The 115,343-nt window shown below is 36.5% G+C and carries 104 protein-coding genes, 8 tRNA genes, 1 other RNA gene and 1 riboswitch (1 of these 114 running past the window's edge); of the genes, 53 read left to right on the top strand and 60 right to left on the bottom strand.

Annotated elements, in window-relative coordinates; translation table 11 throughout:
- The first annotated feature begins 118 nt into the window (after window positions 1–118).
- From G9C87_RS09780 to arr, 6 genes are all read left to right on the top strand, one after another.
- Window positions 119–976, top strand: a complete 858-nt coding sequence (locus tag G9C87_RS09780; RefSeq protein WP_172280544.1) for a GLPGLI family protein — start codon at window positions 119–121, stop codon at window positions 974–976.
- 131 nt (window positions 977–1,107) lie between these two features.
- On the top strand, window positions 1,108–1,500 hold the full coding sequence (locus G9C87_RS09785) for a hypothetical protein (protein ID WP_172280545.1): 393 nt from the start codon (window positions 1,108–1,110) through the stop codon (window positions 1,498–1,500).
- A 148-nt stretch (window positions 1,501–1,648) separates the two neighbouring features.
- Complete coding sequence (locus G9C87_RS09790; RefSeq protein ID WP_172280547.1) at window positions 1,649–2,737, top strand: Kelch repeat-containing protein; 1,089 nt, start codon at window positions 1,649–1,651, stop codon at window positions 2,735–2,737.
- A 186-nt stretch (window positions 2,738–2,923) separates the two neighbouring features.
- Entirely contained in the window at window positions 2,924–3,451 is a 528-nt protein-coding gene (locus G9C87_RS09795; RefSeq protein WP_172280549.1) for a hypothetical protein, read from the top strand.
- Window positions 3,452–3,683: 232 nt separating this feature from the next.
- Window positions 3,684–4,139, top strand: a complete 456-nt coding sequence (locus tag G9C87_RS09800; protein ID WP_172280551.1) for a MarR family winged helix-turn-helix transcriptional regulator — start codon at window positions 3,684–3,686, stop codon at window positions 4,137–4,139.
- Between the two features lie 16 nt (window positions 4,140–4,155).
- Entirely contained in the window at window positions 4,156–4,590 is a 435-nt protein-coding gene (arr, locus tag G9C87_RS09805; protein ID WP_228456995.1) for an NAD(+)--rifampin ADP-ribosyltransferase, read from the top strand.
- Window positions 4,591–4,599: 9 nt separating this feature from the next.
- On the opposite strand, the gene G9C87_RS09810 is transcribed toward arr, so the two are convergent.
- A complete protein-coding gene (locus tag G9C87_RS09810) occupies window positions 4,600–5,007 on the bottom strand; it encodes a winged helix-turn-helix transcriptional regulator (RefSeq protein WP_172280553.1) in 408 nt (135 codons plus the stop codon).
- A gap of 89 nt (window positions 5,008–5,096) precedes the next feature.
- Between G9C87_RS09810 and G9C87_RS09815 the strand changes: the two genes are divergently transcribed.
- From G9C87_RS09815 to ribB, 13 genes are all read left to right on the top strand, one after another.
- Window positions 5,097–5,477: a nuclear transport factor 2 family protein gene (locus G9C87_RS09815; protein WP_172280555.1), complete on the top strand. Its 381-nt coding sequence runs from the start codon at window positions 5,097–5,099 to the stop codon at window positions 5,475–5,477.
- A 100-nt stretch (window positions 5,478–5,577) separates the two neighbouring features.
- The gene (locus G9C87_RS09820) at window positions 5,578–5,952 is read left to right on the top strand and encodes a VOC family protein (RefSeq protein ID WP_172280557.1); all 375 of its coding nucleotides are present in this window, start codon (window positions 5,578–5,580) and stop codon (window positions 5,950–5,952) included.
- 30 nt (window positions 5,953–5,982) lie between these two features.
- The gene (locus G9C87_RS09825; RefSeq protein WP_172280559.1) at window positions 5,983–6,492 is read left to right on the top strand and encodes a hypothetical protein; all 510 of its coding nucleotides are present in this window, start codon (window positions 5,983–5,985) and stop codon (window positions 6,490–6,492) included.
- 108 nt (window positions 6,493–6,600) lie between these two features.
- Window positions 6,601–7,179, top strand: coding sequence for a peroxiredoxin family protein (locus G9C87_RS09830; RefSeq protein ID WP_172280561.1), 579 nt, complete (start codon window positions 6,601–6,603; stop codon window positions 7,177–7,179).
- 29 nt (window positions 7,180–7,208) lie between these two features.
- A complete protein-coding gene (locus G9C87_RS09835) occupies window positions 7,209–7,568 on the top strand; it encodes a DUF2200 domain-containing protein (protein ID WP_172280563.1) in 360 nt (119 codons plus the stop codon).
- A 17-nt stretch (window positions 7,569–7,585) separates the two neighbouring features.
- On the top strand, window positions 7,586–8,656 hold the full coding sequence (locus G9C87_RS09840) for a serine hydrolase domain-containing protein (RefSeq protein ID WP_172280565.1): 1,071 nt from the start codon (window positions 7,586–7,588) through the stop codon (window positions 8,654–8,656).
- Between the two features lie 146 nt (window positions 8,657–8,802).
- The gene (locus tag G9C87_RS09845; RefSeq protein WP_172280567.1) at window positions 8,803–9,414 is read left to right on the top strand and encodes a TetR/AcrR family transcriptional regulator; all 612 of its coding nucleotides are present in this window, start codon (window positions 8,803–8,805) and stop codon (window positions 9,412–9,414) included.
- Between the two features lie 21 nt (window positions 9,415–9,435).
- A complete protein-coding gene (locus G9C87_RS09850) occupies window positions 9,436–10,281 on the top strand; it encodes a sialate O-acetylesterase (RefSeq protein ID WP_172280569.1) in 846 nt (281 codons plus the stop codon).
- A gap of 137 nt (window positions 10,282–10,418) precedes the next feature.
- Window positions 10,419–10,922: a DinB family protein gene (locus G9C87_RS09855; RefSeq protein WP_172280571.1), complete on the top strand. Its 504-nt coding sequence runs from the start codon at window positions 10,419–10,421 to the stop codon at window positions 10,920–10,922.
- A gap of 28 nt (window positions 10,923–10,950) precedes the next feature.
- Window positions 10,951–11,475: a DinB family protein gene (locus G9C87_RS09860; RefSeq protein WP_172280573.1), complete on the top strand. Its 525-nt coding sequence runs from the start codon at window positions 10,951–10,953 to the stop codon at window positions 11,473–11,475.
- A 115-nt stretch (window positions 11,476–11,590) separates the two neighbouring features.
- Entirely contained in the window at window positions 11,591–12,370 is a 780-nt protein-coding gene (locus tag G9C87_RS09865; RefSeq protein WP_172280575.1) for an alpha/beta fold hydrolase, read from the top strand.
- Between the two features lie 272 nt (window positions 12,371–12,642).
- The gene (locus tag G9C87_RS09870) at window positions 12,643–13,107 is read left to right on the top strand and encodes a DUF1772 domain-containing protein (RefSeq protein ID WP_172280577.1); all 465 of its coding nucleotides are present in this window, start codon (window positions 12,643–12,645) and stop codon (window positions 13,105–13,107) included.
- A 147-nt stretch (window positions 13,108–13,254) separates the two neighbouring features.
- A riboswitch (FMN riboswitch) is annotated at window positions 13,255–13,380 on the top strand.
- A 90-nt stretch (window positions 13,381–13,470) separates the two neighbouring features.
- The gene (gene ribB / locus G9C87_RS09875; RefSeq protein ID WP_172280579.1) at window positions 13,471–14,118 is read left to right on the top strand and encodes a 3,4-dihydroxy-2-butanone-4-phosphate synthase; all 648 of its coding nucleotides are present in this window, start codon (window positions 13,471–13,473) and stop codon (window positions 14,116–14,118) included.
- 74 nt (window positions 14,119–14,192) lie between these two features.
- Here ribB and G9C87_RS09880 read toward each other — a convergent pair whose 3' ends face one another.
- Window positions 14,193–16,280, bottom strand: a complete 2,088-nt coding sequence (locus tag G9C87_RS09880) for an outer membrane beta-barrel protein (protein ID WP_172280581.1) — start codon at window positions 16,278–16,280, stop codon at window positions 14,193–14,195.
- Window positions 16,281–16,474: 194 nt separating this feature from the next.
- Here G9C87_RS09880 and G9C87_RS09885 point away from each other — a divergent pair, with 194 nt between their 5' ends.
- From G9C87_RS09885 to G9C87_RS09905, 5 genes are all read left to right on the top strand, one after another.
- On the top strand, window positions 16,475–17,227 hold the full coding sequence (locus G9C87_RS09885; RefSeq protein ID WP_172280583.1) for a DUF3575 domain-containing protein: 753 nt from the start codon (window positions 16,475–16,477) through the stop codon (window positions 17,225–17,227).
- Window positions 17,228–17,329: 102 nt separating this feature from the next.
- A complete protein-coding gene (locus tag G9C87_RS09890) occupies window positions 17,330–18,007 on the top strand; it encodes a response regulator transcription factor (RefSeq protein WP_172280585.1) in 678 nt (225 codons plus the stop codon).
- Window positions 18,004–19,272, top strand: coding sequence for a sensor histidine kinase (locus G9C87_RS09895; RefSeq protein ID WP_172280587.1), 1,269 nt, complete (start codon window positions 18,004–18,006; stop codon window positions 19,270–19,272). The genes G9C87_RS09890 and G9C87_RS09895 overlap by 4 nt, the downstream gene beginning before the upstream one ends.
- A gap of 102 nt (window positions 19,273–19,374) precedes the next feature.
- Window positions 19,375–20,787, top strand: a complete 1,413-nt coding sequence (locus G9C87_RS09900; RefSeq protein WP_172280588.1) for a porin — start codon at window positions 19,375–19,377, stop codon at window positions 20,785–20,787.
- A gap of 20 nt (window positions 20,788–20,807) precedes the next feature.
- Window positions 20,808–22,100, top strand: a complete 1,293-nt coding sequence (locus G9C87_RS09905; RefSeq protein WP_172280590.1) for an MFS transporter — start codon at window positions 20,808–20,810, stop codon at window positions 22,098–22,100.
- 57 nt (window positions 22,101–22,157) lie between these two features.
- Here the strand turns inward: G9C87_RS09905 and G9C87_RS09910 are convergent, their stop codons facing one another.
- Complete coding sequence (locus tag G9C87_RS09910) at window positions 22,158–22,370, bottom strand: hypothetical protein (RefSeq protein ID WP_089027820.1); 213 nt, start codon at window positions 22,368–22,370, stop codon at window positions 22,158–22,160.
- A 393-nt stretch (window positions 22,371–22,763) separates the two neighbouring features.
- Between G9C87_RS09910 and G9C87_RS09915 the strand changes: the two genes are divergently transcribed.
- The 6 genes from G9C87_RS09915 (at window position 22,764) to G9C87_RS09940 (ending at window position 29,742) form a co-directional block, all read left to right on the top strand.
- A complete protein-coding gene (locus tag G9C87_RS09915; protein WP_172280592.1) occupies window positions 22,764–23,615 on the top strand; it encodes an alpha/beta fold hydrolase in 852 nt (283 codons plus the stop codon).
- Window positions 23,615–24,088: an RNA polymerase sigma factor gene (locus tag G9C87_RS09920; RefSeq protein WP_172280594.1), complete on the top strand. Its 474-nt coding sequence runs from the start codon at window positions 23,615–23,617 to the stop codon at window positions 24,086–24,088. The genes G9C87_RS09915 and G9C87_RS09920 overlap by 1 nt, the downstream gene beginning before the upstream one ends.
- Window positions 24,075–24,668, top strand: a complete 594-nt coding sequence (locus tag G9C87_RS09925; RefSeq protein ID WP_172280596.1) for a hypothetical protein — start codon at window positions 24,075–24,077, stop codon at window positions 24,666–24,668. Before G9C87_RS09920 ends, G9C87_RS09925 begins: the two co-directional genes overlap by 14 nt.
- 72 nt (window positions 24,669–24,740) lie before the next feature.
- A complete protein-coding gene (locus G9C87_RS09930; protein ID WP_172280598.1) occupies window positions 24,741–25,364 on the top strand; it encodes a class I SAM-dependent methyltransferase in 624 nt (207 codons plus the stop codon).
- Between the two features lie 136 nt (window positions 25,365–25,500).
- Entirely contained in the window at window positions 25,501–27,783 is a 2,283-nt protein-coding gene (locus tag G9C87_RS09935) for a patatin-like phospholipase family protein (protein WP_228456996.1), read from the top strand.
- Between the two features lie 180 nt (window positions 27,784–27,963).
- Window positions 27,964–29,742 (top strand): GEVED domain-containing protein, encoded by a 1,779-nt coding sequence (locus tag G9C87_RS09940; protein WP_172280602.1) that lies wholly within the window; start codon window positions 27,964–27,966, stop codon window positions 29,740–29,742.
- A 58-nt stretch (window positions 29,743–29,800) separates the two neighbouring features.
- Here the strand turns inward: G9C87_RS09940 and G9C87_RS09945 are convergent, their stop codons facing one another.
- The 3 genes from G9C87_RS09945 to truA all read right to left on the bottom strand — a co-directional run bounded on the left by G9C87_RS09945 (window position 29,801) and on the right by truA (window position 32,860).
- The gene (locus tag G9C87_RS09945) at window positions 29,801–31,564 is read right to left on the bottom strand and encodes an ABC transporter ATP-binding protein (RefSeq protein WP_172280604.1); all 1,764 of its coding nucleotides are present in this window, start codon (window positions 31,562–31,564) and stop codon (window positions 29,801–29,803) included.
- A 148-nt stretch (window positions 31,565–31,712) separates the two neighbouring features.
- Entirely contained in the window at window positions 31,713–32,045 is a 333-nt protein-coding gene (locus G9C87_RS09950; RefSeq protein WP_172280606.1) for a hypothetical protein, read from the bottom strand.
- A gap of 23 nt (window positions 32,046–32,068) precedes the next feature.
- Window positions 32,069–32,860, bottom strand: a complete 792-nt coding sequence (gene truA, locus G9C87_RS09955) for a tRNA pseudouridine(38-40) synthase TruA (protein WP_172280608.1) — start codon at window positions 32,858–32,860, stop codon at window positions 32,069–32,071.
- Between the two features lie 49 nt (window positions 32,861–32,909).
- On the opposite strand from truA, the gene lpxK reads away from it, so the two are divergent.
- The 6 genes from lpxK to G9C87_RS09985 all read left to right on the top strand — a co-directional run bounded on the left by lpxK (window position 32,910) and on the right by G9C87_RS09985 (window position 38,478).
- Window positions 32,910–33,935 carry a tetraacyldisaccharide 4'-kinase gene (gene lpxK / locus G9C87_RS09960; RefSeq protein WP_172280609.1) on the top strand — a complete coding sequence of 342 codons (1,026 nt, stop codon included), beginning with the start codon at window positions 32,910–32,912 and terminating at the stop codon, window positions 33,933–33,935.
- The gene (locus G9C87_RS09965; protein ID WP_172280611.1) at window positions 33,919–34,734 is read left to right on the top strand and encodes a purine-nucleoside phosphorylase; all 816 of its coding nucleotides are present in this window, start codon (window positions 33,919–33,921) and stop codon (window positions 34,732–34,734) included. The genes lpxK and G9C87_RS09965 overlap by 17 nt, the downstream gene beginning before the upstream one ends.
- A gap of 106 nt (window positions 34,735–34,840) precedes the next feature.
- Complete coding sequence (locus tag G9C87_RS09970) at window positions 34,841–35,356, top strand: TlpA family protein disulfide reductase (protein WP_172280613.1); 516 nt, start codon at window positions 34,841–34,843, stop codon at window positions 35,354–35,356.
- Between the two features lies 1 nt (window position 35,357).
- Window positions 35,358–35,816: a GNAT family N-acetyltransferase gene (locus G9C87_RS09975; RefSeq protein ID WP_172280615.1), complete on the top strand. Its 459-nt coding sequence runs from the start codon at window positions 35,358–35,360 to the stop codon at window positions 35,814–35,816.
- Window positions 35,817–35,864: 48 nt separating this feature from the next.
- The gene (dinB, locus tag G9C87_RS09980) at window positions 35,865–36,959 is read left to right on the top strand and encodes a DNA polymerase IV (protein ID WP_172281051.1); all 1,095 of its coding nucleotides are present in this window, start codon (window positions 35,865–35,867) and stop codon (window positions 36,957–36,959) included.
- 46 nt (window positions 36,960–37,005) lie between these two features.
- Window positions 37,006–38,478, top strand: a complete 1,473-nt coding sequence (locus tag G9C87_RS09985) for an alpha-amylase (RefSeq protein ID WP_172280617.1) — start codon at window positions 37,006–37,008, stop codon at window positions 38,476–38,478.
- An 80-nt stretch (window positions 38,479–38,558) separates the two neighbouring features.
- On the opposite strand, the gene G9C87_RS09990 is transcribed toward G9C87_RS09985, so the two are convergent.
- The 4 genes from G9C87_RS09990 to G9C87_RS10005 form a co-directional block, all read right to left on the bottom strand.
- Window positions 38,559–38,732, bottom strand: a complete 174-nt coding sequence (locus tag G9C87_RS09990) for a hypothetical protein (protein ID WP_172280619.1) — start codon at window positions 38,730–38,732, stop codon at window positions 38,559–38,561.
- Window positions 38,733–38,754: 22 nt separating this feature from the next.
- Entirely contained in the window at window positions 38,755–39,048 is a 294-nt protein-coding gene (locus G9C87_RS09995; RefSeq protein WP_172280621.1) for a hypothetical protein, read from the bottom strand.
- A gap of 348 nt (window positions 39,049–39,396) precedes the next feature.
- Window positions 39,397–40,731, bottom strand: a complete 1,335-nt coding sequence (locus G9C87_RS10000) for a carboxylesterase family protein (protein ID WP_172280622.1) — start codon at window positions 40,729–40,731, stop codon at window positions 39,397–39,399.
- A 136-nt stretch (window positions 40,732–40,867) separates the two neighbouring features.
- On the bottom strand, window positions 40,868–41,770 hold the full coding sequence (locus tag G9C87_RS10005; protein ID WP_172280624.1) for a helix-turn-helix domain-containing protein: 903 nt from the start codon (window positions 41,768–41,770) through the stop codon (window positions 40,868–40,870).
- Window positions 41,771–42,016: 246 nt separating this feature from the next.
- Between G9C87_RS10005 and G9C87_RS10010 the strand changes: the two genes are divergently transcribed.
- Both G9C87_RS10010 and G9C87_RS10015 read left to right on the top strand, forming a co-directional pair.
- Window positions 42,017–42,154 carry a hypothetical protein gene (locus G9C87_RS10010; protein WP_172280626.1) on the top strand — a complete coding sequence of 46 codons (138 nt, stop codon included), beginning with the start codon at window positions 42,017–42,019 and terminating at the stop codon, window positions 42,152–42,154.
- Window positions 42,155–42,284: 130 nt separating this feature from the next.
- The gene (locus tag G9C87_RS10015; RefSeq protein WP_172280628.1) at window positions 42,285–43,337 is read left to right on the top strand and encodes an NAD(P)-dependent alcohol dehydrogenase; all 1,053 of its coding nucleotides are present in this window, start codon (window positions 42,285–42,287) and stop codon (window positions 43,335–43,337) included.
- A gap of 75 nt (window positions 43,338–43,412) precedes the next feature.
- Here G9C87_RS10015 and G9C87_RS10020 read toward each other — a convergent pair whose 3' ends face one another.
- Window positions 43,413–43,787 (bottom strand): winged helix-turn-helix transcriptional regulator, encoded by a 375-nt coding sequence (locus tag G9C87_RS10020; protein WP_172280631.1) that lies wholly within the window; start codon window positions 43,785–43,787, stop codon window positions 43,413–43,415.
- A 95-nt stretch (window positions 43,788–43,882) separates the two neighbouring features.
- On the opposite strand from G9C87_RS10020, the gene G9C87_RS10025 reads away from it, so the two are divergent.
- Window positions 43,883–44,767 (top strand): NAD(P)H-binding protein, encoded by an 885-nt coding sequence (locus G9C87_RS10025; protein ID WP_172280635.1) that lies wholly within the window; start codon window positions 43,883–43,885, stop codon window positions 44,765–44,767.
- 103 nt (window positions 44,768–44,870) lie between these two features.
- Here G9C87_RS10025 and G9C87_RS10030 read toward each other — a convergent pair whose 3' ends face one another.
- The 39 genes from G9C87_RS10030 to rpsU all read right to left on the bottom strand — a co-directional run bounded on the left by G9C87_RS10030 (window position 44,871) and on the right by rpsU (window position 79,747).
- Entirely contained in the window at window positions 44,871–46,151 is a 1,281-nt protein-coding gene (locus tag G9C87_RS10030) for an ectonucleotide pyrophosphatase/phosphodiesterase (protein WP_172280638.1), read from the bottom strand.
- A gap of 93 nt (window positions 46,152–46,244) precedes the next feature.
- Window positions 46,245–47,105: a GNAT family N-acetyltransferase gene (locus G9C87_RS10035; RefSeq protein WP_172280640.1), complete on the bottom strand. Its 861-nt coding sequence runs from the start codon at window positions 47,103–47,105 to the stop codon at window positions 46,245–46,247.
- 113 nt (window positions 47,106–47,218) lie between these two features.
- On the bottom strand, window positions 47,219–47,980 hold the full coding sequence (locus G9C87_RS10040) for a T9SS type A sorting domain-containing protein (RefSeq protein WP_172280643.1): 762 nt from the start codon (window positions 47,978–47,980) through the stop codon (window positions 47,219–47,221).
- A 4-nt stretch (window positions 47,981–47,984) separates the two neighbouring features.
- Window positions 47,985–48,512 carry an ankyrin repeat domain-containing protein gene (locus tag G9C87_RS10045; RefSeq protein ID WP_172280646.1) on the bottom strand — a complete coding sequence of 176 codons (528 nt, stop codon included), beginning with the start codon at window positions 48,510–48,512 and terminating at the stop codon, window positions 47,985–47,987.
- Window positions 48,509–49,054, bottom strand: a complete 546-nt coding sequence (locus tag G9C87_RS10050) for a YceI family protein (RefSeq protein ID WP_172280649.1) — start codon at window positions 49,052–49,054, stop codon at window positions 48,509–48,511. The genes G9C87_RS10045 and G9C87_RS10050 overlap by 4 nt, the downstream gene beginning before the upstream one ends.
- Before the next feature lie 11 nt (window positions 49,055–49,065).
- Window positions 49,066–49,416: a c-type cytochrome gene (locus G9C87_RS10055; protein ID WP_228456997.1), complete on the bottom strand. Its 351-nt coding sequence runs from the start codon at window positions 49,414–49,416 to the stop codon at window positions 49,066–49,068.
- A 1-nt stretch (window position 49,417) separates the two neighbouring features.
- A complete protein-coding gene (locus tag G9C87_RS10060; RefSeq protein ID WP_172280654.1) occupies window positions 49,418–50,260 on the bottom strand; it encodes a DUF5777 family beta-barrel protein in 843 nt (280 codons plus the stop codon).
- 130 nt (window positions 50,261–50,390) lie between these two features.
- Window positions 50,391–51,041, bottom strand: a complete 651-nt coding sequence (locus G9C87_RS10065) for a Crp/Fnr family transcriptional regulator (RefSeq protein WP_172280657.1) — start codon at window positions 51,039–51,041, stop codon at window positions 50,391–50,393.
- A gap of 264 nt (window positions 51,042–51,305) precedes the next feature.
- Entirely contained in the window at window positions 51,306–51,614 is a 309-nt protein-coding gene (locus tag G9C87_RS10070) for a DUF3467 domain-containing protein (RefSeq protein WP_089027859.1), read from the bottom strand.
- Window positions 51,615–51,698: 84 nt separating this feature from the next.
- Window positions 51,699–55,964, bottom strand: coding sequence for a DNA-directed RNA polymerase subunit beta' (gene rpoC / locus G9C87_RS10075; RefSeq protein WP_172280659.1), 4,266 nt, complete (start codon window positions 55,962–55,964; stop codon window positions 51,699–51,701).
- Between the two features lie 110 nt (window positions 55,965–56,074).
- Complete coding sequence (gene rpoB, locus G9C87_RS10080) at window positions 56,075–59,896, bottom strand: DNA-directed RNA polymerase subunit beta (protein ID WP_172280662.1); 3,822 nt, start codon at window positions 59,894–59,896, stop codon at window positions 56,075–56,077.
- Window positions 59,897–60,451: 555 nt separating this feature from the next.
- Window positions 60,452–60,820, bottom strand: a complete 369-nt coding sequence (rplL, locus tag G9C87_RS10085; protein ID WP_143884219.1) for a 50S ribosomal protein L7/L12 — start codon at window positions 60,818–60,820, stop codon at window positions 60,452–60,454.
- A 48-nt stretch (window positions 60,821–60,868) separates the two neighbouring features.
- The gene (rplJ, locus tag G9C87_RS10090; protein WP_172280664.1) at window positions 60,869–61,465 is read right to left on the bottom strand and encodes a 50S ribosomal protein L10; all 597 of its coding nucleotides are present in this window, start codon (window positions 61,463–61,465) and stop codon (window positions 60,869–60,871) included.
- 17 nt (window positions 61,466–61,482) lie between these two features.
- Window positions 61,483–62,175 carry a 50S ribosomal protein L1 gene (gene rplA, locus G9C87_RS10095; RefSeq protein ID WP_172280666.1) on the bottom strand — a complete coding sequence of 231 codons (693 nt, stop codon included), beginning with the start codon at window positions 62,173–62,175 and terminating at the stop codon, window positions 61,483–61,485.
- 11 nt (window positions 62,176–62,186) lie between these two features.
- Complete coding sequence (rplK, locus tag G9C87_RS10100; RefSeq protein WP_089027865.1) at window positions 62,187–62,630, bottom strand: 50S ribosomal protein L11; 444 nt, start codon at window positions 62,628–62,630, stop codon at window positions 62,187–62,189.
- Between the two features lie 269 nt (window positions 62,631–62,899).
- Window positions 62,900–63,568 (bottom strand): hypothetical protein, encoded by a 669-nt coding sequence (locus tag G9C87_RS10105; protein WP_172280668.1) that lies wholly within the window; start codon window positions 63,566–63,568, stop codon window positions 62,900–62,902.
- A gap of 7 nt (window positions 63,569–63,575) precedes the next feature.
- Entirely contained in the window at window positions 63,576–64,223 is a 648-nt protein-coding gene (locus G9C87_RS10110; RefSeq protein ID WP_172280670.1) for a hypothetical protein, read from the bottom strand.
- Window positions 64,224–64,236: 13 nt separating this feature from the next.
- A complete protein-coding gene (locus G9C87_RS10115; RefSeq protein WP_172280672.1) occupies window positions 64,237–64,869 on the bottom strand; it encodes a hypothetical protein in 633 nt (210 codons plus the stop codon).
- Window positions 64,870–65,202: 333 nt separating this feature from the next.
- Window positions 65,203–65,745 (bottom strand): transcription termination/antitermination protein NusG, encoded by a 543-nt coding sequence (gene nusG / locus G9C87_RS10120; protein WP_034687398.1) that lies wholly within the window; start codon window positions 65,743–65,745, stop codon window positions 65,203–65,205.
- A 17-nt stretch (window positions 65,746–65,762) separates the two neighbouring features.
- Window positions 65,763–65,969, bottom strand: coding sequence for a preprotein translocase subunit SecE (gene secE / locus G9C87_RS10125; RefSeq protein WP_172280674.1), 207 nt, complete (start codon window positions 65,967–65,969; stop codon window positions 65,763–65,765).
- Window positions 65,970–65,981: 12 nt separating this feature from the next.
- Window positions 65,982–66,052, bottom strand: a tRNA-Trp gene (locus G9C87_RS10130).
- 53 nt (window positions 66,053–66,105) lie between these two features.
- On the bottom strand, window positions 66,106–67,317 hold the full coding sequence (tuf, locus tag G9C87_RS10135; RefSeq protein WP_172280676.1) for an elongation factor Tu: 1,212 nt from the start codon (window positions 67,315–67,317) through the stop codon (window positions 66,106–66,108).
- Window positions 67,318–67,734: 417 nt separating this feature from the next.
- A complete protein-coding gene (locus G9C87_RS10140; protein ID WP_172280678.1) occupies window positions 67,735–68,841 on the bottom strand; it encodes a hypothetical protein in 1,107 nt (368 codons plus the stop codon).
- Between the two features lie 8 nt (window positions 68,842–68,849).
- Complete coding sequence (locus tag G9C87_RS10145) at window positions 68,850–69,410, bottom strand: hypothetical protein (RefSeq protein ID WP_172280679.1); 561 nt, start codon at window positions 69,408–69,410, stop codon at window positions 68,850–68,852.
- Window positions 69,411–69,555: 145 nt separating this feature from the next.
- On the bottom strand, window positions 69,556–72,654 hold the full coding sequence (locus G9C87_RS10150) for an efflux RND transporter permease subunit (protein ID WP_172280681.1): 3,099 nt from the start codon (window positions 72,652–72,654) through the stop codon (window positions 69,556–69,558).
- 50 nt (window positions 72,655–72,704) lie between these two features.
- Window positions 72,705–73,787 (bottom strand): efflux RND transporter periplasmic adaptor subunit, encoded by a 1,083-nt coding sequence (locus G9C87_RS10155; RefSeq protein ID WP_172280683.1) that lies wholly within the window; start codon window positions 73,785–73,787, stop codon window positions 72,705–72,707.
- Between the two features lie 4 nt (window positions 73,788–73,791).
- Window positions 73,792–75,033: a TolC family protein gene (locus G9C87_RS10160; RefSeq protein WP_172280685.1), complete on the bottom strand. Its 1,242-nt coding sequence runs from the start codon at window positions 75,031–75,033 to the stop codon at window positions 73,792–73,794.
- A gap of 71 nt (window positions 75,034–75,104) precedes the next feature.
- Complete coding sequence (locus G9C87_RS10165; RefSeq protein WP_172280687.1) at window positions 75,105–76,472, bottom strand: ATP-binding protein; 1,368 nt, start codon at window positions 76,470–76,472, stop codon at window positions 75,105–75,107.
- Window positions 76,473–77,153: a response regulator transcription factor gene (locus G9C87_RS10170; RefSeq protein WP_172280689.1), complete on the bottom strand. Its 681-nt coding sequence runs from the start codon at window positions 77,151–77,153 to the stop codon at window positions 76,473–76,475. It lies immediately after the preceding gene.
- Window positions 77,154–77,312: 159 nt separating this feature from the next.
- A tRNA-Thr gene (locus tag G9C87_RS10175) sits at window positions 77,313–77,384 on the bottom strand.
- Between the two features lie 42 nt (window positions 77,385–77,426).
- Window positions 77,427–77,499, bottom strand: a tRNA-Gly gene (locus G9C87_RS10180).
- A gap of 87 nt (window positions 77,500–77,586) precedes the next feature.
- A tRNA-Tyr gene (locus G9C87_RS10185) sits at window positions 77,587–77,667 on the bottom strand.
- A gap of 19 nt (window positions 77,668–77,686) precedes the next feature.
- A tRNA-Thr gene (locus G9C87_RS10190) sits at window positions 77,687–77,760 on the bottom strand.
- A gap of 90 nt (window positions 77,761–77,850) precedes the next feature.
- Window positions 77,851–77,923, bottom strand: a tRNA-Gly gene (locus G9C87_RS10195).
- 86 nt (window positions 77,924–78,009) lie between these two features.
- Window positions 78,010–78,090, bottom strand: a tRNA-Tyr gene (locus tag G9C87_RS10200).
- Window positions 78,091–78,106: 16 nt separating this feature from the next.
- Window positions 78,107–78,180 (bottom strand) — tRNA-Thr (locus G9C87_RS10205).
- Window positions 78,181–78,287: 107 nt separating this feature from the next.
- A complete protein-coding gene (locus tag G9C87_RS10210) occupies window positions 78,288–78,578 on the bottom strand; it encodes an HPF/RaiA family ribosome-associated protein (RefSeq protein ID WP_172280691.1) in 291 nt (96 codons plus the stop codon).
- Entirely contained in the window at window positions 78,575–79,462 is an 888-nt protein-coding gene (locus G9C87_RS10215) for a tyrosine-type recombinase/integrase (RefSeq protein ID WP_172281053.1), read from the bottom strand. Before G9C87_RS10215 ends, G9C87_RS10210 begins: the two co-directional genes overlap by 4 nt.
- An 87-nt stretch (window positions 79,463–79,549) precedes the next feature.
- Window positions 79,550–79,747: a 30S ribosomal protein S21 gene (gene rpsU / locus G9C87_RS10220; protein ID WP_172280693.1), complete on the bottom strand. Its 198-nt coding sequence runs from the start codon at window positions 79,745–79,747 to the stop codon at window positions 79,550–79,552.
- 160 nt (window positions 79,748–79,907) lie between these two features.
- Between rpsU and G9C87_RS10225 the strand changes: the two genes are divergently transcribed.
- The 3 genes from G9C87_RS10225 (at window position 79,908) to G9C87_RS10235 (ending at window position 83,752) form a co-directional block, all read left to right on the top strand.
- Window positions 79,908–80,663, top strand: coding sequence for a hypothetical protein (locus tag G9C87_RS10225; RefSeq protein WP_172280695.1), 756 nt, complete (start codon window positions 79,908–79,910; stop codon window positions 80,661–80,663).
- 125 nt (window positions 80,664–80,788) lie between these two features.
- Window positions 80,789–81,191: a transfer-messenger RNA gene (ssrA, locus tag G9C87_RS10230) on the top strand.
- Between the two features lie 329 nt (window positions 81,192–81,520).
- Window positions 81,521–83,752: a zinc-dependent metalloprotease gene (locus G9C87_RS10235; RefSeq protein ID WP_172280697.1), complete on the top strand. Its 2,232-nt coding sequence runs from the start codon at window positions 81,521–81,523 to the stop codon at window positions 83,750–83,752.
- 140 nt (window positions 83,753–83,892) lie between these two features.
- Here the strand turns inward: G9C87_RS10235 and G9C87_RS10240 are convergent, their stop codons facing one another.
- Window positions 83,893–84,702 carry a helix-turn-helix domain-containing protein gene (locus G9C87_RS10240; protein WP_172280699.1) on the bottom strand — a complete coding sequence of 270 codons (810 nt, stop codon included), beginning with the start codon at window positions 84,700–84,702 and terminating at the stop codon, window positions 83,893–83,895.
- An 86-nt stretch (window positions 84,703–84,788) separates the two neighbouring features.
- Window positions 84,789–85,685 carry an oxidoreductase gene (locus G9C87_RS10245; RefSeq protein ID WP_172280701.1) on the bottom strand — a complete coding sequence of 299 codons (897 nt, stop codon included), beginning with the start codon at window positions 85,683–85,685 and terminating at the stop codon, window positions 84,789–84,791.
- Window positions 85,686–85,894: 209 nt separating this feature from the next.
- Between G9C87_RS10245 and G9C87_RS10250 the strand changes: the two genes are divergently transcribed.
- The 7 genes from G9C87_RS10250 (at window position 85,895) to pyk (ending at window position 92,178) form a co-directional block, all read left to right on the top strand.
- Window positions 85,895–86,719: an SDR family NAD(P)-dependent oxidoreductase gene (locus G9C87_RS10250; RefSeq protein ID WP_172280703.1), complete on the top strand. Its 825-nt coding sequence runs from the start codon at window positions 85,895–85,897 to the stop codon at window positions 86,717–86,719.
- Between the two features lie 89 nt (window positions 86,720–86,808).
- Window positions 86,809–87,702 carry a helix-turn-helix domain-containing protein gene (locus G9C87_RS10255; RefSeq protein ID WP_172280705.1) on the top strand — a complete coding sequence of 298 codons (894 nt, stop codon included), beginning with the start codon at window positions 86,809–86,811 and terminating at the stop codon, window positions 87,700–87,702.
- Between the two features lie 299 nt (window positions 87,703–88,001).
- Window positions 88,002–88,241 carry an acyl carrier protein gene (locus G9C87_RS10260; protein WP_002976354.1) on the top strand — a complete coding sequence of 80 codons (240 nt, stop codon included), beginning with the start codon at window positions 88,002–88,004 and terminating at the stop codon, window positions 88,239–88,241.
- 32 nt (window positions 88,242–88,273) lie between these two features.
- Window positions 88,274–89,518 carry a beta-ketoacyl-ACP synthase II gene (fabF, locus tag G9C87_RS10265; protein ID WP_172280707.1) on the top strand — a complete coding sequence of 415 codons (1,245 nt, stop codon included), beginning with the start codon at window positions 88,274–88,276 and terminating at the stop codon, window positions 89,516–89,518.
- A 9-nt stretch (window positions 89,519–89,527) separates the two neighbouring features.
- Window positions 89,528–90,289, top strand: a complete 762-nt coding sequence (gene rnc / locus G9C87_RS10270; protein WP_172280708.1) for a ribonuclease III — start codon at window positions 89,528–89,530, stop codon at window positions 90,287–90,289.
- Entirely contained in the window at window positions 90,267–90,740 is a 474-nt protein-coding gene (locus G9C87_RS10275) for an IPExxxVDY family protein (RefSeq protein WP_172280710.1), read from the top strand. Before rnc ends, G9C87_RS10275 begins: the two co-directional genes overlap by 23 nt.
- On the top strand, window positions 90,733–92,178 hold the full coding sequence (gene pyk / locus G9C87_RS10280) for a pyruvate kinase (protein ID WP_172280712.1): 1,446 nt from the start codon (window positions 90,733–90,735) through the stop codon (window positions 92,176–92,178). Before G9C87_RS10275 ends, pyk begins: the two co-directional genes overlap by 8 nt.
- 137 nt (window positions 92,179–92,315) lie before the next feature.
- Here pyk and G9C87_RS10285 read toward each other — a convergent pair whose 3' ends face one another.
- From G9C87_RS10285 to hutI, 5 genes are all read right to left on the bottom strand, one after another.
- On the bottom strand, window positions 92,316–93,608 hold the full coding sequence (locus G9C87_RS10285) for an aldehyde dehydrogenase family protein (RefSeq protein ID WP_172280714.1): 1,293 nt from the start codon (window positions 93,606–93,608) through the stop codon (window positions 92,316–92,318).
- Between the two features lie 135 nt (window positions 93,609–93,743).
- The gene (gene hutG, locus G9C87_RS10290) at window positions 93,744–94,658 is read right to left on the bottom strand and encodes a formimidoylglutamase (protein ID WP_172280716.1); all 915 of its coding nucleotides are present in this window, start codon (window positions 94,656–94,658) and stop codon (window positions 93,744–93,746) included.
- A gap of 21 nt (window positions 94,659–94,679) precedes the next feature.
- Complete coding sequence (locus G9C87_RS10295) at window positions 94,680–95,765, bottom strand: DUF695 domain-containing protein (RefSeq protein ID WP_172280717.1); 1,086 nt, start codon at window positions 95,763–95,765, stop codon at window positions 94,680–94,682.
- Window positions 95,766–95,867: 102 nt separating this feature from the next.
- Entirely contained in the window at window positions 95,868–97,883 is a 2,016-nt protein-coding gene (locus G9C87_RS10300; protein WP_172280719.1) for a BCCT family transporter, read from the bottom strand.
- Between the two features lie 199 nt (window positions 97,884–98,082).
- On the bottom strand, window positions 98,083–99,312 hold the full coding sequence (gene hutI, locus G9C87_RS10305) for an imidazolonepropionase (protein WP_172280721.1): 1,230 nt from the start codon (window positions 99,310–99,312) through the stop codon (window positions 98,083–98,085).
- A gap of 148 nt (window positions 99,313–99,460) precedes the next feature.
- On the opposite strand from hutI, the gene ruvB reads away from it, so the two are divergent.
- From ruvB to coaE, 4 genes are all read left to right on the top strand, one after another.
- Window positions 99,461–100,483: a Holliday junction branch migration DNA helicase RuvB gene (gene ruvB / locus G9C87_RS10310; protein WP_172280723.1), complete on the top strand. Its 1,023-nt coding sequence runs from the start codon at window positions 99,461–99,463 to the stop codon at window positions 100,481–100,483.
- Between the two features lie 83 nt (window positions 100,484–100,566).
- Window positions 100,567–101,178 (top strand): FMN-binding negative transcriptional regulator, encoded by a 612-nt coding sequence (locus G9C87_RS10315; protein ID WP_172280725.1) that lies wholly within the window; start codon window positions 100,567–100,569, stop codon window positions 101,176–101,178.
- 24 nt (window positions 101,179–101,202) lie between these two features.
- Window positions 101,203–102,069: an MBL fold metallo-hydrolase gene (locus tag G9C87_RS10320; protein WP_172280727.1), complete on the top strand. Its 867-nt coding sequence runs from the start codon at window positions 101,203–101,205 to the stop codon at window positions 102,067–102,069.
- A gap of 7 nt (window positions 102,070–102,076) precedes the next feature.
- Complete coding sequence (gene coaE, locus G9C87_RS10325; RefSeq protein WP_172280729.1) at window positions 102,077–102,706, top strand: dephospho-CoA kinase; 630 nt, start codon at window positions 102,077–102,079, stop codon at window positions 102,704–102,706.
- A gap of 98 nt (window positions 102,707–102,804) precedes the next feature.
- Here the strand turns inward: coaE and G9C87_RS10330 are convergent, their stop codons facing one another.
- From G9C87_RS10330 to G9C87_RS10340, 3 genes are all read right to left on the bottom strand, one after another.
- Window positions 102,805–109,260, bottom strand: a complete 6,456-nt coding sequence (locus G9C87_RS10330; protein ID WP_172280731.1) for a GEVED domain-containing protein — start codon at window positions 109,258–109,260, stop codon at window positions 102,805–102,807.
- Window positions 109,261–109,429: 169 nt separating this feature from the next.
- Window positions 109,430–112,450 (bottom strand): reprolysin-like metallopeptidase, encoded by a 3,021-nt coding sequence (locus G9C87_RS10335; RefSeq protein ID WP_172280733.1) that lies wholly within the window; start codon window positions 112,448–112,450, stop codon window positions 109,430–109,432.
- A 361-nt stretch (window positions 112,451–112,811) separates the two neighbouring features.
- A protein-coding gene (locus G9C87_RS10340) for a reprolysin-like metallopeptidase (RefSeq protein WP_172280735.1) crosses the window boundary here: on the bottom strand, window positions 112,812–115,343 show its 3' portion. Its footprint extends 387 nt past the window's final position; only the last 2,532 of its 2,919 coding nucleotides appear in the window; its start codon lies beyond the right edge, outside the window — the gene reads right to left on this strand; the stop codon is at window positions 112,812–112,814.

The raw sequence follows: 115,343 nt of genomic DNA on the forward strand, positions 1-115,343 counted from the left end.
AATACAAATCACTTGACTCTTTATAAAGCATTTTTTGTACGTAATATCATTGTAAATTGTAAATTTGAGTATCAGCCGTAATTTCAACAAAAAGTACACATAAAACAATCGATCAAAAATGAGAAAACTCACCATCCTTTTAATTTTTATTTTCACCATTTCTTTATTATTTTCTCAAAATCAAAGATTTACTTATGAATATTCTTTTAAAATGGATTCTTTACACAGAGAAAATGTGCAAAAAGAAATCATGAATCTTGACATTACAAAAGAGGGTTCAAACTTCTACAGTGCTTTGCTCATCACCAGAGATTCCCTTTTTAAAGCAGAAATTGAAAAAGGAAAAGCTTCGAAATCTATGGTTTTTGATTTGAGAAAAATTAAACAGGCAAAGGTTAATTTTCGTGTTTCTAAAGACTACCCCAATTTGGAAACGATTTATCATACGTCTATCAATGCCGATAACATCGCTTTAAAAGAAAATAATAAAATCAACTGGACTATTTTTCCTGAAACAAAAAATATAGAGGGTTTTAAAGTTCAAAAAGCAACCACGACATTTGGAGGAAGAAATTGGGAGGCCTGGTTCACTAATGACATTCAAATTCAAGATGGGCCTTATAAATTCTGTGGTCTTCCTGGCTTAATTTTAAGTATTGGAGACGATAAAGGAGATCATATTTTCAATCTGGTTGGAAGCAAAAAACTCAATTATGAACCTTTAATGATAAATTCAAGCAGGAAAGAAATTTTTCTGACCAATGAAAAATTCAATAAACTCTGGAACGAATTTAAAAAAGATCCTGCAAAGAATATAAAAACTATGCACAGTTCTTCAGAAATGTCAGAAACATTATTTTCCGATGCCAATGGAAGTCCGCTAACAAAACAAGATCTCATTAGAGGAAAAGAACAAAGGGCACAAGAGAGTTTTAAGAAAAATAATAATTTTATTGAAAGAGAATTATACAAATAAAAATTTCGGTACAAGACTATTTCAATATTGACCAGCCATACTTGATATATTTTACGCTTACACTAGACTTATGAAGTTCAAAAAAGCAGAGCTATAAACGTTAACAATCTCCAACTCAAATATACCACAAAATGAATAATATCAAAAATCCAAAACTACTTCTGCTTATAGATGCTTTCGGAGCATTAGTAACCACAATATTATTGTTTTTTGTTGTACGGAACTATCATCATTTTTTTGGAATTGATCCTTCCAAAATTACCACTTTGGCCATCATTGCGTTTTTAATATGCTGTTATAGTATGGTCTGTAACTTTGTCAATAAAAAATTCTGGAAACCTCTTTTGTTTATTCTTGCATCATTTAATTTACTTTATTGTTTATTTACTGTTGTAACGCTTTACTCGAGTACATTCTTAACTATTTATGGAATCTTATATTTTTTCGTTGAGATCGTTATCATTTCAGTCCTTGCATTATTTGAAATTAAAACAGCAAGGCGATTACACTCATCAAACAAATAAAAAGACCTTCATCTGGCTAAAAGCAGTTTTGGAAAATTCTCTTCAACTTTTTCCTATCTTTAAACCATGAATATTCTATTAAAGTTCGGTACTGAAAATAAACCCGAATCATTTAAAGAAATAAAAACAAACACTAAACCCGATACCATTGAAAACAAAATTATTATTCCTTTCATTTTTGGGCTCATTGCTAGCACATGCCCAAACGCTTCAATTTAAAAATCTTGCGAATATGTCTGTCGGCCGAGGTGCTACAGCCAGCGTAATCGTGAATGATCATATATATGTGAGCAATGGGTATCAGGAAAAAGCAAGCGATGCCAAGTATATTGAGAAATACAATATTACCGATAACAAATGGAGTGTTTTCAATTCTACCCTACTTCCTAAAAGATTTGCTAATTCAGAAACTTACAATAATAAAATTTATATTTTTAACGGTTGGGGAAATAGCCACCTTGAAATTGTAGATCTTGACACCAATACCATTACGAAGGGTGCGACCAATCGTTCCTATACAGGAAATTCAGGTTCTGCAATCTATAATGGCAAAATATATGTGTTTGGTGGCAGCGGATTAAACGGAGCCGCAACCACTGTATTTTCTAATAAATTCCAGTATTATGATATTGCTTCAAACACCTGGAATTCATTACCCAATATGCCTACGGCCAGGGAAACAAAGGGGAAAATTGTTAATGATAAGCTGTATGTAATTGGCGGTTTTAATGGCACTCCATCCCGCCTGATCAATGTTTACGATCTTAAAACTAATCGTTGGGTAGATCAATATACGATGCCTGTTGGTATATCCGGACATTCATTAGCTGTATCCGGGAATAAAATTTTCATTGTAGGGGGCTATAATTATCAAAATTTCATTGCCTATTTTGACACGACAACCAATAAAATCCATCAGTTATCCTCCAATATGATTCCGAGAAGACATGCTACAGCGGAGGTATATAATAATAAATTATATATCATCGGTGGAAGTACAACGTCTCTAACCAGTTCAGCTATTAAAAGTATACAAGTGGCAGATATTAGTGAAAATATACTTTCTGGAGATACACCTGCGGAAGATCAGGCATTGAAAACAAAAGCATATGTCAATTCTTATAGAGACGGCTTTATAATCAGTAATAAAAATAATAGCAATCAATTTGAATACTCCATTTTCTCAATAGATGGAAAATTAATCTTTAAGGTTTTACCAACTATAATCAAAATATAGATTTATCAAAGTTCCGAAAGGGAACTTATATTTTCCGTTTTAAAAATGAAAAAGGGGAGTTAGAAAGCATTAAAATTGTGAGATGATAATCTGCTACATACAGTCTCCCAACTTTGCGCAACACATAAATTAACTTTCTTAGAGAACATACTCAACATTAGAATATTGCTGCAAAATAATCCTAACATGAAATATAAATTAACAATACTTATACTATGCATTGGTATTTTCACCTCTTCACAGGTCATAGAATGGAGTCCTGATATTAAGTTACATAAAAATGATTTTCAAGGAAAAATACCCGATGATACAATTAATCACGCAGGAACGGCCTATAATATTGGTTATGAAATCGTGTCAAATTCAATATGGACAGGGAGAATAAAAATCAGAACTTATGCAATATTCAACAAATCAGAATCATGGTTAAATGAATCCTTTTATACTGATGATTTGTTGAATCATGAACAAAAGCATTTTGACATAGCCCAGATTTTCGCATATAAATTGCAACGTATCATTGATAAGGAAATAAAAAATTCAAAAGATTTCAATTCAAAATTTGAAATGATTAACAAGTTAGTTGGCGATGAATGCATCAATTTTCAGAAAAAGTATGATGCAGAAACGAATCACGGAACAATAGTAGATACACAAAAAAAATATGATCAAGATATTAGGAAGTTATTAGAAGAAAGCCATAATCATAAATAATATATGATTCCATTAATTAAATACCGCTACACAAAGTATTCCTGACTTTGTATGGTAGGGTAATCTTTATAGAAATACCCCAAAGTCATAAAACTTCGAAAACCCATGGAGAGAAATACCATGAATGAGATTGAAAAAAATTTAATATCAACCACTTTATTTTTTCAAAGTGGTTTTTTTATTTACTAAATTAATTTATCTTTGTAACTAAGATATTTAGTAAATAAGAATAATGGGAATTAGTGAAGAAGCAATTCAACTGAGAAAACTTAGTCAACAGTTTGCCTATACTTCGATCCAAATGCACGAAAGTATCGGTAGAAAAATAGGCCTTAGCGGAACCGATCATAAGTATCTGGGATTTCTTGTGCAAAAGGGATCAATGACTGCCGGAGAACTGGCTGTCATCACAGGATTGACAACAGGTGCCGTCACGGGCCTGATCGACAGGTTTGAAAAGAAAAAACTCGTCCGCCGCCAACCGGATAAGGATGACAGGCGAAAAATAATCATTGTCCCGGACAACGCCAGAATAGCCCAACTTATTATTCCTCAATATCAGGATTTCCAGGATAATACAGATCAGCTTTTTGCCTCTTTTTCACCGGAAGAATTAAAAACCCTGGAAAAATATTTCCGGAGTGCCCTGGAAATAATGAATACTAAAATCGAAAAAATCAAATCTTAAGTAAAATATGAGTATCATGGAAATGAATAATAAAGAACCTGAAAATAAAGTTTTAGACAAAGGGCCGTTTTATCATGGAACAAAGGCGGATCTGAAAACTGGAGACCTCCTGACCGCCGGATTCGCATCTAATTACTATCCGGAAATTATTATGAATCACATTTATTTTACCGCTTTAAAAAACGGAGCAGGACTTGCCGCCGCATTGGCAAATGGAGATGGTAGTGAAAGGATATACATTGTGGAGCCAACCGGTGAATTTGAAAACGACCCTAATGTAACAGACAAAAAATTTCCAGGTAATCCTACCCGTTCTTACCGCAGCAAGGAACCTTTAAAGATTATCGGCGAAGTAAAAGAATGGATCAAGCTAACAGATGATGAACTTCAAAGATGGCGTGAAAACATTGCAAAAATACGTGAGAACCCTGATGCAGAAATTATAAACTGACAAGCAGCACTACTTGATCCTTGACTTCAGGTCATCACTTAACTCGCGGATAACACCTATTTTGTCCTGCTGGATTTTTTTTCCCAGCTCTTTTCGCGGGCAGTTGGCATTGTATTTTGCTCCCCAATCCATCAGTTCAATGACGATTGGTAACAAATCTGCCCCTTTTTTTGTGAGGCTGTAGATAAATTTTGATTTGTTGAGCGGTGATACTTCCTTAACAAGGATTTTCTCTGCTTCCAGAACACTCAATCTGTTAACCAGTATATTTGATGCTATCCGCTCTTCAGAATGTAAAAATTCGCTGTACGACATTTTACCTCTCAGCATAACATCCCTGATGATTAAAAGTGACCACTTATCCCCGAAAATATCAAGGGAACAACTAATCGGGCAATCTGATCTCTGTTTATCCATATAAAAACAAGTTATTGCAAAATGCAATAACTTTTATATCTTTGTTATTGCAAAATGCAACAACAAAGATAATCACAAATTTTAATACAATGGAAAATCAAACAAACACAAGACAACTTCTTGAAACTTATTACAAGGGATTTGCAGCAAAAGCCAATTGGGAAAGTACATTAGCCGACGATTTCGAATATACAGGCGGTGACATGACCAACACAACTCCTATTGTTGGAAAGCAGGCTTATATTGAAATTATAAAGCGGTTTTCACAACGTTTTGAAGCCATGAGAGTGAAACAAATGGTAATTGAAGATGATAAAGCCAGTGTCATCGGAAATTATGATTTCCAATTCCCGAACGGTGCTAAAATTAATGGTAATGTTTCTGAAAACTGGACCGTGAAAAATGGGAAATTACAATCTCTAACCCTGTATTTTGATACCTTAACTTTTATGGAGAATATGAAGCCATAAACCATCCGGCTTCCATGGATATTTTATATCAAAATAAAGAACCATTCTATTTTCAGGAGTGGTTTTTTGTTATATTTATCGTTGTTAAAAAAAGAGACCAATGAATGTAAAATTTGATACCTTGATCCTGTATGTTCAGAACATTCCATTGATAAAAAAATTTTATACTGAAAATTTTAATCTCCCTGTGATTGAGGAAGACGCCAGCTGGCTGCTCCTTAATGCAGGATCGGTCCAAATCGGATTTCATAAAATCGGAGACCGCTATCTGGAAAAAATTAATGCCGGTTATCAATTCGATAATAATACAAAGATCGTTTTTGAAATTGATACAGACATCGAACAGGCAAGAGATGAATTTGTATCGAAAAATATCCTGATGAGAGAAATTAAAACCTTTGAAAATTATGATTATTGGTTATGTGACGGAACTGATCCTGAAGGAAATGTATTCCAGCTAAAGTCTAAAAAGTAATTACACAACCTCTTTAAATTCTCCGCTTTCATGAAAACAATAATCATCATGTGCTGTCTTGTTGTACTGTGGGTTTATATGTATTATCCGGTTTTTGACAGTGAAGGGATATCATTTTTTATCATTTTTTCCTGTTTTACAGTTCTTTGTTTTTCCATTGCTAAAATATATTCTTCTGACACTAAGACAGATTATGAATCAATTGAAAAGGAAACCGACAGATTAGAGAAATTAGATGGGAATTTTAAATACACTGCAGATGGTTTTTACCATAAGCACAAAAATCTGCCAGAATTTATCCGATGGGATGAAATTGTTTCTGTCTATTCATTCAGCATCCCTTTATTTGACGACAGACAGGCAGGCCTCGAAATCATAACCGACAAAAATCAGTATGAATTCGATCAGGAAATACCCGGAATCATAAAACTGACGCACATGCTCGAGCAAAACCTTCCGGATTGGGATTCAAATGCACCGACTCTTAGGATCAATAATTACGGGCTTGAAAAAGCAAAGCTATACGAACGGAAAATATAGTTGTAAAATGAGAAATAATAACATCACATGGATAAATATATCCCGGAATCTTTGATCACCTGATTTTCACGTATATTTATCAAAGCATCATCCATCATAAAATGTACTATGAAAAATATTGTAGCAGTATCGGTTATTTTATTAATGCTATCCTGTGAAAGCAAGGAAGCAAAAAAAGAAAGGATTTTTAAAGAGTTCCAGGAAGAGGCAAAGGCCATGAAGAAGAATCAGATTGATCTGTTTGTGGGTGCAAAGCCCATACCTTTTTCAGCTAAAACGATCAGTGGGACTTCTTTTAATTCACGGGATTACCAGGGGAAAAACCTTGTTATTTTTATTTACGATAAATCTTATCTGAAAAAGAGCGAATCCTATGATATGGCGGAAGAATTTAATGCTTTATACAATAAATACAATAAAGAAGCTCATTTTATTGGTATTGTAGAAGGGTTTGTGGAAAATGAAAAAGAGTTTAAAGATTACCTGGCCCACTCGAATATTCTTTTTGAACAAATTGACAATACAAAGTCGTACAATAAATCTGAGAAATTAAATTATAATGTATTTTGCAATCCGGCAAAAGTACTTATTGGCATAGATGGCAAAGTCCTCCATTCTTCATGCGGAGGAGGAAATATTTCGGCTATTGCCCAAAAACTTGACAGCATAAAAGCCAATAAGAAATAAACTCATTGATGAATCAATAAAACAAAAAGATGGAAAACACAAATTACGAAAGGGTTTACAACATGTCGTTCGCCGGGGTTTATCCTCACTATATTACCAAAGCAGAAAAGAAAGGGCGCACAAAAGAAGAAGTACATGAAATTATTTTTTGGCTGACGGGCTATAGTGAAAAAGATCTTCAGGAAATAATTAAGAATAAAACCAATTTCAGGGATTTTTTCGAACAAGCCCCACAAATTAATCCCAATGTTTCTTTGATAAAAGGAGTTATTTGCGGATACCGTGTGGAAGACATTGAAGATGACCTCATGCGGAAAATCCGTTATCTCGACAAGCTGATTGATGAGCTCGCCAAGGGAAAAGCAATGAACAAAATTCTCAGAAAATAATTTTATTAAAAGCATTTATGAAACGTATAAGCAAAATTCTAATTGTCGCAATTACATTTTTTTTTATTCAAAATATATATTCTCAAAACATCCATTCTAAATCAATAGATAAATACATTGATTATATTCAAACAAATAACCTTGATATTGGCTCTATTTCCATTTTTAAAAATGGAAAAGAAATATATTTTAGGTCTTTCGGAGAAATACCGGACAAAAAGTTTGGACCAAACACTGAATATCAGGTCGGCTCAGTAACAAAACTTTTTACAGCAACATTAATTTTCAAACTTATTGAACAACATAAAATTTCGCTGACATCTACGCTTGACAAATATTTTCCTTTAGTCAAAAATGCCGATAAAATTACTATTCAGAATCTGCTTGAACATTCCAGTGGCTTAAATAATTATGTAAAAAAAGACGAAAAAATAATCTGGCTCAAGGAACCTAGAACTAATGAAGAGATTTTTGAAGAAATTATAAACCAAAGAGTTTTATTTTCACCCAATGAAAATGTGGCTTATTCCAATTCAGGATATTATCTTTTAGGAAAGATTATTGAAAAAGAGTTTTATAAAAATTACAGCGATGTTTTAAAAGAAGAAATTACAGTCCCATTCAAACTTAATAAAACAAAATCTGCACTTGAAAGTCCTAACGATGTTTCAGGATCATATATTTTTGAAAATAATGCATGGAACACAACCAAAGATTTTTATTTTAAAAATATTGTAGGGGTTGGAGATATTTCTTCTAATACCTTGGATTTGAATACATTTATCAATCTGCTATTTGATCATAAAATCCTATCAAAGGAGACCGTCTCAAAAATGCAGCCCATTATTGGAAAAGAAAAATATGGCAGAGGTTTGATGACATTTAAATTTCATAATCTTGATTTTTATGGAAATACAGGTGGCACTTATGGTACCAATACAATCCTGATATTCAACAAAGAAACAAAAACATCAATATCGTTAATAATAAATGGTGAAAGATATCCAAGAGACAAATTCATTGATGATATTGTCGATATCGTTTACAATAATGAGTTAAGTTATCCTGAAATGAGCAAAACGATGTAGTTTTATAATTCTGCTATCCCTATATAAATGATCTCTCACAAAAAAAGTTGCAAGTAACTTTTGTACTTACTTCAAAAACATATACATTTGCATTTATAATTAAATGAATATTCATTTAATTATAAATAACTCACAATGAACTAAATATGCGTAATCGAGATCTCAACAAAGAAAATATAATAAAGCAAAAAGCTATTGAAATCATTGTAAAAGATGGATTAGATGGTTTTACCATCAGCAAATTAGCGAAGGCCTGCAATGTTTCTGTAGGTACACCTTACGTATATTATAAGGATAAAGATGACCTTATTATCAAACTTGTTATCGAAGAAGGAAACAAAATGGAAACCCTCATCAATGAAGGATTCGATCCTAAATCCAGTTTGGAAGAAGGGTTGCGCGTACAATGGGCAAACAGATACAACTATGCTATTAAAAACCCTTTGCTCCTACCCTTCTTTGAGCAAATCAATAATTCTCATTACAGTCAGCAATTTGCTCAAATGTTTAATGAGAAACCGGGAATGTTTATGAGTGAATTTAAAAATAACCTTTTGAACTTTATTTCAAATACGATACAGCGGGGAGAGATTGATGACACCCCATTTGAAATTTACTGGTCAATTGCATTTGCTCCTCTGTATAATTTACTACGTTTTCATCAACAGGGAAAAAGCATCAGCGGATTACCTTTTGCTCTCACAGATGAAATGGTATGGACAACCTTTCATAAAGTGTGTAAAGCTTTAAAAAAATAATTAAATCAAATAATAATTACAATGACACATTCATTTTTAATGATAGGTCAGTCTAATATGGCCGGACGTGGATTTCTAAAAGATGTTCCTCCAATCCTTGATGAAAAAATTAAAATGCTAAGAAATGGGAGGTGGCAAATGATGGCAGAACCTATCAATTTTGACAGACCAACTTCAGGAATCAGCCTGGCTACAACATTTGCTTCATCATGGCGGTTATTCCATAATCAGGAAGATGATATCGGATTGATTCCTTGTGCTGATGGCGGAACAAGCCTGGATGACTGGTCAGTGGAGGGAGCATTATTTCAAAATGCTATTTTTCAAGCTAAAACGGCACAAAAAATCAGCACATTAAGTGGCATTCTTTGGCATCAGGGGGAAAGTGACAGTCATGGACAAAAATACAGGTCATATACCGAAAAATTAAGCTACATCATAAATACTTTGAGAGAAGAGCTTAATACTCCGGAAATTCCATTGATCGTTGGAGGATTAGGGAGCTTTTTAACGGAAGGTATGTATGGACAATACTTTAGTGAATACAGTAAAATTAATGAGGCTTTAGTTCAGTATGCGAAAGATAACGAGCATGCCTATTTTGTATCTGCAGAAGGTTTAACAGGTAATCCGGACAATATCCACTTTGATGCTGTTTCTCAAAGAAAATTGGGCATCAGATATTTTAAAGCCTTTCAGCAAAAAAACAATATTATAGGAATATTGTCTGATGAAGAGCAGATAATGAACAAGATTCACAATCGTCCGTTAACAAAAAATGAAAAATACGAATTGCTTCAATATGATTTTGCGATGGGATTGGTGAGTGCGGATGAATTTCAGGTACAATTTGCACAGCTTAAGTAACATTACTTTTTAGCTATCATAAAAATGAACCGGTTTTTTAACCGGTTTTTCAATTTGAAAAAATTCAATCAGTATTTTACTTATTTTTAGTGCTTAATTATACAATAAAAAAACACCATAACAATAAAACAATAATTATGAGCTTAAAAACATTAGTCACGAAAAGTGTTCAGTACAACAACTGGGTGGTGAACAAATATATTGACTGGCTTTCTACCAAATCGGATGAACAGCTTAATCAGGAAACGATTTCCAGTTTCCCTACCATCCTGAAGACCCTGCATCATATCTGGCAAACTCAGGAATATTGGTGGAGCCACATTAACGAAAATAATGACTTTGATTTTGCTAAAACCTCAGCTACCAATACTAAAGATGAAGTTTTCAGTGCAATCAAAAATAACTCTCAGAAACTTGTAGATTATGTAGAAAACCTATCCGAAGAGGATTTAGCAAAAAATGTAAAAATAGAGTCTCAATGGTTTCAATGTGATTTCTCTAAATATGAGTATATCCAGCATGCAGTTATCCACGGAACTTACCATAGAGGACAGATTGTAACCATGGGAAGAAATATCGGGATCACAGACGCCCCCATGACAGATTATAATTACTGGAATATTTATAAAGATCAGCAATAATTTCAACCTTAGCAAATTTAAAATTATTATGTCATTCAATTTAGATAAAGCAACAGAAATTCTTGAACGTACCCCCGATGTTTTAACCTCATTACTGGAGGGATTAAGTGATGAATGGATCTATACCAACGAAGGAGAAGAAACATGGAGCCCTTTTGATATAATCGGCCACTTGATCCACGGAGAAAAAACAGATTGGATTATCCGGGCAGAAATAACCCTATCTGACGGACCGGAGAAAACTTTTACTCCGTTTGACAGATTTGCACAGTTTGAAGAGAGCAAAGGCAAAACACTATCCCAATTACTGACAGAGTTCCGTGATCTGAGAAAGAAAAACCTCATCACTTTACAATCTAAGAATATAACTGATGAAGATCTTGACAAAACCGGAATTCACCCGGCATTTGGTGATACAACTTTAAGACAGCTGTTATCAACATGGGTTGCTCATGATCTTGGCCATATTGCACAAATATCAAGGGTAATGGCAAAACAATACAAGTATGACGTTGGCCCATGGAGAAACTATCTGCCTATATTGGACCGGTAGTTTCGGATAGTATTTGGAAATATATTACTATTAATAAACTGTCAATACATTACAATGGAAATCATCAGAAAGTTGTTGACTTCAAATAAAATTTATAAAATCACAAACCCATAATATGGAAAAATATGCATCATCATCGGATGGACAAAAAATTCATTACATAGAAACAGGCACCGGAGATACAGCCTTAATCCTGGTTCACGGATGGCTGGGAAATGCGGAATGGTGGGAAAACCAGAAGGAATATTTTAAAAATAAATACCATATTGTTCAGATGGACCTTGCAGGCCATGGAAAATCTGACAAATTCAGAAAAAACTGGACGAGTGAGCAATATGCTGAAGATATTAAAGCCGTTGCCAGCCAGATCGATTCAAAAGATATTATATTGGTTGGCCACTCCATGTCGGGAGCCTATGTTCTGGAAGCTGCCCTGAAAATTCCCAATTTAAAGTCAGTGATTTTGGTGGATACCATAAAAAACCTGGACGAAACTTTCCCAATGGAACAGGTGGAAGAGGTTTTATTTGTTCATTACCGGAATGATTTTAAAAATGCGGTCGAAAATATTCTTCCCCAATTCCTTTTTGTGGAAAAAACTCCGGAAACAGTAAAGGAAAGAGTACAAAAAGAATTTCTTCAGAATACGGGAGAGATGGCAATAGAACTGCTCATTCCCTTATACAAAACCGATTTCCGGAAAGCCGCATCGCAGATTAAAGTGCCCGTAAGAGCAATCAACTCCGATGCTTCACCTACAAATGCTGATGCCAACCGCCAATACTTACAGGATTTCGATTATGTAAATATAAGTGATGTAGGCCACTACCCTATGCTTGAAAAGCCTCAGGAATTTAATATACTCTTGGAAAATATATTGGAACAAACAAACTGAGCATCAAAATTAATACTAAAAGATCACTAACAATCCATTCAAATAAAGTCTTGAATGGATTGTAATTTTAGAGCACAGAACGCGCTACAGAAACAAGTTCTACCCTATGAAATACCGTTTGTAAGCATTCTTTAATTAACAATCGAAAAGTAGTAGCGTTCCTTATAGGATGATCTGTCCTAAAAAAATCTTTTCCATTCAAAAAGGACCGATTTATACAATTTTTAATATCCTCTATGAAATAATTTTATTTCATAATACCATACTTTATTATGAAGCTTTTTATTTTATATCTCTACATCTTGATCGGAAGCGGAATATTATTTGTCAACCTTTACAATTCCCTTGTCGATGCCCCGAACTGGGGTAGCAACATTCCCGATTCCCTTGAAACGGCAAAAAATTATTTTCAGCAGAAAACACCGGCAGACTTCTTTAAAATAACAGGACCTCTCCACCACCTCATCGGATTAGCGGTGATCATTTTTTTGTGGAATCCATATCCTCAGATCCGGGGGTATATAATTTCAGCATTCATCCTTTTTGTTCTTGCTGATGTATTTACAGTAATGTATTTCTTTCCTAGAAATGATATTCTCTTCGGACAAAAACCTGTCGATCCCAAAATTGCTATGCAAACGTGGAAAGAATGGAGCCACATGAATTGGGTACGTTCATTGATACTTCTTTCCGGAGTTGTAATTTCGTGCATTTCTCTATATAAAATATACCGGTAAAACATCCTGATATCCTTAATTAATTTCAAAAATCATTTCCCATTTCAAAAAACTTCCCGAAATTAGCAGCCTGTGCGTTAAATACTAATTAATGAATTAATGAATTAAAAAAACAAGTAAACAAGACATACAGTAAAACTTGGCATAAGTTTTCTTCGGGGCAGGGTGAAATTCCCTACCGGCGGTTATAGTCCGCGACTCCTTTTTCATTAAAGGACTGATTTGGTGAAATTCCAAAACCGACAGTTAAAGTCTGGATGGGAGAAGAAAATGAAACGATCAATAAGCTTGCCTTATGGACTTATTGGTGCGTATTTCATTTCCATGTACCGAAGTGTATTTTAACTTTTAAAGTAAAATAACATGGAAAAATTATTAGAAAAATTCGGAGTTTCCTCCAGAGAACGTGTAGAAAATGCACTTTTAAAATTACAACAGGGCAAAGGCATCCTTCTTGTGGATGACGAGAATCGCGAAAACGAAGGCGATATCATCTTCCCTGCCTCTACCATTACAGAACAGGATATGGCACTTTTGATCCGTGAATGCAGCGGCATTGTTTGCTTATGCATTTCGGAAGAAAAAAGCAAGCATCTTAATCTGCGACCAATGGTAGAGACCAACAACAGTAAAAATCAAACCGCATTTACCATTTCCATTGAAGCAAAAGAAGGAGTGGAATCCGGTGTTTCTGCAAAGGATCGGGTAACCACGATCAGAACTGCCATAGCAGAAAATGCTTTGGCGGACCATATTGCAAGCCCGGGACACGTCTTTCCTCTTGTTGCCAAAAAAGGAGGCGTCTTTGAAAGAAGAGGTCATACGGAAGGAAGTGTTGATCTGGTAAAGATGGCAAATCTTGGGGACGATGCGGTTCTTTGTGAACTCACCAATGAAGACGGCTCTATGGCAAGACTACCCGAAATTGTAGATTTCGCGGAAAAAAAAGGAATGAGTGTAGTCACTATTGAAGACATTCATGCTTATCGCAGAATGATCGCGCAAAATTAAAACAGAAAATATTTAACGTACAGAAAACAGCTCCGGATTCTCCGGAGCTGTTCTTATGATAAAAATATGCATGATTAAAAAGTAGCCGCAGGAGCTGTAGAATTATTAAGTTTTTTCTGCATATCCGTTTTCTTTCCTTTTGAGAAATCATAGCTGAAGCCCAGAACAAACATCGACTTATTATTCATAATCTGGCTGTTTCGTGAATAGTTGACCACGCTTTCAGGAAGGCTTTTTGTCTTGTATTCCGAAGGCATTCCAATCCAGTACAATCCTGTAGAGAATGTCCAGTCTTTGTGTTTATAATTAACGAAAACATGATTCGCATTCTCATTGGTATTGAGAAATGCACCACTAAGTAAATACACAGGAATATTGACCTGATATTGTAGTGAGAATGATTTGTACTCCGAAGATAATTCCAGATTATTGGCGATATAATTATTTTTGATCAATGCGCCCTTGCTCGTTCTTACGGTTTCAGATGAAGGAGCAACCATAGCTTTGATCACAAGAAGATTATTCCCAAAAGGCTTATAGGACCCCGTAAGCTGTAGTCCATACTGTTTCGAGCTTTTTGCATTTTCGTAGGTAAGGGCATATCCTCCAAAAGTATCGTCCATCACATAAAACTGGTTGATCGTACGTCGGGTATCTGAATAAAATAAATTAGCATTAAAATCAAAATACTTATTGTTCAGTGAATAGATCAGGTTATTTCCCCATGTCAGCTGTGACTTAAGAAATGGATTTCCTTTTTGCACAATGTTCGGTGCCATCTGAACCACATTACTACTCAATGCAGCACTCCATGGACTCTTTGGTTTATAGCTGCTTGTAAAACGAAGACTCTGATTTCCTTTCAGCTGATATCCTAAAATAACTTTTGGAGTAATAGACCATTCATCAAAAGTAGTTTCAGCACTTTTATTATGAATGTTGGTAAGACCAGCACCAACACGGTACGTAAACTTTTCAATTTTACCGGAAAATTCTGTATAGAAATATTGCTCTAAATAATTCACTTTATACTGTGAAAATCCTGCAAGGTTTTGGAGATCATTGGAGATAGAGGTGTTCGAGATACGATACCCTGAAGAAAGTTTTCCACCTTCAAAATCATGAGTATGGGCAATCTCTCCAACAAAACCCGTCTGTTTAGCTGTAAGATTCATATCATTATCAAAAACTGAATTCCCTGAAGAGGTGATCCATTCTTTTGTAAATTCTGAAGTATCTGTGGTAAAATGGGAACCCACGACATTCAAACTTAATTCATCTTTTTTACTCAGTTTTTTTGAAAAGTAAAGATCAAGTGTCGGTGTTACGTAATCCGTCCCTCCCCTTTTCATCATGGTATGCCCTTCCGTAACATCACCTTTTGTGAAAGTACTTTCTCCCTTACCATTTACGAAAGTATGAAGGATATCCATATTCAGTTTTGCCTGAAATGAATAATTATCAGGCACCATACGGGTATACCTTAAAGCAATATTTTGAGAGGTATATCCAAAATGATCTTTCTTATTTTCATCGGAAAGATAATGTGAATTATCAAGCTGATAGTCATAGATACTGCGTACTCTCCGGTTGTCATAATCTCTTAAATTCATGGAATATTCCAAACCGAAATTATTTTTGCCTTTTGTAAAATTGGCATATGCTGATCCATTTACGAATCCTGTATTCAATGCTGTCATTACATCGGTTCCAAAAACATATCCTGTCTCTGTAGACCGGGTAATCACATTAATAACCGTATCCGCTCTTGTTGCCCACCTTGCGGGTGGAATATCATAGTATTCAACTTTTACTACTTCACTGGGTGCTATACTCCGGATCTGCATATCCGTAGCTTCAATTCCATTAATAAGAAATAAAGAAGTTCCTCCTTTCGTACTTTTCAAAGTATTCGAAACAGGATCCAACTGTAATTCCGGTAATGTCTTTAATAGGTCCTTTGCGTAACGGGCCTTTTCTAACGCTGCTTTATCAAAAGTATATACTGCTTTGTCTGCAAACTGTTTTTTACGTTGGGACTTTATAATCACCTCCTGGATTTCTGCCGTCTTTGTTTGATCAATAGTATCGCTTTTGATGTTTTCCTGCGAAAACACAAAAACTCCACAAAGAAAAAGGGCGGCACATAATGTTTTTTTCATGTCAGAAATTGAATAATATAAAATAGGACAAGCAGAATCTTATATGTATTACATGATATACGGATTCAAGTCATCAATAAATTCCTAACTAACTTTATATAAATAGTTTATTTTTCATTTAATTATTCATTTCTATACACTATTGCCCATTTTTTGCTGCTATTATTATAAACTCCATTATTAAATTTAGAATCATGAAAAAATATCTCCTGTTTATCCTCCCTTTTCTTTTTTCGAAAGTCTGTTCACAGGAGGTCACTCCTGTTTCTGCAGAAAAAATGAATATCATTAAAACCAATGTCACAGCATATGCATTCAGGAACATTAATTTGTCATATGAAAGAGCCTTCAATCAGTGGTTCTCTGTGAATGTAGGATTTGGAACAATGCCTGAAGGAAAGGTTCCGTTCATTAATGCATTTTTAAAAGATAAAGATGAAGAGCGATTTCAGAATTTAAGGATTAAAGCAACTAATTTTACTGTCGAGCCTCGTTTCTATTTAGGAGCAGGATACGGAAAAGGCTTTTACGTAGCCCCGTATTACAGATATTCAAAAGTAAGTTCTAATACTTTTGATTTCTATTATGATTTTAAACCCACCAATGGAGTTACTTATCAGATTCCATTGAAAGGATCAGGGAATACCAATGGTAATAGTGGTGGATTAATGGTCGGGGTACAATTCTTTCTTACCAAAAGCCAAAATCTTGTTTTAGATCTCTGGATTGCCGGTGCACATTATGGTAGTGGAAAAGGTGACTTTACGCTGACAAGTGATTATCTGCTGACCCCTGAAATGCAACAACAGCTAAAAAAAGAGATCGAAAATCTGGACATCCCGTTTGTAAAATATACCGTAGAAACCAATCCCAATGGAGCCCGGATAAAAGTAGATGGTCCCTGGGCAGGCTTCAGAATCGGATTATCACTAGGATATCGTTTTTAAAACCTGGATACATAAAAAATGATTGATCAGGTAGTGTTCTGGAAATTAGAACACTTTTTTTATATCTTTAAGCCCTAATAATGTATTTCGGATTATAATTTTATGAAAATCCTTATCATCGAAGACCATAAAGATCTTGCTTCCAACATCACAGATTATCTTAAAAAAGAAGACTATGTTTGTGAAGTGGCGACTAATGCAAAAGAAGCTTTAGAAAAAATTGAGCTTTTCGAATATGATTGCATCCTACTTGATCTGATGCTTCCGGATGGAAATGGATTGGAAATCCTGAAACATATTAAAAATGATGCTCCGGAATCCAGCATCATCATTGTATCCGCCAAAGACTCCCTGGATACCAAACTGACAGGTTTGGATGAAGGAGCCGATGATTATATGACCAAACCTTTCTCATTACCGGAACTGCATTCCAGAATAAAAGCCGTGCTCAGGAGAAAAACACCGGAAACCAACCGCATCTTAAGTTTCAATGAATTTACTATTGATCTGGAATCAAAAGAATGTAAAGTGAATGAGCGACTACTGAATCTCACCAAAAAAGAACTCAACCTACTGATCTATTTTATTAATAATCAAAACAGAATGCTTTCCAAACAGGCTATAGCAAGTCACCTGTGGGGAGATTATACTTATAGTGTGGATAATATAGATTTTGTATACCAGCATTTGAAAAATCTGCGAAAAAAGATTATTGACGGAGGAGGCAAAGATTATCTGCAGACTGTTTATGGGTTGGGTTATAAATGGATTGATAAATGAATTTAAGCTTTCGTTTTGCCAGAGCATTTACTATCCTGGTTTTCTTTGTCCTTACCACAGGCTTTACGATTTTGTATTTTGCCTTTGAAAGGGCAACGATGCGTTCAGCGATCCTCAAACTTGAAGATCTTAATGCTTATGTGGCCAATAAGTTGGCACAAGATTCCACATACGATTATCTTACCATACACCACAGACAAACCCAGGTTAAGATCCTACCGTCCGATTACAAGAATACCAAAGAAAAAATTATTGAAGAAAAGTACATCTGGAATAAAAGTGTACAGTCTTACATCAATAAAATTACCGTTATAACCTACCCTGTCATTCATAAAAAAAGATATGCCATAACCAGCGTAAGATACATCACCATCATTGAAAACCATTTTCTGATAAGCATTATTATGGTGGTTGCCTGGATCATGGTGTTTCTTATTATTCTTACGATCATTGTTGGGGTCCTGGTTTCAAAGAAGATTCTTGAACCTTTCTATCATGCTATAGAAGAGATCAAAAAATTCAGTCTTAAGAATAACAGGCCTATGAGCCTTATGAAAACAGAGACCGAGGAATTTAAATCCTTAAACAGGTTTTTGCTAAAAATGTCCGAGAGTTCAAAAAAGGACTATCATTTATTAGAAGAACTTTCGGAAAACACTTCCCACGAGCTCCAAACTCCACTGGCTTCCATTAAAGGAAAGATCGAGTTACTGATGGATAGCGATCTCTCAGAAAAACAACTGCTTACTCTTTCATCAATGAACGATGAACTGGACAGGCTCTCTTCTATTAATCAATCCCTTATTCTATTAGCTAAGCTGGAGCATTTTGAAAAAAGCGAATCGAATCATATCAACTTTTCAGAGCTGCTTAGTGAACGACTTCAGTATTTCGAGGATATCTTTGAAATTCAGAACCTATCATTAACCAGGAATATCCGGGAAGAGGTTTACCTTAATTTTGATGAGAACCTGGCTATTATTGTGATCAATAACCTCATCAATAACGCAAAAAGGCATAATATCGAAAATGGAAAGATCACAGTAACCCTTACCGAAGATTATTTTGAGATTTCCAATACCGGAAATCCTCCAACTATTCCTACAGAAGAATTGTTCAAAAGATTCAAGCGCGGAAACCCTGATCAAAACTCAATTGGGATCGGTTTGGCACTCGTGAAGAAGATTTTGGAGATTTATGACACTGAAATTACTTATCATTTTGAAAACAATTTTCATACTTTAAAGATCAATTTCACAAAATAAAAGATTGAAATTCAAAAACATAACAACAAATCTTCAATTCTGATCAAAACTTCAGAAAAACTTCAGAATTTATGTATTGTTTAGGTGCAAATAATAGCATCAATGAAAAAACTTTTCATCATTTTCGGCCTGGCTGCCTTACAATTACTATACAGCCAGGATACTGCAAAGGTCAGTACAAATCCTGAAGAAGTTATATCAGAAAAAAATCCTTTAGATATCGGAGAGCTTAAAATCAACCTGAATCCCAAAGGAGACAAATGGCTGAAATTCGGTATTTCCAGTCAGATCTGGTTGCGAAGTATTGACAATAATCCGGGAACACTCGTGAATGGCGTTCCCCAGCAGCAAACATATGATGCAGGAATCCGAAGAATGAGGCTAACTATTCAGAGTCAGATTACACCATTTTATTCAGTTTTTCTACAAATGGGAATTAATAACCAATCTTTTATTTCCGGAGGAGGATCGGGAACAGGAAATAATGGAGCCGGAAAGAAAGCCCCTTTTTTCTTTCATGATGCCTATAATGAGCTGGCTATTATACCACGAAATGATTTTCAGACCGGAAAACCCAATAAAAACAATTTGTATCTGGGTGCCGGGCTTCACTCCTGGAATGGCGTAAGCAGATTGACTAATGCAAGTACGACAAAAATGCTTGCCGGTGACATCCCTGTTTTCAATTTTCCGGCCATCGAAATTGCAGATCAGTTTTCAAGACAGTTCGGTATTTTTGTACATGGAGAATTTGATCGGTTAAATTACAGATTCAGTATCAACAAGCCTTTTGCTACTAATCTGAAGCCCGTTGTAGGAGGACCTGCTGTGGATAATAACCAAAGCGGAAAACTATCTTACTCAGGTTATGCATTCTATCAGTTTTTCAATAAAGAAACAACGGTAACTTCTTTTCTACCGGGTAATAATCTGGCTGCCAGAAAAGTTTTGAATATCGGAACGGGTTTTTACAGTACTAAAGATGCAACACAATCTCAACCCTCAGAAAATGTTTTCGAGTCTCATGCTGCCAATGTCTTCGGAGCAGATATCTACTCAGAGCTGCCTTTGGGAAATAAAAGTAAGGAAATGGGACTGACCTTGTATTCTGTATTCTATAATTATAATTACGGACCCAACTATTTAAGAGTAAGCGGACTCCTGAACCCAGGAACTCCTGATCCACAATTTACAGGGCAAAAAGCACTGGAAGGTGCTGGAAACAACAGGATTTTGATGGGTACGGGAAATATCTGGTTTTCACAGGTAGGATTCGTTCTTCCTAAATTCAGTAAAATACTGAAGGTTCAGCCTTTCTTCAATTATGCTTTAAAGGACATGAAAGCATTAAATCAGAACGGCAGTTATTATGATGTGGGAGCAAATTTTTACTTATACGGCCAAAATGCCAGAATTGTTGTACAATACAGCAGCAGACCACTCTATGATCTCGTTTCCAAAACAATTTTTGACAGAAAAGGAGAATTTTTACTATCACTTCAAATTATACTTTAAAAATTTAATATATTACCCCTATGAATACTACTCAAATTACAACAGCCCAAAGGATTAAAGCCATTGTGGGTGGTTCTATCGGAAATCTAGTGGAATGGTACGATTGGTATGCTTATGCTGCCTTTGCCATCTATTTTTCCAATTCATTTTTTCCTGACTCGGATCTTAATGCACAACTGATGAATACTGCCGGAATATTTGCAGTTGGTTTCCTGATGAGACCTATCGGCGGATGGTTATTCGGAAGTATTGCAGATAAAATAGGGAGAAAAAGAGCGATGACCCTTTCAGTTTTACTAATGTCATTCGGATCTTTACTTATTGCCCTTACGCCTACTTATGAAACTATAGGAATTCTGGCTCCGATCCTTCTTTTAATTGCAAGGCTATTGCAGGGATTGAGTGTAGGAGGAGAATATGGCGTTTCAGCCACCTACCTCAGTGAAATGGCGACAGAAGACAGAAGAGGCTTTTATTCAAGCTTTCAATATGTAACCCTGATCGGAGGGCAGTTAATTGCATTGGGGATCCAGTTGGTTTTACAAAAGGTACTTCTTACAGAGGCACAACTTGAAGACTGGGGCTGGAGGATTCCTTTTATCATCGGTGCAGCCCTTTCCGTTATTGCATTATATCTGAGGGCTAACCTTCATGAAACGGAAGCTTTTGAAAACAAAAAGGAAATGAGCGAGAAGAAAAAAGGAACTATAAAAGAATTGCTTAAACATCCTAAAGCCCTTCTCACCGTAGTAGGTTTAACATTAGGCGGAACGTTGGCTTTTTACACCTATACCACTTATATGCAGAAATTTTTAGTAAATACGGTTCATCTGACAAAAGAACAGTCTACCCTTATCTCTTTCGTATCATTATTTATTTTTGCCTGTCTTCAACCTGTTTTTGGTGGATTATCAGACAGAATAGGAAGAAGACCTTTGCTTCTGGGATTTGGAGTTTTAGGAACTCTTTGCACAGTACCTTTGCTTACAGCATTAAGCACGACGACCTCAATGTGGGGAGCCTTCTTTTTAATTATGGCAGCATTGATTATTGTAAGCGGATATACTTCCATTAATGCAGTTGTTAAGGCAGAACTTTTCCCTTCGGAAGTAAGGGCACTTGGTGTTGGCTTACCTTATGCTTTAACAGTAGCTATTTTTGGAGGTACGGCGGAATATATTGCCCTTTGGCTTAAGCAGGCCGATATGGAACCTTATTTCTATTGGTATATTACAGCATGTATCTTCTTTTCACTGATTGTTTATGCCAGAATGAAAGATACTAAAGAAACATCAGCATTAAATAAGGATTAAAAAATATACTGACCCTGAATGAAACGCGCCGCAGAAATCTGCGGCGCGTCTTTTATTTTAGCTATAAGCTTGTCTGAATTTCACAATAAGATCATCCAGATTATGACGCTGTACATAAATTGTTTTCACCTCTTCATATCTTGGCGATTTGTAGAAAACCTCATGAAAGTCCATGCTTCCGTTTCCTACTTTTACTACTTTCTTTACTTCAATATTCAATTTTCTTAGCTCGTCCTTCAGAACTTGAAATTCATCTTGTATATTATTCATTGGTATTTTGGATTTAATTAAAAAACTACGATTTTATCTCCAACACCCCTATCATTATAAGGGGCAATTGTAAATATTTATTAAATTTAGTGAATTTTCGAATACAAACAACAGGCTTCACAAAATTTTTATTAATTTCTATAGTCTGCAAAAACCGTACCTATTATAATAAGTAATGCATAATATTTTAAAAAAAATAACCGATAACCTCCACAAAATGAGGACCAACCGCAAATTCAAGGGTTTAATCTGATTTCTTTCAATTTAAAATACCCTTTATTAAAGGGGTATTCCGGAAATTATTCATAAGATTTAAAATTATTTTAAAAATTTTGTAACATTTTTTTCAGGCCTGTATCTAAAATGTAAATTAACCATTAAATCTTAAATGAAATGAAAAAATTGACATTCCTTGCCGTGATATTTTTATTTTTAGCTCTATGTGCTAATGTGTTCGGACAAACAAAATCCTATCCTTTTGAGGTTAAAAAATCAGGAAGTGGGAAACAAGCCCTGATTTTAATCCCCGGTTTTGCCTCTTCGGGAGATGTATGGAATGAAACGACCCTAAAGTTTGATAAGAATTTTACTTGCTATACTTTAACAATGGCAGGATTCGCAGGTGCAAAGCCTCAGCCCGGCGCCAGCTTTAAAAACTGGGAAAACAAAATTGCAGAATTCATCAGTGACCAGAGAATTGACAAGCCTGTTATCATCGGGCATAGTATGGGTGGAGGCCTTGCCCTCGCTCTGGCTGCAGATCATCCACAATTAGTGGGTAAGATTATCGTTGTAGATGCTTTGCCGTGCTTATCGGCATTAATGAATCCTTCTTTTACATCTAAGGAAAACAATGATTGCTCTGCTACCATCAATAAAATGACAGCCATGACAGATGATCAATTTCGTCAGATGCAGCTGAAATCTATCCCCCAGCTTTTGGCGGATACTTCCATGCAGGAAACTGTGATCGGATGGAGTCAGCAATCAGACCGTAAGACTTTTGCAGAAATGTATTGTGACTTCTCGAATACTGACCTCCGGGAAAAAATAAAAAATATACACTGCCCTTCACTTATATTATTAGAGTCTTATTTTACTAATTTTAAACCAGCCATGGAAGATCAATATAAGAATATGAAAAATGCAAATTTACAATATGCTACTAAAGGTTTACACTTCATCATGTATGATGATAAGGAATGGTATTTCAACCAGTTGAATAACTTCTTATCTGCAAAATAATGGTATTTGAGGAAATCTACGAAGTATACTGGCAAAAAATATTCCGCCTGTGTATGGGATATGTAAACAATTCCGAATGGGCACAGGACATTGCACAAGAAACATTTATCATTGTATGGCAGCAACTTCCTAAATTCAGAAATGAATCTTCTGTGGGAACCTGGATTTTCAGGATCGCCTCCAATAATTGCCTGCGACAGATTGAAAGGGAGAAAAGATTCACAAAAGCTGATTTACCAGGTAATTTAGAGGAAAAGAAACAGGAATCCATGGAATCTGAAATACAACTTCTTTATAAATTCATCTCCGAATTGCCGGAAACAGACCGTATCATTATTTCTTTAGAACTGGAAGAATTAAAACAGGCCGAAATAGCCAGTATCGTGGGATTATCAGAATCCAATGTCAGGGTAAAAATCCACAGAATAAAAGAAAAATTAACTCAAAAATTCAGGGAACATGGAACCTACTAATATAGATTTTAAAAATATCTGGCAACAACAAAAAGTAAATAAGCCCGACCTTAAAGATTTGCTTGCTAAACTGGAGTCCTATAAAAGCAAAAATCTGAAAAAACTTATATTGACCAATGTAATGTTACTTTTAACCAGTATATTTATAGGTCTGATATGGTATCATTATCAACCTCAGCTACTCAGCACAAAAATCGGAATCGTACTGATTATTCTGGCAATGGTAATTTTCCTGTTTGCTTACAACAGGCTGTTTACATTCTTTTATAAAACCAACACCGACCAATCCAACAGTGACTATTTGCATAGCCTGTATGTTTTGAAAAGCAAACAGGGTTTTGTACAAACGTTCATGACCAATCTTTACTTCACTATGTTATTGGCAGGAATCAGTCTCTACATGTATGAATACACTTCAAGGATGACAACATTTATGGCTGTTTTTGCGTATTCATTAACTTTTATATGGATTGCCTTTAACTGGTTTTACATAAGACCTAAAACCATAAGGAAAGAACAGTCAAAACTCCATGAGCTTATTAAAAAATTCGAAGAAATCAACAAACAGCTGGTTGAATAAAAATAAATCAATTAAAATATTTTCTTTCATCAGGTCTTTTGTAATTTAGCCCTGCTAAAAACAACACTCCTTATGGATTTGTCAAAGAATAAAAATCACTGGGATATAGTATACGAGACAAAAAGTCCTGATCAGGTAAGCTGGACACAGGAAAAACCTGAAATATCACTGGATTTCATTGCATCATTTGACTTAAAAAAAGACGCTAAAATAATAGATATTGGCGGAGGTGAAAGTCGTCTTGTAGATATTTTGATTGACAGAGGATATCAGGATATCACGGTGCTAGACATTTCTGCGAATGCATTGGAAAAGACAAAAAAGCGTTTAGGAAAGAAATCCGAAAAAGTGAAATTTATTGTTACGGACATTACTAAATTCGAACCTGAATTCCAATATGATCTTTGGCACGACAGGGCCACATTTCATTTTTTAACCGAAGAAGAACAAATCTCCAGCTATCTGAATATTGCAGGGAAAAGCATAAAAGGATTTATGGTGTTAGGAACTTTTTCAAAAAACGGACCTACAAAATGCAGTGGTCTGGAGATTAAGCAATACGATGAGGAGTCCATGGAAAAGCAGTTCGCCAACCATTTCGAAAAGATACAGTGTATTTCATCAGATCATACAACTCCTTTTGACACGATTCAAAATTTCACATTCTGTAGTTTTAAAAAAAAGATCCCCTATTGAAATCCTTAATAGACCCCGATGGTCTTTTTTGCTAATTTGAAGTAAGCCTATTAAAATGAAAAATTTTCTCACTGTCTTTCTTATATGCATATTTTGTTTATTTTCTGCACAAGACACCATAAAGAAAATGCCTCCCATGACAAAAGACACAAAGTTTGGGTTAGCGCTTAGCGGAGGTGGTGCCAAGGGCTTTGCGCATCTGGGAATTTTAAAAACAATAGATTCACTAGGGATTAAAATAGATTATATTACCGGAACCAGTATGGGTGGAATTCTCGGTGGATTATATGCTATGGGATATAATGGTGAAGAATTGAAAAAAATGGTGTACGGCATGAACTGGAAAAGGATCCTTAGTAACAAAATCCCCTACAACAAGGTCAATATCAGCGAAAAAGATGAGTACAATAAATATATTCTTGAATTTCCGGTAAACGATGGCCGGCCTTCTCTACCGGGATCCTTTATAGAAGGGCAATATATGGGTGAAGTTCTCAATACATTAACGTTTCCGGCAAAACATATTAACGATTTCAGTAAGCTTCCTATTCCTGTTCAACTTACATCATCCGATATTGTGAATGGTGGATTGGTTATGCAGAAAAAAGGTTCTCTTGCACTGGCTATTCGTTCTACCTTAGCCATACCTGCCGCATTCGCACCGGTTTATATTGATGGAAAACTTCTTGTAGATGGTGGCCTCGACCGTAATTTTCCGGTAAAGGAAGTAAAAGATATGGGAGCTGATTATATTATCGGAGGCTATACAGGATTCAGGCTTTTCACAAAAGATGAGATCAAAAATCCGATGAAAATGATCTATCAGACACATGCATTCCATTCTGTACAGGATTTTAATGAACAAAAGAAGATGTCGGATATCATGGTGGATTTTGTAACTCCACTTAATGATTACACCACTAAAGACTTCAGAAAATACAAGGAAATCATAAAAATAGGAGAAGCAGAAGCTAAAAGACACCTTCCGGAATTTATAGCCTTAGCCAACGAGCAACGCAGATTGGGAATTACTTATGAGCACAAACTTGTTGAAGAGGTTAAAAAACCGACCATACAGTTTACTTATAGTGAAGATAATGGTACACCCATCACTAATCCGTCCGAGATTGAAACTATTAAAAACCTGATGGGATTAAAGGAGGGTATATATTACGATGCCAAAACAGTAAATGCTGCTATCGACAAGGTTTTTGGAATTCGACAGTATGACAGGGTGTATTATACTTACACAGATTCGGAAAACGGTTTAATTATGAACATTTTCGTAAAGAGATCCACACCAAGCATGCTTAAATTAGCCCTACACTATGATAATGAACAATCCGTAGGGATCATCCTGAATTATACCTACCGGGATTATGCAGAAGCAAAATTCCGGGCCACAGCAACTGTAGATATTTCGGAACGTTTCAAGGCCCGTTTGCAGTTCCAGAAATTCCTGGATACGGATTACCGCTGGTGGTTAAGTACAGAAGGAAATATTTCCTTTCTTAAAAGTAACGACCTCCTGTTGAGATTCTCAGAAAACAATGATGTTGAAAATAATTTATTTTTCCCCAACTATATTTACAGAAGCATTAAAGCAAATACAGCGGTCAATTATTCTATTCATCCGAATACGATGGCTTCATTCGGATTAGAATTCAACGCTGAAAAATTAAACCGGTCTGTAGACAGGATTAGCCAGACCTTTACTGACCTGTACAGTAAAAAGGTATATTATCATACCAATCTTGATCTGTATTTTAAATTCAATCAAAACAGCTTCAATACCAGATATTATCCTACTTCAGGAAACAATTTTCAGTTTATAACGAAATATTATTTTGGAGATCAATACAACCTTTATGATCTGAAAGAAATACAACCTACACTCTATGAATACTTAAATCCCGGGGCTGAAGGATATTATAAACCCAAGAACCTGATCACATTAACGCTCAATGAAAATTATATTATTCCAATCAATAAAAAGGTATCTGTTAAGGCAAATGCTTTTTTAGGAACCAACTTCTCTCCTCAAACTCTTGGATCTTCAGAGGGTATCCCTTATCTTTTTCTCAATCAGAAATTCAATCTGGGAGGAAGTGAATATAATTTTGACGGAATGAATCCTGAATTTAACGGGTTCAGGCAAAAAGAAGTTCCTATAAATTCCGTTGCCAAGCTAGGACTTGAGGTTCAGTACCGGATTTATCACAGGATTTTCCTCACACCCTCTTTTCACTATGCTGCAATAAGTGACAAGCTATCCCCTTTCAAGAGCAATTCCAAACTTATTGGTTATGGACTTAATCTGGGATATGAATCAATTTTAGGTCCCATTAACGTAAATATATCCAGAAACGATGCACTTAATTTCTGGCGGGCTTATTTTAGTATCGGATTTAAATTCTGATTTGTATCCACAAAATAATAATGGACGATGAAATTAAAGAAATAGGCTATTGTGAAATATTCAACATCATCTTTTTCGAATCCTTCAAGGTCTTTATAAACGCCTTAAATTATTTCCCATACTATTGATATTTTTGTTTATTTTTAATATGATTATATTAAAACCACTAACAATTATATTATGAAAAAAGTACTACTAGCTATTATTTTAGGCTCTTCATGCAGCCAGTTTTACGCTCAAAAAACTGATTTAATAGAATGCGGTACCGACGAATTAATGCGAAAACATTATGAACGGCATCCCGAAGAAAAGGCTCGGGATGATGCTTTTAACTTAGAGTTATCCAAACTGATTAAAAGTGGAAAACTAGCATCTACCCTTAATAAGAATCAGGTATATGAAATTCCCGTTGTTGTCCATGTTGTAGGGGACGGAAGCGCGGTCGGAACAGTAAACAACAAGTCGGATGCCGACATTATTGCATGGGTTAATTACACTAACGGAGTATTTTCCGGAAGTTCTTCAAGCGGCATGTCATCATCCAGTGCCATACTCCCTGTAAAATTTGTTTTTGCGAAAATCAGTCCCACCTGTACAGCGACCAACGGGATCAACAGGATCAATGCTTCCCATCTTCCAAAATATGTAAGCGGTGGTGTAAACAATGACAATACGACCAATGCTGTAACGGCATCCGAAATTACAGCCCTGGGAATGTGGGATACCAGTAAGTATTATAATATTTATGTGGTAAAAAAGTTAGCCTCTAATTCAGGGACCCTTAATGGCTTTGCCTATTACCCGGGTGGCAGCAATGATTATGCATTTATGTCTACAAGCGCATCATCTGTAAATGCGCAAACACTGGCACATGAATTCGGACATGCGTTAGGACTCCGTCACACCCACGAAGGATTCAACGACTCTACCGGGGCCTGTCCTGCTAATACCGATTGTACATTACAAGGAGATCTGGTATGCGATACAGAACCCATGAAAAGCCTTTATCACTCTTCCGTTCCCTATACATGTCAGACCGGTCAGATCAACCCATGTACAAGCGTTACCTATGCAGGAGGTGAAAGGAATGTAATGTCTTATACTTTTTGTTTCAGAGATCTCTTTACCCCGGGACAGTCCGACAGAGCTACAGCCCAGCTTTTACAGTACAGACAATCTTTAATCAATTCTCCGGTCGCAAGTAGCACTACACCTAACAACAATACATCTTTAACCACAGCTTGCACCCCAACAACAATAACGAATCCAGGAAATTATAACATAGGAATCACTTCTGTCAAATTTGGAAACATTAATAATTATTCAACCAATTACAAGGCTGCCACTAATAATTTCTACGAAAATTTTACGGGAAATTATTGCCTGGGAATTTCCAAAACCACAATACCTTCAGGCACCTCAACGACCCTTACCATTACTCCCGGAACAAACAATCCTCATATTATAAAAGCATACATCGATTACAACAACGATGGACAATTTAATGAAACAACGGAGCTGGTTCTGAACCAAAGCAATATAGCAGCAGGTTCCACTGCAACAGCATCAGTAACTCCACCTTCAAATGCTGTAGCCAATACTCCTTTAAGAATGAGGGTAATTGGTGAATATAACGGAACAACCGTTACCGCTTGTTATACTCCTAAATACGGACAGATAGAAGATTATTCAGTGATCATTGAACCAAGAACCCTGTCCGCTAAAAATGCAATTGAAAACAAAACCTTTATTACACAGGCAGAAAATTCAGTGTACATAAAAAGTGACCTGCAAATTACCTCGCTGGTAATCTATGATGCCTCAGGAAGAATTCTGGTGAACCAAACCAATATGAAATCTACAGAAATTACCGCTCCATTAAATGCCAAAAATGTAGTAGTAACAGTCCGGGCAACATTGGAAAACGGAAAAGTGATCACCCAAAAACTAAAATTCTAAAAACAAAAAAGAGAGCAACTTCAGCTCTCTTTTTTATTTCTGTTATCTATGACGATTATTATTTTGACGCCCGGTTTTCTTCTTCCATTTCTACTTCATGTCTCAGCTGTGCTTTATACAATGTGGAATAATACCCATTTTGATCAAGCAACTCCAAATGCTTTCCTTCTTCTACAATTTTACCATGTTCCATTACGATAATCTTATCCGCTTTTTCAATGGTTGAAAGCCTGTGTGCAATAATAATCGAAGTCCTGTTTTTCGTGATTTTCTCCGTAGCCCTCTGAATCAGTTTTTCACTTTCATGATCAATTGAAGAGGTAGCTTCATCCAGGATCAAAATTTTCGGATCGGACAGATAAGCTCTTAAGAAAGACAATAACTGCCTTTGCCCTAATGAGATCGACGAGCCTCTTTCACTGACTACATAATCATAACCACCCGGAAGCTGCTGAATGAATTCATCCACTTCAATTTCTCTGGCCCCTGCTTTTATTTTATCCAGGGTAATACTTTCATCTCCAAAAGAGAGATTTTCAAAGATACTTCCATGGAAAAGGAAAACATCTTGTAATACCACCCCAATATGACTTCTGAGATTATATAATTCATAATCTTTCAGCTCTACATCATCAATAAAAATCTCTCCGGAATTGATATCATACAGCCTCGTGATCAGACTGATGATCGTAGATTTACCTGCTCCTGTAGCTCCCACAATAGCAACTGTTTCTCCCGGATTCACTTTGAAATTGATTCCTTTCAGTACTTCCTGCTTTTCATCGTAAGCAAAACGAACATCCCTGAATTCAATTTTACCATTGAAGTGATCTTTTTTTACTGTTCCGTGATTAGGCATCGCATAATCCTCATCCATTAATCCCAGTACCCTTTCTGCACCTACAATTCCACGCTGGATATTATTAAATCGGTCTGCGATCTGGCGTAAAGGTCTGATCAGCATTGAAATATACTGGATAAAAGCAATAACCACCCCCGCACTAATGGTAATATATCCTCCATAGAAAAGGATAAACCCAATAAATAGGGACGAAATAAGTTCTACTACAGGAAAAAATAATGAAAAGATAAAAACGGTTTTCAGCAATGCAGCCTTCAGGGTAATATTGATATCATCAAACTTTTTAAATTCAGCTTCCTGTCTGTTGAACACCTGTATAATTGGCATTCCGGCTAATCTTTCCTGAACAAAGGAATTCTGATTCGCCGTCCAGGTTCTTTCATCTCCAAATGCTTTTTTCAGCCTCTTTTGAAAAAAACGGGTAATAACCACCATCAAAGGAAGTATAGCCAGTGTAATATAGCTCAGATGAACATTAGTACTGAACATCATCACTAATACAAAGACGATTCTCAAAATATCCCCGAAAACCATAAGGAATCCGTCCGTATAAACTGTAGCAATGGTTTCCACATCCCCAACGGCACGTGTTACCAGTTGTCCTATAGGTGTTTTATCAAAAAATGATGTCCTGAAATAAATAAGTTTAGAATACAACCTCTCTCTGATATCCCTGATTACATTCTGAGAAATATAATTGGAGAAATAGACCAGGAAAAAGTTTAAAACAGTTTCTGCAACAACCAATCCTACCAAAATGTAGATATGCTTCATCATCAGAGCTTTATCCTGCAGCCTGGTGATATCATTATCTACAACCTCCATGGTAAGGTAAGGCCTGTAAGTAGAAACGATGGATAGTAAAACGGAAATGATTAAAGTAAGGATAAACCAGGACCGGAATTTCATTCCGATAAAGAAAAGCCTTTTAATAATTCCCCAGGTATCTTGTTTTTTCATTGTACAAATTGAAAGAAAAGAATTAAATAAATTCCATGCAAAAATAACACTTTATAATTTGAAAGCGAGAACAACTTATCCAAATACCAATAGAAAATAACGGATATTAATTATTTAAAATATGAATATCCTATTGTTATACATTTTCTTAGCTACCTATCTCCTCAATTTCCAGGCTTGGTTTATGGATGGTTTCTTTTGTAAACTTTTTTTCAAGAAACTGGTAAATTCCCCACACAACAGCTATTGCACATAGCCAGCTTATTACATTCACGAGGCTATATCCGGTATAATCGTTATCCTGTAAAGAACCTGGGTTAGTAAGTGCGATATAGAAACCATAGCAAAATAAAAACGCAACCTGAAACCCCAGATAGATCCCTATACCCAACAGTCCAAAATGCCATTTGGTTTTCCCAAATCTTTCTGCCAGTGCAGCATAGTATCTGTACGCTCCAATCAGGATAAAAATAGACATCATAATGATTATAGTTTTTTGTTTTTTTAAAATTCATACCCTACATCTACGAGAAATAATCCTTGTGCCGGAGCAGAAGTGCCGGCCGAATTACGGTTTTTATTTTCAATAACTTTTCTCAGATCTTCGGGCTTCATTTTTCCTGCACCGATTTCCACCATTGTCCCCACGATTGCCCGTACCATATTCCTGAGAAAACGGTTGGCAGAAACGGTAAATTTAAGTTCGCTTCCTTCCTGTTCCCACTCTGCTTTGTAAATACGGCAGATATTGGTCTTATTATCCGTTTTCAATTTGGCAAAACTCGTAAAATCCTCATACTCGAATAAAATTTTACAGGCTTCATTCATTGCATCGATACTCAAAGGTCTTTTCCAATGTTGCCATGCAGATTCCAGTGTAAATGGATTTTTTTCTAAAGAAATATAATATTCGTATGTTCTGTAGGTGGCATCAAACCGGGCATGAAAATCATCTTTTACAGGAAAAATCCTTTTAACAGCAATATCAGGCGGAAGAAAGCTGTTCAGCCTGTGACTGAGCTGATCATTAAAAGCCACCTGGGTATCAAAGTGGGCGAATATTTTTTTTGCGTGAACACCGGTATCCGTCCTTCCGGCTCCTGTAATTTTAATCTCTTCCCGTAAAATAGTGGATAGTGCTTTTTCCAATTCTTCCTGTACAGAATTGGCGTCCGGCTGGATCTGATAACCGAAATAATTTTTACCGTTGTAAGAAAACTCTATAAAGTACCTCAATGTAGTATAATAACTCCACAAAAATACTTTAATTTTATGAAATATTTGTTGAAAAGTCATTGAGAATATTCAGCCAAATCCTCTTAAAAATTACTATTTTTGCAATCGTATGAAAAGATGGTACCTTTATCCCTTCTCTGTAGGTTATCATTTGGTAACGGGTATCCGAAACACAATGTATGATCTGGGGATCTTTAAATCTACGAAATTCAAAACGCCGATCATCAATGTCGGCAATTTGTCCGTTGGCGGAAGTGGAAAATCGCCAATGGTGATGTACCTTGCTCAGTTTTTATCCAAACATTACAGAACCGGTGTCCTTTCCCGAGGTTACGGAAGACTTACAAAAGGTTATGAGGTGACCAATTATGACAGCAACTACAAAATGGTAGGTGATGAAGCGATGCAGCTTTTTGAACGTTTTAAGAACCGTTTCGTTATTGCAGTTTCTGAGGAAAGAGTGCCTGGAGCCAAAAAAGTCATTGATGACATGGACCTGGATGTTCTTGTACTGGACGATGCTTTTCAGCATAGGGCGATCAAAGCAGGATTTAATATTCTGATGACGGATTTTAATGACCCGTATTTTAGGGACCACCTTCTTCCGGCAGGGGATCTCAGGGAATCAAGAGCCGGGGTAAAAAGAGCCGATCTTATTATGGTCAGCAAATGTCCTGATGAACTGACGGAGGAGACCAAACAGTATTATATTTCCAGAATAAGACCTGAGCGTCATCAGAAAGTATTCTTTTCATCTATCGGATATGACGAAAATGTATACGGAAGAGAAAAAATGCTTCCTGACAACAACCTGAATTATTATGACATTCTTTTAATTACAGGGATTGCCAATCCAAAACCATTGCTGGAACATCTGGCAAAATTTTCACATAGAGTAAAACACCTTAAATTCAGGGATCATCATAATTTTTCCGATGAAGACATCAAAAAAATAATTGCTGAATATAAGAAACTGGGCGAATATAAATTGATCTTAACAACCGAGAAAGATTATGTTCGTTTAAAAACCTTTGACTATCTTAGAGATATTGTTTATTACTGGCCTATCAATGTAATCATTGACAAAAAGGAAGAGTTTAATCAAATCATCTCGGATTATGTTAGGAAAAATTAAAGAAACCGCAGCCTTCATCAAAAACATCATTCAGGATACACCTGATTTTGCAATCGTATTAGGATCCGGCCTGGGAAAACTGAAAGATGAAGTTCAGCCAATACACATATTGGAATATAAAGACATTCCTAACTTTCCTCAAACAACAGTGGCTGGTCATGGAGGTCAGCTGATATATGGTATTTTAGAAGGTAAAAAGGTATTGATAATGAGTGGACGCTTTCATTATTATGAAGGCCATTCTATCGAAACTGTGGTATTTCCTGTAAGGATTTTTCATCTGATCGGTATTAAAAACCTACTTCTTTCCAATGCCTGCGGAGGAGTAAATCCTGAATTCAGGGTCGCCGACATTGTTATTCTGAAAGATCACATCAATATGATGCCTGAACATCCTCTTCGTGGTAAGAATATAGAAGAACTAGGCCCGAGGTTTGTCGATATGAGCGAGCCTTATAATAAAAAAATGATCAGTATCGCAGAACGCACTGCTTCAGAAAATAACATTAGAATTCACCAGGGAATCTATGTCGCATTACAGGGACCTACCTTTGAAACACCCGCAGAATATGGAATGATAAAAGCTATAGGTGGTGATATGGTAGGAATGAGTACTGTTCCGGAAGTTATTGTTGCCCGTCATATGGATATGGATGTTTTTTGTATTTCAGTTATTACGGATCTTGGCGGACCCGATATTGCATTAGCCGTTTCTCACGAAGAAGTTCTTAATGCAGCCAATAAAGCAATGCCCAACGTAATCACGGTAGTAAAAGGTCTGGTTAAAAATTATCAGTAGTTCTTTTTTATCGAATTTTTCGATTTCTTAAATTTTTGCCAATTAATCCAAAAAGCAATTCATAACTTCGTTTCATTGTTTAGATTTGTAAAAAATGAAATTGAAAATGAAAAAGCTATTCATATTTTTTATGCTTGGAACATTTGGGACATTTTATTCTCAGGAAGTTCCTAAAGTACTTAAAACCAGTTTTTCCAAAGAAGCTTTGCAACAGAAGCTTGAAAATGAAGAGGGAAAGAGCATTACTATACAGGAAATTCTTAACCAGCACAAAGGAAAAGTGGTGGTCATTGATTTTTGGGCCGGTTGGTGCAGAGATTGCCTGAAGGCACTTCCAAAAGCACAGGAACTCGAAAAAAATAATCCGAACATAGACTTTGTATTTCTTTCTCTGGAAAGATCGAAAGAAGGTTTCGATAAAAGCCTTGAAAGATTTGATATGAAAGACAAAGATAATTATTGGTTTGCATCAGGATGGAAAAATGACTTTAATAATTATATTGACCTCAACTGGATTCCGAGATACATGGTGATCGACCAGAAATCAGCTATTGCAAAATACTACGCCATCTCACCGGAAGATCCTGAAATACAAGCCACCATCAATAAACTTTTACAATAATATGGTAACTTTAAGAGAAGCAACAAAAGAAGACCTGAAAACTCTTCTTGAATTCGAACAAGGTGTAGTTACTGCAGAAAGGCCCTATAATCCTACCCTTATTAACGGTACCATTCATTATTATGATTTAGTTTCTTTGATCGAGTCTGAAGATGCTACCCTTATTGTAGCGGAAAAGGATCATGAAATCGTCGCATCGGGATATGCGATGATTAAAAAAGCGGAAAAGGATTATTTTAATTTCAAAGAGTATGCATATCTGGGATTTATGTATGTAAAACCGGAACACAGGGGACAGGGAATCAATCAATCCGTTATAGATAGACTCATAAAGTGGTCAGAAGAAAGAGGAATGAAAGAAATAAGGTTAGATGTTTATGATCAGAATGAATCTGCTGTAAAAGCTTATGAAAAAGTAGGATTTGAACCTGTGCTCCTTACCATGAGATTGAAGAAATGATATTATTTTATTGAAATATAGAAATAAATGAATCCATATCTTTGTGATATGGATTTTTCTTTTCCCATTCGCAAAATTATACATGTAGATATGGATGCATTTTATGCTTCTGTGGAGCAGCATGATAATCCTGCGCTTAGGGGAAAACCAATTGCCGTGGGAGGAGAGCATCGGGGTGTAGTTTCAGCTGCCAGTTATGAAGCAAGAAAATTCGGTGTCCGTTCTGCCATGCCAAGTAAAACAGCAAAAGAAAAATGCCCGCATCTCATTTTTGTTCCTCCCCGCTTCGCCCGTTACAAAGAAATTTCCAGAAAGATAAGAGAGATCTTTCATGAGTATACCGACCTGGTAGAGCCATTGTCCCTGGATGAAGCTTATCTGGATGTGACTGAAAACAAAAAAGGAATAGAATCCGCCAATGATATTGCGAGAGAAATCCGCAAAAAAATCTTTGAACAAACAGGTCTTACTGCCTCAGCCGGTATTTCAGTTAATAAATTTTTAGCAAAGGTAGCTTCGGATATCAATAAACCGAACGGACAAAAAACCATTCACCCCGACAAAATTGAAAGTTTTCTGGAAGAACTACCCGTTGAAAAATTCTACGGGGTAGGAAAAGTTACGGCCAACAAAATGTTTACGCTGGGGATTTTCAAGGGAAAAGATTTAAAGAAAAAAACATTACAGGAATTAGTAAGCCTGTTCGGAAAATCCGGAAGCTACTATTACAATGTTGTTCGTGGAATTCATCATTCAGAAGTTAAACCTCATCGCATCCAGAAAAGTGTAGCTGTAGAAAGGACTTTTTTTGAAGATCTCTATGATGAACAGCAAATCAATGAGAAGCTGGAAAGCTTAAGTGCAGAACTACATCAAAGGTTACAAAAAAATAATATTCTGGGCAGATCCCTCACTTTAAAAATAAAGTATAAAGATTTTTCACTGTTTACCAGGAGCATGACAAAAGAAGATTACTATATTTCTGAAGAAGAATACTACAAAACCTCCAAAAAGCTTTGGGAATTAAGACCCTTTGATAAACCTGTCAGGTTATTAGGCTTATCCCTTGCCCACCTTAATACTGAGGAAAAAAAGCAGGTTTCTGTTCAACTAAAAATACCGTTTCAGGAGTTTGGGCATTAATAATTAGAAATTTTCACTACATTGTAGTAACCAAATTCTATAATGTATGAACCCAACGATGATTCAGTTTTTCCACTGGTACTCAGACGGAAACCAAACACTCTGGAAGGAGGCTCAAAAACAATCTGCTTATTTAGCCGAACTTGGTATAACTTCAGTTTGGTTCCCACCTGCTTACAAGGGAACTAGTGGAGGTTATTCAACAGGATATGATGCTTATGACCTTTTTGACCTGGGAGAATTCGACCAGAAAGGAAGTATTCCCACAAAGTATGGAACCAAAGATGATTACTTAAAAGCAATAAAGGCTTTAAAGGAACAAAATATCCAGGTTATTGTAGATGTTGTATTAGGGCATAAAGCCGGTGGTGACGAGCTGGAAACGATGAAAGCAGTAAAAGTGGATGAAAATAACAGAGAAAAGGTAATTTCAGATGTTATCGAAATACAGTCCTATACCAAGTTTACTTTCCCTGGAAGAAATAAAAAATATTCTGACTTTGAATGGAATGCAACTTGTTTCAGCGGCGTAGATTATGCCGAAGGAATGGATTCGCATATCTTCAAAATACAATCTGAATATGGAAACGACTGGGAAGAGATGATTGATGATGAAAAAGGTAATTATGATTATCTGATGTATAATGATATTGAGCATCGCAATCCATTTGTTCGTGAAGAACTCAACGCATGGGCCAAATGGTATTTTGATCAGACCGACTTTGATGGGGTAAGGCTGGATGCTTTAAAACATATTTCTTTTGATTTTTATAAAGAATGGCTAACACTTATCCGGTCCAATTCAGGTAAAAATATCTTTGCCGTTGGAGAATACTGGGCACCTGGATATTTGAATTTACTCCAAAAATATATTGAAGTTACGGAAGGTTGCATGAGCTTATTTGACAGCTCTCTTCAAAACAATTTCCACAATGCTTCCAAAGAGGGAGGATCTTATGATCTGAGAAGGATTTTTGATGGCACTCTTACTCAGGCTGATCCGCTGCATTCCGTAAGTCTTGTTGATAATCATGATACCCAGCCTTTACAAGACCTTGAAGCTCCTGTAGAAGAGTGGTTCAAACCTCTTGCCTATGCTTTGATCCTCCTCAGGGAAGACGGCTATCCTTGTGTATTTTATCCCGATTTGTACGGAGCCCATTACGTAGATAAGGACCGGGAGGGAAATGATCAGGAAATTTTCCTGAATAAAGTAAATGGAATTGAAGAACTGCTGAAGGCGCGAAAAGAACATGCCTATGGAATCCAGAAAGATTATTTTGAAGATGCTAACTGCCTGGGATGGGTTCGTGAAGGAGATGACGAACACACGGGCTGTGCTGTTGTCCTAAGTAATAAAGATGCTTACAATAAACCCATGGAAATGGGGGAAAAGTATTCGGGGCAAAGTTTTTATGATATGCTTGGAAGATTTGAAGACAAAGTAGTTATTGATGAAAAAGGCTGGGGAAATTTCCCTGTTCCTGCTGGAAATGTAAGCGTCTGGGTCCCTGAATAGATACAATTAAATTAAATGTACATAACCAGGAAAGCATCATCCGGTTATGTACATTTGAAATGTCTTTATACCGTTGGCTTTTAGCAGTAGATATATCTGCAATTCCAGATATCACTTGCCCATTCACAGCATTGGTTGTCTTCATTTGAAGTACAGCATACTCTGTCACGGATAATTCCTCCGGCTTTTAAAGCTTTAAGTTCCTGCCGCTCTATTTTTCTTATACGGCCTGCTGGTAAATTAGTTTTTTTCATTTTGTAAAATATTTGATTAAGTTTAGTCACTAAAACAAGTATATGGACATGGATCAGAAGTTACATACGAGTAAGTTCCGCAGTAGCAGGTATGCGTTGGACCTGTCGGCCCTCCTCCTGTTCCACCTCCGGTACTTCCGCCACCGGAAGGGTTATAAGGAACACACTTCCCATTCTCACAGATATAACCCGGGTTGCATCCTCCTTCTCCCGGACCCGTATCCGAAACACAATAAGCAGGTTCCCCAGGAGATCCAGCCAGTAAGTTTTTGAGTACTTCCCGGCTCAATTCATTCCATTGAAATTTTGTTTTCATAATTGCTTGGTTTTATATGGTTAAAAGATTTTAGTCTTTAATTGTCTCTCTCACCGCCTTACCGTTTCAGCATTTATTTTATTAATAATTTGTGAAAATATTTTCCATAATTATTACATTCCAGGGATTAATAACTCAAATATAACAAAATAACACACACAATATTGAATAAAAAAATACCAAACACTGAATTTCACATATGAAAAACACAAAACCAAAGCAACAAAAATAAGTGGTAACAAGGAATGAAGTAGCCATACCCCTGCCTTACATAATTTTCACATAGATAAAAAAAAATTGAGCACCTAAATGATAAAAATATTTAGTGATACGAAGGTCGGACCCAAACTATATTTTTCTCAATTCCAGAATATCAGGTTTCAATGATTCTCCGGATATCCTTCCAGTTCTTGAAAACTCTGCCCACACAACTCTTAATTTTCTTCCATTATGATGGATATACTCCCAGGGAATGTTTTTTATAAGCCCGGCAGACTGCCATGCTTCTTCATTACCAAAAAGCAAAGGAAGATCAATACTGTGAGCAGCTCCTATTTCATTATCCGTAATTCTGGAATAGATCCTGAACAAATAAACATTACCTCCGGCTTTAGCATAATTTTCAGCAAAAAGTTCTGCAGGTTTCCCATAGATTTTTTCTGTAGTCAGCTGAACTGTTTTATTAATGATCTTCTGACCAAAACCTTTACCAAAATAAGTATTGAGTGCCTCGGAAGTTTTTAGATAAAATGCAGTTTCATCATTATTGAGTCCAATTAAAACATCAATTTTTCCAGCACTCTCTTTCCATCTTTCCTCTGCCTCATCTTCATTGCATAAAGGAGGAAATCCATATTGAATACCAAAAGGCATCATTGCTTTTAATCCGTATTTAATAACAGAAGGAATCCTTTTTTTGTATTCTTCCATCATCTTTAAGACATCGGTTTCATGTTTTATTGAATCCGTATTTTTCAGAAATTCGGCTGACATTTTTTGTCTTTTGTGGCGAAGACCTAACGGTGCACTTTGAATGATCACTCTTTTGAAAAGGCCTTCAACGCCTTCTGAAATCATCAGATGGGCGATCGCATCTCCGCCGGATGATTGCCCCAGAAGTGTAATATTTTCAGGATCTCCTCCAAAGCTTTCTATATTCGTTTGAATCCATTTTAATGCTTCAATAATATCAAATAACCCAAGATTAGCAGGCCTTTCTTCATCGCCTCCTAAAAAACCGAACAACCCCAGGCGATAGGAAACCGACACTACAATGATATCTTGTTCCTTCACCCAACTGCTCGCATCTGATGTGGAAAGATCCCCACACCCTATTTCATGAGAGCCTCCATGTATCCAAACAATCACAGGCAAACTGGTATGCTCATTATCGGGACGAATAACAGAAAGAAATTGAGTGGATTCTTCAATCTCAAAACCATTAAGATCCGTGGGGCCAATCATTTTTTCAATTAAAGGGCTTATACTTTGTGGGCAGACCGGTGTTTTATCCGGAAAAAGAAGTTCCGAGGATGACGGCTGTACAGGAACAGGTTTTTGAAATCTTACAGACCTGGCATAGCGAATACTTTTGGCTTTGATAACGCCATTTTCTTTTAAAGCAATAATTTTCGCGAACGGGGTTTGAAAAATATGAGTGCCAATATTCTGCTGTGATTTCATTATCCGGAAATTTCTTCCTTAAAAATAATTCACTTTTCTGAAAAACCCGAATCTATTTGAAAGAAATTACCTATTCTCACGATTCGTTTAACTACAAATGATAGAAATCTCTAAACAAACTTCGGCAATAACTCAATCAATTTAAAGTTTTGTATTCACTTGGTGATACTCCGACTTTTGCCTTAAACAACCTTGTAAAATGCTGGGGATACTTAAAACCCAGGTCATAAGAAATCTGGCTGATTGATTTTGATGGATTATAAATTTCCTCTTTTGCAACATCAATCAGTTTATTATGGATAAATTCCTGGGCAGAAACTCCTAATTCTTTTTTAATTAAATCACCAAAATAATTCGCCGAAAGATTAAGTTGTTCAGCAAAATAATTGACCATTGGAAATCCAATATTCTTGGGTTTATCGGATTTCAGGTAATCATTCAGAAGATTTTCAAACTTCCCGATAACGCCTTGATTTACATGATCACGGGTAATAAACTGCCTATCATAAAAGCGCATACAATAGTTGAGAAATAATTCGATATTGTTTACGATCAGGGATTTACTGTGTTTATCAATGGATTGCTCCAGTTCAAGCCTTATATTTTTAAAGCATTCCAGAATAATTTCTCTTTCTTTTTCGGAAAGGTGTAAAGCTTCATGAACATCATAAGAAAAGAAAGAATAATCTTTAATATTTTTCCCCAGATTAGTTCCTTTTATAAGATCGGGATGAAATATCAGAGCATATCCTCCTGGTTGCACATACGTCCCGTCATTACTCATCCCATACACTTGCCCCGGTGCTATAAAAACCAGCGTCCCTTCCTGATAATCGTAATTATTTTTTCCGTAATACATATCTCCACACATTACATCTTTCAGAAATACGGTATAAAAACCATAGCTCCTTCTATATTGGGAAATAGGATTGGACTTAGAGAAGTCAATAATGCTCACCAAAGGATGCAAGGTTTCATGATTCATCATTTTATTATATTCAGAAACACTGTTGATTATTTTAATATCCTGATTTTCCATAGCATCCGTTTTAAATCTTATTCAAAATTACCACTTTCTGTTTTACTTTTAATAGAGTCTGTAATATTGGTAAATGTTTCTGTAATCTGTATAAGTGCTGTTTAACGAAAAGAATCGACTTTTGCATTGTAATGATAACATTAGAAAACAAAAAGATGTTTGCCGGATAAGAAAGTCAATTGGATACTTTCCCCGAGGAATTAACCGGGTACGTATCTTAAACAGTTATACCAGACCGAAAAGGTAATGCAAAGAAATAACGACATTCTTATGCCTGAGACTGATCTTAATAACAAGAAACTTTCTATCATCCTGAAAAAGGATAGTATGTATGGATTTCTGAACCCTGAGGCTATCATCAACATTCTTCCAGGTAGTTACTAGTCCGGAAAGTAAATGTACAAATAGTACCATCAACCCTAATACTCCAAACGGTATTATTAAATATACGGATCCGGTGACTGAGAAGAATACAATTTATGAACAAAAACACTAACTTAAAATTTAAAAACAAATGAGCACATTCACAGTAAAAGCGTACGGAGCAGAGTCTACCACAGCGGACCTGAAAGAAATGAATATTGAAAGAAGGGAACCAACTCCTAATGATGTGGAGATTGAAATACTTTATTGCGGAGTTTGCCACTCTGACCTTCACACAGCAAGAAACGACTGGGGAGGAACGATCTACCCTGCAGTTCCCGGACATGAAATTATAGGGAGAATTACTAAAATCGGAAATGAAGTTACAAAATTCAAAGTCGGAGACCTTGCAGGTGTTGGATGTATTGTGGATTCATGTGGGACATGCGAGAGCTGTAAACATGATCTTGAACAATATTGTTTAAATGGTTTTACAGGAACTTATAACGGAAAAGACAAACATTTGGGAGGACATACTTTTGGTGGTTATTCACAGAAAGTGGTTGTAGATTCCGACCACGTTTTAAGAATTCCTGAAAATCTTGATCTAGCAGCAGTGGCTCCGCTTCTTTGCGCAGGAATTACAACATGGTCTCCACTAAGACATTGGAATGTAGGACCAGGATCAAAAGTTGCTGTTATCGGATTGGGAGGATTAGGACATATGGCAATTAAACTGGCTAAAGGATTAGGGGCTGAAGTAACTCTTTTCTCAAGAACTCCCGGAAAAACAGAAGATGCCAAACAATTAGGAGCTGATCATGTGGTTATTTCTACAGAGCAGGCAGAAATGGATTCTGTAAAGGGAAAATTTGATGTAATCATCGATACTGTTCCTTATGTTCATGACGTTAACCCTTATATTACAACATTAAATATCAGCGGAACATTGGTTCTTGTAGGATATCTTGGAGGTCTTGAACCTATCCTTCAAACGGTTCCAATGATCATGGGGAGAAAATCTGTAGCAGGCTCTGTAATCGGGGGAATTGCTGAGACACAGGAGATGCTTGATTTCTGCGGGAAACATAATATTGTTTCTGAAATTGAAATCATCAAAATGAACGAAATCAACGAAGCTTATGAAAGGATGTTAAAAAGCGACGTAAGATACCGCTTTGTGATTGATATGCAGACTTTATAATTCTTCGGATATTTTTTTAATAGAAAGGCCCTTCATCTGAAGGGCTTTTGTTATGTTGTATTTTTAAAACATGTATTAAACAGGTTTCCAGTTATGCTGTTCCTTCATATCCTGAAAAGCCCAGTCTGCCATAGCATCGATTACAGGAGCAAGCTTATTCCCTGCTTCACTAAGTTCATAGGTCACATGAGGAGGCACCACAGGCTTTGCAGTTCTGATGATCAAACCATCGGCTTCCAATTGTTTTAAATGCTGGATGAGCATTTTTTCTGTGACTTCCGGGATTGCCCTTTTTAACTCACTGTAACGTTTCTCTCCTGTCGACAACTGAAATAATATAATCGGTTTCCAGAAACCTCCGATTTTTTCCATAACGTACATTACCGGGCACTGGTCCAGTATATTCTTTTTGTTTTCCTGAATTGTAGAACTTTCTTTAATTGCTGTCATGACACATACTTTAGGGTAAGTACTTGTATAAAAGTAAGTACAAATATAACTTTGTTCTCAGAAATAAAAAAATACAAACAATAAAAAATTTACATATGAAAATCATCATCACAGGTTCATTAGGAAATGTTGCCCAACCATTAGCTCAGCAACTTATTGCTGAAGGGCATGATATTACCGTTATCAGCAGCAGCGAATCTAAAAAAAATGGAATACAATCCTTAGGAGCAAAAGCAGCCATCGGATCCATTACAGATCTGGACTTTTTAATTAAAACATTTGAAGGTGCAGATGCCGTATTTGTAATGACCCCGCCTAATTTGGGAGCTACTCAAATCGTTGAAGATACAATCAGTGTTGGAAAAAACTATACAGAGGCCATCAGAAAAACAAATGTGAAACACGTTGTTATGCTAAGCAGTGTAGGTGCAGCTTCTCCGATAGAAAATGGTCCGATTAAAGGTCTCCATCAGATTGAAAATCTTTATAACGGATTAGAAAACACATCGGTAACATTCGTTCGTGCTGGTTATTTTTATAATAACTTCTTTAATGATATTCCATTGATACAAAACGCAGGAATTATAGGAGGAAATTATCCTGAAAACACAAATATTCCTGTAGTTCACCCGGTTGATATTGCAAAAATAGCTGCTGAAGAACTGGTTAAAAATACCGATGGTAAAAAAATAAGATATGCCGTAACTGATATCCGTCCAGGTTCTGACTTTGCCTCTGTTTTAGGCTCAGCCATAGGAAAACCTGAATTGCCTTGGGTAGAATTTACAGATGAAGAGTATTTGAACGGAGCACTACAAGGAGGCCTTCCTCAGGAAATGGCAGAATTATATACTGAAATGGGAAGAGGAATACGAACAGGAGTTGTCCAAAAAGATTTTGTTGAACACGGCTCGCCTGTCACGGGAGGAACTAAATTAGAAGAGTTTGCTAAAGAGTTTGCAACTCAATTTAATTCTTAAAATTAACTTTTCAGAAAATGATGTGGAAGAATCACAATCTGAATCATAGAAAAAGTTTCGGCGCACCTTTGGTGCGCCGAAACTTTTTATTAAGAAGTAAACTCTAATTATCTTTTAAAGTTCCTTTCAGAACTTTTAGTTTTCCGTCAATTGGCTGATCATTTTTTAAACCCAAGATTTCTGCTACTAAAGGATAAACATGAACATTTGCAAATTCATCAATCACCACATTACTTTTAAATTGCGGCCCCCAGGCTAAAAATGTTGCTTTCATTTCTGGTACAAGCCTTGGATTATATCCATGCTTTCCAACGGAAGTCGTTTTTCCTTTTTCCAAAAATATCTTGGGTGCTTTTGGTATCAAAAGAATCTGTCCGATTCTATGGTATTGATCATCTCTGGTTCCAAAATGCAGGTATTTTGGAAGCCTTTTATCTAAATACACGTCATAGTCGTCTGTCTTACCGGCTTTGAGTTCATTGTAAACAGTTTTAGTTTCTTCAGGATTCTTTACCACAACCCTCAATAACGTCTGGGAATTATAGAAATCAAACCTACTTTTATCGAACAGCATTTTAGGAATTTCCAAAGGGGTTCCCCTATCTACTTTGATCATTCCATGGTCTGAAACAAAAATAAAATTCACATTTTTCAGTCCTAAGTTATTTACTTTCTGAACAAGCTCTCCGATGGCTTTATCTATCAAATGCACGGCATCTTCAGTTTCTTTTGAATCCGGTCCGAAATGATGGCCGCTCCCGTCTACTTCAGGGAAATACAATGTAATAAAATGAGGTCTTTTATCCATGGGTAATTTCAGCCAGTTCACCACCTTATCTACTTTTTCAGAAGGAGTAAATTGGTCGTGGTAAGCATAATAATAAGTAGGTCTTTCTCCACCTGCATCACTTGCTGAGCCTACCCACATCATTGTCGCAGAAATCATTCCCCGTTTTTCTGCCAACCCCCAAAGAGGAAGTCCTCCATACCAGCTCCCGTCTTCAGCATTTTTCTTGTCACTCATTGCATAAAATTCCTTTCTCTTGTAATCATAGAAGAAGTTATCAATCAATCCATGATGGGCAGGATATAATCCTGTGATCAGGCTCCAATGGTTAGGAAATGTGATACTCGGATAACTTGGAATCATTGCCTTTGCCTGAACCCCGTTATTGGATAAGGTTAAAAGATTTTCAGCATGATATTTTTTAGCATAATCATATCGGAAACCATCTGTAGAAATCATGATCACATATGGTTTGGTTTGAGCATCAACGCTGTTGTATCGGTTTGGAGTTATGATCTGCGTGGTATCAACAGGAGCTTTCTGAGCCCACCCTATCACAGAAATAAACAGAAGTAAAATTTGTATTCCGCGCTTCATTATAAAAATTTTCCGCAAAGTTACACCCTATCTTCTTCCCGGGAAAGTTTAATGGATTAAAACTATATTAAAGAAATTGAAAACTCACGAAATTTATACACAATAATTAAAAATTTGACTATTCTCCATCTCAAACTGCGACACCCAATTTTCAAGCCCCACCGCATTAAGAAATTTAGTAGTAGATTCAGAAGAATCATCAACATTATTTATACTTATTATCTTTCCTTCACTCTTCTCAGCAATGCCCCTTAAAAGATCCGTTCCAATTCTATTTCTCCTATGCTCTTTACTTACTGCTATCTGATATACTTTTCCGTTTTCAGGATTAAAAATAGCGTACCCTATTAACTCATCTTTTTTATATGCACCGAGAATTATCAAGTCTTCACGCATTTTTTCAAGTACCATGACGGAACTTTGCCAGGAAGGTTGAATATCCCAGAAAGACTTAAATACTTCCAATTGAAAACTGTTTAACTGCTGTATAGTAATATCAGGTCCTATCTCTGAAGGCTTTATATTTCCTTTATAACAATCTAATCTTCGGGTAATCTTGAATCCCAGATGAGTATAGGCACGGATAGCAGGCTCATTTCCATTAATGACTTCAAGCATTATCAGATCTGTTTTTCTTTCCTGAAGTACAGGAAGAATATAATCATACATTTGTCTTACCAATCCTTTTCCACGAAAATCAGGTACAACTCCGGTTCCGGCATTGTATATCACCCGCTTTCCATCTTCTGTTTTTTCGGCATGCAGAATAAAAGCCACGATCTGACCTTCCTTAAAGGCACCAACTGAAAGAGTCATGTCTATTTTCTCCACATGAATCTTTGAAGAGAGCTGCTCTTGTGTTAAGTGGAAAGGAACAAGGTAATCAGAAAAAGAAAGATTAAATACATCTAAAAGGTCCGTAAAAGTAAGGTCTGCTAAATTTCTGAATTCCATTGATTTTATTTTATGGGTACTAAAATTATTGAAATAATCTGAATTCGAAGCAGGCTTTCTATATAGTAAAAATACCTCTAGAAATAGAGGTATTTTTAAGCTTTAATTTTTTCTTATTCCTTGATCAGTTTTTCAAAAGATAAAGTCCCGTCTTTCAATGTAATTTCAAAATAATAGTTTCCGGATTTTAAATCAGAAACACTGACATTCTCACCGTTTAATTTTACAGATCTTACTTTTCTTCCCGTTGCTTCATAAATATCGATCGATTTTATTTTATCAGCATTTTTGAAGTTTACAGTTTCTTTTGCAGGATTAGGATAAAGAACCACCTTATTATTTTGAGCAATAACCTCACCGGTTGATAAGGCTCCAGCCATGTTTAATGTTGCATAACCTCTGTTTGCACCACCGTGGTAACTCAAGTTCAACGTGTTATTTCCTTTTGCGTAAAAAATGTTAATCGAACCCGCAGCATTTGAAATAGCAAAATCTTCCGCTCCTCCTGTTAGAGATCTGGTAGCAACAACAGTTCTTACACCACCACTTGTCGTATTGGATGTCATTGTCCAATTCTGTGTAGTATCCGGAGAAATAGAGCCAATTCCACCAAACGTATAATCTAAATTTGTGTTCGCTGTAGAATTTGCATTATAAACAAACCCGTCAGCCCCATTAGCCATACCAACGTTTCCAAAACCTATTCCCAAAAAAGTTGTATCCGGTCCCTTTAGGGTTATTGTAACCAAACTTGGTGAAGTATCTAATTTTACACTCATTCCGGTTGATCCCAGGTTTACAGTACCTGATGAAAAAAACTGTGCCGAGACCATACTCGCCATTATAAGGCCTAATGTTAGTAAAACTTTTTTCATATTCTTAATTTTTTAAAAGGTTAATGATGTCTTTATTGTTTGTTTGTAAGGCATATTCAAATGGTGTCATCCCCATTGAATCTTTGATTTGTTTATCAGCTTTATGCTTTAATAATAATTCTATTAGTTCTTTATTTCCGAACTTTACGGCCCAGAAAAGAGGCGTTGATCCGGTTGAATCCTGAATATTAGGATCTGCATTTTTCTTTAATAAAAGCGCTACCAATTCCTTATTATATTTAACAGAAAGACCCGCAAGGGCCGTTCCTTCCCGGCTCTTATAATTAACATCTTTTACATTTTCAATGAGGAATTTAGCTACATCAAGATTCCCTCTGTAACAAGCTAAAATAAGAGGAGAAAAACCGCTTTCATTTGTCTTATTAATAACATCCGGGTCTTGCTTCATCAGCTCTTTAACCTCAGCAACAGTTCCGCTTCTGGCAATATCAAAAATTGATTTTGCTTTTTCCTGGGCAGATGTCAATGAAAAGCTCAGGAACATACTTACGATCAGAATTAAGTTTTTCATTGTTTTACCAGGATATAATTGTATTCAACATTAATATTCTCAGCAATCTTTTTGGTCACCATCTTTGGAATGGTCACATTAAAATCAGCGGGTCTTGCTACAAATGTCCCCTGCATATATATTTTCCCGTCCTTGGAAGAAATACTTGCTGTGGAAGTAACAGGTTTATTAACTCCATGAAAGTTTAATGTTCCCTGTACTGTATATTTCTGTGGGGTTGCAGAAAGTTTGCTTTTATCAAAATTTGCAATTTTTCCGGTAAAGGTTGTCTTTGGATATTTGGCTGTTTCGGCATAGCTTTCATTAAAGTGTTCTTCCATAAGCTTTACTTTGAAATGAAAGTTCTTTACAACCGAAATGGATGCTATATCCCCGGTGTCTGCATTGATTACTGCTACATTATTATCATCCTGGGCATACACATCTTCAAATAACGGTACCGATGCTTCAAAGGTTACCTTACCCGTTTTAGAGCTGTATTTCTGAGCCAGAACAAGGTTGCCGGATAGCAAGGCAATTATTAATACTACTAATTTTTTCATTTTTTTCAATTTTAATTTTCGACAAGCCCATCAGCTTTCCATTTGATAAATAAATTAATCTGAGTCGCGGAAAGTGATCCGCCCTGTGGCATCTTCCCGGGATCTCCGTTAGGTCTCTGTATTCGATCTATTATTTTATCAATATTATTCTTCACCTGATTATAATTGGTTAGAGGCTGAAAAGAGCCCGGCCCGTTTGCAGAATGACAACTAATACAGTTGGCATCGATAATCGGTTTTATATCGGCTGTAAACTTTACCTGTTGTGTAATAGGCGTATGGTTTGAAATCTCATCATAGGTTCTGCTTTCACACGAGATCAGTAAAACGGCCGAGGATACGATGTATAATAATTTCTTCATCTTAAAAAACTCTGTAAAGATTAAACCCAAAATAAATATGCCCTTTGCCCCAATTTCCCACAGCATTGGAAAGGTAGCCTATATCAGAATTAAGTTGCGAATTACTGAATACAAGCTGAAATACATGACCTCCGGTCTCTATATCCATCCCTACCGATAAAGGATTTTTATAAAAACTATGGTTATCAAAATTCACGAAATATTCAGCATTCACAGAGATTCTTTTAGAGATCTTATAACGACCCCCAAGCCCCGTTAAGAATTGATTTTTATCTTCAATATGCTGGTCATAAAGATTTTTATGGATATAAGAAGGAGTAAGCTGAAGAGACAAACGGTCATCAAATCTTCTCGAAATCAACGCCTGAGTAAGATAAGAAAGCCTGTCGCTAAAACGAAGATTTGGATAATTATCCTTATCCAAATCCGTATTCAAAGCCAAAACATTATATCCTACGACATCGACCGGAAAGTTTTCATTTTGCTTGAGAAGCTTATATTTCGCCCCAACCTCAAATGTTTTTTGGTTGGTCTCTCTTGAAAGGTTTAAAGATAACCAATCAGTTACACCATAGATTGCTCCCAATTTTGTAGAAGCATCATCTAGGCCAAAGAAGTTTTTAAACCCGGTACTGATGTCACCGAAACGGTGCGCGACTACAATATACCATTCGTTTTTAGCAGCAAGTTTTGTGGACTGTCCTGTGACAATCTGGAGCGCCTTAAAGGCGGGTTGAGAATTTTCAGTATTTGTTTTAATGGTGTCAATGTCCTTCAACAAATCTTCCTGTGAATAGGCAAGAGTTGAAGCTAACACTGACAAAAATAGGAGAGTTTTTGTCATACAATTCTTAATAAAATATTAGTATGGCAAACTTATAGAGTTACGATTTTAAAAGTAGGTGATAAAAGTCACCTAACAAATTGTATTTATCAATTACTTTATTAAAAATAACTATTAAAAACAATTATTATTAGAATTGGCTAACATTTTCATTAACGGCAACACGTATCCCATCTTTTCCCTGCAGTATTTCTCCTTCGTTTTCAATTTTCTTAAGAACCCTGCTCACCACTTCTCTGGATGTTCCAAGATTGTTGGCAATTTCCTTATGCGTTAATTTGATAGGATGACTTCCCGTTATTGCAATTTGTTGTTTGATATAATTTAACACCCTCTTATCCAACCGGTGGAAAACAGCCTCATTCACCATATTCATTACGTCAATAAACCGTTTGTCATACTCCTGATAAAAAACCCTGTTAATTGCCGGAAAACGAATTAGCCATTCGTGCATTATGGCAACAGGAATCAGCAATACCTCTGAATCTTCTTCCGTAATAGCATAAATCTTACTGATATAGTTACTGAAAATAGATGAAAAAGTCATTACACAGCTTTCATTACGTCTTACGTAGTAGTAGATCAGTTCACGGCCATCGTTAAGGCAATATACTTTTACAGAACCTGAAATCATGAAAGGAATAAATTTGATTTTCTCCCCCTCACTGATCAGTTCAGTTTTTGCTTTGATCTTATCTGTGATGCCATGTTGATGAACTTCATTTATAAAATCATTGCCTAAAAACCCGAATTTATTATTAATAAATTGATGATCTATCATATTTTATATCAAATTATATAAGAAAGCAAATATATAAAATGAATTCCTTAATAAATGTTAATTTTTTATCATTTGTATTTAAATTGTGAATAATTTACTTTATTTAAAGTCGTGATAAATAAAAATTCCTTTATTGATTTAATTTAAATGAATTGGCTATTTATTTCTGAGAATCATAATCATGCGAATATTTTCACTTAAAATAAGGCATAAAAAAATGCCTCAATACATTGAGGCATCTTGTTGTTTTATGTAAGAAAAATCTTATGCTTGTACATTGTTACCACCTAATACGAAAGGCTCAACTTCTTTGATTTCTCCGAATTGCTGCTCATAGTTAGCAATGTTCTGTTGAAGAGCAGATAATACTCTTTTAGCGTGAAGTGGAGCAAGAATGATTCTTGATCTTACTTTAGCTTGCTGAACACCTGGCATTAACTGGATGAAATCCACTACAAATTCAGATGGAGAGTGGTTTACTAATGCTAAGTTAGCATAGATTCCAGCCGCTACCATTTCATTTAGTTCGATGTTGATGTTTCCGTCCTGTGGATTTTGATTTTGATTGTCCATGTTTTCTTTAAATATTTTTGTTTAAAAAGTTTCAGGCCTCTAATTTAGAATTTAAACTTGAATCCTGAAACTTTTATATACATTTTAGTTAATATCTTCGAATTCTTTTTTAGAACCTACGATAACATTCTGATACTCTTTAAGACCAGTACCTGCAGGAATTCTGTGTCCTACAATTACATTCTCTTTAAGACCGCTTAGGAAATCAATTTTCCCAGCAACTGCTGCTTCGTTAAGAACCTTAGTGGTTTCCTGGAACGATGCTGCAGACATGAATGACTTAGTTTGTAGAGCCGCTCTTGTGATCCCTTGCAATACTGGCGTAGCCGTAGCAGGAAGTGCTTCTCTTACTTCAACAAGATTTTGATCTTCACGCTTCAATTTAGAGTTTTCATCTCTCAATTCTCTTGCTGTAATCATCTGACCTGGTCTGAATTCTTTAGAATCACCAGCATCAACAACTACTTTAAGACCAAATACTCTGTTGTTTTCTTCTAAGAAATCGTATTTATGTTCCAAAGCTCCTTCAAGGAATTGAGTATCACCTCCATCAACAATAGATACTTTTGTCATCATCTGTCTAACGATAATTTCAAAGTGTTTATCATCGATTTTCACCCCTTGCAGACGGTAAACTTCCTGAATTTCATTTACAAGATATTCCTGAACCGCTGTTGGACCTTTAATTCTTAAGATATCGTCCGGAGTGATTGATCCGTCAGAAAGTGGTGAACCAGCTCTCACGAAGTCATTCTCCTGAACAAGGATCTGGTTGGAAAGTTTTACTAAATAAATCTTTCTTTCTCCAGTCTTAGCCTCTACAATAAGTTCACGGTTACCTCTCTTGATTTTTCCGTAAGAAACTACTCCATCGATTTCTGTAACAACCGCTGGGTTTGAAGGGTTTCTTGCTTCGAATAATTCGGTTACCCTTGGAAGACCTCCGGTGATATCCCCTGCTTTTGCAGATTTTCTTGGAATCTTGATCAAGACTTTACCAGCCTTAATTTTCTCACCATCATTAACCATTAAGTGGGCTCCTACCGGTAAGTTATAAGCTCTTTGCTCAACACCTTTAGAATCTACCACCTTCAAGGTAGGTACGGCTTTCTTATTTCTGGATTCAGAGATTACTTTCTCTTCGAATCCTGTTTGTTCGTCAATTTCAAGTTGGAATGAAATACCCTGGATAATATCTTCATATTCTACTTTACCGGATGTTTCCGCAATGATAACCGCGTTATACGGATCCCATTTACAGATTACATCACCTTTCTTCACTTTATCACCAGGTTTTACAGCCAATACTGAACCGTAAGGTACGTTAGCAACCATTAAAGGAGTTCTGGATTCGTTGTCAGCAACCAATCTGAATTCCGTAGAACGAGATACTACAACTTCAGCTGTATTTCCATTTTCATCTTCAGAAGTAATTGTTCTTACTTCATCCATTTCAACGATACCATCTCTTCTTGCTACGATTGATGGGTTTTCTGATACGTTACCCGCAGTACCCCCTTGGTGGAAGGTTCTCAATGTTAACTGAGTTCCCGGTTCCCCAATAGATTGTGCAGCAATTACACCTACCGCTTCACCCATGTGGATTATTTTACCTGTAGCAAGGTTTCTACCATAACATTTAGCACAGATACCTTTCTTCGCTTCACAAGTTAATGGTGAACGAACTTCAACAGCTTCCAGTCCTGCATCTTCAATTCTTCTCGCTAACTGCTCGTTGATTACCTGATCTGCTTCAGCAATTAATTCATCTGTTTCAGGATCATAGATGTTATGAAGAGAAACTCTACCTAAAATTCTTTCAGAGATTTTCTCAACGATCTCATCATTTTTCTTAAGAGCAGTAACTTCAGTACCTCTTAAAGTACCACAATCTACTTCAGTAACGATAACATCCTGAGCTACGTCTACCAATCTTCTTGTTAAGTAACCGGCATCGGCCGTTTTAAGAGCGGTATCCGCAAGACCTTTACGTGCACCGTGGGTAGAGATAAAGTACTCAAGGATCGAAAGACCTTCTTTAAAGTTTGCAAGGATCGGGTTTTCGATGATTTCCGCACCGGTAGAACCTGCTTTTTGCGGTTTTGCCATCAAACCTCTCATCCCTGATAACTGACGGATCTGTTCTTTAGAACCCCTCGCACCAGAATCAAGCATCATGTATACAGAGTTGAAACCACCTTGGTCGGTTTTCATTCTGCTCATAATCATTTCAGTTAATCCTGCGTTGGTGTTCGTCCAAACGTCAATTACCTGGTTATAACGTTCTGTATCTGTGATAAGACCCATGTTATAGTTGGCTCTAATCTCATCTACAGTTCCGATTGCCTGAGCAACCATCTGCTTCTTCTCAGCAGGAACCACAATATCCCCAAGTGAGAACGAAAGACCTCCTTTAAATGCGTTAGAATAACCTAAGTCTTTCATTGCATCAAGGAATTTAACCGTTGTAGGGAAGTCTGTATCGGCAAGAATTTTACCAATAACATTTCTTAATGACTTCTTAGTTAAAAGTTCATTGATATAACCAACCTGTTTAGGTACAATCTGGTTGAATAAAATTCTACCAACAGATGTTTCAATTAACCTTGTAACCAATTCTCCATTTTCTTTAACAGGTAATCTACATCTTACCTTAGCATTTAAAGAAACTTTTCCTTCTGCATAAGCAATTTCTGCTTCCTCCGGAGAATAGAATGCTAAACCTTCACCTTTCACTTTCATATCTTCAGTAGAGCTCAATTCTTTAGTCATGAAATAAAGACCAAGAACCATGTCCTGAGAAGGTACCGTGATTGGAGAACCGTTAGCCGGGTTCAAAATATTCTGAGAACCTAACATTAATAACTGAGCTTCAAGGATTGCTTCAGGGCCTAACGGTAAATGTACCGCCATCTGGTCACCATCGAAATCGGCATTGAAGGCCGTTGTTACTAACGGGTGTAGCTGGATTGCCTTACCTTCGATCATCTTAGGTTGGAAAGCCTGGATACCCAGTCTGTGAAGCGTAGGTGCTCTGTTCAGTAGAACAGGGTGACCTTTCATCACATTTTCAAGGATATCATAAACTACAGGTTCTTTTCTATCAATAATTCTTTTTGCAGATTTTACTGTTTTTACAATCCCTCTTTCAATTAGTTTTCTAATGATAAACGGTTTGTAAAGTTCCGCAGCCATATCTTTAGGAATACCACACTCGTGAAGCTGTAAGTTTGGACCTACAACAATTACGGAACGCGCAGAGTAATCTACCCTTTTTCCTAATAAGTTCTGACGGAAACGACCTTGCTTACCTTTCAATGAATCAGAAAGTGATTTCAATGGTCTGTTTGATTCAGATTTTACCGCAGAAGATTTTCTTGTATTATCGAATAATGAATCTACTGATTCCTGAAGCATACGCTTCTCGTTTCTTAAGATTACTTCCGGAGCTTTGATCTCTAAAAGTCTCTTTAAACGGTTATTTCTGATAATAACTCTTCTATAAAGGTCATTCAAATCGGAAGTAGCGAAACGTCCACCATCCAATGGAACCAAAGGTCTTAACTCTGGTGGGATTACCGGAAGTACACGCATGATCATCCACTCAGGTCTGTTGATCATTCTTGTATTAGCACCTCTCAATGCTTCTACAACATTTAATCTTTTCAGAGCCTCAGTTCTTCTTTGCTTAGAACCTTCATTGTGAGCTTTGTGTCTCAGATCGAAAGATAATGCATCAAGATCGATTCTTTTTAATAATTCCTCAACAGCTTCAGCACCCATTTTGGCGATGAATTTGTTAGGATCAGAATCATCAAGATACTGGTTCTCAACAGGAAGGGTATCCATGATATCAAGGTATTCCTCTTCTGTTAAGAATTCCATTTTATCAAAGTCGGAACCGTCCAATTTTTTAGCAATACCCTGCTGGATTACAACATATCTTTCATAATAGATAATCATATCCAATTTCTTGGAAGGAATACCTAATAGGTAACCGATTTTGTTTGGTAAAGAACGGAAATACCATATGTGAGCAATAGGAACTACAAGATTAATGTGTCCAATTCTCTCTCTTCTTACTTTCTTCTCCGTAACTTCAACCCCACAACGGTCACAAACGATCCCTTTGTAACGAATTCTCTTGTACTTACCACAAGCACATTCGTAATCTTTAATAGGACCGAAGATTTTTTCACAGAACAAACCATCTCTTTCAGGCTTATGCGTTCTGTAGTTAATAGTTTCCGGTTTTAGAACCTCCCCTCTTGAATCCTGAAGAATGGATTCGGGAGAAGCTAAACCGATGGTTATTTTATTAAATCTACTTGATTTATTTTTATTTGACATAATTTTTATTTTGATTAAAAGATTAAAAGATTGAAAGATTTAAAATTACTTTCTCTCTTATCATCTCGGAGTTTATTAATTCTTTAATTTTTAGTAATTAAATCTTTAATTTACTCCTCCAATCTTACGTCTAATCCAAGACCTTGTAACTCGTGAAGCAATACATTGAATGATTCCGGAATACCTGGTTCAGGCATAGACTCACCTTTTGCAATAGCTTCATAAGTTTTTGCTCTACCAATCACGTCATCTGACTTCACAGTAAGGATCTCTCTAAGGATATTCGATGCTCCGAATGCTTCAAGAGCCCAAACCTCCATCTCTCCGAATCTCTGACCTCCGAACTGAGCTTTACCTCCTAACGGCTGCTGAGTAATCAATGAGTAAGGACCAATAGAACGTGCGTGCATTTTATCATCTACCATGTGTCCTAGTTTCAACATATAGATAACCCCAACAGTAGCAGGCTGAGTAAATCTTTCTCCGGTACCTCCGTCATAAAGGTGAGTGTTACCGAATTTAGGAAGACCTGCTTTTTCTGTATACTCAGTAATCTGCTCAAGACTTGCTCCATCGAAGATTGGTGTAGCGAACGTCATTCCTAATTTCTGACCAGCCCATCCAAGAACTGTTTCATAAATCTGTCCGATGTTCATACGGGAAGGTACCCCAAGTGGATTCAATACGATATCTACCGGTGTTCCGTCTTCAAGGAATGGCATATCTTCTTCACGAACAATTCTGGATACAATCCCTTTATTACCGTGACGTCCTGCCATTTTATCTCCTACATTCAGTTTACGTTTTTTAGCAATATAAACTTTAGCTAACTTCATGATACCTGCAGGAAGCTCATCTCCGATAGAAATTGCAAATTTCTCACGGTTCTTAACCCCTTGGATATCATTGAACTTGATTTTATAATTATGAATCAATTGCTTGATCAATTCATTTTTATCGTTATCAACAGTCCAATCTGCTCCGCTAACGTTTACATAGTCTTCAACTGAAGTCAATAATTTATGAGTAAACTTCACTCCTTTTCCGATAATTTCTTCGTCAAGGTCATTATGAACCCCTTGAGAAGTTTTACCGCTTACAAGAGTATTTAATTTTTCAATTAAAGTATTTCTCAATTCATCAAACTTAGCCTTGTAAGTGTTTTCAATTTCTTCAAGTTTAAGTTTTTCTTCAGTTCTCTTCTTTTTATCTTTAATATTTCTTGAGAACAATTTTTTATTGATCACAACACCTCTTAATGAAGAATCTGCTTTTAATGAAGCATCTTTTACATCACCGGCTTTGTCACCAAAAATCGCTCTAAGAAGTTTTTCTTCAGGAGTTGGGTCGGATTCACCTTTAGGTGTGATTTTACCAATCATAATATCACCAGGCTTCACTTCAGCACCAATTCTGATCATACCGTTTTCATCAAGGTCCTTAGTCGCTTCTTCTGAAACGTTTGGAATATCTGCTGTTAATTCTTCCATACCTAATTTGGTATCACGAACTTCAAGAGAGTATTCGTCTACGTGGATTGATGTAAACCAGTCTTCACGAACAACTTTTTCATTGATTACGATCGCATCCTCGAAGTTATATCCTTTCCAAGGCATGAACGCAACCACCAAGTTTCTACCAAGAGCTAATTCTCCGTTTTCAGTAGCATACCCATCACAAAGTACCTGTCCTTTTTCTACTGTTTCACCTACTCTTACGTTTGGTCTCAGAGTAATTGTTGTACTTTGGTTGGTTTTTCTAAACTTAGTTAGGTTATATGTTTTAGTAGCTGATTCGAATGATACTAAATCTTCGTCATCGCTTCTTTCATATTTAATAGTGATCTTATCTGCATCTACATACTCTACAGTACCTGTACCTTCAGCGTTGATTAAAATTCTTGAGTCTCTTGCAACTTGTTGCTCAAGCCCTGTACCCACGATCGGAGCCTGTGGCTTCAATAGAGGAACGGCCTGACGCATCATGTTAGATCCCATCAATGCACGGTTCGCATCATCATGCTCTAGGAATGGAATTAATGAAGCCGAAATACCAGAGATCTGGTTTGGTGCTACGTCGATAAGATTAACCTGGGAAGGTTCAACTACCGGGTAATCTCCATCCAGTCTTGCGATAATCCTGTCTGTAACGAATTCACCGTTGTCATTCAATTCAACGTTTGCCTGAGCAATTACTTTATCTTCTTCATCTTCTGCATTAAGATAAATAGGAGCTGCATTAAGATCAATCTTACTGTCTTCTACTTTTCTGTATGGAGTTTCGATGAAACCTAAATTGTTAATCTTTGCATAGATTCCCAAAGAAGAGATCAAACCAATGTTTGGTCCTTCCGGAGTTTCAATCGGACAAATTCTTCCATAGTGAGTATGGTGAACGTCACGAACCTCGAAACCTGCTCTTTCTCTTGATAAACCACCAGGCCCTAGTGCAGATAATCTTCTCTTGTGAGTAATCTCTGACAATGGGTTAGTCTGGTCCATGAACTGAGAAAGCTGGTTGGTACCAAAGAATGAATTAATTACAGAGGTTAAAGTCTTAGCATTAACAAGATCAAGCGGTGTAAAGATTTCGTTATCTCTAACGTTCATTCTTTCCTTGATTGTTCTTGCAATTCTTGAAAGACCAACACCGAACTGACCTGCTAATTGCTCACCAACAGTTTTAATTCTTCTGTTTGATAAGTGGTCGATATCATCAACTTCTGCTTTAGAATTTACCAATTCGATCAAATGTCTTACAATCGCAATGATATCTTCTTTAGTAAGAACTTCAGTTGTAGTAGGAATATTAAGACCTAACTTTTTGTTCAATCTGTAACGTCCTACTTCTCCTAATGAGTATCTCTGCTCAGAGAAGAATAATTTTTCAATAATTCCTCTAGCGGTCTCCTCATCTGGCGGATCTGCATTTCTTAACTGACGATAGATGTATTCTACCGCTTCTTTTTCAGAGTTGGTAGGGTCTTTTTGTAATGTATTCTGGATGATAGAGAATTCATTGCTGTTTTCTTTGTGAATCAAAATAGATTTCACACCAGCATCAAGAATAAGATCTAAATGTTCTTTTTCAAGAATAGTCTCTCTGTCCAGGATGATTTCGTTTCTCTCAATAGAAACAACTTCACCCGTATCCTCATCTACGAAATCTTCGAACCATGTGTTCAATACTCTCGCAGCTAATGTTCTTCCTTCTACTTTTTTAAGAGCAGCTTTAGATACTTTCACTTCTTCCGCAAGGTCGAAAATCTGAAGAATATCCTTATCAGATTCAAATCCGATAGCTCTAAGTAGAGTAGTTAATGGTAATTTTTTCTTACGGTCGATATACGCGTACATTACGCTATTGATATCCGTAGTAAATTCCATCCAAGATCCTTTAAAAGGAATAATTCTTGAATAATACAGTTTGGTTCCGTTTGCGTGGTAAGTTTGCCCAAAGAATACACCAGGAGAACGGTGTAACTGGGTAACAATAACTCTCTCAGCACCATTGATGATGAAAGAACCACTAGGTGTCATATAAGGAACCGGCCCTAAATATACATCCTGAACTACTGTTTGGAAATCCTCATGCTCAGGATCTGTACAATACAACTTAAGTCTTGCTTTAAGAGGAACTGAATACGTTAAACCTCTTTCCACACACTCGTCGATTGAATAACGTGGAGAATCTACCAGATAATCTAAGAATTCCAATACGAATTGGTTTCTTGAATCTGTAATTGGGAAATTTTCCTGGAAAGTCTTGTGAAGACCTTCTTTTTTCCTGTCTTCAGGAAGGGTATCAAGCTGGAAAAACTCCTTAAAAGACTCTAATTGGATATCCAAGAAGTCTGGAGTGATAATTTTTCCTTTTGCTGATGAGAAATTAATTCTCTGATTCCCCCTAATTGATGCTGCTGTTTTACTCATAAAACTTTTAAGAAGGGTTAAAAAATATTTTGATTTATAAAAAAATATCAGAAGAAGACAAAAAGAGAGAAGAGGTAAGAGCAAGAATAAGTGTGAAAATTTTGGCGCAATTATCGGTCTTTATTCTTTGTTCTTTATTCTAAAAGTCTTTAATCCAACTTCTAACTGCAACACTGGTATATCTTTTCACAGCGTAATGCAAAATATTTTTAATACTTTTGAGGCAGAAACGCCGCAATATCTATAAACATAAAATCCCTTTCATTACCATGAAAGAGTTGATTTACAATATTTTATAGATTTACAAACAATTATTAGCGCCAAAAGAGGAGCAAAGATACAAAAAGTTATCCACATTCACAACATTTATTCTATAATATATTAACACAAACTATATTACAGATATCCTCAATGTAAATAAGCCGTAACAATTAGTACTCAAATCTACTCAATACTGCTTACAATAACCAGTAGATCAATCTATCTACTTGATGATTCTATTCCATAAAAAAACCCGGACCGAGGTCCAGGTTTATATTTGTAAGGTAAATTGAATTATTTCAATTCTACTTCAGCACCAGCTTCTTCTAATTGCTTCTTAAGAGCTTCAGCCTCGTCTTTAGAGATACCAGTTTTGATTGGAGCAGGAGCACCATCTACGATATCTTTAGCTTCTTTAAGACCAGCACCAGTTAAATCTTTTACTAATTTAACGATAGCTAATTTAGAAGCACCTGCAGACTTAAGAATTACGTCGAATTCAGTTTTTTCTTCAGCAGCTTCACCTGCACCTCCACCTGCAACTACTACTGCAGCAGCAGCTGGCTCAATTCCGTACTCATCCTTAAGGATAGCAGCTAATTCATTTACGTCTTTTACTGTTAAGTTTACTAGCGTTTCAGCTAAATTTTTTAAATCTGACATTGTTGTAATGTTTTTTGTTGATTATTTTATTTAATTTTTTGAGTCTAATTATTCAGCACTTGGAGTTTCTTCAGTGCTTTCTGCAGCAGGAGCTTCAGGAGCTGCCTCAGCAGGAGTTTCTTCTACAGCAGGTGCGGCAGCTTCTTCAGCTTTAGCTTCTACTGTTTCAGGTTTGTTTTGAAGAGCAGAAACAACTCTTTGAATTGGAGATTGAAGTAATCCGATGATTTCTCCGATCATTTCTTCTCTAGACTTGATATTAGCAAGTGCACCTAGATTTTCGTCTCCAACATAGAAAGTTTCCTGAAGATAAGCAGATTTTAAAGCCGGCTTTTCTTCTTTCTTTCTGAATCCTTGGATTAATTTTGCAGGAGCATTTGCTGTTTCAGCAATCATAATCGCAGAATTCCCTTTGAAAGTAGGGAACATTTCAGAGTAATCTACTCCGTCAATCTGCTCCATTGCTTTTTGTAAAAGTGTATTTTTTACCACTTTTACTTTGATATTTTGTTTGAAAGCCTGTCTTCTGAAATCTGAAGACTTAGCAGCGTTCAACCCTTCTAAATCTGCTACGTATACTACTTTTGCATCCTGAAGCAAATCTTTGATCTCTTGTATTGCTACAACTTTTTGGTCTTTTGTCATTGTCTTAAGGATTTATATTAGTTTACAGATTTTGTATCAATTGCAATACCCGGGCTCATTGTAGAAGACAAATAAATGCTTTTTACATATGTACCTTTAGCAGCAGTTGGCTTCATTTTGATCAATGTCTGGATTAATTCCTGAGCATTTTCTTTGATCTTAGCAGCATCGAAAGATACTTTACCAATACCTGCATGGATAATACCATATTTATCTACTTTGAAATCAATCTTACCTGATTTTACTTCAGTTACTGCTTTACCAATTTCCATTGTTACAGTTCCTGACTTAGGATTTGGCATAAGACCTCTTGGTCCTAATACTCTACCTAAAGGTCCTAATTTACCCATAACAGCTGGCATAGTAACGATCACGTCAACATCTGTCCAACCATCTTTGATTTTTTGTAAATATTCGTCAAGACCTACATAATCAGCTCCAGCTTCTTTAGCTTCAGCTTCTTTATCTGGTGTTACAAGAGCTAATACTTTAACATCTTTACCAGTTCCGTGAGGAAGAGATACTACACCTCTAACCATTTGGTTTGCTTTTCTTGGATCTACACCCAATCTTACAGCGATATCTACAGAAGCATCAAACTTTGCAGTGTTCACTTCTTTCACAAGAGCAGAACCTTCTTCAAGATTGTAAGCTCTTCCTTTTTCTACTTTGCTTAAAGCTTCCTTTTGCTTTTTTGTTAATTTTGCCATTTCTCTAAGTTTTAAGCGTTAGTTGGTTTAGCTCCTGTTACTCTCAATCCCATAGATCTAGCAGTACCTGCAACCATAGAAAGAGCAGAGTCCAATGTAAAACAGTTAAGGTCTACCATTTTGTCTTCTGCGATTTTCTTTACCTGATCCCAAGATACAGAACCTACTTTGTTTCTGTTTGGTTCTCCGGAACCTCCTTTAATTTTTGCAGCATCCATTAACTGAATTGCAGCTGGAGGAGTTTTAATTACGAATTCAAAAGATTTGTCTTCGTATACAGTAATTACTACTGGCAAAACTTGCCCAGGCTTATCCTGAGTTCTTCCGTTAAATTGTTTACAAAACTCCATGATGTTTACACCGGCAGAACCTAATGCAGGACCTACTGGTGGAGACGGGTTTGCAGCCCCTCCCTTCACCTGAAGTTTTACCATTTTAAAGACTTTTTTAGCCATTTTTTGTTTTTTAAATTTGAATAATTAATGAGTTTGGAAGCATTTATTATTCAGCAGGTTACCGCACTCACATATAGTAAACCTACTTTTCGGACTGCAAAATTATAAAATATTTTTGAAATAGCAAATGGAATCGATTGATTTTTAGAAAGTTTTTACAGAATTTTCAAGAATAAAAAATTCTATTTCTGACTGTAACCCATATCAATAGAAGAAAAAAACCATATCCTTTACTAGAATATGGTTTCTTATTTTAAAATTATTTTTTTCTAAAACCCTGATGGTTTATTAATTGTTTGTGCAGATCCATTTGTTCCGCCAAGATCAGTATTAATATCGCCGATATTCTGCTTAGTGATCAATCTCTTGTAAACCATTAAATAAAACTCTACAGTAAAGTTATTATAAGTTCTGGAAGGATTAGCTGATGTAAAAGCAATTAACTTGCTGTCTGTAAATCCGGCCTTCAAATGCCAGGTACCATTGCTTTTAAATGCAACCACATTAGGAGACCCCTGTGCATTATCATTAATCCCGTTATCTTTATAATCCAAAGCAACACTGGTTGTCCCGTCATTAAGCTTAAATGAATAGTTGTGAGGAACCAAAAGGAAATTATCGGCATCGATCTTTGTATCATAATCCGTAATTCCTGCACCTGGTACCCCTGTAAGGGTAAGTTTAATATAATTAAACAATCCGCTACTCTCCAGATTAGGATCATATATCTGCAATGAATTTTGAGAAGTAGCCAGAAAGTGACCTCCCGTAGTGGTTGGTTCTCCCGGATTTCTCATATATAAGGAATTTGTAAAGGAATCCCCGTTTACGTCCAGTGTTTCCGTTGGAGTTGTTGTTTTGATTCCTACATTTCCGGTTTGTGCATGCATGATTATTCCCATGCAAGCCATAATGATGATATACAATTTCTTTTTCATAAGTTTTTTATTGAAGCCCTGCTGGGGTGTTAGTTGATACTCCTGAATATCCTGGTGAAGCCGAAGCTGAAACCGATCCGGTAAATGTGCCCCAGTCTTTAATCAATGATCTTTCGTATACATTCAAAGTTAGTGTCCATGTACCATTTTTAGAAGACACAGTTCCCGCACCTTTAAAAGAAAGGTTAATGCCATGATAAGTGTTGGCTCCGCTCACAACCTTAGTTATCTCCGTAGAATAAGCTCCATATGATTTTGGAGTTGTGGAAGTATTTGCTGCTGAAACAGCGTCACTAAATACGGCACCAGTAATAGCGACTACATATTTATTAGCATCCAATCCAGTATTCAGGCTAACAACTTCATCCTGTTTCACATTTTTCAGGATAACATTGTATGTGTTTACGGGAGCTACATCTCTCAGTGAAATATCAAGCATCTTAACTTTACCAACAGGCGTGGTATCCTTTGACCTTGTAAGAAGAAAATAATTTCCTGTCGCAGGAGAATTCGTGGTATCTATAATGTAAGATTCAACCAGTGTTCCTCCTACAACATCTAAGGTTCCCTGAGGATTGCTAGTATTGATTCCCACCTGGGCTTTGGTAGCCATGAAGGCATAAGCCATAAAAAAAAGTATGGTGATTTTTTTCATTATGTAAATGTTTTTATTGGATTAAAGGAGATGATGCAGATCCTGTAGTGGAAGCACCCATCGCTTGTGTTTTATTGATTTCTTTAGCATAAGCTCTGTCGAATACCAGTAAGTTAAGAGTCCACTCTCCTGCCGGCAAATTGGAAGCGGGAGCAAAACCTTGGTAGTCCGCCTTTAATTTCCACGTTCCATTATTATAGTAAGCATATATCTGGGGAACCGGAGTTATCCAGTCCGGACCATTGGTTCGTACCGGTTGCGTAAAACCAAAAGAAGAGATAACCACCAGAAACTTATCTGAATTGATCTTCGTATCATACTGGTTAACCCAATCCTTATCTCTCGGATCACAGGCTATCTTATACTGGATAAGATTAATTGGTGCCGGTGAATTGGGTACAAAAGAATCATTGTATGCAGTAATCTTGTTTTCAGGAGCGGGAGACTTAATGATAAAAGTATAGTTTTCAGTGGCTCCTAATTTCTCTATCGGATCTTTAAAAAACATTCCGGATGTTTTCATTGTTCCGTTTACAGATAGTTCTTTTTCGGGCGTTTTAGTATTAATCCCTACTTTTCCTGTAGCCTGTGCATTCATCAGTACAATGGTACTTGTACAAAGTACCATCGAAATAATTTTCGTCATTGAATTAGTGTTTAAATTAGTGTTAAAAAAAACAATCCAGGAATTCAGAACAATGACTCTAACCTAGTATAAGGTTAAAAATCACCACATTAGAAAGCCATTCATGTTTTTCGGAGATATACTTCACAATAAGTATGCCACATAATTTATTTTTTAATCTAAACATTTAGTTTTAATTAAATAACTATGTGAAACACGCCTGGATAAAGCATAAAATAAACAACAAACTTATTTTAACTTAAAACAACATTATTTCTGAGAATCTATAAATACCTGCAATAAATAAAAAAAGCCACTCTAGATCTAGAGTGGCTTATATATTATAAGTATTTACTATACTTTTTCTACTTGCATGTAGCTAAGTTCCATTGGAGTTTTTCTACCGAAGATTAAAACAGAAACTTCAATTTTCTTTTTATCTTCCAGAATTTTTTCAACTGTTCCATTGAATCCGTTGAAAGGTCCGTCAATTACTTTTACGTTCTCTCCAACTACATATGGAATTTCAAGGTCGGTAGCAAATTCTGATAGCTCATCCATTCTTCCAAGCATTCTGTTAACTTCAGACTTTCTCATGGGAACAGGATCTCCCCCTTTAGTTAAGCTTAAGAATGATATTACCCCTGGAATATTCTTAATAATGTGAGGTATTTCCCCCATTAAATCTGCTTCAACCATTAAGTAACCAGGATAGTAAGGTCTTTCTTTAGGAACCTTTTTTCCATTCCTAAGTTGAATAACCTTTTCCATAGGAATCACCACCTGAGTAACGTACTGCTCAAAGCCTAAGCGTTTGATTTCTGTCTCAATGTAGTTTTTCACTTTATTTTCCTGTCCGCTGATTGCTTTCAGCACATACCATTTCAATTCGCTCATTATGGGAAAATACTTTTTTAGTTGAACACGTTAATTAGCATTCCTATTATGTTGCTTATTGCTTTTGAAAACAATTCGTCAACTCCAAAGGTAAATAATGCCAGAATAACTGTTGCAATAGTAACTACAATTGTAGATGATTGCAGATCAGCCCATTTTGGCCATTCAACTTTATGTCTGAATTCGTTATAAGAACCTTTTAAAAAATCGATAAATGAACTCATAATTATTATTTGCACGGGCACAAGGATTCGAACCCTGATCAACGGTTTTGGAGACCGGTATCCTACCATTGGACGATGCCCGTAGATTAAAGCTCCGTAAAGAAATTCCTTACGGAAGCTTTATTTATTTAAGATATTAATCTAAGATTTCAGTAACCTGACCAGCACCAACTGTTCTACCTCCTTCTCTGATCGCAAATCTAAGACCTACGTTAAGAGCGATTGGTTGTAACAATTCTACAGTGATTGTTAAGTTATCACCAGGCATTACCATTTCTACACCTTCTGGTAAGAAGATCTCACCTGTAACGTCAGTAGTTCTTACGTAAAACTGAGGACGGTATTTGTTGTGGAATGGAGTGTGACGTCCACCTTCTTCTTTAGAAAGGATATAAACCTCAGCTTTGAATTTTTTGTGTGGCTTAACAGAGTCTTTCTTAGCGATAACCATACCTCTCTTGATGTCAGTTTTTTCAATACCTCTCAACAATAGACCTACGTTATCACCAGCTTCACCTCTATCTAGGATTTTTCTGAACATCTCAACCCCTGTAATTGTAGAAGTTAATTTTTCATCACCCATACCAACGATATCTACAGGATCACCTGTGTTGATAACACCAGCCTCGATTCTACCAGTTGCTACAGTACCTCTACCTGTAATAGAGAATACATCTTCAATTGGCATCAAGAATGGCTTATCCTGATCTCTTACAGGAAGCTCGATCCAAGTATCAACAGCATCCATTAATTCTTCTACAGTTTTGAACCACTGATCATCAGTTTGAGGAGTAGCAGCTGTAGCAGCAGTAAGAGCACCAAGAGCAGAACCTTGGATTACTGGAGAGTTATCTCCGTCATATTCGTAAGTAGATAATAGATCTCTAAGTTCAAGCTCAACAAGCTCTAATAACTCAGCATCATCCACCATATCAACTTTGTTCATGAACACAACAATTCTAGGTACGTTTACCTGACGGCAAAGTAGGATGTGTTCTCTTGTTTGAGGCATTGGTCCATCAGTTGCAGCACATACTAAGATAGCTCCATCCATCTGAGCAGCACCAGTTACCATGTTCTTTACGTAATCCGCGTGACCTGGACAGTCAACGTGAGCATAGTGTCTGTTTGCAGTTTCGTATTCGATGTGAGCAGTATTAATAGTGATACCTCTTTCTTTTTCTTCTGGAGCAGAGTCAATTGCAGAGAAGTCTTTTTTCTCAGCAAGACCTTTACTAGCCAATACAGCACTGATCGCTGCAGTAAGAGTAGTTTTACCATGGTCAACGTGACCAATAGTACCAATGTTCAAGTGTGGTTTGTTACGATTAAACGTTTCCTTTGCCATGATTTAAATTATTTATTTATTGTTTATTCAAATTTTCGGTGTGCAAATATAATGAATTTTTAAATACTAAAATCTTTTTTCTCAAAAATTTTAATATTCAAATCCAAAGAATTACAAACCTAACTATACTTCGATGTATTGAAGTGCAAATTTACACAAATTTCTCGATTGAAAAAATCCTCACAACCGTTTTCTTTAAAATCTCAACTATCTGATTAATTCTGAATATTATAGCAGATTAAAAATAATGAATAGGCGAGTAAATAAGAAAAAGATTTCATATAATTTTAGATTCTGGTTGGTGAAAAAATCACTCAAGAATATCGTAAAAAAGATTCTTATCAATTTATTGACAATAAGAAATCCCGGAAGGTTCATTCCGGGACTTTTTAAATTTTATGTAAAACCTGAAAAATATTATCCTTTGTAACCTTTTTTATCAGATATACTTCTCAACGACCGGATAAAAAGATATCCCCCAAAAAGGAAAGATCCTCCCAAAATAATTAAAGATGAAGCATAAGCAGACCCAAACAGGCTAAAGAATTGATTAAAAATGTAATTGATCGCATTACAATCAAAAAAGACAATAAGTAAAAAGTATAGAATCACAAATGCAATTCCCAACAACTTGTACTTAGGCAGGAATACAGCCTGCAAAAAGTTTTTGATTTTCATTTTAAATGTTGAAGGTAATACCCTTGTGGGAATAAACAATGCATAGAATCCTACAGCATAGGTAAATGCTATATTAAACATCAAAAGAACATTTAAATGAAAAAACAGAGTTATTAATATCATCAATCTGAAAAACTTCGGCTTTAAAAAAGCAATAATAAAAACAGATTCAAAAATTACAGTACTATAGTCCAGAAATTCCCAGAAAAACCGGGAGTTGATCTTATCAAACGTATCAGACATCAAATCATGCCACCCTACTCCATATCGGTATTGATAGAAAAAAATCTGTGTGCTCTGTATATCCGTATTAAGCCAGCCTCCTAAAATTTTAGCAAGACCAGCCGTAAAAATTCCAAATCCCAAAAACATACTAAGCAGAAACATTGGCCAGGATCTCGAAAGTATATCGGTTTCTTTTTCAGACTCCGGAAAAAAACTATAAGTAGTATTCCATGGTGAAAAAGCCATCACAACAATAGGTAGGGCATAAACAAAAGTATGGTCAATTTTACCAAAAGAAAAAGCGTAATTACTGGTTATAAGGTAAACGACCATATAAGTTATGGCAAATACTCTTGGCTTAAAGCCTATTAAAATAAGTAACAGGCACAGATACATGCCGTAATAACAAACCGTAAAAAGCCATGACGCGGGAACAGTATCCGTAAAAGATAAAATGCTTATTGGTGGCTGCATCGCACTAGCAGGAATATAAGACACCCAATCCGCATTGGAAATCCCCATCCATAATAAGTACAAAGAGAAAAAAATTCTGTAAAAAGCTAAAAATTCATAACTAGGCTTATAGCTTGTAAAGACCAGTTTTTTAATTTTTTCAATCATTATGTTTGTTAGAACTTGAAGTTGATCAATGTGTCTTTTGTTATCCGGTTAGTAAGCTGTTTCGTCGCAATGTCAAAATCTTTGTTTTCATTGGTAACGAGGATCTCCGTGACCTCTTTATTCGGAAAATTTTCTTTCAATTTTTTGATAACAAAAGCCTTACTTTCTTCCAAATTAACTTTTTTAATATTTCTGTTAAGAATAGATTTTTTGAGTAAATACAATTCCTTTTTATAAGCTGGTAAAGAATTGATTCGTGCATCAAGTATCGGATATTCTTTGGGAAAAAGCAGATTTTTAATCAATGTAACCTGGATGGTTCTTGGAATTCTCTCTCCCAGATAACTATTTTTCACTAAAACAGTATTCGTTCCGTCTTTAAAAAAAACCTGAGCAGTGGTTTTTGTAAATGTAATATATCTTTCTTCTTTAACCGGAAGAGAAGCAAACCCAGGAAAGTTAAATGACGGATAGGGTTCTTCCAGACTTATTTTAAAAAATAATTGAAGAGGTAGAAGTATACCAAAGAATCCAAACAACAGGAGTATATTATTCTGATAGCGTTTCATCAAGGGGATTATAGTGTTTTAATGAGGGAATGTGTTTATTATGTTTGCAAATATAATTTTTTTTTCAATTCGTCGAAGTAAATTGAAGTCTGTAAAACATATGTTTTACAGACTTCAAATATTTTACATCATATTCAGCAGTCAATTAAATTGACGTTGACTTTTTACTTCTGTTGAAAATCCAGAAAATAATTGGAAAAATAAGTAAAGTAAGTACCGTAGCTGTAATTAATCCTCCAATAATAACAATCGCCAGTGGTTTCTGAGATTCAGAACCAATACCTGTTGATAAAGCTGCAGGTAAAAGCCCTATAGATGCCATCAAAGCAGTCATGATGACTGGTCTTGTCCTGGATTTCACTCCGGTCATTATTGCTTCATCCAATGCCAGACCATTTTTAATATTTTGGTGAAATTCACTAATAAGGATTACACCATTCTGTATACAAATTCCCAAAAGCGCAATCATACCTACCCCTGCGGAGATCCCAAAGTTCATTCTCGTTACATGAAGCGCTATGATTCCACCGATTAATGCAAATGGTACATTAGCAAGTACCAAAAGAGAATCTTTTATGTTTCCGAAGAGTATAAACAACAGGAAGAAAATCATGAGGATACTCACAGGAACTACCTGTGCCAGACGATGAGAGGCTCTTTGCTGATTTTCAAACTGCCCGGTCCATCCTATAGAATATCCTTCTGGAAGCTCTATTTTAGCTACCTTTTTCTGAGCATCGGCAATTGTGCTTCCCAGGTCACGGTCACGGATAGAGAATTTTACACCAATATATCGTTTGATATCATCCCTGTAAATGAATGCTGCCCCGTTATTCTTAACAATATTACTTATTTCTTTTAGCGGTATTTTTGCCCCATCTTGTGTAGGAACCATCAATGAAGCAATATCATTTTCATCTTTTCTGTATTCCTGGGAATATCTCAATCTTATTGGAAATTTACGCTCTCCATCAAACATTTCGGAAGCTGTTTTACCCCCAAAAGCCATCTCAAGAACTGCCTGTGCATCTGCAGGCATTACACCGTAGGCTGCCATTTTATCTCTATCCAACACCACACTTACCTCCGGCTGGCCTATATTCTTTATGATTCCTGGATCTTTTACTCCATCTACATTTTTTATTTCTTTCAGAACCTCTTCAGCCAATCGATCCAAAGTCTGAAGATTATCCCCATAAATCTTGATCCCGTTTTCGGCTTTGAAGCCGGCTACCGCCTCAGCAACATTATCAGAAATAGGCTGTGAATAATTAAATGTGATTCCCTGATAATTTCTTAGTTTATTATCAATCTCTTTGATTAGTTCATCGTATGAAATTTTCCGCTTCCATTCTTCCCGGGGTTTCAGATTTACAGCAAATTGAACAAAACCAAATCCATTAGGATCTGTTCCGTCATTACTTCTCCCAGTTTGTGCAAGAACATCCGTAACTTCCGAAAAGCTCATAATATCTTTCTTCAAAAGATCTGCGGTCTTTAAGGATTCTTTCAGAGAAGAGCTCATTGGCATTTCGGCGGTGATCCATAAAGATCCTTCATTAAGCTGTGGCAAAAATTCAGTTCCCAGAAATTTTCCCGAAAACAAAGTAACGACCAAAAATGAAATGGCAACGATTAAGCTCATCTTCTTATGTTTAAAAGTATAACGAAATCCTTTTAAAACAATCCGGTCCCAAAAGTTCACAAAAGGATTATTTTTTTCTTTTACATTCTTATTTAAAAGGATATGGGTAAGAACGGGTACTAATGTTAAAGTAAATATTAATGCTCCTGTCAAGGCAAATCCCAATGTAAATGCAAGAGGTGAAAACATCTTACCTTCCACTTTCTGGAATGAGAAAATAGGGATCAAAGAGGTAATGATAATAAGTTTGGAAAAGAATATCGCTTTACCCAAACCTGTTCCTGTTTGTTTTATCCATCCTCCTTTAGCCAGTTTATTGAACTTCTCCATTCCATATTTATGGGCTTTATGATCAAGCATTACAAAAATACCTTCTACCATGACGACGGCTCCATCAATAATAATCCCAAAATCCACAGCACCTAATGAAAGAAGGTTCGCACTCATTCCCGCAAGCTTCAGACATAAAAATGCAAATAATAATGACAATGGAATAATAATAGAAACAATCAACGTAGTTCTCCAATCTGCCATAAAAATCAGAACCATTACAGTAACAAGCACAATTCCTTCGATAAGGTTATGCATTACGGTACGGGTTGTGAAATCCATCAGGTTGTCCCTGTCATAGAATGTAACCATCTTCACATCTTTCGGAAGAATTTTCTCATTAAGCTCTTTGATCTTGGCTTTTACACCTACCAAAACTTCACGCGGATTTTCACCTTTTCTCATTACGACAATACCTTCCACTGTGTCTTCGTGGTTATTCAGTCCTGCCTGCCCTACTCGTGGCATTGAGCTTTCATGAACATCAGCAACATTTTTTACCAAAACAGGGTTACCGCTATCATTTTCAATCGTAATATTTCCAATATCAGCTACCGATTTAACCAAACCGATTCCCCGTACTACATAAGCCTGTCCGTTCTTTTCAATAACATCTCCTCCCACATTCAAATTGCTCTTTGTAACAGCATCGTAGACCTGAAGCGGGGTCAGGTTGTATTTATCCAATGCCCGCGGATCAATACTTAATTCAAAAACTTTATCCTGTCCACCAAAAACATTAATATCAGCCACACCTGGCACTCCTCTTAAAGCACGATCCACTACCCAGTTTTGCAAGGTTAATAGTTCCCGGGAATCTTTATTTTTACTCTCCAGTGTATATCTGAAAATCTCACCGGTTGGTCCGTAGGGTGGTTGTACTTCGGGATCTACCGCATCAGGAAGGCTTATAGTTCGTAGTTGGTTATTAACCTGATTTCTGGCAAAAGTATCGTCCACCCCATCATCGAACAGAATCTTTACAATCGAAAGACCAAACATGGTGGTACTTCGTACACTTGTCTTTTTCTGAACCGGACTCATTGCCAATTCTATAGGTGTCGTTACAAAACGTTCTACTTCTTCTGCGCTTCGTCCGTTCCATTGGGTGATAATCACAATCTGGGTATTGGTTACATCCGGAAATGCTTCAATCGGCATGTTTTTGAAACTAATAAAACCCGAAATGGCCAAAATTGCGACCCATATGAAGGTGAACGCTTTATTTTTAAGCGAAAAAGCAATTATATTTTTAATGAATTTATTCATAATAGTTTAAATTGATGACTCGAAAAGCCGTTTAAAAAAATGACTTTGATTTAGTTATTAAGAGAACGATAAATCAGCAATTGATTCTCTGTAATTACCTGTTCCCCCTCAACTAATCCATCGGATATATATGTTGTATCGCCTACTTGCTTCAAAACCTTAACTTCTTTAACCTTAAGATTAGTTCTGGATTTAAAAACCACCACAAAACTTCTGTTATCATCAAAAATAACCGCCTTGGAAGGAACCGTTAATGCCATATCATTTTCGGAAGTTGAAACTTTGATTGTGGCTTTACTATCAGGAATCAGCAGTCCGCTTGCATTGTCCAAAACGACTCTCGCCTGCATGGCGTTGGTTTGAGGATCGATAATTTTAAATATTTTATCAATTTTCCCATAAAACACCTTGTCAGGATATGACAATGTAGAAACTTCAGCCTTCATTCCAAGACTTATTTTATCAATATCCGATTCATTAACGTTCATAATTGCCCACACATTGGTTGTATTAGCTACGTCAAAAATATTATCACTCCTATCTGTTCTAAGCTGCATATCCTTATTGATATTTTTTTGAACAATGTATCCACTGATAGGAGCTAAAACATTATAGATATTTCCTTTTTTCACATTATAAACCGTACTTATCGCACTCGCTCTCTGCAGTTGGTCCTGTGCCTTTTGCAGCTGGCTCTTGGCTTCCAGAACATCTCTTTCAGTATTAAGCTTACCTTCGTACATTTCCTTGGCAACACGAAGATTGTTCTGAGCAACGACCAGATCCGTTTTTGCATCACTTACATCTTTCTGTACCTCAGCAAGCTCAGTACTTCTGATTGTCGCCAAAACCTGACCCTTCGTTACATGATCACCCAATTCCACATTGACACTTAAAACATTTCCTCCTACCAAAGGATACACATCGATGTAACTGTTTTGATCTGCGGATATTTTACCGTAAAAATTATAATTATCTTCAATGTACTTCTTCTCAACTTTTGCAAGGACGATCGATTTAAGCATGGTATTGCTTAGTTCAAAACCTTTCGGCATTGCCACTTTCTGTTCTTCTTTTTTTGAGCAGGACAATAATGCAATGGCTACAAATAATACAATTATATATTTTTTCATTTTTTTAATAGAAGATTTTAGTTTGTACTAGCTGATTAAGTTGTTCAGCCGATTGGATGATATCATTTTTCATATCATAGATCTGAAGGGCTGTTTGTCTGTAACTTTCCATAAAGTCAGTAAACTCAATAAGGCTTACATTTCCCTTTCTGAAATTATTTAACATCCCATTATAAACAAGATCCAGATTATTGAGATCTGTTGCTTTAATTTCTGCTAATTGATCATATTGATTTTTCCATGTTCTGTACAAGGATTGCACTTTTGTTTCCAAATTGAGTTTTTGATACTCTGCATTTTTTTGGTTCTGTTGGATAGCGTAATTTGCTTTTTCAACATTTCCCTGATTGCTTTTCCATAAGGGTAATGGAATCCCTACCATTAAATTGATCTCATTTTTGAATGTCCCTCCATTCTGATCCCATCCGGCTCCCACATTAATATCCGGAACATTTAAAGATTTCTGCCATTGAGCATAGAGTTTGCTATTATCAATTAACTTCATGTTATATTGATAATCTGCATTATTCTCCAATGCTTTTCGCTTCAGATCTTCTTCATCTCCGATGGGTTGGGTAGCCAAAATTTCCCGTGCCTCAGCCTCAGAAAGCTCAGGTTCTATATCTTCCGTAATTCCGGTTAAAACTTTTAAATTTTGTTCAACATCCAGAATATTTTTATTGATTTCTACTTTGTCGTTATTTAGCTGAATTACAATACTCTGCAGCCTCACCTCATCTTTAAGCGATACATTTCCCTTTGCAGACTGGACCTTATAAGCGCTTAAAAGCTCTTTCATATACCCCAATTGCTTGTTGATATTTTCCAGCTTTAATTTTTGGAAGTAGAGATTGTAATAAGTAGTATGCAATTGTGTTTTGAGGTCAACGAGAAGTTGGGAAAATTGAAGTTGAGCCAGTTCTTTATTAGATTTTGCAAATGCAATCTCATTTTTCTTTTTTCCACCCATATAAATGAGCTGGGTAACCTGTGCTCCCTTTGCGTGTCCAACATCAAACACTTTCTTACCTTCAGGATTATAAGCATTGATCTGCCCGCTCAATTGTGGAAGATCCCAGATCTTAGCCTGTAAAATATCAGCATCGGCCATGTTGATATTATACTGCTGGGCGAGCAGCTGAAGGTTGTTCGTCTGGAAAGCTTTTTCACAATCCAGAAGAGACATTTGCTGTTGTGCTGTCATGAATGAGGAAATGACAACAAACAATCCTGCAATTTTGTTCATTCTTTCAATTTTATGAAAACAAAAGTGCTAAGACACGATTAAAACGAACTTAAATGAGCCTTAAAAAAAAATTAAATTTTAGAAAATATCACACTAAACTTATTAACATTTTCCGATGGCGAAGAATAAATAATATCTGCACCATGGTATTCTAAAATTCTTTTTACAATCCGAAGTCCCAATCCGGAACCCGAAATATTCTGTGCATTATTCCCCCTCATAAAAGCCTCAAATAATTTCGACTGTTCATTCTCAGAAATTGTACTTCCCTGAGAAATAACATCCACAATCAGTTTTGAAGCAGTTTCAGTAATGAGAACATCTACTTCAATATTATCCGAATAAACCGCCGCATTTTTGAACAGGTTAATAAATACGATGTCCAGCAATGATTGTATTCCTTTTATAGTTAATAATGCTTGTTCTGAAGTTTCTTCAGAAATTAAAAAATCCATTTTCAGATCCGGATAACTTTTTTCTACTGTTTCGAAGGAACTGAATATAACTTCATCAATCCTTACTTCTTCATATAAACTTTGAATGTTCTCTTTGTCAAATTTAGTCAGAAGCAGCAGGGAATTAGTCAGGTCAGATAATTGATAAACATCTTTCTGAATCTGCTTTAATGAAGATAAGGTCTCCGGAGAATGCTGTTCGAACTTGATCAGATTCTCCAACTGGAATGCCATTCTTGTAATAGGCGTTCGGATCTCATGCGAGGCACTCGCCGTGAAATCTTTTTGCGATTGAAAAACATCGTTCAACCGTACAATCATGGTGTTAAATGATTGTGCTAATATACTAATTTCATCTTGTGATTGTTGTACGGGCACTTGTGTAGTTAATTTATGTGCGGTAACCTCTGAGATCTCTTTATTAAGATCTTCCAGGGGACGTAGAAACTGCCCCATAAAATAATAACTGAAAAGCCCAATGAGAAGCGTACTCATTACATAAGCCGTAACAAGCAAATATTTTAAATAAGATAATTTGGATTTTCCATTGCTGTCGTAGGCACTGGTTAGAATATAGTAGTTTTCTCCTTTTATATTTTTAAGTGCAGCATATATTTCGGGAATGGTTTTCTCGGTGTATATCGTTTTTCTTTGATCCAGCTCTTTTAATAAGGCAGCATCCCAGGTAACATTCCGGTCTTTTATTGTACTATAGATTAATTCTTTGTCTGCATTAAAAATCAAGATTTTCTCATTGAGAAGGATATTATCTGCATTTTCATTGAAAAAAAGAGGAGCTTCAGCTTCGAAGTTTTTAGATTCGGAGATAAAATGAGAGGTAAACTCAAGTCTTTGCCGGAACCTTTCTTTAAATTCATCTCTTCTAAAATCATTAAAAGACATATATATAATCATCATCACTATACCAAAAAGTAGTGAGAAGGCAATACTTAAATTTAAAGCAATCTTCCTTTTTAATGACATTTATAGTGGACTTAAATAATATCCAAAGCCTGATCGGGTATGAATAAGTTTAACTTTAAAATCTTTATCGATTTTCTTTCTTAGAAAATTAATATATACCTCAACAGTATTTGTATTTGTATTAAAATTGTGTTCCCATACATTCTCCGTAATCTGTTGTTTGGATACCGTTCTTCCCTGGGCTTCTGCCAGGTAAGCTAACAATTGAAATTCTTTCAGAGTTAGGGTAATTTCGTTTCCTCCTCTATAGACTTTTTGTTCAGTCTTATTAATGATGAGATCATCAATTCTTATGATTTCCTGATCTGAAGTATCTACCGGCATTTTTCTCCTCAAAAGAGAATTTACCCTTAAAAGCAGTTCTTCAAACTGAAAAGGCTTGACAAGATAATCGTCAGCAAGTCTTGTAAAGGCATCTTTCTTATCAGAAAGATCTCCATATGCCGAAATAATGATGATAGGTGTATTTTTATCGAATGAACGAATGGTTTGGCAAACATCCAATCCGTTTATTTTGGGAACATTAATATCCAGTAAATAGAGATCGTACGAATTATTTTTTATCTGACGAAGAAAAGTCTCCCCATCATAAATCTTATCACATGAAAAATTGTTTGATTCCAAAAACTTACAAAGTTCCGCGGAAAGAATGAGGTCGTCTTCTAATAAAAGTATATTCATCAAAAAATATTTATACGAATTTAACGAAAATTTTTATGATTTTTAAGGAAAATCATCTGCAGATGATTGAAATGAAAAGCATCAGAAAAAAGAATATATTTTATTAACAGAAAATACATTAAACAAAAAAATCCCGAAACAATTCGGGATTAAAGCCAGAGCCAACTACGGGACTTGAACCCGTGACCTCTTCCTTACCAAGGAAGCACTCTACCGCTGAGCTAAGTCGGCATTAAGCAAAAAAATCACACTTTAATAGCATGATTTTTTTTGAGCGGAAGACGGGGGTCGAACCCGCGACATTCAGCTTGGAAGGCTGACGCTCTACCAACTGAGCTACTTCCGCAATTTTGTTTCCAAAACTATTGGTAAACGCTGTGCAAACTTATAAAAAACCTTTTAAATCTGCAAGTTTTTTTTTAAATATAAAATGTGGGAAGAGCAGGATTCGAACCTGCGAAGCCGAAGCAACTGAGTTACAGTCAGTCCCATTTAGCCACTCTGGAATCTTCCCTCATGTTTATATTAAATTGAGCCTCCAGAGGGATTCGAACCCACGACCCCGAGATTACAAATCACGTGCTCTGGCCAACTGAGCTATGGAGGCAATTTAAACTGTCTGAGGCTATCCGAAGGCAATCTATCTTAAGCTGTATCAGGTTTAAAAAAAATCACGCCTTGTGGTGTGATTTTACTGAGCGGAAGACGGGGGTCGAACCCGCGACATTCAGCTTGGAAGGCTGACGCTCTACCAACTGAGCTACTTCCGCAATTTTGTTTCCAAAACTATTGGTAAACGCTGTGCAAATCTATAAAAAACCTTTTAAATCTGCAAGTTTTTTTTCAATATAAACAGTGGGAAGAGCAGGATTCGAACCTGCGAAGCCGAAGCAACTGAGTTACAGTCAGTCCCATTTAGCCACTCTGGAATCTTCCCTAGTTTATATTAAATGAGCCTCCAGAGGGATTCGAACCCACGACCCCGAGATTACAAATCACGTGCTCTGGCCAACTGAGCTATGGAGGCATTTAAAAAAAGAATTCAAAAGATCACTGTTCCCTTTTTGCGAGTGCAAATATAGAACGGATTTTTTGAATTCTCAAATTTTTACGCGATTATTTTAAACTTTTTTTCTAAGCTGTTTCTTTTTTCTTGATTAATAGCTTCTTAGCAGTATCAACACAAAGATCCAAACTCTCTTCAAAACTTACAGCCGTCTTTTTTACTACGATATCGTCACCTGGAACCGCCAAAATAAGTTCAGCAGTTTTATTTGATTTATCCGAATTATTTTCAACCTTCAGGAAGATTTTGCACTCGTGAATTTTGTCATAAAACGTTTCAAGTTTGCTTACTTTTTTTTCGATGTGTGATTCCAATGGTTCGTGTGGAGTTAAACCAATTGATTGTACTGTGATCTTCATAATTCTTCTTTTTTAGACGCTCTAGGATGAGCCTGATTAAACACTTTTTTCAATTGTTCTATATTAGCATTCGTATACACCTGCGTACTGGCCAGACTCGAATGTCCTAATATTTTTTTTACTTTTGAGATCTCCGCCCCATTATCCAAAACGTGTGTAGCAAAGCTATGTCTTAGAATATGGGGACTTCTTTTTTGCTTCGAAGTTATAAGACTAAGGTACTTATTTACGACTACATAAACAAATTTTTCCGTGAGTTTTTTCCCCTTCTTATTAACGAAAAAACAGCTCTGAAACTCATCGAGAGGTTTTCTTAATGTTAAATAACTTCTTAATAAAACAGTCAAATCTTCAGATATGGGAACATATCTTTCTTTGTTCCCTTTGCCTATAATTTTCAACTCATTTCCATCTAAGTTTACATTCTCAAATATCAAGCCACAAAGTTCGGACTTACGGATTCCGGTCTGGTACAGAACTTCTATGATACACTGATCAAGAATTTCATGCGGCTCTTCAAAAATGGTATTATTAAGCACCTCCATTTCTTCTTGTGAAATAGGAATTTGTTTTTCGGCATAAAACTTAAGAGAGGAAATACTTTCAGTGGGCGAAACAGTAATTTCACCGATCTTTAAAAGAAAAAAATAAAAACTTCGAAGAGAGGAAAGCTTTCGGTTAATACTCCTCTTGGATATATTATTTTCACTTAGTGCCACTATGAAATTCCTGACTACCCTTTTATCGGCTTTGGAAATATCATCGGAAGATTCTGTTTTGAGAAAAAAATAAGAAAAATCTTCCAGGTCTTTTTTATAGCTTGTAATAGTATGAGGTGAATACCTCTTTTCGAATTGTAAATATTCTAAAAATTTATTCAGCATCATGGATTACATATAATATAAAAAATTCACTCCTCAAATATAAGTATATTTAAGAAGTGAATTTAATATTTGTTTAAGAAAAATTTCTTAAGCTTGCTCCTCTTTGCTTAACGCTCTTTGTTTATAAGCCGCTTTTAATCTAGCTTGTCTCAAAGTTACAGAAGGCTTAACAAACTGTTGTCTCGATCTTAATTGACGAACTGTTCCAGTTTTATCAAATTTTCTTTTATATTTTTTTAGTGCTCTATCGATGGATTCACCATCTTTTACAGGAATTATTAACATACTTTACATCTCATTTTGGATTGCAAAAGTAGATATTTTTTTATTAATATGCAAAATTTATTTCTTTTAATTTAAAATAACTCATGTTTCAGAATTGCATACATTTTTCATACCTTTGGGATATACGATTTTAAAAACACAGTTTAAATAACAAAAAAACATGAAAAATTATCTATCCTTAAAAGCTTTGCCTTTAGTTTTTGCTTTGACATTTCCTGTGATAACTCATGCACAGGTTGGCATTAATACAACAAATCCCAATACTAATGCCGTATTGGATGTAAATTCGGCAAACAAAGGACTTTTACCTCCCCGGGTTGCTTTAACAGCCACCTCCCAGCCCGCTCCTCTTACTGCACATGTAGCCGGAATGGTAGTTTATAACACAGCTTCTGTAAACGGACTATCTCCTGGCCTCTATTTAAATGACGGAACAAAATGGGGCCAATTGAATGTAGTTTCAGAAACGGAAGGTACCGTATTGACTAAAGTAAAATACAGAGGTCGAAATCTTGACACCAATGGATATGATAAACCAACACTCAAGGTTCCTTCTATGAATATGGAGTTCAGATTTGCAACAACTTCCGGATCTACTTATCTTGAAGTAAGATTACTGTCAGCACCTGCAGCTACGATCACCTACTATGCAAATGAGCTATGGTTTGGAAACAGTACAAATGGAGGTAAACAATCGGTTACCTTTACTACAACAAACTGGGATACGTGGTCCAGAAGCCTTTCCAATGGAGTTTGGAATAATTCATGGGGGTATCAATATCAAATCTCCACAGGCAGTGGCGTAGTACCGGGAAGCAATGACTTACTAGCAGGAAATTTTTATGGCTTTAATAATTATGGAAATGGTGCAGGCCCGGATAATGAGATGTATGTACTCGCATTTGAACAGTATTAATCTTATAACATTATTAAAATACATTACAGTGCCGGAAAAATTTCCGGCATTTCTCATACAATAGAGTTTATGAATATGAAATTTATTTAAACAAAAAGTAGTATCTTTGCACTCACTTTATTCATGGGGTTGACTGGTTTCGACAGCAAGATCAATGGGTAAGTAAGCATGCAGAGAACCGTAGCGCGATCTCTATAATCCCTTGCTACAAAATTTTAACTGGCAACGAAGAGTTCGCTCTTGCAGCTTAATATCGAAGTTTAGTAGATTCAAGCGCTTTCCCGAAGATTTTAGTAGGGAAGCAAGATATTCCACAAATGCTCTGTTCTGCGGCGTTTGATCCTGGGATATAGGAATGCAGAAATAAGGTTTTAGATGCTTCGGCTAAAACTCGAAAACCTCAGAAGATAAGCTGGAAGTTGGGTGTCTGCTCTCTGCCTCCAGTCGAAAACCAATAGTAGAATAAGCATGTAGAAAGCTTATGTATTGCTTGTTTGGACGAGGGTTCGAATCCCTCCAACTCCACTTAAAATAAACTCCTCATAGTTATTAATTATGGGGAGTTTCTATTTTCTCACATTGATAAACTATAAAAACGTCATTTAACATTCAGATTAATATTCTCACTATATCCCATATTTATTGAGAATTCTATCTCAAATTACTTAAAATACAATTTTTACAACAACAAAAAACACCTCACATTGTATTTTCCTTATAATTATTCCAAATATTTAATTAATTTTATAGTTATTTGTATTTTGAATTATTAAAATTAATTAAAAAAAGATTTTCATTTTTTTTTATTTCCACAAAGCTAATAAAACCGAAATATCATAAAATTAAACATATAAATTATGAAAATTAAACAATTATTTTATCTGGGAATCTTTATGCTTTCCATTTCCCTGGGGAAAGCACAGGATTTTTTTACTACTATTAGTGAAAGATCCATTAAAGTAGATCCTAAAAGCAGAACGGTACAACCTGAAAAGTTCCTTACCTACAGCCTGGATGTCAATGGCATAAAGAGCTATTTCAGTACTGTTCCTGAACTAAAAGACAATGACCCTAAAGACAAAGCACCTATCATTGTCCTTCCAATGCCAGATGGTACAAAAGCAAAATTTAAAATCTGGAAATCTTCAGTGATGGCTCCCGAACTTGCTCAGAAGTTTCCACAGTTGGTTACCTTTACAGGGCAAGGAGTTGACGATCAATACGCTACTATAAAGCTGGATTTTACAGAGCTTGGATTTCATGCTCAGATAAAATCGATTGTAAATGGAGATACTTACATTGATCCTTACGCAAAAAACAACATCAACAATTATATCATTTATAAAAAAAATGATCTGATTGACAGAAAACCAAGAACTTGTGCAACCAAAGACGAAGATATTGTTCCTGAAAAAAAAAGCGTACAAAAAAGCGTTACTCCAAGCGTAGGTACTCAAATTAGAATTTTCAGATTTGCAGTAGCCTGTACCGGTGAGTATGCCCAAGCTGCAACAGGATTAACATCTCCCACGGTTGCTCAAACTCTTTCAGCTATTGTTACCTCAGTAAACAGGGTAAACGGAGTATACGAACAAGAGGTTGCGGTAAGGCTCATATTAATTCCCAATGAAACTAATATCATCTTTACAAATCCAACAACAGATCCTTTTACAGGTAATGATGACGCATATACTTTGATTGATGAAAGCCAGGCTCAGATTGATGCATTAATAGGCAATGCCAATTATGATATAGGACATACTTTCAGTACCGGAGGTGGTGGACTTGCCGGATTAGGAGTAATATGCAGTACAGGAAATAAAGGAAGCGGAATTACCGGATCTTCTAATCCTGTAGGAGATCCGTATGATATAGACTATGTTGCTCACGAAGTAGGACATCAGTTTGGAGGGCCACATACATTCAATGCAACAACAGGAAGTTGCGCGGGTAATCGAAGCGCTTCCAATGCTGTTGAACCAGGAAGTGGTGTTACCATCATGGCTTATGCCGGTATTTGTGGGGCAACCAATAATCTGGCACCTAATAGTATTCCTACTTTTCATACCAAATCATTTCAATCAATCACTACAAAAGTTCAATCGACAAGCTGTCAGGTAACAACTCCGGTTACCAACACAGCACCTGTGGTGAATGCAGGAAACGATTACACAATTCCTAAAGGAACTCCGTTTAAATTAACAGGTTCTGCTACAGATGCGCAGAATAATGCGCTTACTTATTCATGGGAACAAAATGATGTAGGACCGGCAGGAAACTGGAATGCACCAACAGGTAATGCTGCTATATTCAGATCATTTTTACCGGTAACAGTTCCATACAGATACTTTCCAAAACTTACAGACGTAATCAACAACGTTACCACGAAAGGGGAAATCCTGCCTTCGTATGGAAGAACTATGGAATTCAGATTAACAGTAAGGGATAATAACGCAGGTTGTGCCGGAGTTGCTAATGATGACGCCATTATAACAGTAGATGGGAATTCTGGTCCGTTCACTGTTACAGCACCTATGACAGCCGTAAACTGGACAGGTAACTCCACCCAGACCATTACCTGGAACGTAGCAAACACGACCGCTGCTCCCGTGAGCTGCGCTAATGTGAGTATTTTACTTTCAACAGACGGAGGTCTTACTTACCCAACGACGATCGTTGCTTCTACCGCTAACGACGGTACAGAAACAATTACTATTCCTAATGTAAATACAACACAAGCCAGAATTATGGTTGCGGGACAAGGTAATGTATTTTATAATATCAATCCCGTAAACTTCACCATTACTCAGAATCTGGCTGTCAATGAAGTAAATGGAACCAAAGATGCATTTGTAGTGTATCCTAATCCAAGTAAAGGAATTCTAAATATCAGGTTTACCAACTCTAATGAAAATTATGACATCATGATATATGATACGAGTGGAAGACTGGCATTCAGTCAATTGAACAATACATTAAATGCTGGTAAAATCGGCACTTTCAATTTAACTCACCTGATGACAGGAGATTATCTTATTAAGATTAAAACCAAAAACATAGAGAAAACCGTGAAATGGGTTAAAGAATAAAAAGATCTTACTCTGAGCTTAGTATAAAAGGTTGTTTTCATTGTAAAACAACCTTTTGCATTAAAAAAATAACAGGTATTTAATTCCGGTGATTACTAACTAAAAAAAGGCCTGAGTCAATTAGATCCAGGCTTTCTATTTTAAAATCCGCCAATTTTACTCGGTGATAATCCATACTGTTTTTTAAATGCAAATGAGAAGTGAGAAAGATCTTCAAAACCGAGATCCATATAGATATCCGAAGCCATTCTTCCTTTTTCAGCAAGAAGATAATGTGCTTCCTGAAGTCTTTTTTGCAAGAGCCATTTTCCAGGAGTTTTTCCAAATATTTTTTCAAAATCCCGCTTAAAGGTAGCCAGGCTTCGTCCCGTGAGATAAGCAAAGCGGTCGAGATTTACATTAAAATGATAATTTTTACTCATGAACGCTTCAATATCTATTTTTCCAGGCTCATTAAAATCAAATAGAACATCTTTTAATTCTGGATTTTCCTGAAGTAACAGAAGAATTGCTTCTTTAATTTTGAGTTCGACCATTCGTGGATCTGAAAGCTGCCCGGACTTCTGATACATCATTAGAGCATCCATATATGTTTTCAGTTGAGGGCTCGAGTCAAATACAACTAAAGAGTTCGTAGAACATTTTTTTTCAGAAGCCACATCATAAGCAAGACTGAAATCCTGCAAGGTCTGCTGGTCCAGATGAATGGATAATGATTGGAATTCACCACCGGGAGGGGGTTGTTTCGTAAACTTTAAAAGTTGATTGCGCTTCAGAAAACGTATGGAACCTTTTTCGGACCGGTAGTCATTGACCCCATCACTTAAAATTAAATCTCCGGCAACCTGATAGCTGATTACATGATCGGATACAAAATGCTCTCCCTGCCTGCTCAACTGAACATAACAGGAATACACAATATTTCCGTAATCTTGCCTTGTGGTTTTCATTTCATTACAAATATAATAAAGGATCTTCAGAATAAATTAATAAATAAGTGCAAGTATTTCTCTTGCACTTATTGAAGATTTGGACATTAATCCAAACGAATTCCTTTTTTAGCTAAAAACTGTTTCCCTTCTTCCGAATGCAACACATTTACCGCTTCATCATGATCGGTTGAAATACTTACATCGCGCCATTGCTCAAATTCTTTCTTCCTGTTTTGATCTGCACTTTGAAGGATAGCTGCAGCTTCACTTCCTAAAACCAAATGCATGGGTGGTGAAGGATGATCAACCAGGTCAACCATTACTTTTGCAGCCTTTGCCGGATCACCCATCGGAAGAAATTTTCCGGAAGTTAAATATTCTTTGATGCTGCCTACTGTTTCTTCATAACCCTCCACATCTTTAGCAAAACTCATAGAAGCTCCGGCCCAATCAGTTCTGAATCCTCCGGGCTCAATAGAAGTCACTTTAATTCCTAAAGGCAAAACTTCCTTGCTTAGAGACTCTGAAAAACCAGCGAGACCAAATTTTGCCGCCTGGTAAATAGACAAGCCAGCATTCCCTACTCTTCCTCCTACTGAGCTTATTTGCAAAATATGTCCGGATCGTTGCTTACGCATATAAGGCAATACTGCTCTTGTCACCTCAATAGGTGCAAATAAGTTAACTTCCAGCTGGCTTCTCACCTGCTCATCGGTAAACGCTTCTGCAGCTCCTGTAATTCCAAAACCGGCATTATTCACTAAAACATCAATTCTTCCAAAATGATCAACCGCTTCCTTAACCGCTGAATGAATCTGCTCCTTTACCTGAACATCAAGTTTTACTAATAATAACTGTGAAGAGTATTCCTCTAATAAACCTTTTAATATTTCGGGGTTTCTGGCTGTAGCCACCACGTAATCTCCATGTAATAATACTGCTTCCAAAAGACTTTTTCCAAGACCTTTTGAACTTCCTGTTATAAACCAAACTTTTTTCATTGTCTTTTATTTTAATTTTATTGAGACAAAGTTCCGCCAAACCGGATAACATTCATTTTGTTAAAAAGCTCAAATACACTTTGTTAAAACAATCATTTATTGCCATTCCCATTGCATGTATTTTTGTGCTATTATTCAGCTGAAATGAGCTAGTTATCTACACCTCCCCTCAATAAATTTGTATCATTAAATAATGTAAATACAAAATCATGAGTAAAACAATTTTTATTACAGGAGCGTCCAAAGGGTTTGGAAAATTATGGACAGAAGCACTTTTAGAACGCGGAGATAATGTGGCAGCCACTGCCAGGAATATTTCTGCCTTGGATGATCTTAAAAAAAAATATGGAGATCAGATTCTCCCATTAAAACTGGACGTAAACAACCGTCAGGATGTTTTTGATACTGTAAATACTATAGAAAAACACTTCGGAAGTATTGACGTTCTGATCAACAATGCCGGCTTTGGACTATTTGGGACAGTAGAAGAAACTACAGAACAACAAGCCAGAGAACAAATGGAGACTAATTTCTTCGGTTCACTATGGGTAACCCAGGCTGTATTACCAGTAATGAGAAAACAGAAAAGTGGTCACATCATTCAGATTTCCAGCTTCCTAGGCTTGACTACATTACCTTTACTGGGTCTCTATAATGCTTCTAAATTCGCAATTGAAGGATTAACGGAAACTATAGGAACGGAAACAGCCCATCTGGGAATCAAAACGACATTAATAGAGCCCAACGGATATGCTACAGACTGGGCAGGAGCTTCGGCGGTACAAACTCCATCTGATATTTTCGATTACAACCCTGTAAGAGAAGAATTCGCCAAATCAGGAGATAATCCTGACATCTGGGGAAAACCAGAAGCTACAATACAACCTATAGTAGATATTATTGATTCCGTAAACCCACCAAAACGTTTACTGCTTGGCAAAATAGCATACCACACAATGAATCAGGTATACAGAGACCGCCTTGAAGATATTGAAAACTGGAAAGAAGTGAGCGTTAGGGCACACGGCTACTAATAATATATTGTACCTCTTAATTGACAAATTCAATAATCTGCAGATAGATCCTGTCTGCAGATTATTGTAAATTAGTTTTTTGAAATCTGATGAAACATTATAATACTCTTACCGAACTTCATTCAGAAAGCAACTGGGAAGCTCCACAGCACCCTCTTTTGGGCATCGTGGGATGCTTATCCGGATGCACGATGGGAAACCGGGAGTTCACCACAGACTGTTACATGGTCGCCTTCAAGAAAATCAAATCCGGAATTTTTATGTACGGACGTACACCTTATGATCATGACAATGGCTGTCTTTTTTTTACAAAACCAAGGCAGGTCATTGAGATGAGAGACCTGGAGTTCGAGGAACAAGGATTCATGTTGCTCATCCATGAAGACTATCTTAAAGGACATGAGCTGCATAAAGCTATTGAACAATACAGCTACTTTGATTACGAAGTTACTGAAGCCCTTCACCTTTCTCCAAAGGAAGAGCAAAATATCATTGAACTTCATGATAAGATTAATAATGAATATAGAAATAACCCTGATGAATACAGCAGAGAGATTATATTAAGCCACCTTTCAACAATTCTGAAATACGCACAACGGTATTATAAAAGACAGTTTATAGAACGGGAACAGATCACCGGAAAAATGGCATCAAGATTTAATGATGCTCTAAAAAATTATATCCATAATGGCCATTTAAAAAAGGATAGCGGACTACCCAATGTCACCCAATTGGCCAGCCAGCTTTCTGTTTCCCCCAGATACCTGAGTGATCTTCTAAAACAGGAAACAGGTAAAACAGCCATGGAACTAATCCACATCTTTTTGATTTCAGAAGCTAAAAACCTTTTAAGACTGGGTGAAAAAGGTGTTTCGGAAATTGCCTATGAATTGGGATTTGAAAATGCATCTTATTTTACCCGCCTTTTTAAAAAGCAAACCGGAATGAAGCCTTTAGAATTTAAAAAACTGCAGATTAATTAATCTCAACTATTCTATAAAACTTCAGTCTCTCAGAATAACAATAAAAGCTGAATATACAGCATCAAAAGAACGAAATCCCATCCCCGGATAAATGCATAAGTTTCAAAACCATGTTGTTCACTCTATGATTAATTTCATCTTCTGCTGAGCATACTAATTATAAACACCTGAAAACGAAAACACTATATCCCATCCTGATAAAATACGGATAGTCTATCCACAAAAAAGACTAAAAAAATGTTTTATCGTAAAGAATTTTATATATTTGCACCATCTAACAATTAAAAAAATAATTTACTATGTCAGACATTGCATCAAGAGTAAAAGCTATCATCGCTGATAAGCTTGACGTTGAAGAAACAGAGGTAACTCCTGAAGCTAGCTTCACTAACGATTTAGGAGCTGATTCACTGGATACAGTTGAACTTATCATGGAATTTGAAAAAGAATTCAATATTCAAATCCCTGATGATCAAGCTGAAAAAATTACTACTGTAGGGCACGCTATCGCTTATATCGAAGAAGTAGTAAATAAATAATATTCTTCAACAAAGGAAAATTTAAAAAGTTTATGGAATTAAAAAGAGTAGTTGTAACCGGTTTTGGAGCAATAACACCGATTGGAAATAATGCGAAGGAATACTGGGGAAATCTTGTTAAAGGTGAGAGCGGTGCAGCTCCGATTACTCTTTTTGATGCCACAAACTTCAAGACAAAATTCGCTTGCGAAGTCAAGAATTTCGATCCGTTGCAACATTTCGATAAGAAAGAAGCAAAAAAAATGGACCGAAATACCCAGCTTGGGCTTGTAGCTGCAAGAGAAGCTGTAGAACATTCCAGAATTATCGAAGATTCTGTTGATAAAAACAGAGTTGGTGTAATCTGGGGTTCCGGGATCGGTGGTTTGGAAACTTTTGAAACAGAAGTTTTAGGATGGGCGAATACGGATATTCCAAGATTCAACCCCTTCTTTATTCCAAAGATGATCGCGGATATTACGCCTGGACACATCTCTATTGAGTATGGTTTCCACGGACCTAATTATACTACTGTATCTGCGTGTGCTTCTTCTGCAAATGCACTAATCGACGCTAAAATGCTAATCCAATTAGGGAAAGCAGATGTTATTGTATGTGGTGGCTCTGAAGCCGCTGTTACAGCGAGTGGTGTGGGCGGATTTAATGCTATGATGGCACTTTCAACGAGAAATGATGATCCGAAAACAGCTTCAAGACCTTTTGATAAAGACAGAGATGGCTTTGTATTGGGTGAAGGAGCAGGATGTATTATTCTTGAAGAATATGAACATGCAGTAAAAAGGGGCGCAACAATTTATGCAGAATTAAAAGGAGGCGGTCTGAGTGCAGATGCACATCACATGACAGCACCTCATCCTGAAGGTTTAGGAGCTTATCTGGTAATGAAAAGTTGCCTGGAAGATGCAGGGTTAACTGCTGATGAAGTAGACCATATCAATATGCATGGTACGTCTACTCCATTAGGAGACATTGCAGAATCCAACGCAATTTCAAGATTACTTGGAGAGCATGCTTACGACATTCAGATTAATTCTACAAAATCAATGACAGGACACCTTTTAGGGGCGGCCGGTGTAATTGAGGCTATTGCTGCTTTAGGAACTATTATTCATGGTATTGTTCCTCCTACCATTAATCATTTTACTGATGATGAAAATATCGACAGCAGACTTAATTTTACATTTAATGAAGCTGTGAAAAAAGATGTAAAAGTAGCCATGAGCAATACTTTTGGATTTGGTGGGCACAATGCCTGCGTTCTGTTTATGAAAATCTAAATTTACTGAATGGAGTTACAGAAATACTTTTCTAAATTCCTTCTCAAACAAAGAAAAAGAAAATTATCGGAGAGAGACTATTTCCTTAGTACCGAGCTAAATAAACTGCTGGGTTCTGAGATACAAAATGTTGCGCTTTACCGGGAAGCTTTTTCTTTGAAAAATTCTTCTAAAAATCAAGACAGCAATTACGAAAGACTTGAATTCTTAGGAGATTCCGTTTTGGGTACAATTATTTCTTGTCATTTGTTCCAGACTTATCCTCAAGCGAATGAAGGATATCTTACACAAATGAAATCTAAGATTGTTAATAGGAAAAATCTTAATAAATTAGGGGAAGATTTAAAGCTTACAGATCTTTTAATTAAACAAAATTCTGTAGCTTTAGGTGAAAATATCTCCGGAAATTTATTTGAGGCATTAATCGGTGCTGTTTATTTAGACTTCCAATATGACACCTGTAAAAAGATCATTTTGGAACGTTTGCTGACGCCATCTGAAATTAATAAGCTCGAAAATAAAATTGTGAGCTATAAAGGCCTTCTTCTGGAATGGAGCCAGAAGAAAAAAGTAAATATAAAATATGAAACCTGTGAAGAAACTCAGGGGAATAAATCAATCGTTTTTCGTTGCCACGTCTGGCTCGGAGAAGAGAAGATAGCCAATGCCACTGAAACTTCAAAAAAGAAAGCCGAAGAAAAAGCAGCACAACGAGCATTTTATATTTTAAACAAAAAAGAGAACATACTTGGAAATTCAAAAACTTTATGATCACGACGATATAGAATTTGAAGATATTGCCATCGGATTGGTAAGATTAGCAAAAAATGTATTCGATCATGAATTTTTTTTCAAAATAAATCAAAATAACGATCTTAAATTTTCAAGGATAGACGACCTCGTCTTTCACGGATCATATTATGACTATTATTTCTCAAGATTCGAGGGTTATCACAAGTTTTCAAAGACTTACTTTACTTTCATTTCCAACAAATCCTGTGAAAGTAGACAAAAAAAAATACAAACTGAGCTCTTCGCAGAAGAAGAAAATATTAAATTTTTATTAAATAATCAGGTAGATGTAGAATATATTCTGCATAGTTCGGAACAATTTCCTGATTTTTCCGTAATTTTGCTCCCTGAAAATCTTGTGTTTCCAATTCAAGATTATACATTGAGTTCTGAAGAGGAACTATATCAAATTATCCAGTATTATGAATAAGTATTTAAAGAAGACAAAAATTATTGCAACGCTTGGCCCTGCATCATCATCTAAAGAAGTCATGTTAGGACTTATGAAAGCAGGAGTAGACGTTTTTAGAATAAATTTTTCACATGCAGATTACGACTTAGTTCGAACTAATATTGATATCATTAGAGAACTTAATAAGGAACATGGCTACTCTGTAAGTATTTTAGGAGACTTACAAGGTCCTAAATTGAGAGTGGGAGTCGTAAAGGAGGGATCATATCTTAATCCTGGAGATATTTTAACGTTTACGAATGAAAAAATTGAAGGGGATTCTACAAAAGTTTATATGACTTATCAACAGTTTCCTCAGGACGTAAAAGTGGGGGAAAGAATCCTTATCGATGACGGAAAGCTTGTTCTAGAGGTTATTGAAACCAACGAAAAGGACACTGTAAAGGCCAAAACCATACAAGGGGGACCTCTGAGTTCTAAAAAAGGGGTAAACCTTCCTAATACGAATGTATCTCTTCCTGCCTTAACGGAGAAGGATATCCAGGATGCTAACTTTATGCTGGACATGGAGGTAGATTGGATTGCTTTATCTTTTGTACGTCATGCACAGGACATCATAGATCTTAAGGACCTTATTGCCAAGCATCCGAACGGCAAATTTAAAACGCCGATCATAGCTAAAATCGAAAAGCCTGAAGGGGTAAAAAATATTGATGAGATCTTATTGGAATGTGATGGATTAATGGTTGCACGTGGTGACCTGGGAGTAGAAGTTCCTATGGAAGAAGTTCCTGCGATCCAGAAAAACCTGGTTGAAAAAGCAAGATTCTATTCCAAACCGGTTATCATTGCCACTCAGATGATGGAAACCATGATCAATAGCTTAACACCAACAAGAGCTGAAGTAAATGACGTTGCCAACTCCGTATTGGATGGTGCTGATGCTGTAATGCTTTCAGGAGAAACTTCGGTGGGAAGATATCCTATCCAGGTAGTTGAGAACATGGCTAAAATCGTTCAGAATATAGAAAAAACAAATTTCTATCAACACAAAAACGAGCCTATCGAAAAAGATTATAATTGTATTGACGAAAGGTTTATTACCAACAGGGTATGTCTTGCCGCAGTTAGAATTGCTAAAACAACAAATGTTACTGCAATTGTTACTTTAACACACTCCGGTTATACGGCATTCCAGCTTTCAGCCCACAGACCTAACTCACATATTATTGTGTACAGCGGTAATAAAAGGGTAATTACGATGCTTAACCTTCTTTGGGGTGTTCATGCTTATTATTATGATATGAACAAATCAACGGATGAAACAATTATCCAGGTTAATATGCTTACACATAATTACGGATATATTGAAAGCGGGGATTTTGTAATCAACATCAATGCAACTCCGTCATATGAAGGAGGAAAAACAAATACGCTGAGATTAACGACAGTATAATAAAGTAAAGGCGAAATCGCAAAAATGGCGAAACAGCTTTTGAAATTGATATAAAAAAGAGCTCCTGAAATGTTCAGGAGCTCTTTTTATAATTATAATTTAGTATTAAAATCTTTAATACATCTACTGTTCAAAAATCAATTTCCCACAATTGTCTTCGGAGTAACAAACTCTTTTAATGCAATTAAAGAAAGCTCAGTACCGTATCCTGATGCTTTTGTTCCCCCAAAAGGAAAACGGGGATCAGAGCTGGTCATTCTATTGATGTTGACAGTCCCGGATTCCAAATTTTCAATAAAAAACATCTGACGGTCTGCATTTTGTGTCCAAACCGAATTGGAAAGTCCGAAAGGAATATCATTTGCCATTTTTAAAGCCTCATCATCATTCTTAGCAATCATCACCATACCTAATGGTCCAAACAACTCCTCCTGTAAAATAGGATTACCTTCCTGTACTCTTATCAGTCCAGGATTGAATTCATGATCGGAAATCCTTTCAAGAGGGATAATAATCTCTGCTCCGTTTTCTAAAGCTTTATTAAATTGTTTTTCAAGATCATCAGCCAGATCAGGTCTTGCCATACCGCTGATCTTTGTGTCTTTATTCATCGGATCAGCCGGAACAAATTTTTTGTACTCCTCTATGAATTTCGGTAAAAACTCATCCTCAACTTTCTCATCAATAATGAACCTTTTAGCAGCAACGCAGGTCTGTCCGCAATTTTGAAGTCTTGCCTGAGCTCCTACTTTTGCAGCTTTATCAAGATCAGCATCATCCAGAATGATAAAAGCATCGCTACCTCCTAATTCAAGCAAAGATTTCTTAATATTCAATCCTGCAATAGAGGCTACCTCCCCTCCTGCTCTTCCACTTCCGGTTAAGCTTACTCCTTTCACGGCATCGTGTTCCAGGATTTCTTTCACTTCCTTATGTCCCACTTCTAAATTCTGGAAAACTCCTTGTGGAAAACCAGCTTCCAAAAATACCTGCTCTATGGCATTACCACTTCCAAAGCAGATGGAAGCATGCTTCAACACAACAGTGTTCCCGGATAAAATAGCCGGTGTTGCAAATCTCAAAACCTGCCAGAAAGGAAAATTCCATGGCATCACACCAAGAATCACTCCCTTCGGAACATAATGGACTTCGGAAAACTTATATTCAGATTCTATTTTTTCCGGTTTTAAAATATTTTCAGCCTCCGCATAATAATTCATCATTAATGCAGATTTCTCTACCTCAGCAATTGATTGTGAAATGGGCTTATTCATTTCCCTTGTAATGATCTCTCCGAATTTTTCTGAATTCGTTTTTAGCACCTCCGCAGCTTTTGCAATTAATTTTTGCCTTTCTTCAAAGGGCACTTTTTTCCATTCTGAAAAAGCCTTATCTGCAATAATAAGTTTATTTTCAATTGATTGTTCCATAATGTAATTTTTGTTTCAAATTCAAAATAAATGAATTAGAATGCTTTACCGTAAAGCATGGATGAAAGCAACAAATTTTGTTCCTTTAAGCAAAATAAAATAATGATTTTCTCTATTAAAAGAATATATTTTTTGTTATACCATAAACCATTCGTTGATCAGGCTAGCCGCAAGTCTTGCTGTTCTCTCCTGGATATCGTAAGAAGGGTTAACTTCTGCCACATCGAGTGCGACCAGTTTTTCATTTTTCAAAATATGCCTGTAAAAATGCATAAATGTACTATCTGCAAAAATACCGTTATAGGCGGAAGCTGAAACTCCGGGCGCTACAGATGCATTAAAAACATCCATACAAATGGTAAGATAAGCAACATCCACCTCATCCAACAAATCATTAATGCGTTGATAGATGGACGGCAGATTCTCAAAGAATAGTTCATCTGCCAAAATATATTTCATTCCGTATTGATGGGCCGTATCGAATAATTTCAGTGTATTGGAATTTCTTTGGATCCCGATATGCAGAGAATGAATATCACCTTCCTGGGCAATTTGCCAGAATCCGGTTCCTGAACTTGCTCCTACCCCTTCTTCCGGTTGGCGGTTGTCGAAGTGAGCATCAATATTTATAATCCCGATCTTCTGTTCGGGAAATGCCGTTTTTACACCCAGATAATGGGCATATGTAAGTTCATGTCCACCACCGACAACGAGAGATTTACCTCCTTTTAATAAAACCTTTGATACGTTTTTAGCAAGACTCTGCTGTGCTTTTTCAAGATGGGTATCCTCGCAGGTAATATTTCCAAAATCCCACAACGAGAAATCGGGAAGGATTACAGGAAAATTAGACATGTTCTTTCTTATAATATCCGGAGCATCTTTCGCTCCCAATCTTCCTTTATTCCTTTTTACTCCTTCTTCTACAGCAAAACCATGCAAAACGAAATCATTAGTAGAAATAACATCGTAATCATTTTCAATTTTTACTCTTTGAAAAATTCTGTGATAAAGTAATTCTTCACCATCCAATCTTCCTTGCCAAATCATGATTTTATTTAATTTTTTAATTTATATAGTGTAACGTTCAAAACTCTGCCAGTATTTGTCTTTATAAATTTCAAGAGAAATTTCGTATTCAGGATGCTCAACGATTATTTTCGGAATAACCCTGGAAGGATCGCGGAAATCTTTACTTGCAAAATAGCATTCTCTGAGATTATCTGCACTCTCGTGTCCTATATACAAATGTCCTTCTTCTACTTTTAATTTATTTATAATTTTTTCTTCAATCTCATTCAGCCTTTCATGATCATCATTTTCAGGAAGTCCGTTATTGCTTCTTCCTTCATATTGCATTCTTATCACTGAAATCCATGGATAGGAAGCTTTGGCATCATAGGTCAACAGTGATGTGTTCACTGTAGCAATAAGTGGCAACCCGTTTTGCAAACTTGCTTCCAACACCGAAAACTGTTCTTCATCATCAATGTTCTTTACATTTTTATATTTTTCTGTAAACTCTCTCTCCCTCCATGCAAGGAAATCTTTTAATTTAATGACTGGAATCAGTTCTTTTTTCGCTTCTTCCTTACTTATAATATTAAATGTGTCAATCTGTGTCGCAAAATTCAATTCGCCTAAAAAATTATCCAGAAAAACACAGATCCCTTTTACAACAGATTCTTTATTCCCTGGGGTTAAACCTTCATACACAAAGGTAATGTCTATTTCATCAGGATATCCCTCGCTTTCATTCGGATAAAATAAAATGTTTTCACCGGTAAACTCTAGGCCGTCCATTTGAATTCCGTGAGCAGCATCCATCTCAGGTTTTAAAGCGGTAAATTTCCAACGCTCCAAAACAGGAGAAGCTTCAACAATTTCTTCTGCAAAAACAATATTTTTAATTTCGCCATCTACGGTAATAATGAGTTCTACAGTAGAATCATCGTACATACCAACGAGAAAGTAATATCCTTGATTAATCTGTTTAAGTTTGGGAGAAATAATATCGAAAAAACCACTTTCAATATGATCATGATTTTTTATAATTTCATAAAAATCCTTTTCCTTAGTCAGAAACCAATCCCAAAAATCATTGTAATTCCTGGTCGCATTACCTATATTTCTTATTTCCTTACCGAAGAATCCCATACTGTTTTATTTTATTTTCATCAATAGAGTTTTGTCCGGTAAAACTATATAATATTGTGCATATACTCAAACTCCTTTTAATCAATTACACGATGTTCCTTTTTATACTTTATTCTGATTGGCATTGCTGCTGATAAACATTTCATTCTTTTCTTCCGATACAATCTCCAGAAACCTCTCATAATGTTTCAGAACGTCGGAGATCAATTCATTTTTAGTAAAATATTGTACATCATAACCTTCTCTTGCATCACCAAAATATGATTTCGGATAATGGGTGGTATTATGTTCCAGGTCCGGAAGATTTTCCTCATGGATAATATATTCTGATACCGTCTTTTCCTGGTTTTTAATTCCATAAATAAAGTTATTTACAACTCCATGATGAATTTCTATTTCTATTTTTGTAGGATTATCGCCGTAATTCATCTTCACTTCAATCCCATTATCTGCAAATTCTTTCTGCAGCTCCAGAAACCCTTCTTTCACTGTGGTATGGATAAAGCTATCCACGGATGAGTTGTCCTTAAAGGAAACAATACGCTTCAAACGTTCTTTCCAGAATTCACCGGACCATGGAACTGCAGAAGCCGAAAAGTTCCTGTCATAATATTTCTGATCGATGATCAGCGCCTTCATTAAGCTTACAATGAATAAAAGTACAATAATTGAAAATGGAAGAGCAGTGATTAATGTCATACTCTGGAGTGCTTTCAGGCCTCCTACATTAAGCAATAATAGTGACAGTACAGCTAGCAAAAGCCCCCAGAATATTAATTGCCATTTTGGAGATTTCTGCGCATTTTTGGTTGCGATACTATTCATTACAAATATTCCTGAATCTGCTGAAGTCACAAAAAAGATTATAATGATAACGATGACGAAGAAGCTTGTAATGGTAGATAAAGGCATGTATTCGAGAAAACGAAACATTAAAGCATCAGGATCAGATGCAAATTGGCTCAACTTACCATGCGCGATATTGAAATCAAACCAAATGGCACTGTTCCCGAAAACGGACATCCATATAAAATTAAATAATGTAGGCAGTATTAAAACAGCCAGAATAAATTCTTTAATGGTTCTTCCTTTTGAGATTCTCGCAATAAACAATCCTACATAAGGGGACCATGAAATCCACCATGCCCAATATAAAATCGTCCAGTCATAAAACCATGGCAGTGTATCTTTTTCGTAAACATGGGTACTAAAGGTAAGATCGAAAAAATTATTGATATAATTTCCCAAACCTTCGGTAAAGCTTCCGATCAAGTAAACGGTTGGTCCTAATATCAGTACAAACAACAGAAGAACAATTACACTGATGACATTGATATTACTCAATATCTTAACACCTTTGTTTACCCCGCTGATCGCCGAAAAGACCGCCAGAGAAATGAGAATGAAAACAATAATGATCTGGTATATGAATTTATTTTCCGGGATTGCTCCCAATATGTGTAAGCCGGAATTGATCTGAACGACCCCAAAACCTAATGTAGTGGTAATTCCAAAGAAGGTACAGCAAAGGGCAAAAATATCAATAACATTTCCCCATTTTCCATTGATTCTATCTTTAAGCAAAGGATAAAAACAACTTCTCAGGGAAAGTGGCAACCGGTATCGATAAGCAAAATAAGAAAGTGATAATCCTACAATCCCATAAATGGCCCAGGCGTGGATTCCCCAATGAAAAAAGGTATAAAGCTGTGCCTGTTTCGCCCTGTTTACATAATGGTTATTACCAAAAACTTCAGAGGAGTAATGCTGCATAGGTTCCGCTACACTAAAATATATTAAACCAATCCCCATCCCTGCAGCAAACAGCATCGAAATCCATGAAAACAGAGAATACTCCGGCTTGCTGTCATTGGCTCCCAGTTTTATATTAGCATATTTACTAAACATAAGGTACACGAGAAAAATCACAAAGATGGTGACTGCCCAAACGTAAACCCAATTCAGGTTAACAAAAATGAATTCCTTAATTCCATTTAAGATACTTTCTGTAGATTTCGGGTAAAGAGCTGACAGAAAACAAGTTCCTATAATAAAAATAAGACTTGGAATTGTTACTCCTTTATTAAATGTTGATCGCATACTTCGAAATTTCATCATATCTATTTTTCAAATTAAATTATTGATACATTATTCAGGCATAGCCGCAACAAAAGCATTCAAAAAGTAAGAAAAATAATATGATCTTTCTTTATCAGTACACTTATCAACTACAGAATTACTTTTCACCCATGGAAAAATAACAGGAGCATATTAAGGAAACTTATAATAAGATAAACGGGAGAAAAGGTACTTTACATTACACTCTCCACTTTTCCCCATTGATATAAATATTTTCAGCGGTTAAACTTCCCTGATTATATAATACGTTTTGAAAATTATCGGTTTTAAAAGTTACAAAATCCGCTTTTAATCCTTTTTCTAACCTTCCCCTGTCTTCTAATCCCAGAGCATATGCTGAACGAAAAGTAATACCTGCTAAAACTTCAGCGGTCGTTAACTTTTCGTATGTTGCTAAAATGGAAGCCTGGGTAATCAAGTTACCCATTGGTGCGGAACCCGGGTTCCAATCACTGGCTATTGCAAGAATAGCTCCTGCATCCAACAACTTTCGTGCCGGAGTGAACTTCTCCCCCAGTCCTAAACTCGCTCCGGGTAGTGCTGTGGCCACTGTATTGGAATGAGCAAGAAACATGATGTCGTCATCAATTGTTGCCTCTAAATGGTCCGCAGACTGTGCTCCTACTTCTACTGCAATCCTTGAACTTCCGGGAGTAAATTGATCTGCATGAACAGTTATTTCAAAACCGAGCTCTTTAGTTTTTAATAAAAAATCCTTACTTTCTTCCGGTTGGAATGCTGACTTTTCAATAAAAATATCAACTCTTTTAGCAAGTCCTTCTTCTTTTACTTTAGGCAAAATTTCTGCGATAATGAAATCTAAATAAGATTTATTATCTCCCTCAAAATCTTTCGGTTTCAAATGTGCGGAAAGACAGGTAGGAATTAATGTGGCTGTGGTTAGGGTTTGTGCTTTTTTTATTATTCTCAGCATCTTGAGCTCATTTTCCACATCCAGACCATAGCCGCTTTTTACTTCAATGGTTGTAATTCCCAATGAAATAAGAAAATTGATCCTTTCTGATAAAGTTTTAAGCAACTCTTCTTCTGACGCATTTCTTGTATGTTGTACAGAACTCCAGATGCCTCCTCCGCTTTCAGCAATTTCAAGATAAGTTTTTCCTGCATTTCTCATGGCAAAATCATTTGCTCTGTTTCCTCCAAAGCATATGTGAGTATGGGAATCTATAAAAGCAGGAAGCACGATCTGTTCACCTTCAACCTCTTCAATTGTTACATTGGGATATTCAGATCTTAATTCTTCGAAATTTCCAACTTTCTGAATGGTTTCACCTTCAATCAAAATACCTCCGTCAACTATAATTTCAAGTTGTTGATCAGATAATTTTCCTCTCAGTGAAAGATTAGCGAGTGTAATGATTTGCTTAAATGGTCCTATTAATTTCATAAGTAAATGGTCAGAAAATATTGTATTGGGATTTAAATTTCCATTCCAAAAATACTTAAAAAATATCTTTTAACCTTGATTTTTTAGCATAACCTTTTCCCCAACCTAAGTCTAAAATCCCTATCTTTGAGGTAAATGAAATGAATTAATGCCTGATTTTTTACATCCAGATAAGGAAAACTTTTCTCATGAAGAGCTCATGCAGGAAGAACAGATTCGTCCCCAGAGTTTTAAGGATTTTGCGGGACAGAGAAAGACGTTGGAAAATCTTGAAGTATTTGTAACTGCGGCTAAAAAGCGAGGCGGAGCCCTTGACCATGTTCTTCTTCACGGGCCTCCGGGACTTGGAAAAACAACTTTAGCGAACATCATTGCGAATGAATTGGGTGTGAATTGTAAAATAACATCAGGTCCAGTTCTTGATAAACCGGGAAGTCTGGCCGGCCTTTTAACCAATCTGGAAGAAAATGACGTTCTCTTTATTGATGAGATCCACCGTCTATCTCCTGTTGTGGAAGAATATCTTTATTCTGCGATGGAAGATTATAAGATTGATATTATGCTGGAAACAGGTCCTAATGCAAGGAGTGTACAGATCGGACTCAATCCTTTTACACTGGTTGGAGCAACTACAAGAAGCGGAATGCTTACCAAGCCCATGTTGGCGAGATTCGGTATCCAAAGCAGGCTTGAATATTATACCATAGAACTTTTATCCATGATCATCATAAGAAGTTCCAGAGTTCTTGGAGTAAAAATTTACGAGGATGCAGCCATTGAAATTGCAAGAAGAAGCCGCGGAACTCCCAGAATCGCCAATGCTTTATTGCGAAGGGTACGAGATTTTGCAGAAATAAAAGGTAATGGAGAAATAGAGATCAATATCACAAAATATGCACTCAACTCTCTGAATGTTGATGAATTTGGGTTGGATGAAATGGATAACAAGATCATGCGTGTCATGATTGAAAATTTTAAAGGAAAACCCGTAGGTATTTCAGCACTGGCAACCTCTATCGCTGAAAACCCGGAGACATTGGAAGAGGTTTATGAGCCTTTCTTAATTCAGGAAGGATTTATTATCCGTACCCCAAGGGGAAGAGAGGTGACAGAAAAAGCCTATAAACACTTGCAGATTCCGATACCTAAAAATCCGGGGGAGCTTTTTTAGGCTTGTTATTTAAAATATAATCGAGCTGATAAAGGTGTTGATCTTTTAGCCTTATGATAAGAAATATAAAGAGTTATTAATTAATGTTTATACCGAAGCTATACAGAAGTGAGGATTATAATGTAATGCGTGAAATCATTAGAGACAATGCTTTCGCTTTACTTATCTCTTCAGTCGACAAGATACGGGCCACTCATTCCATGATGATGCTTAATGAGGATGATCCGGATCACATTTATATTGAAACTCATATTTCCAAAGCCAATCCACAGGCAAAAACGCTGAAAAACGGAGATGAAGTACTATGTGACTTTTTAGGAGCACACACTTATATTTCCAGTAGCTGGTATGATCATATCAATGTTTCAACATGGAATTATGAAGCTGTACAAATTCATGGTAAAGTAGAACTTATGAATAATGAAGAACTTTACGCGCATCTGGAAAAGTTAACCAATAAGTATGAAAAGTTTCAAAAATGCCCTGTACTGGTAAAGGATATGGGTAAAGAGTTTGTGGAAAAAGAAATGAAAGGAGCATTTGGAATAAAAGTAATACCAACGGAGATCTTTATTAAACAAAAACTTTCCCAAAACAGGAAAGAAAAAGATTATCAAAACATTATTTCCCATCTTGAAAATTCGGATGAGCAGGGAAAAAAGATTGCTGAAAAAATGAAACTTAATAAAAATTAAATACATTATAAAACATAATATTATATGAAGCTATATCCAATACAATGTGGAAAATTTAAGCTGGACGGCGGCGCTATGTTCGGAGTCGTCCCAAAGAGTCTGTGGGAAAAAACCAATCCTGCAGACGAAAGAAACCTGATAGAACTGGGAACTCGATCTTTGCTTATTGAAGATGGTAAAAAGCTGATTTTAGTGGATTGCGGTCTGGGAAATAAACAGGATGAGAAATTTTTCGGACATTATTCTCTTTGGGGGGATGATAATTTAGATAAAAACCTTAAAAAATATGGTTTTGTAAAAGAAGACATTACTGATGTTTTTCTTACCCATCTTCATTTTGACCACTGTGGGGGAGCCATCGAATGGAATGACGATAAAACGGGGTACAGACCGGCTTTTAAAAATGCTCATTTCTGGACTAATGAAAACCATTGGCAATGGGCTACTGAGCCTAATCCGCGAGAAAAAGCAAGTTTTTTAAAAGAAAATATCATTCCTATGCAGGAAAGTGGTCAACTGAATTTTTTACCACTACCGACGACAGGAAACTATGGTTTCGCCCCGGACTTGAAAATGGATGTTATTTTTGTTGACGGACATACCGAAAAGCAAATGCTTCCTGTAATCCAATATCAGGAAAAAACAATCGTTTTTGCTGCAGACCTTATCCCTACAGCCGGACATATCAACCAGGTTTATGTGATGGGATATGATACAAGACCTCTCTTGACAATGGAGGAAAAAGGAAAATTTTTAAAGCAATGTGTTGATAACGAATATTTATTGTTTTTCGAGCATGACGCACATAATGAGCTGGCCAGTCTGAAAATGACAGATAAAGGAGTAAGGCTTGATGAAGTTCACAGTTTTAATGACGTTTTCGGATATTAATTGAAGTATGGAAGAATTGAATTCAGAAACACAAAAAGCAGAACCGGAACCAGCACCCAAGATCATTGGCCTTACTGGTGGAATAGGTTCAGGAAAAACAACGGTAGCCCATTTTATTGAAGAATGCGGATTTCCGGTTTATTACTCTGATGATAGAGCAAAAACCATTGTCAATGACAATGATACCCTAAAAGAAAAGATTAAAGAGCTCTTAGGAGCACAGTCTTATGATAATACCGGCCTTTATGACCGGAAATATGTTGCAGACAAAGTTTTTAATAATTCGGATTTACTGCAAAAATTAAATGAAATCATACACCCCGCTGTACGAATTGATTTTGAACAATGGGTAAAAGAACAGTCAAAATATTTAGTCTTTAAGGAGACTGCCTTATTATTTGAATTAAAGCTTAATCTGCAATGCTACAAATCACTTTTAGTTACTGCACAAGACAACATAAGAATAAAAAGGGTAATGGACAGGGACAATAAAACTTACCGCGAAGTACAGGCTATTATGGAGCGGCAAATGCCTGAAAAAGAGAAAATAAGGCTTGCTGATTATATCATCTATAATGACACTAATTTAGAAGATTTAAAAGAGCGGACAGAACGCACCATCTTTGAAATAGAATAAAAAAAAGAGCTCGTTAGAAAATAATTCTAACGAGTTTTTTATGTAAAAAAATAAGCTCTCATTTCTGAGAGCTCATTTTTTAATAGTAAATAATTTAATTATTCTTTGATAAACTTCTTCTGAGCTGTGCCCTGAACATCATCGATATCGATAACATATACTCCATTTATCAATCCGCTTACATCAATCTTATTATTGAGGATAATTCCTCCGGAAACAAGCTGACCTGCTGCGTTGTATAGCTTATAATTAGCTTTCTTGCTAATATTTTTCACATACAATATGCTGCTTACCGGATTAGGATAGATCAGAATTTCAGTCTGGTTAACAGGATTAGGTACTGCCTGCTTAGAAATTCTTACGGTATAATCTTCAACTTCTCCGTTTGCAAAACTTATACAATTCACAGGAATCGCATCTTTCTGCATGGCAACTCTCATCACAACATATTTAAAATCCGTCATGCTGATGAATGCATCCGCCGGTACACTGAACGTCCCTTTAACAGGGGTTGTTGAGTTAGGCGAAGACACAAGGATTCTTTCATTAGGATCAAATGTTCCACTTCTGTCGAAATCTATCCATACGGCAATACCTTCATTATTCGTTGTTCCTGTCCATGATTTAGCAATTGAAATCTCATTACCAGTAGATCCCTGAATCAATTCAATAAACTTGGTAGGATCTCCGGTAAAGTCTGAATAATTCTGAGCATTTGAATCATTTGACATTTGCGGTTTACCAGTAGGTTTTACCGTAACGTTTGAAATGTATTCACTCACTGAACTTCCAGACGACATCTGACAATAAATAACGGTAGGTGTTGTAAAGAAGTATGGTTGTGTATACGTACCAGGAGTACCACTACAAATATTAGCAACCTGTAATTCATACTTCGTCAACTCTGTTAATCCCGTAAGGGTAAGTGTATTGGTAGCCACCGGAACCGTTGTCCAGCTCGGAATACCTACTTTTCTGTATCTTAAGATATAAGTAGATCCCGGGAATGGATCCCAAACGACAACAGCTGTTGTAGGAGTAAGGTTAGTGATGGTTAAGCCCGGAGGTGGTAATTCACATGTCCTTTCCGTAGTAAATACTTTAGGATTTGAATATGGATTGATTGTAGTCTCACCCACACACTTGTTAGCCACCTGAACCTCATAAGTAGTGTAAGGGCTTAATCCTGTCAACTGATAAGAGTTCCCAGGTGTTACCGGTACAGTTACATCTACCCACGTGGTTGTTCCCACGACTCTATATCTTAATACATACGTTGAACTTGGCGCAATTGGTGCCCATGTTACTAATGCAGAGTTTGTTGTTACGTTACTGATTGTTACAGTAGGAGGCGTAGGATCACATCTGGTAGAGAATGTTTTAATCGCGGTAAATGTACCTGGTGTTGTACCACAGCTTGCAGCAACCTGCACCTCATAAGTAGTAGCAGGAGTTAAACCTGTTAACTGAATTGGAGGGTTACCAAGAAGAGTAGAAACGTTAATACTCGTCCACGTAGTAGATCCCAAAGGTCTGTACTGTAAAATATAGGTAAGCCCATTGGTTACACCAGTCCAGTTTACTATTGCTGAAGTATGGGTAATCGTATTAAACGCAAGATTTGTAGGTGTACCTGTTGCACATGGTCTTATTCTCACTGCATAATCTTCCACTTCACCATTCACAGCTACCTGACACATTACAGGAGAACTGGAACGTTTTAGCACCACTCTCATTGTTGTTGTAAGAGGTCCGCTGTATGCAGTAGACGGAACATTGAACAATGCATTAACAGTACTTGTTGAATTGGAAGCTACTGCCATGATTTGTTCATTTGTCTCGAATACCCCATTTCGGTTAAAGTCGATCCAGGCACTTACAGCATCACTGTTGGTTGCTCCTGCCCATCCTTTAGTTACGGCGATTTTATTTCCTGTTGAGCCAAGCTCAAGGTTAATCAACGTAGCTGGTGTAGTATAACTGATATAGTTTGTCTGTAATGAGGTATTACTCATTGGAGCAATTCCCGGATTTACAGAAGTCACTGTTACATTAGCTATATAATCATTGGTTCCTGTTCCTGTCATGTTACAATAACTGATAGCAGTCGTTGTAAATGGAATTGAAGCAGAGAAGGCACCTAATGTACCACTACATCTTGTGGCAACCTGTACCTGATATCCGGTTAATTCGGTAAGCCCAGTAATCGTGTAGCTATTTCCAGGTGCAAGTACAGGATCAATTGTTGTCCATGCTCCTGTAGCCCCTAATCTCCATCTTAATACATAAGTAGCTCCCGTAGATGCTAGCCAGGAAACATTAGCAGTAGTTGCAGTAATGTTGGACACTGTAATATTGCTTGGAGGAGCTGTCGTACATGGTTGAATGTCTACAAATTTAACTGCATAATCTTCTACTTCACCATTACTTGTTAAGTTCTGACATGCATTATCAATTGTATTATAGTATACGATAACACGCATTTTGACAATGTTCGTTCCTGTATATGCATTAGCAGGAACCGTGAAAGTAGCAGTCACAGGAGTAGTACTGGAATATCCAAGATTCATTACTCTCTCCGTACCATTATCAAACACGCCGTCTCCGTTATAATCAATCCATACTGATGTAGCATACGTACTTGATAAGATCACTCTACCAATAGAAATATTATTTCCGGTAGAACCACGAACAAATGTAATAAGTTTAGTAGGGTCAGTAGAATAATCTGTATACGTCGTTGCTCCAGAATTATTGATCATCATAATCGAATTCGTTGGAGTAACGGTTACATTATTTATATATCCGTCACCTACAGTCGCAGTTCCGGAGTTACAGTAACTAACGGCCAGTGTTGTGAAATTCACAGATGTAGACCAAGGTCCCTGAGTTCCTCCACAGATGGTTGCCACCTGCACTTCATAAGCAGTGGTTGCATTTAAGTTAAGGATCGTATAGGTATTTCCAGGCGCCGGAACAGGATTAACTGTTGTCCAGGCTGCTGCTGCTGTAGCCTTATATCTTAATACATAAGTAGCACCTGTAGAGTTTAACCAGGAAACCGTCGCAGTAGATGCACTAACACCTGTTACAGAAATTGGCGAAGGCGCAGCTGTAGAACATGGTTGTAGGTCTACAATTTTAACAGCATAATCCTCTACTTCACCATTAGTAACATTGACACATGGATCATTGATATTTGATGAAGAAATGATGACTCTCATTCTAAGGGTAAGCGGACCATTATACGATGTGTTTGGAACCGTATATGTTGCCGTAATCGGAGTTGTAGTACTCGTTGTACTGTTGATTACCCTTTCATTGTTTTCAAAAATTCCGTTTCTGTTAAAATCGATCCATGCTCCAACAGCCAGAGACGGAGGGAATGTACTCGGTGTGATCCATGATTTGCTCACAGAAATTGCATTATTTGCAGATCCACGTACTAACGTAATCAATTTAGTTGGATCCACGGAATAATCCGTATAAGAGTTTGCTCCGGAATCATTATTCATAATATATGAATTGGTCGGAGTCATCTTAACATTTGAAATATATCCGTTGGTACTGTTACCTGTTACGGTACAGTAGTTAACCGCCGGAGTACTGAACTGAACAGGAGCTGTAAACGTTCCAGTAGTCCCGGAACAAATATATGCCACACGAACTTCGTACTGTGAAGATTCTGTTAAACCTGTAATCGTATAAGCACTGGTTGTTAATGGAACAGGTATCCATGCGGTTGCGCCAACAGCTCTGTATTCAAGTATATAGGTTGCTCCTACAGCAGGGTCCCACATTACGTAAGCTGATGTAGCCGTAATATTTGTTACGCTTAAATTCAATGGAGCATTACTTGTACAAGGTATAGGCTGAATTAATTTCACAGCATAATCTTCTACTTCTCCATAAGTAAAGTTCTGACACATCACAGAAGGAGAGCTAAAGCTTAGAGCCACTCTCATTCTTGTTGTAGAAGGTCCATTATATGCATTGGCAGGAACTGGAAATGTAGCTGTAACCGGGGTAGTTGTACTTGCCGGAGAAGTCATTACCTGTTCATTTGTTTCAAAAATTCCGTTTCGGTTAAAGTCAATCCATACATTCACAGCTTCACTATATGTACTACCCGTCCACCCTTTCGAAACAGAAATTGTATTGTTAGCAGACCCGATCACAAGATTTACCAAAGCACTTGCTGTTGTCGTGTAATCAGTATAAGTAGTTCCTAAAGAAGTATTACTCATTACGGCAGCTCCCGTAGGTGTTACTGTAACATTAGCAATATACTCATCATTAGAATTGCTTGACTGCATCTGACAGTAGTTTAGTCCCGGTGTTGTAAAGTTAACAGAGGTAGAGAAAGTACCCTGCGTTCCTGAACATACATTAGCAACCTGAACTTCGTATTGAATTCCATCCGTAAGCCCTGTTAATACTGTAGTATTGGTCGTAGCATTTACTGTAATCCATGTTGTGCTTCCAACAGGACGATACTGAACAACGTAAGTTGCTCCGGCAGAAGCTGCCCAGGAAACAGTAGCCTGAGTCTGAGTAACTGCAGAAACTGTAATACCAGTCGGCGCAGCTCCAGTACATGCAGCTAAACTGGCTACTGTAGCACTGCCAATGGCATAAAATACATTTCCGATCGCACTTACTCTGATTTTCACGGTAGACCCTAATGTTAAAGCTCCAAAAGTTAAGCTTTCACTTCCATCATTAGGAGTAGATGGCGCCAAAACATTCCAGGTAACTCCATTGTCCGTAGTGTAATCTATTTTAACATTAGCAACACTATAAGGAGCAGCTGTGGTATTTACCACATCCCAGGTTACAGTGCTTGGTCCGTTATTATAAGCTGTTGCTGTTGTAACCTTAAAAGGTCCTGCACTACCTACGATAATTGTTTGTTCAGCAAACTGTGTCTGCTGTTGATTCGCAATGGGACTATTATCTCTTACTGTTACAGAGAACTTGGTTGTTCTCGCAACATTAGAAACAGATTCCCATCCATTATTCGAATTGTTAAGAACTCCGGCAAGCACAGAAGATAATTTAGGAAAATATCTTGTTGGACTTGTCGTTGGCAATACCGATCTAAAGGTTGCACCTGAAGTTGTTGTTCCTAAATTATTCTTGTTAATAGTAACGCTTGCATTATCCACTTCTTCCCAGGTATAGGTCATTGGATCATTTTCCGCATCGGTGGCAGAAGCTGTTAATACGAATGCTGTTCCTTTAGGAATATTATAAGTTGGTAATGCAGAAATCACAGGTGGATTGTTGGCAACTGTAGTTTCAACATCACAGGTTTTAGAAATTAGGTTAGCCTGTACCTGCTTGATACTGGCGATATGAAAATAATCATCTGAGTGAGGCTGAACATCGGTATTAGGCCCGGTAATTCCGGCATACCCCATAATTGTGGATCCAGAACCGGGTTCCATATTCACCCCTGTTCCTTCAAGACCGTGAGAAAATGTATGATTTGCTCCTAACTGATGACCCATTTCATGGGCAACATAATCAATATCAAAATTATCTCCTTGTGGAATCCCATCTGCTGGCGATGTATATCCGGATCCTTTTCCTTTCGGAACTCCTGTAGTTGGATCTACGCAAACGCATCCGATACATCCTGCATTACCTCCACCTCCGGAAGCACCAAATAAATGCCCTATATCGTAATTGGCATTACCTACATTAGCCGTTAAAGTATTTTGCAATTCTAGATTCCATGCACCTCCAGCTCCTGCAGCAGCCGGAGAATAAGGGTCAGTTGCCGGGTTAGTATAAATTACACCCGGAAAGTTCTGTAAATTTAAGTGTAAAGCAAAATCTTTTTCAAATACACCATTTACCCGGGTAAGCGTTGCATTAATAGCCGCCATCGCTCCAGGAACTGTTCCTCCATGAAACTGGGTATACTCTCCTGTTACAGACATTACCAATCTCATTGTTCTGTACTTCTTATCTGAAGACTTCGCAAAATTAGTGGTCTGATTGCTAAATGCAGATCCCTTCTGATAAAGTTTATTGATCTCTTCCTTATCCAAAAGACTTTCATTCATGGAGCATAGAAAACCTTCTTTGCTCTTATCAGTTTTCGGATGCACACCGTAAACTGTCTTTTCTCTATTTAGAGGTTCTACAAATTCAGCGATCCCGTTTTTGATGATCATAGACTGAAAATCATTCGGCGCTAAACTGAACCTCAGATACTTACCCGGATCATCGATTCCGACTCCGACATAAGATCCAAGTTGATACTCGTCTGCCAGTTCTTTTACAACAACCGGAAAGCTGTAAACGGCAAACCTTTCAATTTTCCCATCCATGGTTGGCAATGAAATTGTTACGGGTCGGGCATTCTTGCCCGTCTCCTGTGCATTGGCCAGTTGGGATTTTAATAAGGGAATGTCTAGAGAGTAATAGTTCTTAATTTCAGAACTTCCTCTGATTTTATCTCCTCTGAAAGATGTCGGGCTCCATTGTGCACTGGTGACCACAAACAGACAGAGAAGAAAGAAAGAAGTAAAAATTTTCTTCATAAGCTTCTCAATATATTATATTAATTACACAAATCTAATCATTTTTCATTATTAATTTGTGGCTACAATCATTTTTTTTATACAAATTTCACAATAATATATTTTATAAGTTCAAAATAAAAAAATCCCCAGGATTACCTGAGGATTTTTTATTGATAAAAATAATATCTTACTTTTTAATGAATTTGGAAGTAAATACATCTTTTCCTTTGTCATCAATTGTAATTACATAGCCACCTTTGATCAAAGCAGAAACATTAATTTTTCCACCATTGATATTCCCGCTGTCTACCAACTGACCCGCAGCACTATAAATTTTATATGCAGCTTTATCAGAAACTTTAGTAATGTTTAACACATCACTTGCCGGATTAGGATATATCTGGATACCATCGTTTTTAATAGCAGTATCAGAAGTTCCTAAATTAGAAGCAATGATCACATTATAATCCTCAACTTCTCCGTTCGGGAAACCTCCACATGCAAAAGAATCTGGAATAGTAGCGCCTATACCTGCAGGATTTATCAGAACAGTAACAACTCTCATTCTTAAAGGAGTATTAGTCATAGCACCTGCAGGCACCGTAAAGTTTCCAGTCTTAACTGTAGCTCCAACAGGTAATGCTACCACAGGCATATTTAAAACTCTTTCATTAGCTTCAAAAACCCCATTTTTATTATAATCGATCCATGCAGCCATACCATTAACTGAAGCACCACTAATTGTTGTAGTAACGGAAACACTTATTGAATTCGTACTATTAGGCAACAAAGTAGGTTGTAATGCAGCATTAGTGGTAAAGTTTGAGTATGAACTTCCTACAGTAGTATTATTTACTGTTCCCAACGTTACATTGGAAATATAATTAACTTGTCCACTTGTACTTGATGAAGTACAGTAAGTTACAGCTGAAGTGGTAAAGTTTGTCGAAGCTGAATATGCACCTGGAGTTCCAGAACAAACTGCAGATATCTGCACTTCGTAAGCTGTTCCATCTGTTAATCCTGTTAATGTTACTATTGGAGAAGTAGAAGTTGTTTGTTGCCAAACAGCCTGCCCTACTTTTCTATAACGGATATTATATGTTGCATTAGCTACCGGAGTCCAGCTGATCGTTGCTCCGTTAATTGTAATATTACTTGTAGTAATTCCAGTAGGAGCCGTACCATCACAAGGAGCAAAAGCTTCAACAGTAATAGGCTTCACAGCATAGAAAATATTTCCGATAGCAGAAATTCTCAATTTAATCACCTGGCCGTTCAATGAAGTCGGGAACGTATAAGATTCTGATCCGTCATTAGGTGTTGAGGCAGAAAGCACAGTCCATGTTGTTCCGTTATTTGTTGTATAATCAATTTTAACGTTTGCTACACTGTAAGGAGCTGCTGTAGTACCTGCAACATCCCACTCTATTGGTGTAGGAGTATTAACGTTGGCATATTGTGTATTAACCTTAAATGGACCATTGTTCCCAACAACAACTGTTTGAATATTATAATCTGATTGTTGTTGAGCAGGATTAGTATTATTATCTCTTACGGTTACGGCAAAATTAGTAGTTCTTGCAACTTGTGAAACTGATTCCCATGTATTATTGCTATTATCTAAATATCCATTTAATACAGATTCTAATTTAGGAAAATAACGGGTTGGGCTTGTCGTTGGATTCACAGATCTGAAAGTAGCACCACTAGTTGTTGTCCCAAGGTTATCTTTATCTATTTCAACGGAGGCATTATCAATTTCTTCCCATGCATACGTCATAGGATCGTTTTCTGCATCCGTAGCAGAAGCCGTTAATACAAATGCAGTTCCTTTAGGGATGTTATAATCCGGCATATCTGCAATTACAGGAGGATTATTGGTAATTGTAGTTTCTACATCACAAGTTTTATCAATCAGGTTTTCATTAATCTGGTCAATACTTACAATATGGAAATATGGATCAGAATGCGGCTGAACATCAGTAGTAGCTCCGGTGATACCAGCATATCCCATAATGGTAGATCCTGACCCTGGCTCCATATTAGTTCCTGCACTCTCTAAAGAATGAGCAAAGGTATGAGTTGCCCCTAATTGATGTCCCATTTCGTGAGCAACAAAATCTATATCAAATGTATCCCCTGATGGCGGAGCTGCTGCACTAGGATTTACACTCCCTGTTAAAGGAGAAGTAATACCAGACCCCTTCCCATAACCCGCTACAGGATCATAAGTAGTCCCTACAGGGTTAAGGCAAACGCAACCAATACAACCAGCATTTCCTCCTCCTCCGGAAGCACCAAATAAATGTCCTATATCATAATTAGCCTGTCCAACATTAGTTGCCAGTATATCTCTAAGAGACGTATTCCATGAAGATGGAGGTTGATTGGCATTTGTTACTGTAGCATATGGATCCGACGTAGGATCGGCATAAATAAGCGCCGGATAATTTAATACATTTAAATGCAAAGCAAAATCTTTTTCAAAAACAAAGTTTACTCTTGTTATCGTAGCATTAATTTGCGCAAGAGCCTGAGGTACTCCTCCAAAATACTGGGTATACTCTCCTGTAACAGACATTGCTAATCTTAGTGTTCTATACTTCTTATCATAACTTTTATTAGTAAAGCCTAACTGACTTGATGCAGATTTGCCTTTTTTAAGCAATTCATCGATTTGCTTTACGGAAGATGGAGCTTCTGCTGTACTACATACAAATGCTTTATCTCCTGTTTTTGCTGTTTTAGGATGCACATAGTATAATCCTGTTGATTTGTCTACAGGTTCTACAAATTCATAACTCCCATTATTGAATAACATCGATTGGAAATCATTTGGAGCAACAGAAAATCGGATACTTTGTGAAGGATCATCAACTGCTGTTCCTACATATGAGCCTAATTCATATTGATCAGCAAGCTCTTTCACCACAACAGGAAAACTATAAACATTAAAGTTTTTAATCTTACCATCCAGTGTCGGAATAGAAACAACAACCGGTTTAGCATTACGCCCAGCTTCCTGCGCGTTTTTCAATTGAGATCTTAATTGGTTCAAATCCAATTTGAAATAAGATGCAACAGCCACAGCCTTTACATCACCACCTCTTTTTTTGTTATCTAGTTTAGCAGCAGCTGGCGTCCATTGTGCAACGGCAGAACCACCGACTAAACTACAAAACAAAATAGTAAGTAATTTCTTCATAAATTAATATATTTTTAAATTCACATTTAACAAAAATATAAAATATAGAAGAGATATTTTACATAAAACACAATAAATATACAGATAAACTCAATACAACTAAAAGACTAACTAATTAGTTAAAAAATAACACATTTTTTAAAGATAAAAAATCATATTAAAAAAAATACAAAACACATCACTTTAACAACAATTAACACAAAAGACTTTTATATCACCAGGTAATCATAAAAAACCAACATCCATACAAAAACCCCTATACTGTAAAATATAGGGGTTAAATATTTTAATATAAAATTAATTAAACAAATTCAGTGATTATTATTAATAATATTCAAAAATAAAAATCACCTTTCATTATTTATTTTTTTATAAACTTGAGACTTTCTGAAATAGTATTATCTTTTATTGAAATGATATAAGCTCCTTTCAACAATTCAGCTACCCTTACCTGGTTATTGGTAATTACACCGCTTTTCACAAGCTGTCCAACCGCATTATGAATCTCAAAATTTGCCTTGTTGGAAACCTTAGTAATATTCAACACATCATTCGCCGGATTAGGATAGATCTGGATCCCTTCATTTTTGACGTAAGATTCTGAAGTTCCGAGATTAGATGTTACCATCACATTGTAATCTTCAACTTCTCCATAAGAAAACGTCCCGCAGGTATTAGCCGCCCCCAATGAAGCCCCGGCACTTGTTGAATAACGAAGGATAACCCTCATTCTTAAAGCCTGGCCTGTTACCGCAGACTGTGGAACTGTAAATGACCCGGTAACAGGAGCAGATATAGCAGCTACTGGGAAATTAAGAACCTTTTCAGAGTCTTCAAACGCTCCATTTCTGTTATAATCTATCCATGCTGCAACTGCATCAGTATCAGGATCACCTATAGTTACAGAAATCGGATAAGTACTGCCTTTAACCAAATTGATCTGTAAAACAGGGTTAGTTGTATAGTTGGTATAAGAACTTGCCAGAGACGAATTGTTTATATTAGCAACCGTTACATTAGAAATATACTCATATGTAGAATCATTTGCAGAAGAAGTACAATATGCTAAATTTTGTGTTGTGAAGTTTATGGATGCTGAATAAGTTCCTGTTGTACCACTACAAACAGTAGCCACCTGTACTTCATAAGCTGTACCATCTATCAAACCATTCAATGTAGTATAAGGAGTAGTTACATCCACCGATGTCCATACTGTTTCAGACACCTTCTTGTAACGAAGCTTATATGTAGCTCCAACAACTGGCTGCCACGCAACATCCGCAGAATTTGCTGTAATATTAGAAACAACAATATTAATTGGTGCCGCACTCGTACAAGGAGCAAGAGTAGTAACCATGATTGATTTAACGGCATAAAAAACGTTTCCTATTGCTGAAATTCTTAATTTAATAGTTTGTCCGTTCAGAGCAGAAGGTAAGGTAACGTTTTCTGAACCGTCATTTGGTGTAGTGGCAGCAAGCACTGTCCATGTAGCCCCGTTATCAGTTGTATAATCGATCTTCACATTGGCAACACTATAAGGAGCCGCAGTCGTATTGGCAGCATCCCATTCTAAAGATGAAGCTCCGCCACCGTTAAGATACAAAGTATTAACCTTAAACGGGCCGGTATTACCCACGATAATCGTTTGATCGGCGTATTGCGTCTGCTGCTGATTAGCCGCGGGGTTATTATCTCTTACCGTTACTGTAAATTTCGTTGTTCTCGGTACCATGGAAACAGATTCCCATTGGTTATTTGAGTTGTTAAGAACTCCTGATAACACCGAGGATAATTTAGGGAAATATCTTGTAGGACTTGTTGTAGGAACTACTGATCTGAATGAAGCTCCGGTAGTAGTAGTCCCCAGATTATTCTTATTAATGGTAACACTTGCATTATCCATTTCTTCCCAGGTATATGTTAAAGGATCATTTTCAGCATCTGTAGCAGAAGCTGTTAAAACAAATGCTGTCCCTTTAGGAATATTATATGTAGGTAAAGCTGCAATTACTGGAGGGTTGTTAGCAACCGTAGTTTCCACATCACAGGTTTTAGCTATTAAATTAGCCTGCACCTGTTTGATTGTTGCAATATGAAAATATGCATCAGAATGAGGCTGAACATCAGTATTCGGACCTGTAATCCCCGCATACCCCATAATAGTGGTCCCTGAACCTGGTTCTACATTGACACCCGTTCCTTCAAGACCGTGAGAGAATGTATGATTTCCACCTAACTGATGCCCCATTTCATGAGCAACATAATCAATATCAAAAGAATCTCCCTGCGGAACATTATTAGCAGGTGAAGTAATTCCGGAACCTTTACCTTCCGGTTCTGCCGTTGTAGGATCTATACAAACACATCCTATACATCCTGCATTTCCTCCTCCTCCGGAAGCACCAAATAAGTGTCCGATATCATAATTAGCATTGCCTACCACCGAAGTCAGTGTATTTTGAAGCTGTAAATTCCAGTTCCCCATCTGAGCTGCAGGAGAATATGGGTCTGTTGCAGGATCTGCATAGATAAGAGCAGGATAACTTAATACATTTAAATGCAAAGCAAAATCTTTTTCAAAAACACCATTTACCCTTGTCATTGTTGCATTAATCTGGGCAAGCGCCTGAGGAACCCCTCCGAAATACTGAGTATATTCTCCGGTCACAGACATAGCCAATCTCATCGTTCTGTATTTCTTATCAGAAGATTTAGAGAATGAAGTAGGCTGATGGGCAAAGGATTTCCCTTCCTTCAACAATTCTTTAATCTGTTGCTGAGAAACAGCACTTTCTTTTGTTGAACAAACAAAAGCTCCCTCTTTTTTTGTTTTCGGATGTACACCATATACTGTTTTATCAGCATTTACAGCATCAATGAATTCATACTG

Source organism: Chryseobacterium sp. LAM-KRS1 (genome assembly GCF_013184525.1).
Taxonomy (GTDB): Bacteria; Bacteroidota; Bacteroidia; order Flavobacteriales; family Weeksellaceae; genus Chryseobacterium; species Chryseobacterium proteolyticum.

Excerpts from the sequence above, each read along its gene's own strand:
- G9C87_RS09780 (WP_172280544.1), top strand. The coding sequence starts at position 119 with ATGAGAAAACTCACCATCCTTTTAATTTTTATTTTCACCATTTCTTTA.
- G9C87_RS09785 (WP_172280545.1), top strand. The coding sequence starts at position 1,108 with ATGAATAATATCAAAAATCCAAAACTACTTCTGCTTATAGATGCTTTC.
- G9C87_RS09795 (WP_172280549.1), top strand. The coding sequence starts at position 2,924 with ATGAAATATAAATTAACAATACTTATACTATGCATTGGTATTTTCACC.
- G9C87_RS09800 (WP_172280551.1), top strand. The coding sequence starts at position 3,684 with ATGGGAATTAGTGAAGAAGCAATTCAACTGAGAAAACTTAGTCAACAG.
- arr (WP_228456995.1), top strand. The coding sequence starts at position 4,156 with ATGGAAATGAATAATAAAGAACCTGAAAATAAAGTTTTAGACAAAGGG.
- G9C87_RS09810 (WP_172280553.1), bottom strand. The coding sequence starts at position 5,007 with ATGGATAAACAGAGATCAGATTGCCCGATTAGTTGTTCCCTTGATATT.
- G9C87_RS09815 (WP_172280555.1), top strand. The coding sequence starts at position 5,097 with ATGGAAAATCAAACAAACACAAGACAACTTCTTGAAACTTATTACAAG.
- G9C87_RS09820 (WP_172280557.1), top strand. The coding sequence starts at position 5,578 with ATGAATGTAAAATTTGATACCTTGATCCTGTATGTTCAGAACATTCCA.
- G9C87_RS09825 (WP_172280559.1), top strand. The coding sequence starts at position 5,983 with ATGAAAACAATAATCATCATGTGCTGTCTTGTTGTACTGTGGGTTTAT.
- G9C87_RS09830 (WP_172280561.1), top strand. The coding sequence starts at position 6,601 with ATGAAAAATATTGTAGCAGTATCGGTTATTTTATTAATGCTATCCTGT.
- G9C87_RS09835 (WP_172280563.1), top strand. The coding sequence starts at position 7,209 with ATGGAAAACACAAATTACGAAAGGGTTTACAACATGTCGTTCGCCGGG.
- G9C87_RS09840 (WP_172280565.1), top strand. The coding sequence starts at position 7,586 with ATGAAACGTATAAGCAAAATTCTAATTGTCGCAATTACATTTTTTTTT.
- G9C87_RS09845 (WP_172280567.1), top strand. The coding sequence starts at position 8,803 with ATGCGTAATCGAGATCTCAACAAAGAAAATATAATAAAGCAAAAAGCT.
- G9C87_RS09850 (WP_172280569.1), top strand. The coding sequence starts at position 9,436 with ATGACACATTCATTTTTAATGATAGGTCAGTCTAATATGGCCGGACGT.
- G9C87_RS09855 (WP_172280571.1), top strand. The coding sequence starts at position 10,419 with ATGAGCTTAAAAACATTAGTCACGAAAAGTGTTCAGTACAACAACTGG.
- G9C87_RS09860 (WP_172280573.1), top strand. The coding sequence starts at position 10,951 with ATGTCATTCAATTTAGATAAAGCAACAGAAATTCTTGAACGTACCCCC.
- G9C87_RS09865 (WP_172280575.1), top strand. The coding sequence starts at position 11,591 with ATGGAAAAATATGCATCATCATCGGATGGACAAAAAATTCATTACATA.
- G9C87_RS09870 (WP_172280577.1), top strand. The coding sequence starts at position 12,643 with ATGAAGCTTTTTATTTTATATCTCTACATCTTGATCGGAAGCGGAATA.
- ribB (WP_172280579.1), top strand. The coding sequence starts at position 13,471 with ATGGAAAAATTATTAGAAAAATTCGGAGTTTCCTCCAGAGAACGTGTA.
- G9C87_RS09880 (WP_172280581.1), bottom strand. The coding sequence starts at position 16,280 with ATGAAAAAAACATTATGTGCCGCCCTTTTTCTTTGTGGAGTTTTTGTG.
- G9C87_RS09885 (WP_172280583.1), top strand. The coding sequence starts at position 16,475 with ATGAAAAAATATCTCCTGTTTATCCTCCCTTTTCTTTTTTCGAAAGTC.
- G9C87_RS09890 (WP_172280585.1), top strand. The coding sequence starts at position 17,330 with ATGAAAATCCTTATCATCGAAGACCATAAAGATCTTGCTTCCAACATC.
- G9C87_RS09895 (WP_172280587.1), top strand. The coding sequence starts at position 18,004 with ATGAATTTAAGCTTTCGTTTTGCCAGAGCATTTACTATCCTGGTTTTC.
- G9C87_RS09900 (WP_172280588.1), top strand. The coding sequence starts at position 19,375 with ATGAAAAAACTTTTCATCATTTTCGGCCTGGCTGCCTTACAATTACTA.
- G9C87_RS09905 (WP_172280590.1), top strand. The coding sequence starts at position 20,808 with ATGAATACTACTCAAATTACAACAGCCCAAAGGATTAAAGCCATTGTG.
- G9C87_RS09910 (WP_089027820.1), bottom strand. The coding sequence starts at position 22,370 with ATGAATAATATACAAGATGAATTTCAAGTTCTGAAGGACGAGCTAAGA.
- G9C87_RS09915 (WP_172280592.1), top strand. The coding sequence starts at position 22,764 with ATGAAAAAATTGACATTCCTTGCCGTGATATTTTTATTTTTAGCTCTA.
- G9C87_RS09920 (WP_172280594.1), top strand. The coding sequence starts at position 23,615 with ATGGTATTTGAGGAAATCTACGAAGTATACTGGCAAAAAATATTCCGC.
- G9C87_RS09925 (WP_172280596.1), top strand. The coding sequence starts at position 24,075 with ATGGAACCTACTAATATAGATTTTAAAAATATCTGGCAACAACAAAAA.
- G9C87_RS09930 (WP_172280598.1), top strand. The coding sequence starts at position 24,741 with ATGGATTTGTCAAAGAATAAAAATCACTGGGATATAGTATACGAGACA.
- G9C87_RS09935 (WP_228456996.1), top strand. The coding sequence starts at position 25,501 with ATGACAAAAGACACAAAGTTTGGGTTAGCGCTTAGCGGAGGTGGTGCC.
- G9C87_RS09940 (WP_172280602.1), top strand. The coding sequence starts at position 27,964 with ATGAAAAAAGTACTACTAGCTATTATTTTAGGCTCTTCATGCAGCCAG.
- G9C87_RS09945 (WP_172280604.1), bottom strand. The coding sequence starts at position 31,564 with ATGAAAAAACAAGATACCTGGGGAATTATTAAAAGGCTTTTCTTTATC.
- G9C87_RS09950 (WP_172280606.1), bottom strand. The coding sequence starts at position 32,045 with ATGATGTCTATTTTTATCCTGATTGGAGCGTACAGATACTATGCTGCA.
- truA (WP_172280608.1), bottom strand. The coding sequence starts at position 32,860 with ATGACTTTTCAACAAATATTTCATAAAATTAAAGTATTTTTGTGGAGT.
- lpxK (WP_172280609.1), top strand. The coding sequence starts at position 32,910 with ATGAAAAGATGGTACCTTTATCCCTTCTCTGTAGGTTATCATTTGGTA.
- G9C87_RS09965 (WP_172280611.1), top strand. The coding sequence starts at position 33,919 with ATGTTAGGAAAAATTAAAGAAACCGCAGCCTTCATCAAAAACATCATT.
- G9C87_RS09970 (WP_172280613.1), top strand. The coding sequence starts at position 34,841 with ATGAAAAAGCTATTCATATTTTTTATGCTTGGAACATTTGGGACATTT.
- G9C87_RS09975 (WP_172280615.1), top strand. The coding sequence starts at position 35,358 with ATGGTAACTTTAAGAGAAGCAACAAAAGAAGACCTGAAAACTCTTCTT.
- dinB (WP_172281051.1), top strand. The coding sequence starts at position 35,865 with ATGGATTTTTCTTTTCCCATTCGCAAAATTATACATGTAGATATGGAT.
- G9C87_RS09985 (WP_172280617.1), top strand. The coding sequence starts at position 37,006 with ATGAACCCAACGATGATTCAGTTTTTCCACTGGTACTCAGACGGAAAC.
- G9C87_RS09990 (WP_172280619.1), bottom strand. The coding sequence starts at position 38,732 with ATGAAAAAAACTAATTTACCAGCAGGCCGTATAAGAAAAATAGAGCGG.
- G9C87_RS09995 (WP_172280621.1), bottom strand. The coding sequence starts at position 39,048 with ATGAAAACAAAATTTCAATGGAATGAATTGAGCCGGGAAGTACTCAAA.
- G9C87_RS10000 (WP_172280622.1), bottom strand. The coding sequence starts at position 40,731 with ATGAAATCACAGCAGAATATTGGCACTCATATTTTTCAAACCCCGTTC.
- G9C87_RS10005 (WP_172280624.1), bottom strand. The coding sequence starts at position 41,770 with ATGGAAAATCAGGATATTAAAATAATCAACAGTGTTTCTGAATATAAT.
- G9C87_RS10010 (WP_172280626.1), top strand. The coding sequence starts at position 42,017 with ATGCAAAGAAATAACGACATTCTTATGCCTGAGACTGATCTTAATAAC.
- G9C87_RS10015 (WP_172280628.1), top strand. The coding sequence starts at position 42,285 with ATGAGCACATTCACAGTAAAAGCGTACGGAGCAGAGTCTACCACAGCG.
- G9C87_RS10020 (WP_172280631.1), bottom strand. The coding sequence starts at position 43,787 with ATGACAGCAATTAAAGAAAGTTCTACAATTCAGGAAAACAAAAAGAAT.
- G9C87_RS10025 (WP_172280635.1), top strand. The coding sequence starts at position 43,883 with ATGAAAATCATCATCACAGGTTCATTAGGAAATGTTGCCCAACCATTA.
- G9C87_RS10030 (WP_172280638.1), bottom strand. The coding sequence starts at position 46,151 with ATGAAGCGCGGAATACAAATTTTACTTCTGTTTATTTCTGTGATAGGG.
- G9C87_RS10035 (WP_172280640.1), bottom strand. The coding sequence starts at position 47,105 with ATGGAATTCAGAAATTTAGCAGACCTTACTTTTACGGACCTTTTAGAT.
- G9C87_RS10040 (WP_172280643.1), bottom strand. The coding sequence starts at position 47,980 with ATGAAAAAAGTTTTACTAACATTAGGCCTTATAATGGCGAGTATGGTC.
- G9C87_RS10045 (WP_172280646.1), bottom strand. The coding sequence starts at position 48,512 with ATGAAAAACTTAATTCTGATCGTAAGTATGTTCCTGAGCTTTTCATTG.
- G9C87_RS10050 (WP_172280649.1), bottom strand. The coding sequence starts at position 49,054 with ATGAAAAAATTAGTAGTATTAATAATTGCCTTGCTATCCGGCAACCTT.
- G9C87_RS10055 (WP_228456997.1), bottom strand. The coding sequence starts at position 49,416 with ATGAAGAAATTATTATACATCGTATCCTCGGCCGTTTTACTGATCTCG.
- G9C87_RS10060 (WP_172280654.1), bottom strand. The coding sequence starts at position 50,260 with ATGACAAAAACTCTCCTATTTTTGTCAGTGTTAGCTTCAACTCTTGCC.
- G9C87_RS10065 (WP_172280657.1), bottom strand. The coding sequence starts at position 51,041 with ATGATAGATCATCAATTTATTAATAATAAATTCGGGTTTTTAGGCAAT.
- G9C87_RS10070 (WP_089027859.1), bottom strand. The coding sequence starts at position 51,614 with ATGGACAATCAAAATCAAAATCCACAGGACGGAAACATCAACATCGAA.
- rpoC (WP_172280659.1), bottom strand. The coding sequence starts at position 55,964 with ATGTCAAATAAAAATAAATCAAGTAGATTTAATAAAATAACCATCGGT.
- rpoB (WP_172280662.1), bottom strand. The coding sequence starts at position 59,896 with ATGAGTAAAACAGCAGCATCAATTAGGGGGAATCAGAGAATTAATTTC.
- rplL (WP_143884219.1), bottom strand. The coding sequence starts at position 60,820 with ATGTCAGATTTAAAAAATTTAGCTGAAACGCTAGTAAACTTAACAGTA.
- rplJ (WP_172280664.1), bottom strand. The coding sequence starts at position 61,465 with ATGACAAAAGACCAAAAAGTTGTAGCAATACAAGAGATCAAAGATTTG.
- rplA (WP_172280666.1), bottom strand. The coding sequence starts at position 62,175 with ATGGCAAAATTAACAAAAAAGCAAAAGGAAGCTTTAAGCAAAGTAGAA.
- rplK (WP_089027865.1), bottom strand. The coding sequence starts at position 62,630 with ATGGCTAAAAAAGTCTTTAAAATGGTAAAACTTCAGGTGAAGGGAGGG.
- G9C87_RS10105 (WP_172280668.1), bottom strand. The coding sequence starts at position 63,568 with ATGAAAAAGAAATTGTATATCATCATTATGGCTTGCATGGGAATAATC.
- G9C87_RS10110 (WP_172280670.1), bottom strand. The coding sequence starts at position 64,223 with ATGAAAAAAATCACCATACTTTTTTTTATGGCTTATGCCTTCATGGCT.
- G9C87_RS10115 (WP_172280672.1), bottom strand. The coding sequence starts at position 64,869 with ATGACGAAAATTATTTCGATGGTACTTTGTACAAGTACCATTGTACTG.
- nusG (WP_034687398.1), bottom strand. The coding sequence starts at position 65,745 with ATGAGCGAATTGAAATGGTATGTGCTGAAAGCAATCAGCGGACAGGAA.
- secE (WP_172280674.1), bottom strand. The coding sequence starts at position 65,969 with ATGAGTTCATTTATCGATTTTTTAAAAGGTTCTTATAACGAATTCAGA.
- tuf (WP_172280676.1), bottom strand. The coding sequence starts at position 67,317 with ATGGCAAAGGAAACGTTTAATCGTAACAAACCACACTTGAACATTGGT.
- G9C87_RS10140 (WP_172280678.1), bottom strand. The coding sequence starts at position 68,841 with ATGATTGAAAAAATTAAAAAACTGGTCTTTACAAGCTATAAGCCTAGT.
- G9C87_RS10145 (WP_172280679.1), bottom strand. The coding sequence starts at position 69,410 with ATGAAACGCTATCAGAATAATATACTCCTGTTGTTTGGATTCTTTGGT.
- G9C87_RS10150 (WP_172280681.1), bottom strand. The coding sequence starts at position 72,654 with ATGAATAAATTCATTAAAAATATAATTGCTTTTTCGCTTAAAAATAAA.
- G9C87_RS10155 (WP_172280683.1), bottom strand. The coding sequence starts at position 73,787 with ATGAAAAAATATATAATTGTATTATTTGTAGCCATTGCATTATTGTCC.
- G9C87_RS10160 (WP_172280685.1), bottom strand. The coding sequence starts at position 75,033 with ATGAACAAAATTGCAGGATTGTTTGTTGTCATTTCCTCATTCATGACA.
- G9C87_RS10165 (WP_172280687.1), bottom strand. The coding sequence starts at position 76,472 with ATGTCATTAAAAAGGAAGATTGCTTTAAATTTAAGTATTGCCTTCTCA.
- G9C87_RS10170 (WP_172280689.1), bottom strand. The coding sequence starts at position 77,153 with ATGAATATACTTTTATTAGAAGACGACCTCATTCTTTCCGCGGAACTT.
- G9C87_RS10210 (WP_172280691.1), bottom strand. The coding sequence starts at position 78,578 with ATGAAGATCACAGTACAATCAATTGGTTTAACTCCACACGAACCATTG.
- G9C87_RS10215 (WP_172281053.1), bottom strand. The coding sequence starts at position 79,462 with ATGCTGAATAAATTTTTAGAATATTTACAATTCGAAAAGAGGTATTCA.
- rpsU (WP_172280693.1), bottom strand. The coding sequence starts at position 79,747 with ATGTTAATAATTCCTGTAAAAGATGGTGAATCCATCGATAGAGCACTA.
- G9C87_RS10225 (WP_172280695.1), top strand. The coding sequence starts at position 79,908 with ATGAAAAATTATCTATCCTTAAAAGCTTTGCCTTTAGTTTTTGCTTTG.
- G9C87_RS10235 (WP_172280697.1), top strand. The coding sequence starts at position 81,521 with ATGAAAATTAAACAATTATTTTATCTGGGAATCTTTATGCTTTCCATT.
- G9C87_RS10240 (WP_172280699.1), bottom strand. The coding sequence starts at position 84,702 with ATGAAAACCACAAGGCAAGATTACGGAAATATTGTGTATTCCTGTTAT.
- G9C87_RS10245 (WP_172280701.1), bottom strand. The coding sequence starts at position 85,685 with ATGAAAAAAGTTTGGTTTATAACAGGAAGTTCAAAAGGTCTTGGAAAA.
- G9C87_RS10250 (WP_172280703.1), top strand. The coding sequence starts at position 85,895 with ATGAGTAAAACAATTTTTATTACAGGAGCGTCCAAAGGGTTTGGAAAA.
- G9C87_RS10255 (WP_172280705.1), top strand. The coding sequence starts at position 86,809 with ATGAAACATTATAATACTCTTACCGAACTTCATTCAGAAAGCAACTGG.
- G9C87_RS10260 (WP_002976354.1), top strand. The coding sequence starts at position 88,002 with ATGTCAGACATTGCATCAAGAGTAAAAGCTATCATCGCTGATAAGCTT.
- fabF (WP_172280707.1), top strand. The coding sequence starts at position 88,274 with ATGGAATTAAAAAGAGTAGTTGTAACCGGTTTTGGAGCAATAACACCG.
- rnc (WP_172280708.1), top strand. The coding sequence starts at position 89,528 with ATGGAGTTACAGAAATACTTTTCTAAATTCCTTCTCAAACAAAGAAAA.
- pyk (WP_172280712.1), top strand. The coding sequence starts at position 90,733 with ATGAATAAGTATTTAAAGAAGACAAAAATTATTGCAACGCTTGGCCCT.
- G9C87_RS10285 (WP_172280714.1), bottom strand. The coding sequence starts at position 93,608 with ATGGAACAATCAATTGAAAATAAACTTATTATTGCAGATAAGGCTTTT.
- hutG (WP_172280716.1), bottom strand. The coding sequence starts at position 94,658 with ATGATTTGGCAAGGAAGATTGGATGGTGAAGAATTACTTTATCACAGA.
- G9C87_RS10295 (WP_172280717.1), bottom strand. The coding sequence starts at position 95,765 with ATGGGATTCTTCGGTAAGGAAATAAGAAATATAGGTAATGCGACCAGG.
- G9C87_RS10300 (WP_172280719.1), bottom strand. The coding sequence starts at position 97,883 with ATGATGAAATTTCGAAGTATGCGATCAACATTTAATAAAGGAGTAACA.
- hutI (WP_172280721.1), bottom strand. The coding sequence starts at position 99,312 with ATGAAATTAATAGGACCATTTAAGCAAATCATTACACTCGCTAATCTT.
- ruvB (WP_172280723.1), top strand. The coding sequence starts at position 99,461 with ATGCCTGATTTTTTACATCCAGATAAGGAAAACTTTTCTCATGAAGAG.
- G9C87_RS10315 (WP_172280725.1), top strand. The coding sequence starts at position 100,567 with ATGTTTATACCGAAGCTATACAGAAGTGAGGATTATAATGTAATGCGT.
- G9C87_RS10320 (WP_172280727.1), top strand. The coding sequence starts at position 101,203 with ATGAAGCTATATCCAATACAATGTGGAAAATTTAAGCTGGACGGCGGC.
- coaE (WP_172280729.1), top strand. The coding sequence starts at position 102,077 with ATGGAAGAATTGAATTCAGAAACACAAAAAGCAGAACCGGAACCAGCA.
- G9C87_RS10330 (WP_172280731.1), bottom strand. The coding sequence starts at position 109,260 with ATGAAGAAAATTTTTACTTCTTTCTTTCTTCTCTGTCTGTTTGTGGTC.
- G9C87_RS10335 (WP_172280733.1), bottom strand. The coding sequence starts at position 112,450 with ATGAAGAAATTACTTACTATTTTGTTTTGTAGTTTAGTCGGTGGTTCT.